Source organism: Prevotellamassilia timonensis (assembly GCF_900106785.1).
Lineage (GTDB): Bacteria > Bacteroidota > Bacteroidia > Bacteroidales > Bacteroidaceae > Alloprevotella > Alloprevotella timonensis.
Window position 1 is genome coordinate 1 of the sequence record NZ_LT629841.1, and the last position, 115,343, is coordinate 115,343.

A 115,343-nucleotide genomic window follows, 5' to 3' on the forward strand; every position below is an offset into this window, starting at 1 on the left:
AGAATTAACGTTATGTTTAATAATACACGCATAACGTCACAGCAAAGCCCCTTTAGCCACACCGCTAAAGGGGCTTTGCCATTACTACCCCACCCCACCAGCCAAGCATATTGAACAACAAAAAAGAAACGTATTAAACAAGTAGACACAATGAAATACAGCATACTTTTCATGCCCGACAACCGCGCACACCTGCGCATGGTAGTACGTTACATGGGCAAAAGACTCTTCTGCAACGTTGGCTACAACATAGACACCGACAAGTGGAACAAAGACACACAACGCTGCCGGCGAAACACCACACACGGCAAAGCCCTCGTCCCCGCCGCAAAAATCAACGCCGCCATACAGCACTACGAAGACACCGCTGTGCGCGTGCTTGACACACAGCCCACAACCTTCGACGACTTCAAGCAACAAATGCTCCAAGCCATTGGCAGACACCACGAACAAGATAACGAGCCACACAAAGATTTTTTCAGTCTCTACGAACAATACCTCAGCAGTGAGTCCAACCGCTGCAGCTGGAGCAAAGGCACTGTGCAAAAAACACAACGCTTAATAAAGGAATGGCAGGACTTTCGTCCAGACATGACGTTAACAGCAATCAACGAAGACACACTCGAACAATTCCGACAATACCAAACAAGCCTCAACCACCAAAACGAGACCGTACTCAAAAAGCTCTCCATGTCCAAGTGGTTCTTCCGTTGGCTCGTGTCAAAAGGGCTTCTCACCGACCTCTCATTCTCAGCCTACCGCCCACGGCTCAAAAGGTCGTCGCGCTGCGTGGTATACCTCACATGGACAGAACTCATGGCCGTATACAATCACCAATTCACCACAGAAGAGCAACACCTTGCCCGCGTGCGTGACGTATTCTGCTTTTGTTGTTTCACCTCCCTGCGCTACTCCGATGCCCGCGCCCTCAAAAAGGCCGACATTTACGGCGATGCCCTACACATCACCACACAAAAAACCAACGACCGGCTCACAATCGAACTCAACGACTACTCGCGCGCCATACTCCAGTCCTACACCGCACAACCTGGCGAGCGCGCCCTACCCGTCATCAGCAATCAGAAAATGAACGATTATCTGAAAGAGGTAGGTCGTCTGTGCGGCCTCAACGAAAAGTTGACCGATGTCACCTACACAGGAGGCATCAAAACCACCATCACCAAGCCCAAGTGGCAAATGCTCGGCACCCATTGTGGCCGTCGCACCTTCATCTGTAACGCCCTCATGATGGGCATTCCCGCGAATACGGTCATGAAATGGACTGGCCACTCCGACTATAACAGCATGAAACCCTACATCGACATAGCCGACAGCGCAAAAAAAACGGCCATGGCATTGTTCAACAGAACAAAACCATGACCTTAATACCTTTAATTTGTCGCTCTTTTTGTCGCCACAAATACGTAAAACACTGAAAATCAGTATACTTTGTGGACCAGCTAGAACTACTATTTGCACCCATAGACACGCAAGAAGTGCGTGTTTATGGGCCATCTCGTATTTTGGGATATTGTGCGACATTGCTAATAGTGGCAGGTTGTAGCGACAAATGTCGCTACTTTTGTCGCTACTTTTCGGGAAGGTGCGACAATAGAGGGGGAACCGGTGCGGGCTGAATATTATACGCTATATACTACTACCATCTGCCTATGAGGATACGCTAATTAAAAAGCCCCCACTCTCTGCCAGAAGTGGGGGCGGGTGTCAATTAAAGAAAGGAGTGTATTGGTTGGCAGATTTGTTTTAATTCGATGCGTCTTAATTTGGCGCTGTTTTAATTCGATGCTTTTCCTATTCGGTGCTGTCTTAATTCGGCGCTGTTTTAATTCGGTGCTAATTCGATGTGTTTTAATTCGGCGCTTTTTCTATTCGTTCGGCTGCTCGGAGCAGGGTGGCGGCCATGTCGCGCAAGGCGAGGGCAAAGGTGTCGGCCTCTGCGGGCTTGAATGTTGCGGGCTTGCCGTTAACGATGTTGCCATGGAGGCGTTGGGTCAGCCATTGGGAGGTGCGGCCGAAGTATTTGCGCGCGACTTCGCTGAAGTTGATGAAGCCGCATATTTCGAGGCCTGCAAGCCATGTGGCATCGGCCTTTGACTCGGGGGTCATTATTTGTTCTTTTTCCATTGTTTGTTTTGTTTTGGCAAGAGGCTTGAAACAAGAGCCCCGCCCGCTTGTGGCGGGGCTTTTGTTTAGTCGTCCAATGCGCGTTCAAGTTGTTCGCTCAGCGTGTCTATTTCATCTTTGATGTAGTACTTGTCTGTTTCATCTTTCAGAATTTGAAGCAGTGAGTAAACTTTGCGCATTAGCCGTTTTTCGTCTTTTGTCATTCGTTGTACACCTCCTTTCTTTAATTGACAATGCAAAGATAATAACATTATTGTAATTATGCAAGCGTTTCGTGTGTTATTTGCTCTTTCTTTTCCATATTATGGCGGTGATGATGAGGAGGGTGATGATGAGCGGGGCGATGGTGTGGAGGAGTGTGTGGCGCAGGGGGGTGTGGGTGGTGGTGTTATTGGTGGTGGCGGTTGTTGTGGTGGTGGCGGCGGTTGTGGTGTCGCGGGTGTGGGTGGTGCGGGTGATGGTGTCGTGCAGGAGGCGGGTGCGTGTGATGGTGCGGTAGCGGGTGTGGGTGATGATGGTGGTGTCGTGGAGGAAGCGGGTGGTGGTGGCTGTGCTGTCGTGTATGATGAGGGTGTCGCGTGTGTGGTGTGTTTGGCGTAGGGTGTCGCGGGCTATGTGGGTGGTGGCGTGTTTGTTGTTGGTGGTGGCTGTGGTGGTGCGGGTGGTGTGGTGGGCGCATGAGGTGGTGAGGAGGAGGAGTGTGAATAGTGTGATGATGGTGGTGTGGGTCATTGTTGTGTAGGTCATTGTTGTGTGGGTTGTGTGGTTGTTGTTGGGTTGTTGGGTTGGCTGGGTTGGTTGGGTGTGTATGGTGGCTGTCGGCGTGTGCAGGTGGTGTGGGTGCATTTGAGTGGTTCGGTGTATTGGAGGCGTGCGGTGAGGGTGGCGAGTCGTGTTTTGAGTTGGTTGAGTTCGTCGCGCTGTTGTGAGAGTTGTGTGTAGAGTGTGTCTATTTTGGTGTTGAGCAGGGTTTCGTGTTGTGCTTTTTCGTTGTAGAGTTTTTGCCATTCGTCGGCGTATTGTGTGATGTTTTCGGTTTCGGCGCGTGTGGCGTCGGCGGCTGCGGCGCGACGTTTACTGTCATAAAAGAGGAATATGCCGAGGAGTGGTACGGCTACTGAGGTGACGAGTGATGAGATGAGCTGCAGGGTTTCTTCCATGGTGTGGGGTTATTGTGTTATGGGGTGGGCGAGATTGGTGTTGTGTCGCAATGTTAGCAGTGGGTTGCCTGTGGTGGGGATTAGTGTGAATACGGGTTTGGTGGGTGTGTCGGCTGAGGCTTGGCCTGTGGTGGTGTGCCAGTAGAATCGGGAGTCGGCTGGGTTGAGTGTGCCTGTGGCTATGAGTGTGGCTCCGTCGGTTAGTTTGATTTCTGTGTATTTGGTTGTGATGGTTTGGTCGTTGGCCAGTGCGCTGGGGACTTTGGTGTAGGGGTTGGTTATTGTGAGTGTTTGCCCGCTTTTGTTGATGATGTAGAGTGTGAAGCCTATGTACTGGAGCATGTAGGCGTAGGCGTTGTCGGTGTTGTTGTGTGGGAGGTAGATGTTGGGTGTGGTGCCTGGGTCGGTGAGGGATAATAGTGGTGTGTAGGTGATGATGTTGATGGGCTGGAGGCGGTAGGTGTTGGGTGTGTAGTGGTTGTCGTGGTCTGGGCTGGGTATTTTGTCGAGTGCTGTGTCCCAGGTGTTTTGGTCGGTTATTTGTGTGATGCCTTTGAGTGTGGTGCCGATGTGGAGGCCTGTGTATTGGCCAGCTGTGGCTACGATATTGCCGTTGAAGAGGTATTGGCCGGCTGTGGGGTCGATGAGTACGCGTGCCTGGTCGTTGGCTACTGCCCACAGGCCTGTGGCGGTGTTGGGTGTGGTGGTGTTGGAGCCGTCGGGTGTGGTGGCGGGTGTGGTGCCGAGCCCGAGGTCGAGTGGTGTGGCTGAGATGATGATGCCTGTGAATTGTCCTTCGGCGTTTTTGGTGCCGAATGCTGCTGCGGGTGCTGCTACGTAGTTGGCTCCGAGTGTGGTGGTTTGCGCTTGCCATGTGCGGAGCCATGTGGGCAGTGTGGTGGAGGGTGTGCCTTGGCCCCAGTTGATGGTGACTTTGCTTGAGAGTGTGAGTTGCCCTTGTTGGTTGTAGGTGATGGCTCCCTGTCCGAGCTGGAATGTGCCGTCGGGGTTGAGTGAGTAGTGTTCGGTGCCTTGTTGGTCGGTTGAGAGTATGCGTCCGTTGCGTGACCAGAGGCCGAAGCCTTTGCCGCCTGGCAGGCGGCCGAGTGATGCTGTGAGGCAGTTGGTGAATGTGCGTGAGTTGATGCCTTGCAGTATGTCGATGGCTGGTTGTCCCTGGCCGTTGGCGTGGAGGTAGATGGCTGCCTGGCGTGTGGTGTCGGTGGTGTTGCCGTATTGCACGAGGTTGTCGCCTGGTGCGGGTTGTACTTGTGTGGTGTGTCCTTGTGTGGTGGTGGGTGTTGTGATGAGTGTGGTGCCGTCGGCCAGGGTGATGGGTGTGCCTTGGTGGTCGGTGATGGTGGTTGGGGTGAGTGTGGTGTCGGCGGGGTTGCTGGTGTTTTCTTGTGCTATGGGGTCGAGGAAGTCGGTGTAGAGTAGTTTGATGGTGTCGCCTTGTGCGTAGACTACGCGTGCCCAGTAGCCTATGATGCCTCGCTGGTTGTCCCACCGCTGGCAGCGTACGAGGTCGTTTACCATGAAGCCTCCGTAGCCGTGTTGTGGGTCGCCTTCGAGTGTGATGTGGTATGATTGGTTGCCGCGTGTGACGGCTTTGATTTTGCCGCAGGCTTGTGTGATGCCGAGTGCGCCGCCTATGGCTCGTATTTGTTCGATGATGAGCTCGTGTGCGGTGAGTGTGCCTCGCAGGCGCAGGTTGTCGGCCACGATGGTGGTTTGACCTTTGGGCGTGTCGGGCAGGAGTGCCCAGCCTTGGCCGTTGAAGTCGGTGTTGCCGTTGTAGGTGTCTGATTGTGCTGTGCCTGTGGTGGTGGTTCCGCTGGCAAAGGTGATGTGTGCTTGTGCGGTGTCGGTGTGCTGGCGGCTTAGGTAGCGTTGGTCGGCTGTGGTCCAGTTGTCGAGGTTGTGTGCGGTGTCGGCTGTTGTGGCGTGTGTGGCTTCGTCGGCGTGTGTGGCGTGTGTGGCTTCGTCGGCGTGTGTGGCGTGTGCGGCCTCAGCGGCGCGGGTGGCGGTGTCGGCGTGTCCGGCACTGGCTTTGGTGGTGATGGTTTGCCCTGTGGTGGGGTTGGTGGTGTCGAGGTATATGTAGCCGTCGGCGGGTGTGGTGTTGATTTGGTTGAGTGAGGCGAGGTTGTTGTGTGTGTGGCTGTTGGCTTGTGTGGTGCCGGTGGCGGGCAGGGTGATGGCTGCGCTGCTGCCTCCTCCGCTTGTGGTGGTGGCCTTGTGGTTGCGTGGTGTGGGTGTGGTGCGGGTGGTGGTGGTGGTGTAGCGGGTGGTCATGGGGGGGGGAAAAAAATTAAAGTTGAGGAGTTTATGAGTTGAAGAGTTAAGAGGTCGGAGATGGAAGTTGATAAGTTTAAGAGTTGATGAGTTTATGAGGTTGCCTCTGCTTGTTCAGCTCTTGAAAGCGACCTCTTAACTCTTAAACTTATAAACTCATCAACTTAAGACTCCGACCTCCTCAACTCATCAACTTAAGATTTAAGTATGTTTGCTGTCCAGGTTTCGGGTGTGAGCTCTACCACTTTGAGTGTGGAGGTGCCTGTTATGGCGTTGAGAGTCTCGCCCATGGTGATGAAGCGCGCCGTGGCGGGTTGTGCGCGTTCGGTGAAGAGGGTGAGGGGCGCGGTGGGTGTGATGGCTTCGCCTTCGAGTATGGTGTGGCGTGTGGCGTATTGGCTGAATATGAGCCCGAGTAGGTCGTATTCGATGCGCAGGTCGTCGGGGTTGGTGGCGGTGTTGGTGCGTCGGAGGTAGATTTTTTGCCCGTCGGCGGTGCGGTATGCGCCCCGTGCGGTTTCCATGTCGCTGAGCATGGTGCCGCATGTGGTGTCGATGCTGATGTTGTCTTTGGCTTGTGGGTTGACCCATGCCTTGTATTCTGCATCGTCGGGCTTGGGGTCGTGGTTGGTGGCAGAGTTGCGGACGATGGTGAGTGTGGGGAACTTGTAGAGTATCCAGCGTTGTGCGTAGTTGATGAAATAGGAGTAACAGCCTACTGAGTGTGCGCGCAGGTTGGCGGGGTCGGGCTGGTTCATGTCGATGAGCCGGTAGGTGTTGGAGTTTGGGTAGTAGTCGGTGCGGCCGCTGTCGGGTATGTCGGCGTCGTCGTATACTGCTGCGCCTGTGAGTATTTGTAGTTCGAGGTAGCCTGGCTCGGGTGGCAGGGGTATGGGTTCGTATTCGGGGGTGTTTTGTTGCTTGAATGAGGGGTAGAGGCCTAATGAGTATTTGTTTTTTGTCCAGCCGCTGGTGGCTGGCTTGTTGCGGTCGCTGGCCCATTCGTTGCTGTAGTAGGCGAGGTAGGTGGAGGGTGTGGGGTTGAGAATGGCTTCTTTCCAGCCTGCGGCGGTGAGTGTGTAGGTGTTCTGTTCTTGTTCGTTGTAGAGGCGGAGCATGTAGGGTATGAGCACTGCGGCTTTGCGCACGTCGGCCCATTGTGTGGCTCCTTTTTCGTTCCAGATGTCGGGTGGGTCGGCGGTGTTGAAGGGGTTGTAGCGTGTGTCGATGAGCAGCTCCATGGTGAGCTGGAGTTGGAGGCCGCGCTCTTGCAGGTCGTAGAATGGCTGGTTGTAGGTGGCTGCGGGGCACCACACGCGCGGCATGGTGAAGAGTGGCTCGAGGAGTACGCCGTGCAGGCCTGCTCCGCTTTCCACGCCTGTGGGGTTGGCATACTTGCCTTCGTAGATCTTCTCTACTGTGGGGTCGGTGCAGTAGTCTTTAGGGTCGCCGTGCCCGTTGTCGGGCTTGTAGTTTACGTCGGTGGTGATGTGTGTGCGCGGCAGGGGGTTGGTGAGTGCGAGGCGTGCTATGCCTTGGCTTCCGTCGGCGTCTTTGGAGCGGTCGGAGGTGAGGGCGAAGTATTGTGCCTGCGGGTGTTTGTGGGTGATGCCTGTGGCGGCGTTGTCGGCGGCGGTGTGGTGGAAGGTGAATGTGCTGCCCCAGCCTTCGAGTCCTATGCCGTATGGGTTGAAGAGGGAGTTGTTTATTTTTTCGCTTTGTGTGAGCAGGTCGGTTTTGATGGTGGCGGTGTCGGTGGTGATGAGTTCGCCTGTGCCGTAGGGTGAGAATTTGATGGTGGCCTCCTGTGCGAGTGTGTCTACTGAGAGTGTTTGCTCGTCGGAGTCCCATGTGATGGGGGCGGTGGCTGGTGGTGCCAGGAGCATGGCGCTGGTGTCGTAGACGGCGACTTGGCCTGCGCGCTGTATGATGCGCAGCGCGAGTGGCTGCATGACGTCGTGCAGCACGTCGTGCAGGGTGGCGGGTGTGCCGTCCTCGTCGTAAAAGTTGGCTGCGTCGATGTATGCCTCGTCGAGTGTGGCTTTGGCCCAGTCAGCCAGTGTGGTGGTGCCGTCGGTGAGGGTGACGAGGCGTGTGTGCTGGAGCGTGGTGTGTATGGTGAGTGCGGTGGTGTCGAGGCCTGCGGCTTGCATGCAGTGTGTGATGTACCACTTTACGGAGTGGCGGCCGAGTGCGTTGAACTTTAGGCGGTCGAGGCAGCCGAAGTCGGTGAAGGTGAGTGTGACGGTGTAGCCGGAGGCTGCCTGGTAGGGTTCCTCGTAGGTTTCGCAGTCGAGTGTGCCTTGCCAGTAGGGTTTGCCATCGAGGCTTAGCCTCAGCATGACGTGGCCTGGCTGCACTTGGTACATGTCGATGTAGGTGCGGTCGGCGGGGCTGATGATGTTGAGTGTGGCTGTGGCTCCGGCTATGGGTTCGTACTTTTGTGTGTCGGGCCACTCTATGGTGATGGGTTCGTCGGCGTCGAAGGTGAGTGGTGCCACGGTGGCGTAGGGTGTGGGGTTGTCTTGGAGGATTTCGGCTGTCCAGATGTGGCCGCGCTGGTTGACGAGGGAGCCTTTGAAACGGGTTTGGAGCATGGGGGGAAGGGGGATTTTTAAGTTTATAAAGTTGAGGAGTTGAAAAGTTAAGAGGGCGCTTTTAAGAGTTGGACAAGCAGAGGTAACCTCATAAACTTCTCAACTCCTCAACTTTACTACATAGGGGGATAGTTTTAACGACATAGGGGGATAGTTTTTTCTATCGCCCTATGTTGTTTTTTCTTGCGCCCTATGTAGTTACGAGCGTGCGAGCAGGGTGTTGCGCTTGTCGAGTGTGAGCTTGATGTCGCGCCCGGCTATGCGTCCGGTGACGGCTATGTCGAGGCGGCGGGGCTGTGTGAGCTGGGCTATGGCTGCGGGTGTGATGCGTGTGGCGGGGGTGAGGGTGGCGGGGGTGGCTGAGGGTGGCGGGGCGATGCGGGTGTTGGCCAGCCGCCACAGGTTGAGCTGCTGGCGGCGGTTGATTATCATTTCGCCCGAGTTGACGCGTGCTGTGACGCGGTCGCCTGTGAGGCTTGTGCCCGGCACGATGCCGCCGCGCTCGAATGCGAGGCTGCTTATCATGGCTATCACTGCCACTACTGCTGCCACGCCTGCTGCTATGGCTGCTATGTTGGCGGGGAACGGGAGCGATGAGCCGCCTTTGGCCGCTCCTGCCAGGGCATTGCCAGCCTTGGCGGTGGTGTCGGTGTTGGTCACTGAGGTGTCGGTGGCGGTGGCGGCGGTGTGCGCTTCGGTGACTGAGGTGTCGGTGGTGGTGAGGGCGGTGTGTGAGCCTGTGAGCCTGTTGATGAACTCCATGACGCCCGACACGGCGTTCATGATGCTGAATGTGGTGTTGATGACGGCGCTCATCTTCTCCCATGCCGAGCCGTTGCCCTTGAGTGTGTCGGTGAGGTTCATTACAGCGTCCACCCCGCCTGAGAGGCTGCTCCAGGCGTTTTGTGCTGTGCTCTTGAAGTCTTTGATTTGTTTTTGTGCCTGGCCGGTGTCGACCTCGAGCTTGAAGGGTTTCACGCCCTCGCCGAGTTTGGCTTTTATGCTGGCGTTGAGTTCGTCTACTTGGCGCAGTGCTTCGTCTTGGCTGATGAGCCCGTTGTCGAAGTCGGCCTGTATGGTGCTCATCTTCTGTGAGGCGCCTTGGTAGTCGGTGCGGCGCTGCTCTGCTGCTTGCTGTGCGGCCTGCTGTGGGTTGACTATGGCTGTGAGGCGCAGTCGGCGGGCTGTTTCGGCGTCGATTTGGCTTTGCAGTTCGCTCACTTTGGCCTCAGCGCGCACTTTGGCTGCTATGGTGGGTGCTTGTGCGCTGTCGGCCTGTGCGGCTGCGAGTTGTGCTTTTAGCTTGTCGAGTGCGTCGGTGGTGTCGGCCTTGTCGGGCTGTTCGATGCCGAGCTTTATGGCGAGGGCCTTGCGCTGTGCCTGGAGGGTGGCCTTTTCTTGCAGCTTTTGTTGTATGGCTGTGGCGTCGGTGGCGGTTTTGATGTAGTTGTCGCACTTGCGTATGGCCTCGTCGTACCATTCGAGCGAGCCTTGCGGGGCTGGCTTGTCGGTGGTGGTGTGGCTGTTGTTGGTGTGGTTCTTGTTGGTGTGGTTCTTGGTAGTGGTGGGTGTGGTGGTTGTGACGCCAGTTGGTTTGCCCAGGGCGAGGTCGGTGTAGAGCTGGCTTTCCTCGGCGGTGAGTGAACCGAGTGCCTCGTTTATGACTTTGATGGCGGCTTGCTCTGAGCGTGTGTATTGGTCGAGCACGGCCACTTGCTGGTTGTAGGCTGATATGAGTTGCTCGTTCTTGTCGCGCTGCGATGGCTGGCCGAGTGCGGCGCGTCCGCGGCGTGCTATGTCGGCGTTGCTCTTGTCCCACGGGGTGAGGGTGGCGTCGCTGGCGGCGTATTCGCGCGTCAGTTGTTCGGGGGGCTTCCCGCCGTTGGCCTTGGCTATGGTTTGGCGTGTGTTCTGCACTTGCTTTTGTGCCTTTGCCTTGGCTATGCGTATGTCGGCCAGCTGTGCGTAGTAGGGCTTTAGCTTGTCGCGCATGGCCTCGGCCATGGCCAGTGCGTTGAGCTTGCGTATGTACTTGTCAACCGCTTTGGCATTCTTTTCGTAGAGTGTGCCGTCCTTGGCTATTGAGGCCTGGTATGACGGTATGATGCCTTGCAGCTTTTTGATGGCTGCCTGGCGGTCGGCGTAGGAGGCTGCGTTGGAGCGTATGATGCGCGTGAGCTCTTGCACCTTTTGTATCTCAGCCTGGTAGCGTGTGGCGGCGTCGGCCTGCACGTCCTTGATGAGTTGCTTGGCGGCAGAGAGTTTTTTGGTGGCTTGTTCGTTGTCGGCCAGCGCGCCGGCATTGGTTTGGGCGGCGGTGGTTGAGTTGTCGAAATAGCCAATCACCTTTTCAATGACGAAGCCGAGTGCGGCCATGACTGCCCCTACGCCTGTGGCTACAAGCAGGCCGCGCAAGGCCACCTTGGCCACTGTGGCGGCTGCTGCTGTGCCGTAGAGTGAGGCTGATGTGATGCGTGCCGCTGCGGCCTCAGCCGTGAATGAGCCTGTGAGAATGTAGTTTTGTGTGGCGAGCCACGCCGTTTTGATGCCTGCCAGTTTTGAGCCCAGGGCCGACACGTTGAGCGCGGTGGCCAGGGTGGCGAGCCGTGCTACCAGTGCGCTGCAGCCCTGTGTGAGTGAGGCAAAGGCCGTTTTGATGGTTGAGAAGCCGTTGAAGGCGAGGCCAGCTGTGGCCACATAATTGAGCCACGGCATGACGGTGCTTGCTGCTTTGGCCACGACATCGGTAAAGTCGCCCCAGGTATTTTTGAGCATCTGCATTTGTGCCGAGCCTGTGCTGGCCATGGTGGCAAATGCGTCGTCGATGGTGCCGGCACTACCTGCCATGGCCTGGGCGTTCTGCTCAAACTTTTCGCGCAGCTGGCCTGTGAGCGGACCGAGGGCGCGCAGGCTCTCGGCCGAGCCAAAGAGTTTGCCGTATATCTCCTGGCTGAGCATGCCCGACTTGGCGGCGTACTGCTGCACGCTGCTGTCGAGCTGTGTGAGGAACTGACGGAAGCCGCCCGCGCTCTTGATGGCTGCGGCGTTGAACTCTATGCCCATTTGTGCGGCCATCTTTGAGGCTTCGCTCGATGGTTTGACCAGTGCGGTGAATATGGCCGCGAGCTGTGTGCTAACCTCGGCCGTGTTGCCCGTCACGCCTGTAAGGGTGGAGAAGGTGGCCATGAGGTCGTCCACCGACACACCCAGTGTGGCGGCGTTACCCGTCACACGTGGCAGTGCTTGTGCCAGCTGCTCGAACGAGGTTACACCGTTTTTGGCCGTCAGCTGTATTTTGTCCTGCACGGCGGCTGCGTCGTCCCACGTCAGGCCGTAGTTCTTGATGATGGTTGATGTCACCTTAACCGTCTCGCCCAGGTCGGCCACACCGCCCACACTGGCTTTGGCCGAGGCGCGCAGGTAGTCAATCCAGTTGTTTTCGGGCACACCGTTGCTCACCACCTGGTATAGGCCCTCGGCCAGCGCGTCGCGCGCTATTGGCACCTCTTTGGCCAGGTCGGCCACGCTGCCCTTCAGCTGGTCGAGCTCCTGCCCGCTCTTGCCCGCCATGGTGTTGGCCTTGGCCATGGAGGCACTGTAGGCGTTGTTCTCCTCGAACAGGCCCTGCAGGGCGGTGCGCATGGTGCTGATGGCTGTCACGGCGTTGTTGAAGCCGAGGAAAGCCTTTGAGCATTTCTCTGCCGCCGTGCGCGACTGGTCTACAGCGCGCTGCACCTCCTTGGCCGCCGCTGCCGCCGTCACAAGGTGCTCCTTGCCGTCGAGCGTGAGGTGCAGACTAAATGTTATGTCGTTTTTTCCCATCTTTTTTTTACTATATACAATTATATTTGCCTATATTTGCGGCATGTGTTTTAATAATCTGCGATTATGAGCAACTTTCCAAAACGAATAGACGCGCGGCTCGAAATCAAAATAACCGAGAGCCCCGAAACTGACCCTAAGCGCATAGCCCTTGAGCGACGCATGGAGCGGGCTGGAGCGGTGTGCGTGTTATCCATGATAGCCTCTGCAGTTGTCGTTACTATCCTTTGCAACGTGTATATCTGCGACTTTTTGATATTTTTAAGCATAGTGCTATTTATTGTGATTGTCATATCATGGTCTATTGCGTGGTCGGCGCGCCAAGCACTTGATGGCGACTGGACTATGCCATGGTGGATGGGGAACAGCGATTATTAGCCCACCCCCGCCACCAGCGCAGCAAACCGCGCCCGTGCCTCCTCCTTTGTGGGTTGAGGTGCGGGCGCGGTTTCGTTTTTACCGCGTGCCTTGGTGTCCCATGGCAGGGGCAGCAGGGTGGCGGGTGTGATGCGGCCTTTGACGTGTGGCTGCACGCTGATGGTGGCAAGCAGGCGCATGCGCTCCCACTTGTCGTGCTGCAGGGCCTCGGCATGGTCGGCCCATGCCCGGCACACTGCCTGCCACTCGTCGGGGGTGAGTGTCTGCCACTCGGCCAGGGGCATGTGCAGCACGCCTATGGCCCAGGCCATTTGCTCTACAATGCTGAAAGGCTTTTTTTTTGTGCTTCGGTGGTGGCGGCGGCATCGGCGTCGGCCTGGGCCTGCATCTGCTCCGTCCATTGGTTGATGTCGTCCACAGCCACGCGGTCGGCAAAGTCGATGAGCGTGTAGTCGTGCGGTGTGCCCGACGCGTCGAGCCACTGGAAGGCTATGCCGTCGGCCTGGCATGCCGACACGATGCAGCAGTAGAGGAAGGTGAGCATGTCGGTCATGGAGCCCGTCATGTCGGTGGCCTCGTGGCCCGTCTCTCGCTTGAAGCGCAGGAAGGCGCCCATCGTCTGGCGGCACGGGAAGGTGCGGCCCTGTATGGTGATGTGTTGTTTGCTTGTCATGTGGTTTTATTATTTAGCGGCGGCAGCTACTGCGCTTTGTTTGCCAGGGTAGGTGGTGGGTTCTCCGTCATTTTCGAGGCTCACGCTGTAGGTGGCATCGTCCTGTGCGGGGCTGTCCTCCTCAAGCGATGTGATGACGAACTTGCCCACGAGGTAGGCTTTTTGGTTGGTCTCCTTGCCGTCCTTGCGGGGGAAGGCTTTCACCTCCACGCTTGTGCCGGCGCCCCACAAGGCTGATATTTCGGTAAAGCCGCCCTCCGTTTCGGAGTAGAAGCGCAGGCCCTCGGCCGAGATGGTGATTGAGAGGCCGTTGACGCCCTTCTCCTTCCACAGCCCGGCGTTGGAGCCTTGTGTGGCGAGGGGTTTTACTGCGCGGTCTTTGGTTTCGGTGTTGAAAGTGAGCTTGTGACTCGTGCAGTGGCCGACGGGCTTGCCGCCGATTGAGAGTAAAAGGTCACTGCCGTTGATGTATCCGGTTTCTGCCATGATTGTTTAAGTTTTTAAGTTTTTAAGTTTAGAAGTTTAAGAGTTGAAGAGTTGAAGAGTTAAGAGGTCGCTTTCAAGAGCTGGACAAGCAGAGGTAACCTCTAAACTTTTCAACTCATAAACTTTTCAACTCCACCTCCTCCCCTACCCTTTTGCAGCTTTGGCCACGTTCTTCTCGAACTGCGACCATAGGCGCTGCTCTATGCCTGGCGTTTCGGCCTGTTCGGTCATGGCCAGGAACTTGTAGGGGCGCATGCGGCCTGTGCTGTGCCCCGTGCGCTGGTAGTCGCGCCAGCGGCTGGTGGCATACTTGCCTTTGCGCCAGCTTGAGGTGGAGTGCTTGCGCGGGCCCACGTTGCGCTGCTTTGTGCCCTCCTCGGCAAAGAGGAGCACGGGCTTTTTCAGTCCGCGGCGGTTGGTGTGTATGCCTTTCTTGGCACCGTGGGGCTTGACGCTCACCATGAAGCCTGCACCATAGCGGGCCGGGTATACGCGGGCATACACTCCCTTGTCCACCCCCGTGGCGGCATTGAGGCCCGAGGTGCGCACGCGGGTTTGTGCGGCCTTTTTGAGGCGGGTGGCCTCGCGGCGCATGGCTCCGGCCATGGCCTTGCGCTGCTGCTTGGGGCTGATGGCCTGGAGCATTGAGGCCATGCCTTGCTCAAGGGCCTTGACGGCCCGCTCGTTGTTGGTGTTGGTGTTCATGATGGTGGTTGTGTCAGCAACTCAGCTTGAAGGTGAGAGTCTGTATGTAGGCGTCGTCCTGCCAGTCCTCCTTGGCGTCGGTGAGGTAGCACGAGCGCACCACGAGGCCGGTGCTGGTGGTGATGGTGCGCCAGTCGAGTGCCTGCCTCACGGCCTCGGCCAGGGTGACGCTCTGGCCGTAGGTGGCGGCGTAGATGTCGACCTGTACCACGGCCGTGTCGGCCGAGTGGCGTGCCTTGGTGGGTGTGGCCTCGAGCGCCTCGCGGTGGTAGCACACATAGGGGAGCACGGCCTCATCGGTCACCACGGGGAAAACCTTGGTCACGCTGTGGGCCAGTGCTTCGCTCAGCACCTCGTACACGGCCTGCCCTGCACTGATTACGCTCTGTGGTGTGTCATTGTCCATATTTTAAGGGATTGGTTTTGGGGTTGGTTATGGGTTGGCACGTGAGCATATAAGTGTGAGCATGCCCCGCCTGGTGTTGGGCTCTACGGCCTCCACGTTGTAGAGGTAGCCTCCGAGCTGCTCCACCTGCCAGTGTTCGCGCACGGGGTGTGCGCTCCTTATGCGGAAGAGTGCGGCGTAGGAGGCAAAGTGTTCGGCCACCTGCTCCTGCCGGCTGCCGCTCATCTTCACTTGTTCGGCCCAGATGGTGCGCACATGCTTGTATGAGGTGTGTGCCTCGCCATAGCGGTTGGTGGTGGTGACGGGCTGCATGAGTTTCAGCTTGATGGTCATTGGTCCTGCACGCATAGTCGTCGGTATTGCTTGATGATGGCTGCCGCTCCCCAGGGTATTTCGGTGTACTGCTGTGGTGCATCGTTTTCGCGGTGGTCGTAGAGCGAGCCGCCCACGAGCAGCACGGCCTGTGTGAGTGGTGCCGGCAGGCTTTGCCCGTCGGGCCCGAGGGCGAGGAGTTCGTCCAGGGTGCGGTTGGTGGCGGTTACCACCTGTTGCTCTGCGGCGTCGAGGCACTGCTGCAGGTAGGCGTCATCGTCGGCAAAGTCGTCGGCCCGCACGTGCTGCTTGAACAGTGTGAGTGAGGTGTGGCTCATTATGTGGGTGAGTTATTGTGAGGTTGACTGGGGCGGCAGGCCGTCCCGGTCAACCAAAGTTGCTTGCTGGTGTGTTACTTGCCGGGGTCGACGGCCACCTTGCCCAGTGCGAATGCTTCGGGGCGCAGGGTGGTGGTGCCGTAATTGCAATTGAGGACGAAGTCAACGGCGTCCTTGCGAGCTTGCGAGTAGGGGTCGACAATGAACGAGATGTCGCCAAAGAGGCCCATGCACTGGTATCGCCAGTCGCCCAGGCCGATGTAGCCCTCGCCGATGTAGTGTGTGCAGAACACGGGAATGCCTGCAATGTGGTCCTGCTCGCACACCATGATGCCCGAGCCTGCGTCCTTGGGTGTGGCCTCGGCAATGGCTTTCTGTGCCTGTGTCATTACCCAACAGAGGTTTGTGCCGTCAACGCCCGATGCGAGCACGGCGGCCTTGAGCTTGACAAAGTCGGCAAAGGTGGGTGTGGCGCTCATGGCTGTGGCTGTGGCGGCCTTGCCCACGAATGGGCCCACGAGTGATGTGGCACCGGTTGCCTTGGTGGTGGAGAAGAGCACCTTGTTGAGGAGCATGGCCACGGCCTGCGGCATGAGGCGCTTCACGATGGTTTCGATGATGCCCTGTGTCTGAATGATGGTCTGTCGGGTTACGGGTATGGCCACTCCCACACGCTGTGGCTGTGCGGTGAGCTTGCTCATGTTGATTTTGGTGTCGGTGAGTTCCACACCTTCGCCGGCGATGGTGGCCTCTACTGCCTCGTAGGTGGGCCACACGTAGTCGCCCGCCAGGCCTGTAGGCATGGGCAGGCCCACTTTGTCAAGAATAAGGCCCTCGGTGAGCGGGTCGAGAATGTCCTGAATGTTGAGCGGAATGATGCCGCCGCTGGTGCCGTCGGCCACCATTACGAGGTCGCGTGTGAGCATGATTTGCGTTTGTCGGCCTGCCTGCATGTTGTCGCGCAACAGGCGGTTGGCGTCGGCCAGTGCGTTGGGGTTCTGGGCCATGTGGCGTGCGGCAGCGGCCTGCATGCGCATCTGCAGCACGGCGTTCTCGCGTGTCAGTGCCTCGTACTCGGCATTTTCCTGTTCGGTGCGTGTGCGCTGTTCGGCCTCGCACAGGTCGGCCATTTGGTTGATGCGTGCACAGTTGGCCTGGTACTGGTCAACGATGGTGCGCACGCTGGCGGTGGTGTTGTTCACACTGTTGGTGTTGTTCACACTGTTGGTGTTGTTTCTACTCATGTTGTATAGGGGTGTTAATGGTTTAGAGGGTGATGTGTGCTGCCTGTCGCATTTCGCGTACCTGCCCGTCGACACGCTGTGAGTCGTGTGTGGCGCGGCTTGTCATCTCGCGCAGCTGTCGTGCGCTCACTTGCGTGTCGGGGTAGGCTGGCATGGGGGTGAGGGTGAAGTCGTGAATGGAGTTGATGGAGCGGATAGTGTAGAGCACCTGGCTCAAGGCCGACCCTGAGTCGTAGGTCACGGTGCGTGTGACGCATGCGGGGTCGGAGTAGCGGCAGGTGAACATGAACGAGCAGCCGTCAATGTCGCCGCGTCGCACGAGTTCGAGCGCGCGGTCGCCGTCGTCGGTGCGGGGTGCTTCGAAGCTGAAGTGCACGCCCCGGGTGTCGATGTTGTAGGAGAGTGTGCCCTGCCCCTGCTTGCTGCGTGCGAGCAGTGTGCTGAAGTCGTGGTTCATGGTCATTTTGATGTCGGAGGAGTCGAGCAGCTGTTGTGTGACGGCTTCGGGTGCTATTTGCTCGCGCACCTCTTGGTCGCTGTCGCGGTACATGACGGCCGATGGTGTGTTGAAGAGTATGGCGTAGCCCTCGATGGTGCGGCTTTCGGGTGCATCGGGGCCGGCGGCCTGGCGCAGGTGCACGGTGGCTGGTGCGTGCAGGGTGCGCGTGACGGGTTGCGGGGTGGTGGTGTTGTTATTGTGCATTGTTGGTGGGTGTTGGCTGGTTGAGGTTGCGCAGGTTGGCGCTCACGAGTGGTGTGTCGCCTCCGCTGACGGGTGGCATGTTCTCGACGCGTCGCCAGTCGTTGACGGTGTAGATGCCTGCGGCAATGGTTTGGTTCTGGTATCGCACGCGGCTGTCGAGGTCGGCGGCGTAGAGTGAGCGGCGGTCGAACTCGAAGCGGCGCTGGTGGCAGAGCTGTGGCGCGATGAGTTTGCGCTGGAGCTCGCACTCTATTTTGCGGAGCAGGGGGTTGAGCGTGTTGCTGAGGAATGCGACGTTGGCCATTTCGGCACTTTTGTAGTTGTTGCTGGTGTCGTCGAACACGAATGAGGGGTGCACGCCGAAGAAACGGCATATTTCGCGCACGGTGAACTTGCGGCTCTCGAGGAACTGCATGTCGGTGCTTGAGAGTGATATTTGCTTGAATTGTGCGTCGCCTGGCAGTGACACGATGCGCTGGCCGCTCTGGAAGAGTGTGTCGAGGTCGGTGGCAACGCCTGCGAGTTCGTTGTCCTGGTATTCGCCGTAGCCTCTGACGGAGTTGTTGTTGGTGACCATGCCTCGCACGTTGCCTCCGTTGGCAAATCGGTTGAGTGTTTCGCGGTCGCCCGTGGTGGCTATGTCGGCAGTGAGGCGTGCGAAGGAGAGTGTGCTCAGGCCGTCGAGTCCGTCGAGGCTGAGATTTTTGAGGTGTATTACTTCGGCTTCGGGGTATTGTCCGCTGATGCCGTTTATCATGTCGGCCACGTAGTACTGCCTATTGATGGTGTCGTGGCTTACGGTGCCCCGCTGGCAGAGTGTGAGGCGTGTGGGCTGCAGGGTGAGGGGGTCGTAGCTTGGTATGATGTAGGCGTTGCCGTCGAGCAGCATTTGTTGCACGGCCTGTGCCCAGAAGTCGAATGTGGAGTACTGCGGGCATGGCTCGTAGCATAGCAGGCGGTGGAGGGCTGAGCTTGTGTCGGGCTGGTAGGTGCCATCGGGGCGTAGTGTGAGGTAGCGCAGTGGCAGGTTGGCCACGCTCTCGCTGAGCAGGCGCACGCATCGGAACACGGTGCTTATTGCCATGGGCTGGCTGCAGCCCCACAGCATGGGTGTGCCGCCCTGCCGTGGTGTGGCGGGTGTGGCGGGGGCTTGCTGTGGGGCTTGCTGCCTGGCTTGTGCAAGTCCGAGGTATTTATGTATGCTTTGTATGAGGCTCATATATTATGCGGGGAGGGGTGGTGCAGGGGGTACCAGGGGGAAGAATAAAAAGTTGAAAAGTTTATGAGTTGATAAGTTTATGAGGTTACCTCTGCTTGTCAAGCTCTTGAAAGCGACCTCTTAACTCTTAAACTCCTCAACTCCTCAACTTGCCCCCTCCTCACCTTTCGTAGTCCATGAACAGGCGCATGCACATGAGCATGGTGATGACGCCGTCAATTTTTTGGTATCGTGCGCGCTTCACGGGCTTTGTGTTGTCAAGGTTGTCGGTGTCGAGCACGGCGTTGCCGAAGCAGTAGGCGTTGATGGGGTTCTGGTTGATGGTGATGCGGCCTGTCTTGATGCCGTGCTCAAAGCTTTCGACGGGGGCGGTAAATGTGCCGTAGGTTTGCTTTACGGCGCGGAGCACGCCCCGTGCCCCGGTGGCTGCGAGCATGTTGATGACTTCCTGGCTCTTCCATGGGTCGTAGCCTATTTGCAGCAGTCGCACGTGCTGGTTGACGCTGTTGATGTAGCTCACGATGGTGCGGTAGTCGATGACGTTGCCCGGGGTGAGTGTGAGGTGCCCGGCTTCGGCCCATGTGCGGTAGAGGCGTTCGTTGGGGTGGCCTGTGAGTGCGCCTTCGGGAAAGAAGTAGGCAGTGTGGAAGGTGAATGCCTTGGCCTGCGGGCTGTAGATGGCAGTGCTCACGGCCGAGAAGTCGTCGCTCTCGCTGAGGTCGATGGCTGCCATGGCATCGGGGCGGCCTTTGATGGCTGTGAGGCTTATGGGACGCATGACGCTGCGGGCCAGGGTGGCGCTTATCCAGGCGCGCTGCTCGTTTTCGGCGTAGATGTTGAGCAGTTTGGTGCGGAAGGCGAGCATGGCTTCTGCGCCGTCGCGCTGTGCGGTGCGGTATTCGCTTTCGTAAAAGGCTTGGCTTACGGTGATGCCCATGTGCGGGTGTACTTTGCGCCAGGTGTCGGGGCTGCCTTCGGGGTCGTCGGGGTCGGGTTCAAAGAGGTGGGGGAACACGCTGTCGTCGGTGTAGCGGCCGAGCAGCAGCTGCTTGTAGCCTTGGAGTTTGGCGTAGAATGGGCCGTCGAACACGTCGGAGGCTGTGGTGATGATGACGGTGAGGGGGTTTTGCCTTATGCCCATCGAGGTGGTGAGCACGCTGTAGAGCTCGTTGGTGCGTGCTTGTGAGTATTCGTCCATGACGATGGTCGATGCCGAGAGGCCGTCCTTGGTGCGTGAGTTGGCTGTGAGGCATTGGCAGAAGGCTGAGCGGTCCTGTCGGCGGCTTTTGATGACGTCCTCGTTGACGATGTAGCGCAGGCCCCGGGGGTCGAGCCTGCGCACGCACTGGCGCATGACGTCGAAGCCTTTCTTGGCCTGGTCGTAGGAGTTGGCCCCGAGGTAGCATTCGGCGTTGGCGTCGCCAAAGAGGAGGTCGTAGAGGGGGAAGGCTGCCGCGGAGGTGGTTTTTGAGAATTTGCGCGGCACGAAGAGGCACACCTCCTTGGTGATGCGGCGGCCTTGGTGCCAGAAGCCGTAGACGGCGGCAAACTGGAAGCACTGCACGGGTGTGAGCCTGTAGCTCGTTGGGCCTTGTGTGCCTGGGAACTGGAGGCTCTCGTAGAAGGCGTAGAACCTCCTGACCTCGCGCTCGTTGAGCCCGTAGCGTGTGCACATGGCGAGGAAACGCTCAACGCTCAGCTGCTCCCACAGGCAGTGGCCCGCAGGGTTGCCGGCCACCTGGCGCACGTAGGCGTAGAGGCGGGCGTCGACCGTCTGCAGTTGGTAGCGGTCGATGTCGGCGGCTGCAAGGGTGGCTGTTACGCGTGCCTTGGCGGTGAGTTGTTGCTGGCGTTCTTCGTCGGTCATATAAGAGTTGAAAAGTTTAAGAGTTGAAGAGTTAAGAGGAATGTCAAGTTGAGGAGTTGAGGAGTTAAGAGGTCGCTTTCAAGAGCTTGACAAGCAGAGGTACCCTCATAAACTTTTCGACTCATCAACTCCTCAACTTGAAACTCCGACCTCATGAACTCTTAAACTCTTCAACTCTTCAACTTATCTACCTACTTTGTGTTGATGAGTTTTTGTGTGAGGTCGATGAGCGGGTCGGAGCTTTGGTCGGTGGTGAGTTGGTCGGTGGTGAGTTGCAGCTGCTTCATCTGCCGTGTGACGCTGGCCTGTGCGTCGCGCTGTATTTTGAACACGGGGTGTGGGGCCATTTTGCGGCCGTAGCGTGTTTCCTCCCACACTATGGTGGTGTGCAGGGTGTCTATTTCGGCGGTGGCGAGTTCGAGTGTGCGCATGGCTCCTGCCAGGCTCTCTATCTGGAAGTCGAGGCTCTGGTTGTAGGTGCCTGCGCGCTTGAGTGCTGCCTTGATGCGTGTGCGCCATTGGGCGGTGGTGCGCACGTTGAGGGCGGGGGCGGGGGTTTCGGGCATAGTTCAAGTTTAGGAGTTTAGAAGTTGAAAAGTTAAGAGGGGCAGGTAGGAGTTTATAAGTTTAAGAGTTGATGAGTTTATGAGGTCACCTCTGCTTGTCAAGCTCTTGAAAGCGACCTCTTAACTTTTCAACTCATAAACTTATAAACTTAAAAAATCCCCCTCCTCCCTCCAAAGTTCCGCAAATCAAAAAATCGTCTCGCGCACAAAAGATGGTGTGGCTGGGGTTAACGGGCCACCCCCCCCGCTAAAAAAAACACCCCCCGGGGGGCGTGTGGTGGTCATTGGCACTGCCTTCGGGGGTGTGTCACGGGCACGGTGCCGTCGGGGGTGGGTTGTGCCCCTGCAAGCTCGTCGAAGAGGGCTGCTATGTAGGCTTCGGTGTCCTCGTCGCGCTGGCGCAGGCGCTGCTGGTGCTCGGCCTCGGCCCTGAGGGTGTGGGCGGCGAACACTTGCAGCAGTGTGGTGCCAAGCTCGCACGCCGAGCCGAAGCCGTAGCGCCTGGCTATGGCTTGCAGCTGGGTGTAGAGGGGTTGGGATAGTGACAGGTTGAGGCGCTTGCGTGGCATGGGGGGAGGGAGGAATTTAAGTTGATAAGTTTAAGAGTTGAAGAGTTAAGAGGAATGTCAAGTTGAGGAGTTGACAAGTTGAAGAGTTAAGAGGTCGCTTTCAAGAGCTTGACAAGCAGAGGTAACCTCATAAACTTTTCAACTCTTAAACTCATCAACTAGACATTCCTCTAAACTTTTCAACTCATAAACTTCTCAACTTATCTATTCAGGTAGCTGTATTCTCGCTTGGCGTCGAAGCAGGGGCAAGCCTTCTTCACTCCTGCAAAGTCGCGGTGGCCCTGTATGACGGCTCGGGGGTAGATGAGGTGCAGGAGCCTCAGCTGGTCGGCCAGTGCGCGCTTTTGGTAGGGTGTGCGGTTGTCCTCGGGCTGTAGTGTGCGGTCGTTGATGCCTCCGATGTAGGCAATGTGTATGGCGTCGTGGTTGTGGCCTTTCACGCCGTTGGCCACTTTGTCCTCGCCAAGGAGGCGCTCCACATGGCCGTCGCGTGTGACAACGTAGTGATAGCCGGGGGCCTGCCAGCCTTTCTGGCGGAACTCGCGGCGCAGGTCGGCCAGGGTTTGTGTGGTGCGCCCTGCGGTGCAGTGCACCACGATGTAGTTGATGGTGCGGGGGTTGGTGCTGCTTTTCATTTTTAAGTTGATAAGTTTAAGAGTTGAAGAGTTAAGAGGTCGCTTTTAAGTTGAGGAGTTGATGAGTTTAAGAGTTAAGAGGTCGCTTTTAAGAGTTGGACTCGCAGAGGTAACTTCTTAACTTTTCAACTCATAAACTTTTCAACTTTACTACATAGGGGGATAGTTTTAACGACATAGGGGGATAGTTTTTTCTATCGCCCTATGTTGTTTTTTCTATCGCCCTATGTTGTTTTCGCTATGTCTCGGGTGTGGCAGCTTTGCCGAATGTCATGCTGCGTGTGCGTGCATCGGCACAGCCGAGCTTTTGCTTCATGGCGGCCGACGGGGTGAAGCGTATGCGCAGTTTTTTCACCTGCTTGGTGGTGACGAGTTTTGGGTCGTCCTCGCCATGGGTGGTGGTACATGTCAGGCTGAATGAGCCGAGGTCGCCCAGGCGCACGGAGTGGCCCGAGGTGAGGGCGTCGCCCACGGTTTGCTCAAGTGCCGATAGCACGGCCTTGATGTCGGCGGCGTGCATGGTTGAGCGTTTGGTTATGCGGTAAACCACATCGTTCAGAGAGAGTGAGCCGCTCTGTACGATGGCGGGGAAGTATACCTTTTGCCCCGTCTTGGGGCTTTTTACTGATGAAATTTTGTATTGTATCATGGTGAAGGGCGTTTAGGCGTTGGGGCGTTTGAGTTTGAGTTGCACGTTGCTTGGGAGCAGGCTACGCGTGAGTGCCGGTGCGGGTGTGAAGCGCACGCGCACGGACTTGATGTCGTCGGCCGACACGTCCTCCTGCTTCTCTCGCGACTTGACTGCGCTGATGGTGGGACGGAATGAGCCGAGGTCGCCCAGGCGCACGGAGTAGCCGTCGGCCATGGCTTCGAGCACCACCTCTTGCAGGGCGTCGAGCACGCCCTTGATGTCGGCCAGGCTCACGGTGCTTTGTTTCTCAATCTGTTCGGCCACGTCGTTAAGGCCGATGGGGGCGGCGGGGGCCACCTGCGGGAAGTACTGCTTTTTGTCGAGCTTGAAGTTTTTCAAGCCCCTTACTTTGAGGGTAATCATGGAGAAAAAAGTTTATAAGTTTAGGAGTTGGGAGTTGGGAGTTGGGAGTTTTAAGTTTAGGAGTTGAAAAGTTGAAGAGTTTAAGAGCTTTACAAGCAGAGGCAACCTCATAAACTTTTCAACTCATAAACTCATCAACTTAAAAGCGGCCTCTTAACTTTTCAACTCATAAACTTTTCAACTTTAATTTCTCCCCCACTTGCCCCACTTGCCCCCCTGGTAGTAGCGCACGAGGGTGGTGTAGTGGCCGGGGGCGTTGATGGTGGCAAGGGCCGTGGCGTCGGCCGTGGCGGTGAGGGAGCCGGTGATGGTCTGCATGAGCACCTTGTCGCTCACGTTGAGCACGGCCAGGGTGACGGTGAGGGGTATGCCCCAGCACTTGATGAGGTGTGTGCCCTGTGCGGTGTCGGGGCCCATGGCGTCGAGGGCGGCGTTGAGGGCGTCGAGGGTGATGAGGGTGTCGGGGTCGGGGTTGAGGTATTTGCCCAGGCCGCTGAGCAGTGTCTTGTCGGCGGCTGTCATGACGCCCGCCTTGGCCGAGGTGGCCGCGCTCAGTGAGCAGGTGCGTGTGCCGCCTGTGGTGAAGATAGGTGTTACCATCACTACCTCGGTGGCGGTGGAGTTTTGCTCGCGCAGTTCAAAAGCGTCAAGGCGTGAATATACGTCGTAGCGGAGCAGCCCGTTGCCGCCCGTCCAGGCGTTGGGCAGCATCACCTGGCTGTAGTAGGTTTGTTCGGTGTCGTTGGTGGCGCCCCATTGCTTGAAGCGCATGAACTGGTTGCGGTCGGTGTGCTGGTATATCCATATCTTCGACGAGAGCACGGTGAGCGTGTCGTCGGTATGGCCGCGCGAGTACACGTAGTTCATGTAATGGCCGAGGGGCACTTTCTGATACACGGGGTCGGCGGCCTTTGCCTTGTCCAGTGCATCGTCGGCCTTGGCTTGTGCGCGTGAGTCGGCCTCGGCGAGCAGGGTGCTCACCTTGAGGGTGGCGTCGTCGGTGGTGGAGTTTTGGTTGATGATGATGCGGTCGGTGCCTACTACACTGCCCCGGTCGGGCAGCAGGTAGTGCACCTCTGATAGTTTCTTTGTGGGCATGAGATTTTAAGTTGAGGAGTTTATAAGTTTAAGAGTTAAGAGGGCACTTTCAAGTTGATGAGTTGATGAGTTGATGAGTTAAGAGGTCGCTTTTTGTGGTTGGTCTCGCAGAGGTAACTTCATAAGCTTGTCAACTTGTCAACTCCTCAACTTGACATTTCTCTTAACTCTTCAACTTATCAACTCGAAAAAAACCTGCTTATGGTAGCCTCAGCCTTTCGGTGCTGTCGGTCAGCGTTGGCATGTCGGCCGGAGCGTCCGAGTTCGGTGTGTGTGCGCACGTGGCACTCGTGGCACAGGGCCTGCAGGTTGTGTGCGTCGAACATGAGTGTGCGCTTGTCGAGGGGGCTGACGCCCTCCTCCACGGGGGTGATGTGGTGCACCTCGGTAGCGGCGCGTGTGCGCCCCTCGGCCTGGCACCGCTCACACAGCGGGTGGCGGCTCAGCACCTCGCGGCGCAGCATGAGCCAGCGGCGGGTGTGTATCTGCTTGATGTATTGCTTGTCTTTGGACATTCTTTTTAAGTTGAGGAGTTGAAGAGTTGAAGAGTTAAGCGGACGCTTTTAAGAGTTGGACAAGCAGAGGCGACCTCATGAACTCATCAACTCTTAAACTTTTCAACTAAGACGAGCCTCAAAGCTCGTTGCCTGCTTGCCACGGTGCACTCGAAGCACCTGACGGCCCTGCCGCGGGGTACTATTAAAAATCACGTTCACTGTTTTTTTATGATGGGTAAATTGTGCGGCTGCCGGTGTGGCAAGTGATAGGGGGAATGTTAAGTTGAGGAGTTGATAAGTTGAAAAGTTAAGAGGAATGTCAAGTTGAGGAGTTGATGAGTTTAGAAGTTAAGCGGGCGCTTTCAAGAGCTGAACAAGCAGAGGTGACCTCTTAGCTTTTCAACTCTTCAACTTGTCAACTTCCACCTGCGACCTCTTAACTCTTAAACTTATCAACTTCTACCTCCTCCGGTTCTTCCTGTACTTGAACCATGCCGAGAACGCGAGCACGGCCATCGTCAGCAGCACAAGCAGTGCCACGAGTGCCACGCTCACGAGCAGCACGGTTAACACCGTTTTGAGGCCTACGAAGTGGGCGGCTATGACGAACAGCAGCAGGATTATGATGGAGAGTGAGAATGTGTGGTCTTTCATACTTTTCTTCTTGTTGTTGTGGTTGTTTATATTAACACGGGGCACGAGTCGGCCTCGGGTACCTTCATGCGGCAGCCCTTGGCGGCCAGGCTCTGCCTCATGCTGTGCAGTTCGGCGGGGGTGATGGCCCATGGGGCGTACTGCATGATGTCGGCCAGGTGGGCCCTTACGGCGTGGGGGAACATGAACTTTCCGTCGGCCATGCGGCGTATGTAGGTGAGCACACGGTGCTCTATTCGGTTGTCGGTCATATAAGAGTTGAGAAGTTTATGAGTTGATGAGTTAAGAGGAATGTCAAGTTTATAAGTTTAAGAGTTGGTGAGCTAAGAGGTCGCTTTCAAGAGCTTGACAAGCAGAGGTGACCTCTTAAACTTTTCAACTCTTAAACTTTTCAACTTAAAAAACTCCTACCCCCTCGGCCTGTTCCACTCGGGGGCGGGGTTGATGTCGGAGTAGTTCGGTGCGCCGTCGGCCTCGAGGGAGGCAAAGTAGGCGTCCTCCACCTCGCGCAGCTGCTGGTGCGAGTCGAGGGCCTTGATTAGGTTGTCGGCCGCCAGGTTCACCATCTTGTCCTTGGCGGGGCTTATCACCACGCCCTTTGGCACAAGCTGGCGGTCGAGGGCGTCGAGCAGCTGGCAGCACATGCGGTGCTGCTGCTCGTCGATGTCGCAGCGCAGCAGCTCGGTGGTGGGGCACAGCTCGCGTGTGGCCTCAATGTCGCGCACAAGGCGGCGGTTGGCGTAGAGCACAAGTATCTCGGCCACCTGCACATGCGCCAGCAGGGGCGACTGCCTGCACCCGTGGCGGGTGAAGAGCTGCAGCACGCAGTGGTAGAGCGTCTGCACCAGCGGGCGGTAGCGGTCAAGGGCGCGCTCCACCAGGCCGTCGTACACGTCCACCAGGTCCGACCGCTTGATGCTGTGCGCCAGGGCCACGTCCCACTGCGAGAGGCGGCACTGCATGCGCTTGACAATGCGCTTGATGTCGTGGCGGCACAGGGGCGAGGCCGTCACACAGCCCAGGGCCGTGCGCAGCTGCTCGTTGGCCACCTCGCGGCGCAGCGTGTTGTGGTAAAAGGCCGTGCCGAACACGCGGGCCTCCTGGCTGTCCTTGCAGTGCTCGGTGCGGTAGCCCGCCCGCTGGCGGTTCATCTCGCCACGCGCAAGGGCAGTGGCCAGCGGCGGCGTGCTGCGGCGGCCCCTGGCGTGCTGCGGCGGCCCCTGGCAGCGGGCGGGGGTGTGGCTGTGGGTGTGCCTATGGGGGCCGTGGCCGGGGTAAGGGGGCGGCGCATAGGTGTTGCTTGTTGTGTGTTGTTGTCCATGTGTTTAAGTGTTTTGCCCGGGGGGCGGGCGTTATTAGTCGTTGGTGTGGGGCGCGGTAGTGTATTCGCGGCGTATCTTGAAAAAACCGCGGCGCGCCGTTTCAAAGAATGTCTTGAGGTCGTCGTCGGCCACCGACACGTCGGTGTGGCCGTTGATGCTCACGCACTCGTCAAAGCAGAAGTGGCGCACGATGCGCTGCCACGACAGCCGCGAGCATGTCCAGTATATCTGAAATCTACGCATGGGGGGGGGAGTTTTAAGTTTATAAAGTTGATGAGTTGAAAAGTTAAGAGGTCGCTTTCAAGAGCTGAACAAGCAGAGGTAACCTCATAAACTTATCAACTCCTCAACTTTTCAACTTGAAAATGCCCTCATCAACTCCTGTACGAGGCATTGGTGAACACTACCACCTGCAGCATCTCGCGCAGGCGGTCGGCCACACGTTGGCCGTACTTGGCCGCTATCTCCTGCCCCGTGAGGTTGGTGGTCAGTATGGTGTACAGCCCGCGGGCGTAGCGGTGCTCCACAAGGTCGGTGAGCGGGGCTATCACATTGCCGTAGGTCAGCACCTCGGCAGGCTCTGCGCCGAAGTCGTCAATGCCCAGCACAGGGCGGGCGGCCGTGCGGCCGAACCACTCTGGGCTGGCGGCCTGCTGCGCTATGTCCTTGGCAGTGAGCACCACCACCTTGTCAAGGTCGTGCGCCGCCATGTCGGGCGGTATGCGCCCCGACTCCCACAGCCAGTTGCACGCCCGCTGTATGGCCCGCAGCATGGTGGTCTTGCCGTTGCCCACCGTGCCACACATCATCAGCCCCGGCTTTTTGCCACCGGGCCACAGGGCGCGCGCCACCTGGGCCACAGCCTGTGTGGTGCCCGCGTCGGGCTGCATGGGGCGGCCGCCACCAGCGCCGCGCACTATCACCTCGGCCGAGTACGAGGCGTAAAGCAGGCGGTAAGCCTCATCGAGCGAGGCCACAGGCAGCCTAAATGCCTGCAAGGTAGTCGGCTGCCGTATGAGCTGCCGCGTCAGTTCCCCGGCGTCGGGCAGCGGTGTGTTGTTGGTTCGCATGGTCATTGGCTATGGTTTGCTTTATCCTGAGCCACGAGCAAAAGTGGCTCTTCACGTTGTCTATGCCCAGGTGCTCGGCCTTGCCGTTGGCCAGGCAGTCTATCACAAAGCTGTCGAGCCAGCCGCTCAGGGCCTCGGCCGTCAGCTGGTAGCGCATCTGCACCACCTCGCCCCATTGGCGGTCGGCCTTGAGGGCGGCCACGTCGCGCCGCAGCCGCTCGGCCGTGGGGGCTTGGGCTGAGGCTGTTGCAGCATCGGCAGCAGCAACAGCAGCAGGCTCTCGCGCACCTTCTGCTGTTGTTGTTATTTCCTTTTCTCTTGTTTCCTTTTCTTTTCTTTTCTTGGTATCCGGTGCGTATACGTCCGTATCCGTTCCGTATTCGTTCCGTATCACTTCCGTATCACTTCCGTATTCGTTGTGTATACGTTCCGTATTATTTCCGTATTCGGTGCGTATACGTTCCGTATCACTTCCGTATTCGGTGCGTATACGTTCCGTATCCGGTTCCGCATTACGGTGCCACCGCGCCTGTATGGCCTTGCGTGCCGCCTCGGAGCGTTGGCCGCGCTCGGCGTCCTTCACCTCCATGCGGTGCAGAAAGCCCGACGAGTAGAAGCGGGTGCCGTCCTCCGACTTGCGGAACAGCCCGAAGTCCTCTACCACCGTGCGCACCAGTTCGGTGTCCACATGCAGGTCAAAGGCTATCATGTCATAGTCCGTGGGGCTCGAATAGCCGTCCTCATCGCGCAGGCGCTCCAGTATCATGAAGTACACGCCATAACCCTCTGCCCCATGCTTCATGCGCAGGCGTATGAGCTTTGACGAGTTGCGCGCGTTGGTGTCGTGCGGGAAATATCCCGTCTGTTTTTTGCGTGCCATGTGTCTCTCTTGTGTTTTTCGCTTTTCAACTTTTCAACTTGTTGTATATTAGGCAGTGAGGTGCCGCCGTGGCCGCTTACCTCGCCCGACAATGTCATTCGTTCAGCAACGCTATTACACACCACTCTCAAAACAGTAGAATAAAATACACAATATATATATGGGTGTGTGCGAGGGGGCAACCCTTCGGCCCTCTACTCGTCTTCACTCAAATAGCAGCTTACCTCGTTGATAAATTCATCGAGCGTTCGGCACACCACGTAGCTGTACTCACCGCCCTGTGTTATCAGGCGCTCCCACTCACGCTGCGCTGTGCTCTGCCGCCCCGTGGGCGTTTTCATTTCAATGAGCAGCGCGCCGTGGCGGGCTGTGCGCTTGAGCAGTATGAGGTCGGCCACGCCAGCAAGCACGCCTTCCTCCTTGAGCTTTGCCCCCGTCAGCATGTCGCGCCGCCCGCCGTTGGGCACGGCAAACAGGGCATGGGCCAGCCGGGGGTGCTGCAACCTGAACCACCGCACACACCTGCACTGAAGCAGGTGCTCCTCGTCGCGAGGCGGGCGGCGGCGCGGCTTGTCAGCGTTCAATGTATCCATTATACTTCAATTCAGTCACCGCCACCATCTCGCACGAGTCGCCCATGGTCTCGGTGGCCAGCTTCGTGGCACGCCCCATGGTGTCGGCACGCACAAGCCACTGCTGCGTGACGGAGCTCTCCTTGCCCGTGTCGTGGTTGCGGTCAGTCAGTTTCACCCGCACACGCCAGTAGCGCTGCTTGGCGGCCTCATCATCGGTGAGGTGCTCGGCGTAGTACACCGACTTCATCTGCTGCAAAGACAAGCCGTCGGCGCCATCTCTCGCATACTTGCTCAAAGCCAGCCCCAGGCAGCTCTGAGCCTCGCCGTAGCTGTAAGCCTCAACAAGCCACACCTCACGCGCATCAAGCGTGCGCCCGTCGGGCTGCATCTTCACATAGCGCACACTGCACTCAATGGTCTGAATAATTTTCTGCATAGTGTTCCTTTCTTCTTTTTATGGGTTAATACTATTTGCATTGTGCAGGCGGCGGGAGTCGAACCCGCTAATGTGCGACGAACCTCGGCATGTGGCGCGCCCATGCGTGTGGCCGCATGGAGATAAGTTACACCACACACACATAAAGGAGCGGGCGCACCGACGATTAAGAGCTGCTGCCGCCTATCCGTTTAGCGGCCTATCGCCTGCAAAAAGCGGCGTGCACTATCCGTCACGAACCGTGCAACGCCTTGAGAGAATTAGAACAGTTATCAGCGCAGGCGGCGGGAGTCGAACCCGCTAATGTCCTAACATTCCAGCGCAAAACCAGTCACGCACCACAGGAGCCGGCTATCCATCGTCTGTGCGCCAGCGGTGCGCCCGGCGTACCATGTCCTGATGCCGCCTATCCGCTTAGCGGCCTATCGCCTGCAATAAAAGGTGGCTGCACCTATGCTCACGCACCAGGGCAACCCGCAGCCGGGGAGCATTACGGAAGTAAGAGAATAGCGTATATGGCGAGCCCCCCGGCTGCCACATTTCAAAACACATAGAGATACATTATCTAACTAATAACCAAACCAACTCAAAGCATTCTCCCTGCCCGCGGGCCCCGGCTCATCGCCTGGCCGCCTCGTACACCTCCACCATCTGCCGCTCCGTCCAGTCGGGGTGCTCATGCAGCATGGAGTAGTACGTACCGTTATTCTTCATTTCCGTCACCACCGCATCGCGGTAGTCGCTGCTGCCGGCATAAGCCACCGCAGCCACCACCACACCAGCGGCAAAAACCCATTTCGCGGCGCACCATGCGCCATCAAGTATCTTTCTCATAGTCGTATTTTCTTTTATGTTTATATCATTGTGCCGCGGCTTCGTTTGTGCTGTGCCCTTGTTTGTGCTGTACGTAGTTTTGGTAGCGAAATCAATTTCCTTACCAAGTTCGTGCCGTGCCTTTGTTTGTGCTGTGCCTTTGTCACCTTCACTCACATCTCGACACGCCCCGTATTGAGGTTGCGGCGTTTCATAAGTTTTTCAAGCTCCGAGCGGCGCACCAACACCCTGCGCCCCACCTGCGCACACTCAATGCCAAAACGCCTGCGCCACACACGCCAGGCCGTGCGTTTTATGCCTAACATGTCGCAAGCCTCCTCCGTGGTCAGCCACTTGTCCTCAGGCTCAAGCCGCTTTTCAAGCCTCTCAAGCAAGTCGAGCATGCGCTCCCACTCATCAACAGGCACCGCCACATAAGTGGCCGCCATCTGCGCCGACGCCAAAGCGCCGCGACCAAATGTCAATTCTGCCATATCCATATCAATAGTCTTTTTTTAATGTACCAAGGTGCGTGAAGTGCATCAAGGGGCGCACAGGTGCATCAATGTGTGTGCCGCCTCACGCAGTCATTTATATTGGCGTGTAAGTGTGTGCCGTCTCACGCTGTCATTTGTTATTTAAGGTCTCCTGGCTGCGTCTCGCAATCACATACACCTTGCGCCCGTCCTCGTCCGTGTCGTTATATAGCACATACTCCTTCCAGCCGCTTTCCTTGTTGAACTTAGCCACAGCCGCGTATACCGATGCTTTCTCCACCTCGTCCGTCAGCAGCCCTATCGAGCCGCCTTGCTGTATCCTGCGCATGGTATTACGCAAATCTATTTTCCAGAGTATCGCGTTTTTTTTCTGCTTTTTTCTATAAAACATAACGTTAATTCTATTCAAAAGCCCCCCTTGTTATTGCTGAGCAGCACCTTTATCAGCCGTTCTTTTTCATTGAGCAACGCTTGCAGGTCTGCGATACGTTGCTTTAGCATATCTGTCTCGGTGTTGCGATTTTCCACGCTTTCACCGATGATTTGCGTGCCGTTGTTGGTGTTTCGATGTGTCGTAAGCACTGCCTTTGTGATGTCCTTGTATTCCAACAGCATGTTACCCTCTCCTGTAAGCAGCCAGTTGCCATCAACTTGAGGAAATGCGCGTTTAATGCGCTCGGGGTCTATAGAATTTCGCCTAATCCAACCTGCAACAACACCCTGTTGGCAGCCTAACAATCTTGCGAATTGAGATTGATTTCCGTATGCGAAATGCTTTAGTAATTGTTCTACAATGTCTTTTTTATTCATAATATTAGCAAAAACCCTTTTTAGTTATCAGTTTTGAACTTTACTGTTGACCACGTCTTTGACTATTGAGCAGCACGTTGATAAGCCGTTCTTTCTCGCTAAGTAGTGCTTGTAGTGATGCTATTTGTTGCTTGAGTATTTCTGTATTGAAAGTGTGGTTTTCTATGTTTTCACCGATGATTTGTGTGCCGTGGTTTGTGTTTTGTTGTGTGGATAATATTGTTTTGTTATTGCCGTTATCGTTGTTTGTTAGTAATATATTGCCTTCACCTGTAAGCAACCAATTGCCATCAACTTGTGGCAAGGCTGCTTTTATACGCTCGGGGGCAAAGTTCTTACGAGATAGCCATGTTGCTATAGTACTCTGCTTTATGCCTATAGTATTGGCAAACGAACTTTGACTACCATTCCCAAAAAGCATAATAAGTTGTTCTAACTGTCCTGTATCTTTCATAATACTGTTCTATTTATCTTATTTTACGTCCCATTTGAAATTTATCCTTATTCTATTTGCGATATATGTCTCATTTGCGCTATATTTGCAGCATAAACGAAACGCATACTGCGGTATGCTGCAAGTATTAAAATACAAATGTAAAGAATTAACGTTATGTTTAATAATACACGCATAACGTCACAGCAAAGCCCCTTTAGCCACACCGCTAAAGGGGCTTTGCCATTACTACCCCACCCCACCAGCCAAGCATATTGAACAACAAAAAAGAAACGTATTAAACAAGTAGACACAATGAAATACAGCATACTTTTCATGCCCGACAACCGCGCACACCTGCGCATGGTAGTACGTTACATGGGCAAAAGACTCTTCTGCAACGTTGGCTACAACATAGACACCGACAAGTGGAACAAAGACACACAACGCTGCCGGCGAAACACCACACACGGCAAAGACCTCGTACCCGCCGCAAAAATCAACGCCGCCATACAGCACTACGAAGACACCGCTGTGCGCGTGCTTGACACACAGCCCACAACCTTCGACGACTTCAAGCAACAAATGCTCCAAGCCATTGGCAGACACCACGAACAAGATAACGAGCCACACAAAGATTTTTTCAGTCTCTACGAACAATACCTCAGCAGTGAGTCCAACCGCTGCAGCTGGAGCAAAGGCACTGTGCAAAAAACACAACGCTTAATAAAGGAATGGCAGGACTTTCGTCCAGACATGACGTTAACAGCAATCAACGAAGACACACTCGAACAATTCCGACAATACCAAACAAGCCTCAACCACCAAAACGAGACCGTACTCAAAAAGCTCTCCATGTCCAAGTGGTTCTTCCGTTGGCTCGTGTCAAAAGGGCTTCTCACCGACCTCTCATTCTCAGCCTACCGCCCACGGCTCAAAAGGTCGTCGCGCTGCGTGGTATACCTCACATGGACAGAACTCATGGCCGTATACAATCACCAATTCACCACAGAAGAGCAACACCTTGCCCGCGTGCGTGACGTATTCTGCTTTTGTTGTTTCACCTCCCTGCGCTACTCCGATGCCCGCGCCCTCAAAAAGGCCGACATTTACGGCGATGCCCTACACATCACCACACAAAAAACCAACGACCGGCTCACAATCGAACTCAACGACTACTCGCGCGCCATACTCCAGTCCTACACCGCACAACCTGGCGAGCGCGCCCTACCCGTCATCAGCAATCAGAAAATGAACGATTATCTGAAAGAGGTAGGTCGTCTGTGCGGCCTCAACGAAAAGTTGACCGATGTCACCTACACAGGAGGCATCAAAACCACCATCACCAAGCCCAAGTGGCAAATGCTCGGCACCCATTGTGGCCGTCGCACCTTCATCTGTAACGCCCTCATGATGGGCATTCCCGCGAATACGGTCATGAAATGGACTGGCCACTCCGACTATAACAGCATGAAACCCTACATCGACATAGCCGACAGCGCAAAAAAAACGGCCATGGCATTGTTCAACAGAACAAAACCATGACCTTAATACCTTTAATTTGTCGCTCTTTTTGTCGCCACAAATACGTAAAACACTGAAAATCAGTATACTTTGTGGACCAGCTAGGGCTTGAACCTAGGACCTCCAGATTATGAGTCTGTTGCTCTAACCAACTGAGCTACAAGTCCGTGCAAATATGAACAGCCTTTGCTGCTCTTTGCGAGTGCAAATATACAAGTTATTGCTGAAATCTACAAGAAAAAAGGCCGACAATGTTAGTTTGTCGGCCTTTTTCTTGCATTTTTTGGGTACATAACGCTGTTGATAAGCGTTCGTATCGCTGTTGATAAGCGTACGAAACGCTGTCGCAAACGGGTTGGCATGCTGTCGCATGAGGATAGGTGGGGCTATTTAGCGCACTGCTTTTTGCCCTCGTACTATCCGCAGTACCCTTTGGGGGAATAGCTGGAGGGATTTAGCGCACCACCTTTTTGCCACCAATGATGTATATGCCCTTGCCGGGCACCATTACGCGGCGGCCTGAAAGGTCGTAAACATTACCTGCGGCGTTGATGTCGGCAGGCGTTTCGGGCACTACGCCATCAAGCTTGATGCCGTTGCAACCGTTGACGACGCCATTCATGGGGGTAATATCGTAGCACTTGAGGGCAAACGATTTGATGTACAATGCCTGCGTGCCTGTCATGCTGGCCAATAAGCCGAGACTCACCTTGGCGGGTTCTGTCAGTACGAAGAACACGCTATTCTGCAGCGAGGCACTCTTCTCGCCTAAGGCACGCGAAGCCAACGCTTCTGCCAGATAGTTGGTGCCAGGCAGCGAGTCGCCTTCGGCAGCTACCACATAGCAACCATCAGGCTGTACAGCCTTGTCGCCGGGATAGTTTGCACTGAACACGTATGCGCCCTTAGGCAGTTCTACAGTCTGATACACCTTGTGGTCTGTCAGTACTTTGACAAAACCATCTTGTCCAGTGCTTATTACAAGGTAGTTGGCTATCATGTTGTCGGCCGCAGCACCGGTGTTCGATTTCGTATCCTTGCCATATTCGTCGTAAGCCACATTATCGAGTTTCCAGTCGCTCAGTGTCATGAAGCGTGAACCATACAAGAAGCCGTACACATCGTTGAACACTTCGCCGGTATTAGCAAATGGTGCTTTGTAATTGGCAAGGTACTTTTCTGTTACGTCCTCAGCCTTATTGTCAAAGCAGAGCGCAAACACACCCTTTGAACTTGTCCAAGCATCGCCATCGGGACCAAAGCCCTTTCTTACGCCCGTGTTGGCATTTGAGGTAGCGTCTGCCACGTTGCCGCTGCTTTGGTCAAACTTGTAGTAAACCTGCAAGCCCTCATTCTGTGCCGCAGCCACACCAGCCTCATCGAGGGGGCTTGAAATGTAGCCTTGCAACTTTTCGGGCGTGTTCTCGTTAAAGGCAAAGTTCCACACTCTGAACTCGTCGACAGTGCCCATCATAGGCGCATCGTCAGTGCCCAGGCTAAAGGTTGAGAGTTCGGGTATTTGTTGTATTACCGAACTATAGTCTTGCTTTTCGCCATCGCGGAAGAAGCATACAATGCCCGGAGAGCTGTAAGTCACTGCATAGTGATGCCACTCGTTGGCAATGACAAAGCCATCGCTTGATTGTGCACATTTGCCACCGATGTAGAGGCACATCTTGCCCGTGGCGGTGGTCATGAGTTCGAAAGTAGACTTGCTCTCGCCAATGCCATTGCAAGCAGCACGCAGCGAGTTAGGACGCATCCACCAGTCAATAGTGAAGTAGCCCTGACCTTTGGTCAACGGCACTTTCGACAGTTCCACCTTGGCGCTGCCCTCTGGCATAAAGCTCAGGCCGGTCTTGCTGTCGGCGTTGCATACTACCAATGCGCGGTTCATGGTAACCTCGCCGCTGCCCACATCGTTAGTAGCCTTGAAAGTGACATCGTAGATACCTGGCACTTCAGGACGGAAACTCACGTCGAGTCCTTCGCATTGCATAGCCGTTTGTGCGCTCACCAGCGTCCACTGGCCATGTTGCGGGTTGTAGAGCGAGTGGTTAGTCAGCGTCACATCGTCGCCCTTCATCACAATGGCAGGATTCACGTCAAACGACACCTTGGGCGCCACACCCTTCACGCCTATTTGTTGTGTAGAGGTAGCCTTTTGTCCGTTGGCATCAGTCACCTCGAGCGTCACATCGTAGGTGCCGGTAGCATCGTACGACACCGTGACATACGGTTGGTCTGATGTGCGGGTCGAAGCCCCGTCCAGGATCCATTTATAAGTAGTGCCGTCATACACCTGTACTGGCATAAATGTCACACGCTCGCCTGCAGTCACCTGCTGTTTCGTCATCTTAAATGCAGCGTCGGCCTTGGGTGCCTCGGCCACATCGATGCTGATGGTATTCTCCTGCGTCTTTCCTTTTACATCGGTGGCCACCACCTTAACCTCTTGCTTGCCCGCCTGCTTAAAGGTGGTGGTCAGAGTCGGGGCCACAGTTGTGCCGCCGTCGGTGCCGGTAGCGGTCCACTCCATCTTCACAATGTTGGTTGAGCCTTTGGCACGCAGTGTTACGGGCTGTCCTACCATCACCTTTGTGTCGGGTTGCACAATGCTTACCTCCGTCTTCGTGGTGTAGCCCAGCGACTGTGCCCAACCACTGTTAACGCTGAATTTGCTGTTGGCAAATGAGGCATGACGCTGTCCGGCTGTGTGGTCGCGCAGCAAAGTTTCGCCGCCCACTTCAAACGTGTCGCCCGGGTAGTAGGCTATCAAGTTTTCGGGCAGTATGCCATCGGTATACATCAGCTTGTAGTCGGCACTGATTTCGGCCGCCGTGCGTGCCTTGTTCCATATACGTATTTCGTCGTAGAAGGCGTGCTGGTCGCTGTTAGCGCCGCTGCCACTAAACGCCAAGTCGCCAAAACCGCCTATGCCGCTGTAATTGGCCGACGTTATGCTGCCCTTCTTCACACCATTTACGTAGGTGGTCAGCGTGTTACCATCTACCACCATTGCAATGTGAGTCCATTGGTTCAGCTTCAGCACGCTCGACAGTTCCATGCGGTCTGATCCAAGACCCCAACCGGCGGTAAAGTTGCCATTAGCGTTGGCGTGGAACATAAACTGCCCCCAGCCCGGACCAGCGCTTTGGTTCCAGTTCGACAGCGACATCGGACGTATCCAATACTCTATCGTAGCCTTGTCATATTTCGAGCCGAACACACCAGGAATGGTAAAGCCTGTGTGATCTGCCTTCAGACACTTGTTGCTTGTCGACTTGGCCGGCACGGTGGCACTTACGCTCACCGACTGCTTGCTGCCATATACAGCCTGCACGGCATACGAGCCCGCAGCATCTTCGGGCAGCGCATATTGTGTGGTGCCGGCATCGAGTGTGGCCAACAGTTCGTCAGTGCCCTTGTACACGCGGAAACCTGTCAGCACATTTTTCGAGGCAGCGGGCTTGCTCCACGTCAGGGTGTTTCCGTTCACAGCCACATTAAGCGGTGCTCTGTAGCCGCGTCCGGGCACTACAACTGTCAACACAGTACGGTTGCCCTGATTTTCAACGGTCACACCATTGTCACCCGTTTCAAAGGGAATTTCCAGCCCCTTGCTGTCTTGCGCATAATCGAGTATTGAGGCTTTGTACACATGTCCTGTGCCCTTGGCCCAGCTCTTGGTATCTATAATAAAGAAGTACTTCAGAGATTCGTTGGGGTCGAGGTTGTCGCTGAGGTCTGTCAGGTCGTAGCCAAACTCCATCGGCTCTGTATGCAGTGTGTTGTCAATCCAGCGTCCCAGCATCGGTATTTCGGGAGCGGGGTTGGTATTACCATTGTTGCCATCGCCAGCATACTGAAAGTGGTGGAAAGGCACCGAGTATTCGGGCTGCGTGGCATTCAAGTCCTTGGCCACACCGCCCGACAGGCACAGCTCTGAGCGCCGGCTATAGTCCATCTCCACCTTGATAGTACGCAGCGGGCGGTAGTTTTTGCGCACCTTGTACACCTCGGGCGTCCACCAGTTGCCAGTAAATTTGCCGTCGGCGTTGAAGGTAGCACCAGCGTAGGCGTAGGGGCAATATATAAAGCCGCCATCGGCCCAATCGTCGCCCCACGAGTTTACCATTATCCAGGCACCGCGCTCGTCTGACTCCGATTCGCCATACTTGCCGTTGCCGTTAAGGTCGAACTCTATTCTGTCGTCGTAGCCCACAATAGTCATGGCGTGGTCTACGGTAGTGCCCCAGGCGCTGAGATAGTGTTTGCCCACCACACCAGCAGCGGTGTTGGCCGGGGTGGTTTCGATAGCTTTCATTTGTATGCCCGACGAGGCACAGCCAATGCCCGCAATACCGCCCGAACTGAAGTCGGAGTCGCCATTGTGGTTGTAAAGCCAGCGTTTCAGCGCTTCGCGTCCGGCTTCTGTGCCAAGGTCCTCGCTGAAGTGTGCCGGTTTAAGCATGCGGTTGAACATGGCTTCGTACCACTTGTCGTAACCCGTCATCCAGCCAAAGTCGTTCTGCGATGCTTCTTGATAGCCAAACAACTTCGAGGTGGTCTGTCCGCCGTAAGTTGCAGCCGAGGGCACGCCCACATACTGCACAAACTGGTCCTTGCCCGAGTTGCCATAAGTTAGCAGCCACACAAAGTGTGACGGATAATAGTTGTGGGCATCTTTGCCATCAAGATTGCGGAAAGAGTTCAGCTCATGCGAAAACATGTAGCAGATGCGTGAGGCCGAGCCACAAGAGCCACCGTCCTGGTTGAGCACGGGCGGAAAGTAGCGTGTTTCAGCGTTATTTACATAGTCGGGCAGCCCCGTAACGCTGGCGGCCTTCCCCCTCATCTTGCGGGATTGCATCAGCGAGGGGTCTGGGTTCACCTTATCCGAGTAATCCGGATATTTGCTGCGGTCTACGTTCTGTGCCCACGTGGCGGTAGGTAGCAGCGCACTGAGCAGCAGCAGTTTCTTTAGGTTTAACTTCATTACATTAGGTATTATGTTGGTAACTTGCTTGCAAGAGAGTATATAGGGTTAACAAGTTGACAGGTTGACAGGTTGACGGGTAAGTTAGTCAAACCTTTACGTTAACCCGTTAACCCGTCAACTAACTTAGTTCATGGCCAGCCGTCTTCTGTATAAAGTAGCGTGGGCGACGTTTCACCTCGGTGTATATCTTACCCACATATTCGCCTATGATGCCACAGGCCAGCAGTATGGCGCCGCCTATAAACCAGATGCTCACCAGCTGCGAGGTCCAGCCCGCTATGGTGCGGCCCTCAACGTACGACACAATGCCGTAAACAATGGCACATATCGAGATGAGCATAAACACGGCCCCCAGGTAAGTAATATACTGCAAGGGGCGCACCGAGAACGAGGTGATGCCATCGAGCGCAAAGCCAAGCATCTTGGTCAGCGGATACTTCGATTCACCGGCAAAGCGCTCTGCACGATCGTAATAAACCGATGCGGTGTTGAACCCCAACTGTGCCACCATGCCGCGCAAAAAGAGGTTGCGCTCCGGGTAAGCCATCAAGGCTTGCAGGGCACGTCGGCTCATGAGTCTGAAATCGGCATGGTTGTACACCACCTCGCTTCCCATCACGCGCATCAGGCGGTAGAAACTCTGTGCCGTGGTACGCTTAAACCACGTGTCGGTCTTGCGTTCGCGCCTTACACCATACACCACATCGGCGCCGTGCAGCCACAGCTCCACCATTTGCGGTATGGCCTCCACATCGTCCTGCAGATCGGCGTCAATGCTTATGGCAGCATCGCTGTGTGCCGCGGCCCATTCAAGGCCCGCCCACAATGCCTGCTGGTGTCCCACGTTGTGGGCCAGACACAAGCCGCCCACGTGTTGGTCGGCCTGAGCCAGTTCTCCTACAATCTGCCAAGTGCGGTCGGCACTCCCATCGTTGACGTACATGATGCGCCCGTGGTCTATCAGCGCCTTGGCCTCCATGCGTTTTATCACATCGGTGAGCCGCGCATTGGTTTCGTGCAGAACAGCTTCCTCATTGTAACAGGGTACTATTATCGAAAGGGTCATATTTAGCAGTTTTTGGGGTAATGGGGAGATTGGGGTAACGGGGTAACGGATTAACAAGTAAGTATGCTCTACGCTACTTATTATGTTAAAGTAAGACGGGCAAGATACTTAAGAGCTTGACAAACTTACCCGTTAACTTGTCAACCCGTCAACCTGTGTCCTATTGTTCTTAAACACCACCTTCACCAGTATAAAGTTTACCGGCACGGCCACGGCAAACACCGGCAGCGGTGCCAGAGCCGGTGGCACGCCAAGCCACAAAAACAGGTTGAGCAGCACCATGTGCAACACATAGTTCACGCCATGCGCTCCCCCCATGCCCACAAGGCGGCGCCACGAGGGTGCAGTGCGGAAGGTGAAACGTGCCGTCAAATAAAAGTTGGCCAGAAAGCTCAACACATAGCCTATGGTGTAGGCCACATCTATCTGTATGGCGCAGCGCAACAACAGGTATATGCCGTAGTGCAGCGCCGTGGCAAATATGCCTACCAGCACAAAGCGAAAGGCTTGGGCGGCTGTATGCTTATGATTTTGCATGGACATCATTACTTACGAATAGGCCAGTGTGCAATGAGCGCACAAGGGAGTGGGTCAGAGATGGCCCGGAAGCGTTTCAAAACGATAGAGTTTCAGCATCTTGTGGTCGTCGCAACTGCGATGGTCAAAGTCCTGCACAAGCTGCACTTTATACAGCCCTGCATATTGCTGCTTAAAAGTCTCTATCTCGTCATTGCCCACCACCAGCAGTCCGCTGCACGGCATGGGCTTTGAGGCTTCGATGGGAGCTATGCGGTCGCCAAGGTAAAAGTTCAGCGTAAACGGGTGCATCGGGTTGCCCGGTGTCACATCGGTGCGATACGAATATATGGTGCCCGTGGGGGCCATGCGCGCTATGTAGTCGGCCTGCGGCTTGTCGCTCTTGGTGTTGAGCACAATGGGCTGGTAGGCGCCATCAAGCCCAAAGTATAGGGCAAACACCAATATCACCACACTGGTCAGCGGCAGCATGCGGCGGTGACGCATAAATATGGCCACACCTATGAGCGGCATCATCACGGTTACAAGCAGCATGGGGGTGTATGGCGTGTGTTGCAAGGCGGTGAGCATGGCCACATTTTGGGGGCCGCCATGTCCGCCCGCCACAAGTTCGGTGGGCACAAGGCCAAGCCTGATGGCCCAGAAGGCCAATGTGAGCACCAAGGCCACTGCCGTCAGCACCCACCCAAAGGCATCGAGCACACGGCGGTGGTTGTGGCGCAGCCACAGCAAATACTCGGCCATGTAGTAGGCCACAAACGGATATACGGGCAGCAAGTACACACTGCGCTTGCTCTTGGGTATGCAGTAGAACACAAATATTATCACCGCACTGAGCAGGGCAAACAGCCGGGCATCGTCCATACCCTTTACCCACGCCTTGAGCCGTGTCCACCATTGGGCAGGGCTTCCGAGCCAGGGCTTGAGCTTGCGCCACGGCAACACGGGCAGCGACATGAGCATGAGCAATGTGTAGGGCACAAAGCCGGTCACGAGGGTCAGCACATTGTAGTGCCACGGGTTGACATGGCTCTCGTAGGTCATGCGACCGAGCAGACGCAGCACATTCTCCTCATACACAAGGTGCAGAAAGCGGTCGCCGCCCTCGCGCCAGGCGGCCACATACCAGGCTGCCGGCAGCACCTGGGCCAACACGCCCACCAGGGCCATGCGCCACGTTACACGCCAAAAGCCATGCCCCCTGAGCCACGCAAACACGGCCACTACCACACAGGGCAGCCCCATTCCTACGGGGCCTTTGCTCAGAAAGGCCGCACTCAAGCACAGCACGCCCCACAGCGGAATGCCTTTCATGCCGCGCTCCACCCATATATACAAGGTGTAGAGCGACAGCACCATCATGCAGGTGAGCACCATGTCTACGCGGCAGGCCACTGCCGCACGGTGCACCTCAAAGCTGCCCAGCGTCACAACGGCCATCAGCATGGCCACTGCCGTGCCTTGGCGCTGCTGAAAGAACCTGAAGCCGGCCAGCACCATCACCGTGGCGGCTATGGCCGACGGCATGCGTGCCGTGTACTCGGTCACATGGCCTATGGGCAGCGAGCAGAGTGCCACAAGCCAGTGAAAGAAGGGGGGCTTGTAGGCCATGTCCACACCATTGTTGATGGGTAGCACCCAGTTGCCCTCCTTCAGCATCGACAGGGCCACAACGGCCTCGCGCGGTTCGCCGCGGGTGTTGAACAGGGTGTCGCCTAAAAACAAAAACAGGGTTATCACGCACAGGGCGGCCAGGGGCCACACATAATGCTGCGGTTTGCTGGGCAATAGCGATTGCATGATGCTTGATTTGAGGTTGCTATATTATTTCTTACATATTCTGGCAGCCGCCACAACACGGGGCTACCAATTTGCAAACTTACACAAAAAAGGCCGAGTAGTAACATTGTGCCGCGTGTTTTGTTTGGAGCAACTGCCACTTTTTACCATAAGCACGCTCTTGCTCGCCCAACAAACGGCTAAAGTTGTATTTGTGGTAAAATCTTCCGTATTAAAGGTATTGCCACAATATCCATAGTATAAGTATCTTTGCAACACGAATACAAACCCATCAAACTTTACCGCAACCATGTATATCGAAAAGATCAAATCACCAGCCGACTTGAAAGGGCTGGACATCAAAGCACTGCAAATTGTGGCCGACGAAACGCGCAATGCCGTGCTCAACCGCGTGAGCCAACATGGTGGACACGTGGGGCCTAACCTTGGTTTTGTCGAGGCCACCGTGGCGCTGCACTATGTGTTCGACGCGCCTAAGGACAAACTGGTGTTCGACGTGAGCCACCAGTGTTACCCGCACAAGGTGCTCACCGGACGCGCCGCAGGTTTTATGGGCAGCATCAACGACATGAACGCCATTTCGGGCTACTCATCTCCCGCCGAATGCCCGGAGTACGACAACTTTGAGGTGGGACACACCTCTACTTCTATCAGTCTGGCCACCGGACTGCAGAAGGCGCGCGACATCAAGGGCACCGACGAGAACATCATTGCCATCATTGGCGACGGCTCGCTCTCGGGCGGCGAGGCTTTTGAGGGACTTGACGAGGCTTCAGAGCTGGGCACGGGCATCATCATTGTGGTGAACGACAACGAGATGTCGATTGCCGAGAACCACGGCGGCATCTACAAAAATCTGCGGGCGCTGCGCGAGAGCAACGGCACCTATGCGCACAACTGGTTCAAGGCATGGGGCTTTGAATACAAATACCTGGAGGAGGGCAACGACATTGAAAAGCTTATCAAGGTGTTTGAAAGTGTGAAGGGCACCGACAAACCTACCGTGGTGCACATTCACACCGAAAAGGGACATGGCTTTGCACCCGCCGTGGCCAACAAGGAGGCATGGCACTGGTGCTTGCCCTTCAACCGTCTGGACGGTAGCCGCCCACCCAAACCGGCTGTCGAAACCTACGAGGAACTGTTCAGCGACTGGATGCTGAACGAAATGAAGCACGACCCCACACTCATTGCCGTTACAGCCGGCACACCTGCGGCTGCGGGCTTCACTCCCGAGAAACGCAAACTGGCGGGCAAGCAACACATCGACATGGGCATTGCCGAGGAGCAGGCAGCGGCCATGATTTCGGGCATGGCCAAGGGCGGACTGCACCCCGTGTGGACGGTGTACAGCACTTTCATACAACGCACCTACGACCAAATAGCACAGGACATTTGCATCAACGCCAACCCGGCCGTTATCAACGTGGTAGGCGGCGGTGTCAACTCCATGAATGACATCACGCACATCTGCTTGTTCGACATTCCCATGCTGTGCAGCATTCCGGGCCTCATCTATCTGGCTCCAACCAACTGCGAGGAGTACTTTGCCATGCTGCGCTGGGCCATTGCGCAGGACAAAATGCCCATTGCGCTGCGCGTGCCTACCAACGGGGTGCACCATGCCACCGCCCCCGTCGACACAGAATATGGCTACGAGCCAAACTACAAGGTGATGCACCGCGGCAGCAGGGTGGCTATCATTGCCGCTGGTTCGTTCTACCAGAAGGGTGAGCGTGTGGCACGTCTGTTGGCCGACAAGGGTATCGACGCCACGCTTATCAACCCGCGATACCTGCACGCTGTAGATGCCGACACGCTCAACGGCCTCAAGGCTGACCACCAGCTTGTTGTCACGCTCGAGGACGGTTGCAAGGACGGTGGTTTTGGTGAGCGCATTGCCTCGTTCTACGGCACTTCGAGCATGAGGGTGCTCGTGGGCGGCATCAAAAAGGGGCTTTACGACCGCTTCGACGCCAACGAGCTGCTGGCCGACAACCGCCTGCTCGACGAACAAATTGTGGAGGACGTTATGGAGGGGTTAGAGGGTTAGGAGGTTAGAGGGTTATAAGGGTTAGGGGGTTAGAGGGTTAAAAGATTACCATTGCTTGCTCAACACGCAGAGGTTACTTTATAACCTTATAACCCCATAACCTCAGAACCCCATAACCCCATCACAAACAACACAAGCCATGCACGAAATAACATTCAACACTGTTCAAGACTTCAACGACTATTACGGGTTGCCCACACGCCACCCTTTAGTGAGTGTTGTACGCTGCGACAAAACGCATAAAATTGAGGAGTCGGTATTTCACTACGCACTCTATGCCCTCTTCCTTAAAGAGAACAAAGGGTGCAAATTGTCATACGGCCGCACGCCCTACGACTTTGACGAAATGACGGTGACGAGTTTTGCACCCGGCCAGTCAATACACGTAGAACCCAATCCCGAGGTGGAAGTGCCCAAATGGACGGCCATAGTGTTCCACCCCGACTTACTCAACCGTACACAACTGGGGCGTAACATCAGCCGTTACGAGTTCTTTGACTACACGTCGAACGAAGCCCTGCACCTGTCGGCGGCAGAAATAAACATATTCCGAGGCGTGCTCAACATGATTAACCAAGAGCTGCAACGCAGCATCGACAAGCACTCGCGCGAGCTTATTGTGAGCAACATCGAACTGCTGCTCAACTACTGTCTGCGCTTTTACGACCGGCAGTTCATCACACGCGAGGAAATTAACCACGCCACCGTCAAGAAGTTTATTAACCTGCTCGACCACTACATGACCGACCAAGCCCACCTGCAAGGTTTGCCTACCGTGGCTTACTTTGCCGACCAATGTTGCTACTCGCCAAAGTACTTTGGCGAGCTGGTCAAGACCGAAACGGGGCGCACGGCCAAGGACTTTATTAACGATCGCCTGCTGCGCGCCGCCATGCAACTGCTCTCCGACGACACCCTGAGCATTGCACAAGTGAGCCACCAACTTGGCTTTGAATATCCGCAACATTTTGTGCGTTTCTTCAAGACCAAAACAGGCAAAACACCCAGCGAATACCGCAAAACAGCATGACACGCTTTATTAAAAAGACAGGATTGCTCATCATCATGGCAATCACTACCACACACATCATGGCACAAAAAAAGATTGTACAAACAGCCGGACGCACCCAACTGGGCGAGTTCGCACCCGAATTTGCACACCTCAACGACGACATACTCTTTGGCGAGGTGTGGAGCCGCAACGACTTGCTTTCGCTGCGTGACCGCAGTTTGGTCACCATCACATCGCTCATCAGCCAGGGCATCACCGACAGCTCGCTCAAGTATCACTTGCAGTCCGCCAAAAACAATGGCATCACCCGCACCGAAATAGCCGAGGCCATCACCCACATGGCCTTTTACGCCGGCTGGCCCAAAGCTTGGGCTGCCTTTAACCTGGCCAAGGAGGTGTGGACCGACAATGACGCTGACACTACTGCTCACACCGACAGCGTTAACGAACCACTATCCTTCCCCGTTGGCAGTCCCAACACGGCCTACGCCCAATACTTTACGGGCAACAGCCATCTGGCTGCCCTCACACCCAAAAACATTGAGCAAGGCGAACAAACCGTACTACCCATGAGCAACGTGACCTTTGAACCGGGCTGCCGCAACAACTGGCACATTCACCACGGCGCACGCCAAATTCTTATTTGTGTGTCTGGCAAGGGTTGGTACCAGGAGTGGGGCAAGCCGGCCATCGCGCTTGAGGCGGGCGACGTGATTGACATTCCCGAGGGCGTGAAGCACTGGCACGGTGCTCAAAAGCACTCGTGGTTCCAACACATTGCCACCCACGTGGCTGTAGAGAACTCACAACCTGGCTCTGCTCCCAACGAATGGCTCGAACCTGTGACGGACGAGGAATATAACAAACTGCCAGAATAAGGCGCAAACGCCCACTCATTAACTCACATATGGGTGGTTCTAATAATTCTGAAATAGGGATTTGTACGCTATCGGAAGTGTATTTTTGAAAGTTCGTGAGGGAGCATAGCGGGCTATGTGACCGAACAAACTTTCAAAAAGACACTTTCGAGAGCGTGCAAATCACATTTCAGAATAGCAGAACTCTACAACAGAATTTTTAGAACCACCCATATAAACTTAGGACAAGAATGAAAAAAGTAATAGTCATATCAACCAGCCTGCGCATGGGGTCAAACAGCGACATGCTGGCCAACCAATTTGCCGAAGGTGCCCGCACTGCCGGGCACGAGGTAACAAAAATTACACTTGCGGACAAGGACATTGCCTTTTGCCGAGGCTGTCTGGCCTGCCAAAAGCTTGGTCGCTGCGTTATCAACGACGATGCCAATGCCATCATGCAGCAAGTGCTTGAGGCCGACGTGGTGTGCTGGGCCACCCCCATCTACTACTACGAGATGAGCGGACAAATGAAGGTGCTGATTGACCGCATGAACGCCATGTTCGCTCTCGACTACAAATTTCGCGATGTTTACTTGCTCACCACGGCGGCCGAGGACGGCCCCGAAGTGCCGCAACGCGCCGAGGCGGGACTGACGGGCTGGACTGACTGCTACCCCAAGTGCCAGCTGGCAGGCACGCTGTTCTGCAGTGGGGTTGGAGGACCGCGCACCATCGAGGGCAACCCCAAACTGCACGAAGCCTACAACATGGGGCTGGCGGTGTAATAAGTTAGTAAGCGGGTGTTCATATCTACTAACTTTGAAAACCTGTTTATACTCACAATTACTGCTTCTATATAACAAAGTTCAAATGCTCTTTTGTTATTATATCAACTTGTTTGCCATTCTGGCAAAGGAAACTGACTGGTAAAACGTTAACATTCGAACGGACGCAAGCACTAAACGCAAGCACCAAACGCAAGCACAAAACGCTACCTCTAATGGGGGCGACGCGTCTCGCGTCGGGATTGAAGGCAAAGGCTCACAGACAGGCATGTAATTCGTGCTGTCTGTGAGCCTTTATTTAGTGCATGAACATTGCATTTTACCGCGTCTCGAGACTGCTGAAAAAACCGACGCGGGACGCGTCGCCCCCATTAGTGCTTGCGTTTTCTATCAGATTGACAGGTTAAGAAGCAAATTTGAAGCCATGTAAAGGACTGTTGTGTCAGGGCATTGCGCTCTAATGGGGGCGACGCGTCTCGCATCAGGATTGAAGGCAAAGGCTCACAGACAGGCGTGTAATTCGTGCTGTCTGTGAGCCTTTATTTAGTGCATGAACATTGCATTTTACCGCGTCTCGAGGCTGCTGAAAAAAACCGACGCGGGACGCGTCGCCCCCATTAGTGCTTGCGTTTTCTATCAGATTTACAGGTTAAAAAGCAAATTTGAAGCCATGTAAAGGACTGTTGTGTCAGGGCATTGCGCTCTAATGGGGGCGACGCGTCCCGCGTCGGAATTAAGAAAAAGGCTCACAGACAGGCATGTAATTAATGCTGTCTGTGAGCCTTTATTTAGTGCATGAACATTGCATTTTACCGCATCTCGAGGCTGCCGAAAAAACCGACGCGGGACGCGTCGCCCCCATTAGAGGTAGCGTTTTGTGCTTGCGTTTCAGAGACAACTGCGCGACCGTCCTTTCACTCGCCCCACCCTGCCCTGTCGAGGTTGCGGTAGCCAATGGCCTCCTTAATGTGCTCCGAACGTATGTCGGGCGAGGCGGCAAGGTCGGCTATGGTGCGCGCCACCTTGAGAATGCGGTCGTAGGCGCGGGCCGAAAGGTCGAGCCGCTTCATGGCACGCGACAGGGTGGCCGATGCCTCATCGTCGAGGCGGGCATGGCGCTCGAGCATGCTGCGCGACATTTGGGCATTGCAGTGCACACCAGGCTCATCCTTGTAACGCTCGGTTTGTATGGCACGGGCGGCTACCACGCGCTGCCGTATGTCGGCACTCGACTCGCCCTTGGGCGCATGGGCCAGCTCGCTCACCGACACGGGGGCCACCTCTATTTGTATGTCGATACGGTCGAGCAGCGGACCCGATATTTTGCTCATGTAGCGCTGCACCTGTGCGGGCGAGCAGGTGCAGGCATGGTGCGGGTCGTTGTAGTAGCCGCACGGACAGGGGTTCATCGAGGCCACGAGCATGAAGGAGCACGGAAGGGTTGAGGTGTACTTGGCACGCGATATGGTTATCTGGCGGTCTTCAAGCGGCTGGCGCAGCGTTTCGAGTGCGGTGCGCGAAAACTCGGGCAGCTCGTCGAGGAACAGCACGCCGTTGTGTGCCAAACTTATCTCGCCGGGCTTGTAGGTGCTGCCACCGCCAATGAGGGCCACGTCGGATATGGTGTGATGGGGCGCACGGAAGGGGCGGCGGGCTATGAGTGAGGTGGTGACGCCCAACTTGCCGGCTATGGAGTGAATTTGCGTGGTTTCAAGGCTCTCCGAAAGCGTGAGCTGGGGCAGAATTGAGGGCACGCGCTTGGCCATCATACTCTTGCCACAACCGGGGGCGCCTATCAGTATGATGTTGTGACCGCCCGCCGCAGCCACCTCGAAGGCACGTTTTACGGTGTCCTGGCCCTTGACATCGGCAAAGTCGTCGCCCATGGTGGCTTGGGCGGCATAGAACTCCTCACGCGTGTTGACAATGGTGGGCTGCAGGGTTAACTTGCCTTGCAGAAAGGCTACCACCTGCAGCAAACTTTCAACGCCATACACCTTGAGCTTGTTGACCACCGCGGCTTCGCGCTCGTTTTCCTTTGGCACAAACAGGGCTTCGAAACCTTGCTCGCGGGCCTTGATGGCTATGGACAAGGCACCCTTGACGGGGCGCACCGAACCATCGAGGCCGAGCTCGCCCACAAACACGTAGCGGCCGAGTTTGTCGGACGGCAGGCGGCCTAACGAGGCCAGCATGCCTATGGCCAAGGGCAGGTCGTAGCCCGAACCTTCCTTGCGCACATCGGCGGGGGCAAAGTTGATGGTGTACTTCTCGCGCAAAGGCAGCTGGAAACCACTGTTTTGCAAGGCGCTCTCAACGCGCAGTTTGCTCTCGCGCACGGCATTGTCGGGAAGCCCCACCATAAAGAATATGGTGCGGTCCTCTTGCGAATGTATCTCGTTGGCATTGACCTCTAAAAACACGGGCATGGCGGCCATGCCATTGACGGCTGAGGTGTGTATGGTGGTTAACATGCTTACTGATGGGTTGACGGGGTGAGTGGGTTAACGGGCATATATTGTTATGAAGTTTCGGATTTAACAAGGGCGGGCTGAAAGCCCAATGGAACACACAGCCCAGGGCAAGCGAAGCGACACCCTGGGGTTCCCGCATGGTAGAGTCTCCGCGCCCTGTAAGGGCAAAAGCTTTAACCCTTTATGTTGTTATCCCTGCTTGACAGCTGATTTAGCGGTCTTAAAGCGGAACATCGTATATATATTTTTTCAATACCTGCGCCAGGTCTTAAAGCTTTTGCCCTTACAGGGCGCGACTGCTCCGACACACGATACCCAGGGTGCCGCTTCGCTTGCCCTGGGCTGTGTGCTCCATTGGGCTTTCAGCCCGCCCTTGCTAAATCCGAAACTTGAGTGTGCTATTTACAATTGCGCGTCGTCTACCTTGGTTACATCGCGCTGTATGATGCGGCCTTGCTCGTCGACGAGCATGAGCGAGGGCACATAGTGCAGACCGAGCTGCTTGACAAGGGGCGACTCAAAGGCTTGGCGGTCGCAAATGATGGGGCACTGTATGGAGTCGGCCTGCAGATTGGCGCGCATCATTTCGCGGTCGACATCAAGCGACACCACCAGGCACTGCCACTTGCCGCCAAGGGTGCGCAATTTGCGACGCAGCTGCACGAGCATGGGGCGGCTGTCGCTCTGCCAACTGCCCACACAAGCTATGACGAGGCGCTTGCCGCGATAGGCCGAAGCACTGACTTTGCGGCCGTCAATGGCCTCGGCAGTAAAGTCGGGCAGTTGCTGCCCAAGGCCGTTCTGGAAGATGGGACGGAAAAAGTTGTCGACATAGGTCACGGCACGCTCCTTGGGCTGTGCCTTTTTCAACACATCAAGCAGTTTGAGCGCCATGGCGGCATCGGGGTTTTGCTGGTTGGCAAAGTATTTGCGGAACACGGCCACAGCAGCCAGTGTGTTGGCATTCTCACGCACAAATTGTGCTGCGGCCAGTTTCTGCATGTTGGCAGGATCGTTGCTGTGCTTGGTGCGGAAGTCGCTCAGCAGTTCGTTTTGCTCGGTGCCGGTTATCTGCGACTCACCAATTTTGGAGGCATCGCCTTTCATCTTGACAGTATGGCCTGGCTCGGCCACAATATAGGTCTGCGTAAAGTTGGGGTAGAGCAGCGTGAGCACTGCGGGGGCCGACAACTTGCGCTCGTAGGTAAACTTGCCGTCGGAGATGCGTATGGTGTCGATACCGTCGAATGCGCCGTCCTCGCTGTACACGTAGAACTCGGCATCGTTTACGCCACTGAGGGTGCCTTCGATGCGCACGCGGTCCTTGGCGGGGCCACAGGCTGCAAGGAGCAGCAGGGCCACGACTGGTAACAGAAGGGTGTATAGCTTGTTCATGTCTATTGCGTGTTAGGTATTGCGTTGTGATGTGAGTTTCGTTCTTCTTAAAACGATACAGCCCCTCGTCCTGTGCCGCCTGTGGGCGTGCGTTCAGGTTGAGGGGCTGCAACTATGATTGTACGTATGTCAAAGTGTGCATGTCGATGCAGCACCTGGTTACTTTACCAAGCTCTGGAAGGTAGCGTCGTTGAACAAGGTGGCGAACTCCAAGTCCTTGGCAGCGCGCTGTTTGAGAGAGCTGTCCTTGGCAAAGGCGTCCTTCAGGTTGCTCAACACGCTGCTATCCTGTCCGCTGCGTGCTGCCACAATGGCTTTGAGGTAGCTTGTGGTGGCATCGGGACGTGCTACCTTGGCAAGTGTTTTGCTGGCTTCGGCATAATCCTTGTTGAGCAGCTGGGCCAGGGCGGCAGAGTTTGAATTTACACCTTTCAAGCACTGTGCAGCCTGTGCATAGTTGCCTGCTGCTACCTGCAAATTGCCAAGCACCTCGTTGTAGTTAGGCGATGCGGTGGCCTTCATCAAGTAGTCCTTAGCCTCAGCGCTCTTGCCCTCGGCCAGGGCTACCAATGCCTTGTTGGCATTAACCTCGGCCGACTTGCCGTCGATGGCCTCAGCCTTGTCAAGATAGCTCTTTGCGGTGGCGAGGTCGCCCTGCTGGTAGGCTAACACGGCCAGGTTGTTGTAGGCACGATAGTCGTTGGGGTATTGCTTGGTGGCAGTGGTGTAGATGTCTTTCTGCTCGCTGGCGTTCTCGGTGAGTGTGGCGCCATAGAGCAACTCCTCAACTGAGAGTTTGGTGGCGTCGTCCTTGTACTGTGCCTGTATCTCGTCATCGGAACGGCCAATGATGTTGTAGTTGATGGTCATGCGGGCACGGCGCAACTCGGGCAGAATTTCGTCGGCAAGCTCCTTAAATCCGGCCGAGAGGTTGCGGATTTGCTTCTCGCGCTCCTCGGGGTCCTGATACATAGAGAGCACACGCAGTATCACGTCCTTGTCCTGTATGTTTGACTGGCTTACCAACTCTTGGAAGCCTTCCCAGTCCTCGGCAGTGTACTTTGAGTCGACATCGGCATCAAGCTTGGCGCTCTTGAGCTGCTTGTTGACGTAGCCCTTTGAGGTTTTCTCGCGCTTTTGTGCCAAAGCGGTGTTCACCTTCATGCCGCCATCGGGTGAGGCATAAGCCGACACTTCGATGTTGTCGAGCATGTAGCCCTTTTGGTCGGCCTTGATGTCGCGCAGTGTCTTGACAAAGTCCTTCACCGAGGTGCTCTTGATTTCGCTGTTGCGGATATTGGCCTGGTTGATAAGGTACTTTATTTGAGCCTGCTTTGTCTGCTTGATAGCATATTGGTACTTGTCGGCAGCAATCTGCGGCGTAGTTGAAGCGGCTGTGCTGCTAATGAGTGCCGATGTGGCGAGCACGCCGTCGGCTACCTTTACATCGGGTATCTTTACGTCCTTCTTGCCCACTTTGGCCTTGAAGGTGAGGTAAAGCTCGCTCTGCTGCATGGCAGGCACGTAGTCGAAACTGTTGCGCATGGTGTAGTTGCCGCCCAGCTTGTACGATATTTCGGTGTCGTTGCCCTGCACCTTTTCGCCCTGGTAGGTGGCAGCCTGTCCGTCGGCAAAATCAGAACCATAGCGTAATACGGGGAGTACGGTTACTACGGCCTTCTTTTTCATATACTTCTCGGGGAAGCGGCCATTGATTACTACGGGCACCTTGCCACCCACGGCCTCCATGGGTGAAGGGGTTACGGTAAAGTTGTCGGCAGTGAGTTTACCCAAACCGCCGCATGAGGTCAGCACCAATGTGCCGGCCAACGCTAATGATACATAGAGTTTGCTTTGCATGATATTTGCGTATGATTGTTGTTTTATCTTAGTATATAAAGTGCGATTGCGCTACAAATATAAGGTTTTTACGGGCATTATGCGTTATTGGCACGCCTATTTTTAGACATTATTCAGCATATTTCCCCTCCAAATGGGTGCTTTGGGGCATTTTGTGCGCTTATTTCTCGGCAAAACGCTTGCACCATTTGCCTCCGCACATGCAGTAAATGCCAATGAGCACAAAGGGTATGCTGAGCAGCTGGCCTTGGTCGAGACCTATGCTGTGCTGCATGGCCAGTTCCCATGGCTCTTGCACCTCTTTCAAGAATTCTACCGCAAAGCGGAACACGAATATGGTGGTGAGGCAATAGCCAAAGTAGAAGCCGGAACCTACGCGCTGCGGACGCTTGAAATAGATGAGCACGCCGACGACAAACAGCACCAAGTAGGCTATGGCCTCGTACAGCTGGGCGGGATAGCGCGGCATGGTTTCGTGCAGTTGCACAAACACAAAGCCCATGTCGGAGCCTGTGTACTTGCCCACAATTTCGGAGTTCATAAGATTGCCCAGGCGTATGAAACAGGCGCAGATGGGGGTGGCTATGGCTATGTTGTCGAGCACACGCATAAGGTTTACCTTGGTGCGGCGCACATACAGCCACAGGGCTATCATGAGGCCGAATGTGCCACCATGCGAGGCAAGGCCGGCATAGCCGGTAAACTTCCAACTGCCGTCGGCCATCTTGTGCATGGGCAGCAGCATTTCGAGCGGGTGGCTCAGAAAGTAGCCTGGCTCGTAAAGCAGGCAATGGCCCAGGCGGGCACCGGCCAGTATGCCTATGAAGCAGTATAGAAAGAGGGGGTCGAACTTTTCCTGTGGTATGCCCTGGCGCTTGTAGAGTTTGTACACTACAACATAGGCCAGCGCCAAACCTATGCACCAGCACAGCGAATACCAGCGCACCTCGATGGGACCTAAACTAAAGGCCACGATTGACGGATTCCAAATGGTCATAATGAAAAAAGGCGTGCCAAGGAGGGCGCATTGACAGCACCTCTCGTTGGCACACCATCACTTTGTGGGGTTATACATTAAAGCGGAAGTGCATGATGTCGCCGTCCTGCACCTCGTATTCCTTGCCCTCGACGTGGAGCAAGCCGGCCTCGCGCACAGCACTTTCTGAGCCAAGGCGGATATAGTCGTCGTACTTGATGACTTCGGCACGGATAAAGCCCTTTTCAAAGTCGGTGTGTATGACACCGGCGCACTGCGGGGCTTTCCAACCCTTGTGGAAGGTCCATGCCTTGACTTCCATCTCGCCGGCCGTGATGAATGTCTGCAAGTTGAGCATGTGATATGCGGCCTTGATAAGGCGGTTGCAGCCACTCTCTTCAAGCCCTACATCTTGCAGGAACATCTGGCGCTCCTCGTAGGTTTCGAGTTCGGCTATGTCGGCCTCGGTTTGTGCGGCAAGCACCAGCACCTCCGCGCCTTCTTCCTTCACGGCCTCGCGCACCTCGTCTACATAGTGGTTGCCTGTGGCAGCCGAGCCTTCGTCGACGTTGCACACGTAGAGCACGGGCTTTGAAGTGAGCAGGAACAAGCCTTTGGCAGCTTTCTGCTCCTCGAGGGTTTCAAACTCCACGCTGCGTGCACTTTTGCCCTCCTCAAGGGCAGCCTTGTAGGCCAGCAGCACGTCGTACTCTACTTTGGCATTCTTGTCACCGCCCACCTTGGCTATCTTCTCCACGCGCTTGATGCGGTTCTCCACCGTCTCAAGGTCCTTGAGTTGCAGCTCGGTGTCGATAATCTCCTTGTCGCGCACGGGGTCTACGCTGCCGTCCACGTGCACCACGTTGCCATCGTCAAAGCAGCGCAGCACATGTATGATGGCGTCCGTTTCGCGGATATTGCCCAAGAACTGGTTGCCGAGGCCCTCACCCTTTGAGGCGCCCTTTACCAGACCGGCGATGTCTACTATCTCGACCGTGGTGGGCACGATGCGGCCCGGGTGTACGAGTTCGGCCAGTTTGGTCAGACGCTCGTCGGGCACGGTTATTACGCCCACATTAGGTTCTATGGTGCAGAAGGGGAAGTTGGCAGATTGTGCCTTGGCATTACTCAGGCAGTTGAACAGGGTTGACTTGCCCACGTTGGGCAGACCCACGATGCCGCATTGTAAACTCATTTATGCTATTGTTTGTTTCGTTATTATTTCTGACGGCAAAGTTACTATTTATTTACGACAAAAGCAGCATTTTCTGACTTCGTCAATACATCTCCCAAACAAAATGACGCAGCTCACAGATTTTCAATATGCGCCATTCAACGGCGCAGAAAGTGACGAAGTCCGGATATTGCGGTGTTTCTTTGTTTGTGAGTTATATTCTCCGCGTTAGCGACTCGCTACGGCGTCAGTCCTTATGTTCCTTAGGCCACCCGGACGTTAGTCCGTGGCCAACCGTGCAGCGGTCTTTTGTGTATCTTATGTAAACTTATAAGTGTACAACTTGTACACAAATATTTGCTACCCTCCCCGTCTGCCTACATATAAAAGGATGTGTGTGCTTTTACTGCCATCTTACACTTTTTATGCGTAACAAGTTGATACACAGATATTTCAAGAGTGTAAGATGATTTCAAAATATCTTACACACCCCTGCACACATCTTACACACCCCTCCCCTCTGTCGCACAGCCGATTCGGACGTATGCGGCGGATAATACGCCACAGGGACGTAGAAAAGTCTGTCGGAGCAACAGACTTTTCTGCTCCCCTATGTCGTGATACCTTCCTCCCGTGCTTGTGCCGTGTGACAGCGTGTGCGGTGTGTAGGTTGCGTGTAGGTGGAATTTGCAGCATCTTACACTAAGTAAAGCATTGATAGTCAACGAGTTGTAGCGTATTAGTGTAAGATGTAAGATGCACGATAAGTAAAGCTTTTGTAGTATGGTAAAGGTATCGTTACCATCAAATGCAAGCACTAAATGCAAGCACAAAACGCTTGCACTAAACACAAGCACAAAACGGCGCACCCGACAAACCCTGTGGAGTAGGCCGTGCAGATGCTAACCCAAAACTGTTGCTAAACGATACATGAAGAATGGTATGTCTATGACTCCTTTTACTTGTGCACGAAAGCATTTGATCTTTGAGTTCAACGATTCAGCTGAAGCGTTAGTCTTACGTCCGTCAAAGTAGTTCAGGATTTCATCCTCATAGAATCTGATGGTATCGCGTACGGACTTGATTTCACGCAGAGTGCAGGAAGCCACTTTCTCATACCACCCCTTGAAATTCTGTTTGGCAGTCTCCTTTGTGAGTTTCTTGTTTCTGAATATGGCTCTAAGGGAGTTGATCAGATTGTATGCTTCTTCAAGTTTTGGGTAGAGTGCGAAAAGTATCTTCGCACGCTTTTTCTGCGTTGCGCTCCACTTCTCTCGGCTCATGGACAATTGCTTGCGACATCGTGTCTGTGCCTCTACAAGAGTCTCGCCATTTTCAAGCCTTTTGGGTTCAAAGCGAGTGTTCAGCCTCATAGGCTTTCTTCCGCGCTTGCTCTTCTTCCAGTTCTTCCCATGCCTTTTCCTCATTCGCTCGCGGTAAGCCTTTCTCTGCGCTGCCAGATTTTCGAGGTATTTGCGAAACTCTGCCTTCTGTCTGTTCGCCTCCTTTACGGCTTTTCGTTTCAGGCGCAGGCGTATCTCTTCGCAGCCCTCTCCACCGCGTTTTACGACATGGAAGCAGTCACGTATGACTGTGGCTTTAGGGAATGCCTCTCGGGCTATGACACGCATGCAATCTGAGAGATCCATCGTGATATTCTCAACCATTTCACGCTTATCTGCAGGTAGTTGCATGAGAACCTTCAGTACGTCAGCAGGATTCGTTCCCTTGACTACTGCTATGATTGCACCCTTGCGACCATGGGCATCCTTGTTGTGAACGATAGTGTACAGTTCGCCCTGGAGGGAGGTCTCGTCTATGCCTTGCTCCTTACCTACGTTTTGCGGAATAAGAATCCACTTGGATGCGTGATCCTTCTGCTCCCACGTCTCGAAGTTACTCAGGGCGTCCTTGTATCTTTTGGCAAACGTGGAGCTGTTAATCATGTACGTATAACCAATCTGACGAGCGGTTATCGTCTCAGAGTCCATTCGCCCTCTTTAAAAAAAGCGCGAAGTCCTTCGCGTATCGAGTGCCCTTATGCTTCAGTTCAAACTCCTTGTCAAGGTCAACACTTCTTGTTGTGCCATCCGGCATTGTCCAACGCCTTCTTCGTATGTGAAGTACCGCCTTCTTGTCTCGGGCTGGATAGTCAAGTAAACATGATTCTTCCCCAAAACCATTGCTCACGGAATCCTTCATGTCTGGTGTGCGATTGTCGCGCTCATCCAGATAGATGTGAAGCTCTGTTGTGTAAAGAACATCCTTGTCCAGAGTACGCTGTGTTGCAAAGTCTGTCACCTCGAAATATTTAAGAACTCCTTCGGGGAGGAAATATGAGGCGAGGCCCTCATACATATTTTTATTGCCATTCTGATTCATAGTGCAAAGGTACTACTTTTGGGCAATCATGTATCGTTTGGCAACTCAGTTTTTGGGTTAGCATCTGCACAGCCCTCCACAGGGTTTGTCGGGTGCGCCNNNNTGGCGCACCCGACAAACCCTGTGGAGTAGGCCGTGCAGATGCTAACCCAAAACTGTTGCTAAACGATACATGAAGAATGGTATGTCTATGACTCCTTTTACTTGTGCACGAAAGCATTTGATCTTTGAGTTCAACGATTCAGCTGAAGCGTTAGTCTTACGTCCGTCAAAGTAGTTCAGGATTTCATCCTCATAGAATCTGATGGTATCGCGTACGGACTTGATTTCACGCAGAGTGCAGGAAGCCACTTTCTCATACCACCCCTTGAAATTCTGTTTGGCAGTCTCCTTTGTGAGTTTCTTGTTTCTGAATATGGCTCTAAGGGAGTTGATCAGATTGTATGCTTCTTCAAGTTTTGGGTAGAGTGCGAAAAGTATCTTCGCACGCTTTTTCTGCGTTGCGCTCCACTTCTCTCGGCTCATGGACAATTGCTTGCGACATCGTGTCTGTGCCTCTACAAGAGTCTCGCCATTTTCAAGCCTTTTGGGTTCAAAGCGAGTGTTCAGCCTCATAGGCTTTCTTCCGCGCTTGCTCTTCTTCCAGTTCTTCCCATGCCTTTTCCTCATTCGCTCGCGGTAAGCCTTTCTCTGCGCTGCCAGATTTTCGAGGTATTTGCGAAACTCTGCCTTCTGTCTGTTCGCCTCCTTTACGGCTTTTCGTTTCAGGCGCAGGCGTATCTCTTCGCAGCCCTCTCCACCGCGTTTTACGACATGGAAGCAGTCACGTATGACTGTGGCTTTAGGGAATGCCTCTCGGGCTATGACACGCATGCAATCTGAGAGATCCATCGTGATATTCTCAACCATTTCACGCTTATCTGCAGGTAGTTGCATGAGAACCTTCAGTACGTCAGCAGGATTCGTTCCCTTGACTACTGCTATGATTGCACCCTTGCGACCATGGGCATCCTTGTTGTGAACGATAGTGTACAGTTCGCCCTGGAGGGAGGTCTCGTCTATGCCTTGCTCCTTACCTACGTTTTGCGGAATAAGAATCCACTTGGATGCGTGATCCTTCTGCTCCCACGTCTCGAAGTTACTCAGGGCGTCCTTGTATCTTTTGGCAAACGTGGAGCTGTTAATCATGTACGTATAACCAATCTGACGAGCGGTTATCGTCTCAGAGTCCATTCGCCCTCTTTAAAAAAAGCGCGAAGTCCTTCGCGTATCGAGTGCCCTTATGCTTCAGTTCAAACTCCTTGTCAAGGTCAACACTTCTTGTTGTGCCATCCGGCATTGTCCAACGCCTTCTTCGTATGTGAAGTACCGCCTTCTTGTCTCGGGCTGGATAGTCAAGTAAACATGATTCTTCCCCAAAACCATTGCTCACGGAATCCTTCATGTCTGGTGTGCGATTGTCGCGCTCATCCAGATAGATGTGAAGCTCTGTTGTGTAAAGAACATCCTTGTCCAGAGTACGCTGTGTTGCAAAGTCTGTCACCTCGAAATATTTAAGAACTCCTTCGGGGAGGAAATATGAGGCGAGGCCCTCATACATATTTTTATTGCCATTCTGATTCATAGTGCAAAGGTACTACTTTTGGGCAATCATGTATCGTTTGGCAACTCAGTTTTTGGGTTAGCATCTGCACAGCCCTCCACAGGGTTTGTCGGGTGCGCCCACAAAACGCTACCACTAAACGCAAGCACTAATGGGGGCGACGCGTCCCGCGTCGGGCATTAAGGCAAAGGCCAATATACCAAATAAAGGCTCACAGACAGCACTAATTACATGCCTGCCTGTGAACCTTTGCCTTGATGCCCGACGCGGGACGCGTCGCCCCCATTAGTGCTTGCGTTTAGTGGTAGCGTTTTGTGCTTGCGTTTAGAGGTTGCATTTAGTACTTGCATTTAGTGCTTGCGTTTAGTGGTAGCGTTTTTTTTGCAGACTTTGTTAATACGTCACCCTATCAAATGACGTAACTCATTAATTTTCAATGCGCGCTATTCCACGACACAAAAAGTGATGAAGTCAGGCAACCCTTAGCGCCACGCCAACTTGCCCTGGCTCAGGGTGATGGTGTAGCTGCGGCCCTTGTGTGTGGGCAGGTCGAGCGTGTGGCTGCCGTAACGCAGGTGGCACATGCCGCCCGAACCCGAGGTGATAACAGCTTGCTTGAGCTGGCCTCCCGCCCATGACAGGCTCACGCCAAAGTTGCCACGGGCACGCAGTCCGCTGATGCTGCCCTCAGGCCACGCGTCGGGCAGCGAGGGCAACAGATCGAGACAACCGGCATGGCTCTGCAGCAGCATTTCGGTTACGCCGGCCGTGCCGCCAAAGTTGCCGTCTATCTGGAAGGGTGGATGAATGTCCCACAAATTGTCGGCCGTACCATTCTTCAGCAGGTTACCGTATAGTATATATGAGTGGTTGCCATCGTGCAAACGCGCCCATTGGTTGAGTTTCCAACCCATGCTCCAACCGGTTGCACCGTCGCCGCGGTGTTCGAGCACCACACGTGCGGCGTTGGCCAGTGCGGGTGTGGTGAGCGGCGATATGGTGTGCCCCGGGTGCAGACCAAACAGGTGGTTTACGTGTCGGTGCTCATCGTTGGGGTCGTCAATGTCGCGGCTCCACTCCATCAGTTGGCCGTAGCGTCCTATTTTGTAGGGCGCGAGGTGTTGCAGTATCTTTTGCCAGCGGGCCACATCGGCCTGGTCGGTGCCAAGCACATTGGCAGCTGCTATGCAGTCCTCCAATATCTCGCGTATCACGGCATGGGTAAAGGTGGTGCCCTCGTCTATCGGTCCGTGCTCGGGCGAGGTAGAGGGTGCGGCCGTCAGGGTGTCGGTGCCGGGCTTTTGCCACAGAAAGTCCTCGCAGAAGAGGGCGCAGCCCTTCATCAACGGGTAAGCAGTGCGACGCAAAAACTTGGCATCGCGTGTGTAGTCATAATAGTCCCACAGGTGTGTGGCGAGCCACGATGCAGCCATCGGGTTGTAGTTCCACGACATGTCAGCTCCCTCGAGCGGCGCTGTAAAGCCGAAGATGTTGGCCGAGATGCCGGCTGCCCAGCCCCTTGCGCCCCAGTAGGCCCGGGCTGTGCGTTCACCGGGTTTTTCGAGCAGACGTATGAATTTGGTGAGTGGTTCGGTGCATTCTGTCAGATTGGTGGGCAGCGCCGGCCAATAGTTCATTTGCAAATTGATGTTGTTGTGATAGTCCACGCGCCATGGGCCGTCCACATTGTTGTGCCACATGCCCTGCAAGTTGGCAGGCAGGTTGCCGGGACGCGACGACGCAATGAGCAAATAGCGGCCATACTGGTAGTAGAGCGTTTCGAGCTGCGGGTCGGCCACGCCCTTTCGGTAGTCGGCCAGGCGCTCATTGGTGGGCTTGTGCCGCTGGGCGTCAGTGCCTTCAGCCAGCGTAAAGTGCACGCGGTTGAAGAGCGAGGCGTAGTCCTTGTAATGTTCGGCGAACAACTTGTCGTAACCACGTTTCACGGCTTTGGACATCCACCTCTCGGTAGTTTGCACGGGATTTACGCCCACATAGGCCTTTGCATCGCCAAAGTCGGGATTGTAGTTGGGCGCATAGTCGGTGTCGGCCGTGAGGTATATTACAGCCTCATCGGCACCATCAACTACCAGTTGGCCGTTGTTGTAATGCGTGGTACCGTTTTTAGTCACCACTTTGATGCGCACCACATACTGCATTTGGTTGTTGTCAAGACGTGCCACGTAGCACATCTGCCCGTTTTGGCCGTCGCCAGTGAAATGTCCCTCACTCACGGGGTTGGGAGCGTAATTCAGCACAAAATGCTGTTGGCCGGGCTTGTCGGCCGTGAGGCGCACCACCATCACGTTGGCGGGATACGACACAAAGGTTTGTCGCTTGTAGCTCACCCCGTTGGCTGCGGTAAAGCTCACCGTGGCATAAGCCGAGTCAACCGACAGGGCACGCCGGTAGTGGCTGATGCCCTGCTCGCTGATATTTGTGGCAAACGTCAGTTCGCCCATGGTGGTAAAGGAGCCAAAGCGGAACTGTGGCTCGCCTGTGGCCTCGTAGGGCACGGTGCTGTTAAAGTTTTGGGTGGTGAGTTGTGCGGCCTTGTCCCAGTCGCCGTCGGCAAATGCCTGCCGTATGTCCTTGAGCACATGTGCCGACTGTTTGTTCTGGTTCCAATAGTCGGCAGCGCCCTTGGCCGTGTTGGGACCGCCGCGCCACAGTGTCTTTTCATTCAGCGTGTAGCGCTCTGTGGCCACACTGCCCATCACATTGCAGCCTATGCTGCCATTGCCCAGGGGCAGTGAGCGGTACTCCCACTCGTGGTCGGAGTTTACTGCCGAGTCGCCGGCACGCACGGGTTTGTTGGCCTTGTTATACTTTTCGGGGTGGCCGCCCCACCAGCACTGCTGGCCCTTGAGCGAGGTGGGCTGGTCGAACCACACCACATTGTGCTGCGCCTGCAGGTGTACCGATCCGGCCACGAGGAGCAATGATGTAAGTAAGGGTAAACGCATAAGGTTCAGGGTTAATGATAGATGATTGGTGCCCCAACGCGGCTTGTCATAGGCTGGCGCTGCATTCAATGTGCGCGGCCGTGCCATGTGGTTGGGGGGAAAGATTGTTTGAAATATGTGTCTGTACGATAAGAAATATGTGTCTGTACAATAAATAATCTGCGGGCGCCGGGCGACTCATAGGTTGTCGAGCGGCTCAAAGTTTTCGAGCGCTGCGGCTATATTACGCTTCACACCCTCAAATTTTGCCCGTTTCACCGCACTTTTCTTGAACAGCGCGCGGTATTGCTCGGGGGTGAGTTCGGCCCATTGTGCAGGTGTCATGTCGAGCAAGGCCTGCCGCGGCTGGAGCTGCGCTATGGTGGTGGGCTGCGCAAAACGGCGGTTCCACGGACAAGCCTCGGCACAGCGGTCGCAACCGTAAAAGCAGTGCTGCATGGCGTGCCGTGCCTCGGCGGGAATGTTGCCGCGCTGCTCAATGGTGAGGTACGACAGGCAGCGGCGGGCATCGAGTGTGCCGTCACCGCGCAAGGCGTGCATGGGACAAGCATCGAGGCAACTGCGGCACGTGCCGCAACGGTTTTGGCCCTTTTCATCGTAGGCATCGACCGGCTGTGTCAGCACCAGCTCGCCCAGAAAGTAGTAGCTGCCCATGCCGGGCATGACGAGCTGTGAGTTGCGTCCACGCCACCCAAGGCCGCACTGTTCGGCCCAATACTTTTCGTCTATCGGGGCGGTGTCGACAAAAGCGCGCCCGTCCTTGCCCTCGGTCAGACCCAAACGCTGCATCATGCCGCGCAGCATCTGCTTCACTACCTCGTGGTAGTCGGTGCCGTAGGCATAGCGCGACAAGCGGAGGGCGTTGCGACGATGAAATCGGGCTTTTTCGGCATTTCCGGCCTGCCCGCAGTGCGCTGCATCGGCCTCAGCGCCGGCCTCTGCCTCCCAATTGCCCGGATAATAGTTGGCAGCCACACTCACCACCGTCTGCGCCCCCTCAACAAGGCGGCGCGGGTCGAGCTTCAGCTCCACATGGTTGGCCAGATACGCCATGTCGCCATGACAGCCCTCGGCCAGCCACTGCCGCAACTCGTGCTCGCGTGCAGCCGACACCCGTGTGGCACGTGCCACGCCACAAGCGGCAAAGCCCTCGGCCAAAGCGGCCTGTTTGATTAACTGCAACTGGAGCATGGGCGTTACAAATATATGAGTGTGGTGAGGCGGTCGGGGGCATACACCTCGGCGGCCACGCGCTGCACTTCGTCGGCGGTTACGGCATTGATGGCACTTACTATGCGCTCGATGTCGCGGTGCAGCCCATAGTGCGCAAAGGTTTTGCCAAGGGCCAGGGCATGTCCTTCCGAGGCATCGGTCGATATGCCGACCTGTCCGCACAACTGTTTTTTGGCCGCTGCAAGCTGTGCTGCAGTGAGCGGTTTGTCGATGAAACGGCACAATTCGCGCTCGAGCAAGCGGCGGCAGCGCTTCACATCGTGGGTGTCGCAGCCAAAGTACACGTTCCAAAATCCGGTGTCGGGATAGGTATTGAGATATGAATCGACACTGTAAACAAGGCCAGCCTTCTCGCGCAAGGACAAGTTCAGACGCGAGTTCATGCCCGGCCCGCCCAACATGTTGTTGAGTATGATAAGGGCAAAGCGTCTGGGGTCGGTGCCGGCATAGGCAGGCCCGCCCACCAGCACGTGGGCCTGGTGGGTGCCCTTGTCCACCACGCGCTCGGCGGGTGGCGCAAAACTGACGGTTTGAGCGCTGTTTTGCACGCTTTCACCGCAAGTGGCGGCGGGCAGCAGCTTGTTGAGCGTACGCACAATCTGACTGAAGGGCACATCGCCATACACATAGAAGGCGGCATTGTCGGGCCGGTAGTGGGCACGGGCAAAGCGGCACGCGTCGGCCGTGGTGTACTGGCGCAGGCGCTCGGCCGAACCCAGTATGTCGCGGCCAAGGGGCTGCCCGGCATACATCATCGACTCGAACTCGTCGAAGATGAGCTCGGCGGGCGAGTCCTTGTAGCTGTCTATCTCGTCGCATATCACCTCCACCTCCTTGTCTATCTCGCTCTGCGGGTAGGTGCTGTGAAACACGATGTCGGTAAGCAGGTCGGCGGCACGTGCAAAGTCCTGCTTCAGCACAGTGGCATAATACACCGTCTCCTGCTTGGTAGTATAAGCATTAAGGTCGCCGCCCACGCGCTCCAATCCGTTGGTTATGTGACAGGCGCGGCGCCGCGTGGTGCCCTTAAACGACATGTGCTCTATAAAGTGTGCCATGCCGCTGTCGGCCCCAGCCTCGTGGCGCGTGCCGGCACACACCACATAGCCGCAGTAGAGCACGGCCGACGGGCGGTGTTCATATATCACCCGCAGTCCGCAGGGCAGAGTTGTTTGGTTGTGTGCCATTATCGCTTAAAGTATTTGCCCACCACGGGCAGGTTTGACAACGGAAAGTCGTAGTGCACCGTATGTGCCACAAACAGCACAATGCAGCCGGTGTTGACCAACAGGCGCAGCCACATTTGCGGCACATAAGCCTCCGACAGCTGCATCACTACAAAGAACAGCAACGCGATGGCCACATACACACCGATGCTCTTGAGCGGATAGTTGATAGGATAGTAGCGCTGCCCCACAACATAGCTGAGTAGCATGGCGGTGCCATAACCGGCAAAACCGGCCCATGCGCAAGCCATGTAGCCATACTGCGGCACGAATATCACATTGACGGCTATGAGCACGGCGCAACCTATGCCCGAGAACCACGCGCCCCAGATGGTGCGGTCGGTAAGTTTGTACCAAAACGACAGGTTGAAGTACACGCCCATCAGTATTTCGGCGGCCATCACAATGGGCACCACGCGCAGTCCGGGCCAATAATCGCGCCCGATGATGTGGCGCAGCACATCGATGTAGCCCACCACCACAAGGAAGGCGAGCAGGGTGAATATAAGGAAATACTTCATGGCCGAGGCGTACACCTGCCGGCTGTCTTTGTCCTTGGCCTTGCCAAACACAAAGGGCTCGTAGGCGTAGCGGAAGGCTTGGGTTATCATGGCCATGATCATGGCTATCTTCGACGCGGCGCCATAGATGCCCAACTGGGCGTGAGCGTCGTTACCTTTATATATATAGGGGAAGAGTATCTTGTCGGCCGTTTGGTTGAGTATGCCAGCAATGCCCAGCACCAATATAGGCCAGCTGTACGACATCATGCGCCCCACAAGGCGCTTGGTTTCGGCCCAACTGGCAAAACCACTGCCAAAGCCTTCCTTGAGCTCCTTGTAAAAGCAGAAGGTGATGCTGGCGGTGCAGGCCAGATTGATGTAGAAGGCATAACCCACGTCGTGGCCATTGAGCACCACATAGTAGCCCACGTTGAGGGCGATGTTGAGCACGATGAACAGCAGTTTGAGGGCTGCAAACTTGAGCGGGCGTTTCTTGTAACGCAAGTAGGCAAAGGGTATGCACTGAAAGGCATCGATGGCCACGGTTACAAACATGGTCCACACATAGGCCGGGTGGTCGGCATAGCCCATGGCCGCACTCAGCGGGTGAATAAAGGCAAACACCAGGGCCACAAACAGCAGCGAGGTGCAGCCCACCATGGCAAGGGTGGTGGCATATACCCTGCGGGGGTCCTCACACTCCTTGTTCACGAAACGGAAAAAGGTAGTTTCCATGCCATACGTCAGTATAACCAGCAGCAGGGCCGTGTAGGCATACAGATTGGTTATGACGCCATAGCCGCCACTGGCGGCACTGATTTGGGCCGTGTAGAGCGGCACAAGCAAATAGTTGAGGAAACGTCCCACTATGCTCGACATGCCATAGATGGCGGTGTCCTTGGCAAGGCCCTTCATTCCGCCGGCCTTGCCCTGTGTAGTATGATTGTCTGACATAAAAAGGATTTATGTGTGTGTTATTGTAAATACTGCGTGGCTCAACTGCCAAAGAACACATAGGCTATGCCAATGGCTGCCACTATGCCGGTAAGGTCGGCCAGCAAGCCGCAGGCCACGGCATGGCGTGTCTTGCTGATGCCCACCGAGCCAAAGTATACGGCCAGAATGTAGAAGGTGGTGTCAGTTGAGCCTTGGAATATGCAGCTCAAGCGGCCCACAAAGGAGTCGGCGCCATAGGTTTGCATGGCATCAACCATCATGCCGCGCGCACCGCTGCCCGACAGGGGTTTCATCAGTGCGGTGGGCAGTGCACCCACCCAGTCGGCATTACAGCCGGTGAGGCCGACAAGCCACTTCACCCCGTCGATGAGCCAGTCCATGGCACCCGAGGCGCGAAACACGCCTATGCCCACCAGCACGGCCACCAGGTAGGGAATGATGCGCACAGCGGTATGGAAACCCTCCTTGGCTCCCTCCACAAAGGCGTCGTACACATTGACGCGCTTGCGCACACCGGCCACTATAAAGCAGATGATGATGACAAACAGCAGCACATTGGCCGTGGTGGTGCCCACAAGGTTCATCATGGTGCTGTCCAAACGGCTGAAGCCCCAAATGATGCCGGCCACCGCCACCGACAGGCCGCCCAGCGTGGCCAGCAGCACGGGCTGCAACAGGTTGATGCGCTGAAACAAACTGGTAATAACGATGCCCGCAAGGGTTGAAAAGAAGGTGGCTATCAGTATGGGTATAAATATGTCGGTGGGCTGCGCTGCCCCCATCTGTGCACGGTACACCATGATGCTCACCGGTATGATGGTCAAGCCCGACGTGTTGAGCACCAGAAACATAATCATGGGGTTCGACGCAGTGTCCTTACGCGGATTGAGCTCCTGAAGCCCCTCCATGGCCTTGAGGCCGAGGGGTGTGGCGGCATTGTCGAGGCCAAGCATGTTGGCCGCAATGTTCATAAATATGTTGCCATACACGGGGTGCCCCTTGGGCAGGTCGGGAAACAGGCGGTTGAACACGGGGCTTAGCACGCGGGCCATGGCGTTGACCACCCCACCCTTCTCGCCAATCTTCATCACGCCGAGCCACAGCGAGAGCACGCCCGTCAAGCCGAGCGATATCTCGAAAGCGGTTTTTGACGAGTCGAAGGTGGAGTCCATAATGGCAGGAAACACGCCCACATCGCCAAAGAACACGAGTTTGACCACAGCTATAATAAAGGCTATGGCAAAGAATGCTATCCAAATGTAATTCAGAACCATGTGTGTGCAGTATGTGTCCGCCGGCCTCTAAACGGCCAGCAGTTGTATGTATAACAATGTGTATAATCAGTTGGGCACTGGCGGAGTCTGTCAGCCTGTCAACCCGTCAACCGCCGCCATCGGTCTGCAAAGTTAGTGATAAAGGGGCGGAATGACTCCCCTCACAAGCCACAATTAGTGCGCCAAACACCACATATTGTGCCAAAGTGCCACAAAAAGAGGCATAAAGTTGTAAGTGTAACATAATTAGATACAACATAATATGGCATAATAAACAAAAAAAACGTTACTTTGCAACTCAGAACCCTAATATTCTTAACAACTAAATTTACTAATCGCAGCAATTATGGAGATTCACATCGGCAGCCTTATCAGGCGCCGCCTCGACGAAAAGGGTTATTCTGTGGTGTGGCTCGCGCGCCAACTGGCCTGCAGCCGCACAAACGTGTACAAGATTTTTGAGAAACCACACATCGACACCGACATGTTGGCACGAATATCGACTGTACTCGACTACGACTTTTTCATTCTTCTGTCAAAATCTTTCCGCAACAAAGAGGCCGGCGCAAAGGCCTGAAGCGAAAACGATACAATGTAGAGAATTGAAAAAACGCTTACGAGGGGCCGTCCACACACTTTAACGTGTGGACGGCCCCTTTCACGTGTATGCGTAATGCCGCAGCGACATACCAAACAAAGTTGCCATACGGACTAAGAGCGCCCGAAAGCGCACATTATTACCCTAAAAACATTAACTTTGCAGCACAATGACAAACGACACTTTTGACATACGCGCCGAACAGACAAAACCCACGTCATCGGAGCGCGACTTTGAAAATGCCTTGCGACCGCTGCAGTTCGATGACTTTAGCGGGCAACGCAAGGTGGTGGACAACCTGCGCATATTTGTGGAGGCTGCCAAATACCGCGGCGAACCGCTCGACCACACCTTGCTGCACGGGCCTCCGGGCCTGGGCAAAACCACGCTGTCCAACATTATAGCCAACGAGCTGGGGGTGGGCTTCAAACTGACCTCGGGCCCGGTGCTCGACAAGCCGGGCGACCTGGCCGGACTGCTTACAAGCCTCGAGCCGAACGATGTGCTGTTCATCGACGAAATTCACCGTCTCTCGCCCGTGGTGGAGGAGTACCTGTACTCGGCCATGGAGGACTACCGCATCGACATCATGATAGACAAAGGGCCGGCGGCACGAAGCATACAAATTGACCTCAGCCCCTTCACCCTGGTGGGCGCCACCACACGTAGCGGACTGCTCACCGCACCACTGCGCGCACGATTTGGCATTAACCTGCACCTTGAGTACTACGACGCCGACACGCTGCAACGCATCATTGAGCGCTCGGCAAGCATACTTAAAGTGCCCATCGACGCCGAAGCGGCTGCCGAGATTGCGAGCCGCTCGCGCGGCACACCGCGTATAGCCAACGCCCTGCTGCGACGCGTGCGCGACTTTGCACAGGTGAAAGGCACCGGACGCATCGACATGCGCATTGCCTCATTCGCCCTCGAGGCTCTGAACATCGACAAGTACGGACTCGACGAAATTGATAACAAAATTCTGCTTACCATCATCGACAAGTTCAAGGGCGGACCCGTGGGCATCACCACCATAGCCACCGCCGTGGGCGAGGACGCCGGCACGGTGGAGGAGGTGTATGAGCCATTCCTCATAAAGGAGGGCTTCATTCGGCGCACACCGCGCGGGCGTGAAGTGACAGAACTGGCTTACAAGCACCTGGGACGCAGCATGTATGGCACACAGTCTGCCGAGCCGAGCCTGTTTGACGGCACAATATAATAGCCCACCCGCGGCCATGGCCCAAAGCCTCAACCCATTACAAACCTATACCCTTATTCAACATGATATCATACAACACCATCAACGTCAAGATGCCCGACATATCGCACCGCGAAACCACCGCATGGGTGCGCGCCGTGGCAGCATCGTACAACAAGCGCGTGGGCGAGGTGGCCTACGTGTTCTGCGACGACGAAAAGATACTCGAGGTGAACCGCCAATACCTCAAACACGACTATTACACCGACATCATCACCTTTGACTACTGCGAGGGCGATGTGCTGAGCGGCGACTTGTTTATCAGCCTCGACACGGTGCGCACCAATGCCGAGCAATTTGGCAAGACTTACGACGACGAGCTGCACCGCGTCATCATACACGGCATTCTGCACCTTGTGGGCATCAACGACAAGGGGCCGGGCGAGCGCGAAATAATGGAAGCAGCTGAAAACAAAGCTCTTGCGCTGCTCGACCAAATGCGCCATGCGCAAGACTGACACCCCCTTGGCGGCACGCCATCTGATATAACCTAACTGAAATTTCGGATTTAGGTTCGCACGGTCTGAATCATCGTGCAAGGCGAATGCAATCAAGCTTGCTTGAATTGCTGAGCCGCAGCCGATGATGTCAATAAATGGTGCTACGAAGAAACGCAAGCTCTAATGGGGGCGACGCGTCCCGCGTCGGGATAGAGACAGGAGTTAAATACGACCGCTACTACTGCTAATAATAGCTGCATATTTTCCCGACGCGAGACGCGTCGCCCCCATTAGAGGTAGCGTTTGGTGTGCTTTTTGCCTTCAGCCCGTACCCGTCTAAAACCGAAACTTGAGTAACCCAACATACCATCTGACATGACTACCAACTTCAAGCAGCTGGCCGAGCAGTACAAGCACGAATTGCTCGACAAAGTGGTGCCATTCTGGCTCGACAAGTCGCAAGACACCCAACACGGCGGTTACTTTACCTGCCTCGAGCGCGACGGCTCCGTGTTCGACACCGACAAGTTTGTGTGGCTGCAAGGCCGCGAGGTGTGGATGTTTGCCACGCTCTACAACAAGGTGGAGAAACGCCAGGAGTGGCTCGACTGCGCCATACAAGGGGCAGAGTTCCTGAAAAAGCATGGCCACGACGGCCACCTCAACTGGTACTTTGCCCTCGACCGCGAGGGGCACCCGCTGGTTGAGCCTTACAACATATTCTCATACACCTTTGCCGTGATAGCCTTCGGGCAGTTGAGCCTTGCCACGGGCAACAAGGAGTACGCCGACATTGCCAAGCGCACCTTCGACATCGTGCTCTCAAAGGTTGACAACCCCAAGGGCAAATGGAACAAGGCGGCACCCGGCGCACGTGCGCTCAAGAGCTTTGCGCTGCCCATGATACTCTGCAACGTGGCACTCGAAATAGAACCGCTGCTCGACCCCGACTTTATGCGCCGCACCATCGACACCTGTATACACGAGGTGATGGACGTGTTCTACCGTCCCGAACTCGGGCTGATAGTGGAGCACCTTGGCACCGACGGCCAGTTGGTCGACTGCTTCGACGGCCGTCTGCTCAACCCTGGCCATGCCATCGAGGCCATGTGGTTCATCATGGACCTCGGCAAGCGGCTTGGCCGTCAAGACCTCATCGACAAGGCCGTGCAGATAGCCTTGAACGAAGCCGAGTATGGCTGGGACAAGCAGTACGGCGGCATATTCTACTTTATGGACCGCCTTGGCCGCCCCTGCCAGCAGCTCGAGTGGGACCAAAAGCTGTGGTGGGTACACATCGAGACACTCATCACCATGCTCAAGGGCTATCAGCTCACGGGCAACGCCAAGTGCCTCGAATGGTTTGAGCGTGTGCACGAATACGTGTGGAGCCACTTTGCCGACCCCGAACACCCCGAGTGGTTTGGCTACCTCAACCGCCGCGGCGAGGTGCTGCTTCCGCTCAAGGGCGGCAAGTGGAAAGGCTGTTTCCACGTGCCACGCGGCCTCTTCCAGTGCTGGCAAATACTGGAGGACCTCGCAGGCAGAGCGTAAACATGCTAACGGACTCAAGCGCCCAACGCTACCTCTAAGTTCTACCACCAAACGCCACCTCTAATGGGGGGCGACGCGTCCCCGCGTCGGTGAAAAAGCAAAGTTCATACAACTAATAAAGGCTCACAGATAGCGCCAATTACACGCCTGTCTGTGAGCCTTTGCCTTAATGCCCCACGCGCTGCACCAAACGCGAGCTCTAATGGGGGCGACGCGTCCCGCGTCGGGATAATTAAAAGAAAAGATACAAACTACACTAAATAATAGCTGCATCTTATCCCGACGCGAGACGCGTCGCCCCCATTAGTGCTTGCGTTTATTACTTCATCTGCACATGAATCCGCACAATTTGAGCTTCGACACGTCCTTATCAGCGCTCAAATTCTGCCAGTATCTTATCGGCAGTTTGCTTCATTGTGTCAGCATCGAGTTGCAGTTTCGGCTTGCGAAAATCCATGTCGCCCTCGCTCTGCAGCGGCACAAGATGAATGTGAGCATGGTTCACCTCAAGGCCGAGCACAGCCATGCCCACCTTGCGGCAGGGAAAAGCACGCTGAATGGCCAGAGCCACCTTCTTGGCAAACACCACCATGTCGGCAAGTTCCTCATCGCTCAAGTCGAAGATGTAGTCCACCTCATGCTTAGGCACCACCAGTGTGTGGCCCTGCGCCAAAGGGTTGATGTCGAGAAAAGCATAAAACTTGTCACTCTCGGCACACTTGTAAGAGGGTATTTCGCCCGCAATGATTTTAGAGAATATTGTCATAAGGCTAAAGTATTATATGTTGGGGTAACGGGTTATTATATGTAACAATATAACAAGCAAAATGAGTTTATAAGCCCGTGCTACAGCCAGCCTGCCGGCACAGCCACAAGTCACACAACCTATAAACTCATCAAGCCACTTTTAGATTGAAATGTTCAGTATTTCGAGGTGCACAGTACCCTGCGGTATTTTCACCTCAACCACATCGCCCACTTTCTTGCCAAGCAAACCCTGGGCAATAGGTGTGGTGCTCGATATTTTGCCTTCGCGCAGGTTAGCCTCGCTTTCGCTCACAATGGTATATTTCATCACCATGCCATTCTTCACGTTCTTCATCTCGACGGTTGTCAGTATCTGCACTGTGTCGGCCTTAATCTTCGACTTGTCGATGATTTTAGCCTCAGCAATAGCCTTTTTCAGAGCCGCAATGCGACCCTCAAGCTTTGCCTGGTTTTCCTTGGCAGCGTCGTACTCGCTGTTTTCTGACAAGTCGCCCTTATCAGCAGCCTCGGCTATGGCGGCAGATGCAGCGGGGCGTTCAATTGATTCCATGTGACGGAGCTGGGCTACCATCTTGTCGTAGCCCTCTTGAGTCATGTAAGCCATAATTACTGTTTGGTATTATATTTATTATTTGTTTGTTATACAGTGGTTGCCGGATAGTAGCACTAAGGTAACAGCTAAAAAAAACCGAAAGAACTCCCGCGACGCTTGCGTTGGAATCCTTTCAACTTCACCTTAATAACTATTTCCGAGTGCAAATATAACCCTTTATTTTGAATAGAGCAAACAAAAGCATTCGCGTGCCACGCTTTTGCCAACTTAAATGCCTACATTTGCAATCCACACATTCACACATCTAACACACCCTATATGGAAAAGATACACGGATTGATAGACGCGCCGTTCACTCCCTTCCACCCCAACGGCGAGGTAAACTACGAGCCCATACCCGCCTATGCCGACCTCCTGGCCCGCAACGGGCTGAAAGGCGTGTTCATCAACGGCTCGTCGGGCGAAGGCTACATGCTCACCGAGCAAGAGCGCATGCAGCTGGCCGAAGCATGGGTAAAGGCTGTGCCGGCCCACTTCAAGGTAATCGTACACGTGGGCAGCACCTGCGTCAAGAGCAGCAGCCGCCTGGCAGAGCACGCCCAGCAAATAGGCGCATGGGGCATTGGCGCCATGGCTCCCCCCTTTCCCAAGGTGGCACGTATTGAGGAACTTGTAAAGTACTGTGAGGAGATAGCCTGCGGTGCCCCCAACCTGCCCTTCTACTTCTACCACATACCAGCCTTCAACGGCGCCTACCTCTCCATGCTCGACTTTCTCAAGGCCGTCGACGGGCGCATACCCAACTTTGCCGGCATCAAATACACCTTCGAGAGCCTCTACGAGTACAACCGCTGCCGACGCTACAAGGACGGCAAGTTCGACATGCTGCACGGCCAGGACGAAACCATACTGCCCTGCCTGGCCATGGGCGGCGCACAAGGCGGCATTGGCGGCACTACCAACTACAACGGACGCGTGCTCACGGGCATAATTGATGCCTGGCAGCAAGGCGACCTTGAGCGTGCACGCGAACTGCAGAACTATGCACAGGACGTCATCGACGTCATTTGCCACTTCCGCGGCAACATCGTGGGCGGTAAGCGCATCATGAAGCTCATCGGCCTCGACCTCGGGCCTAACCGCACCCCTTTCCAAAACATCACCGACAACGAGGAGGCACAACTGCGCAAGGAACTCGAAGCCATCGACTTCTTCAACCGCTGCAACAAGTAGCCCCCGCCACACACGGGCCTCCCCCCACACACAGGTCACCCCGCATGGTGAGCCGCATCAGCATGGTGTTGATGCACTCGCCATGCGGGGTGACCCGTTTTGGCGCATCAACATACGGGGCCTGGGCCGCATCATTACACACTGCGGGCGCCGGCCATCACATTGTCGAGCAGGGCGTGCAAATGGCCTGCATAATAAAGCGGTATGTTGTACAGCGTAAATGTATCGCCATTGGGCTTTGCTATCACGTCCGACGTCATAGGGCCGTTCCACAAGCGCAAGGCCACATTCTCCTTGCTCTCCGACATAAACAAGTGCAGCGAGCGCAACTTGGCATTACTGCCCGTTTTCACCTCAATGGGCAACAGGTGCGACTTGTAGCTGATCAGAAAGTCAATCTCGGCCTGCGAGTTCTTGGCATCGCGCACCCAAAACATACGCTTCTCACCAAACACCACCGAGGCTCCAAGCAATTCCTGCCCCACAATATGCTCTGCCATGCCACCATTCCACAGTTCGTCGGCATCTTTGCCAAACAACAAGTCTTCCTGCATGCCCGCCACATAGTTCACCAGTCCGGTATCGAGCCACAACAGTTTGGGGCTCTTTTTCAGGTCGGGCAACATGGGCAAGGTGGTGGTAGATTGCGGGTACACCAGTTCAAGGAGCAAAGTCTTCTCCAATGTGCGGAAAGCATTTCCCGCCTCTGCGGCCTTAAAGGTTGACCCCGTAAATTTTGCAAACTGAATGCGGTGTCCTGCCGAGGCCCACCCATAACTCAATATATACCTGATGGCGTCTTGCTCCTTGCGGTTGCCTGCATATTTCTCCACGTCGTCACGATAGCCCGACAGCAGAGAGTTGAACACCCCGTTCAGCCTTACTATGTCAGCATACTTGGCATAATTTGCCACAGCCTCGGGCAAGCCGCCCACTATCATGTATTTCTTAAACAAATCTAACGCATAATGATGCAACGAGGCTGGCAGAGCCACGCTTTCGATGGCATCGGCCATGGCAGACTGGCCTATGGCACGCAAAAATTCTACAAAGGTGCACGGGTGCAGTGCCATATACTCCACTCTGCCCACCGGAAATGATATGTAGCGTCCCATCAGGCTCTCGAGCAACGACCCTGCTGCAATCACATACAGGTCGGGACGCTTTTCGTAGAAATAGCGCAGGGCTTGCACGGCTTTCGGCTCATTCTGTATTTCGTCTATAAATATCAATGTACGCTTATGCACGTCTTGCGCTATATTGGCCTTGAAGTAGATACCCGCCAGCAAATCGTCAAACGAATAGTCTGCCGCAAACAAATCGGCAGACTCTTTCTCTTCCAAATTCATATATATATAGGTGTCAAAATCCTTGGCAAACAGCTCTACCAAGGTGGTTTTGCCCACCTGACGGGCTCCGCGCAGCACAAGCGGTTTGCGTTCTTCCTTGTTGGCCCACCGACGGAGGTATTTTATGGCATTTCTCTCAAACATACGTAATCTGTTTATTATCAAGCACAAAGATACATATTAACAACCATTTCCAAACCAAAAACACCCGATTTTTCATCCATTTCCAAACCAAAATTCGGGAAAAACGTAACCATTTCCAAACCAAAACACCCAGTTTCTCATCTATTTCCAAACCAAAATTCGGGAAAAACGTGACCATTTCCAAACCAAAACACTCGGTTTTTCAACCATCTCCAAACCAAAAATTCGGAAAAACGTAACCATTTCCAAACCAAAGCACCCGATTTTTCATCCATTTCCAAACCAAAATTCGGAAAAGCGCAACCTTTTCCAAACCAAAGCACACTTACTCTTGTTTCGGATTTAGACGAGCACGGATTGAATCATCGTGCAAGGCGAATGCAATCAAGCTTGCTTGAATTGCTGAACCGCAGCCGATGATGTCAATAAAAGGCCAAAATCAACAAACGCTATCTCTAATGGGGGCGACGCGTCCCGCGGGAAAATATGCAGCTATTATTTAGTAACGTTCGTGTTTCCCTCCATTCTCTTTCCCGACGCGAGACGCGTCGCCCCCATTAGTGCTTGCGCTTCTTCAAGCACAAGGCACAAAACAACGGCACAAGGCTACGCGGATTTCCGGTCATGGGAGGGCGGATTTCCGGTCGTGGGAGGGCGAATTTTCTGTCATGGGGGAGAGAATTTTCTGTTGCTCCTACCAAAAATCCGCCCTCCCGTAACAGAAAATCCGCCCTCCCTATGCCGTAAAACCACGCGCCTGCAACCCCTAATGCCACCCCCACACCCGCACACAGCAAACAGTGCGCACTGCAAAGTACGTGTGCATAAAGATAAATTATTCGCGCGCATAGTCTACTTTCTGCATACTAATTTACACAAAAACAGGTCATCGTGCTAAAAAATTGGCTTTATGCTTGTCAGATAAATATATTTCTGTAATTTTGCCATCAAGATCAACTAACAATTTTATTTAATTGTATGAATAAAATACTACGTTTATGTACTGTAGTGCTTGCTTCATGCTGTTTCGTGCATAGTTATGCGCAGCGTGAAATTAAGTTCAGCTACTGCAACGACTCGCTGTCGAACTTTTCGGAAATGGTACAGAACCAGCAAGAATCTGGCTCTTTGCGCTTTGGCGCAGCCATACTCATACCCGGTCCACGCCTTAAGGCACTGATTGGTCAGAAAATCACACATGTGCGCTTTCGCTGCACCTCAGGCATTTCGGGCATCTCGGTATGGGCACGCAACAGTCTCAAGGACTACGTGATAGGCGCCCCCACCCGCCTGAACAAATCGGTGGCTGGCTGGAACGATGTCACACTCAACACACCAATCGACATTACCGGCGACGACCTCTATATAGGCTATAACGGCACTGCCGAACCAGGAGCCGGCGTTGTGTGCGACGGCACGGTGAATGCCAACGGCACATTCTTTTACGACGGCAGCCAGTGGAGAGACTTGAGCACCGAGCAGTATCCGCCCTTCTGCATACAAGCCTTTGCACAAGCCGACAACGATGCACCTCTCGTTGACCTGGCTACCGAAAAGGTGACCTTTGACAATGCCTACACCAAGATGGGCGATACCGCAAAGGGTACCATCAATGTGGGCAACTATGGTGTTGACCCCGTGGCAGCGCCCAAACTCTATTACAGCGTAGGCGGCGGACAGCCCGTCGAGGTGTCGGTAAGCGGCACTATCAAGCCCAACAACACACAGCAGTACAGCTTTGAGGTGCCCACCAAGGACCTTGCCGAGGGAAAAATCCCCCTCCGCGCATGGATTTCGACCGACGACATATATAAGGGCAACGACAGCATCGACACCAACTTGCTCATTTACTCTACCAGTTTCCCGCACAAAGTGCTGGTTGAACACTTCACCACGCTGAAGTGTGTCAACTGCCCCGACGGACATAAAGCCCTGTCGGCATTGCTCTCCGGACGCAAGGACTATGTGTGGGTGGCCCACCACATTGGTTATCAACAGGACGAGCTCACACAGTCGGAGTCATACGGCCTGCAAGCCTTCGGCGCCACCTCGGCCCCGCTTGCCATGTTCGACCGCAGAGCGCTCTCGTCGAGCAAGTCTGCCTCTCAGCCTACCATGTACATCAGCTACAGCGGAGGTGTGCAAGCTACGCTCAAGTACATACAGCCCGACTTTGAAAAGTGTGCCAGCACGCCTGCCTTTGTGTCGGTAAACATCGAAAATAGCTACGACCCCGCCACACGCACCCTGAGCACTACCGTCAGCGGCACACGCAACGCCATATTCAGCGAATTTTACGACCAGGCTAACCTTACTGTCGAGCTGGTGGAGGACCATGTGCAGACTAACGCCTCACAAACTGGCAGCGGCGAAAAGGTGCATAACAATGTGTTCAGGACGGCCCTCACACGTTTTGACGGCGACGAAATAAACTGGAACGGCGACACTTACAGCGAAACATACACTACCACGCTGCCCGACTCTTGGAAGAGCAACAATGTGCGCGTAGTGGCCTTTGTCAACCTGCCATTCAGCAGCAACGAAACTGAACACGCCGATGTGCTCAACGCTGCCCAGCTCAACATCAACTATGCCACGGGCATTAACAATGTGGAGGCCGGTGCGGCACAGGTGCTCGACCGCGCTTGCTACAACCTGCAAGGCCAGCGCATCAGCCAGCCCACCACCAACGGCGCATACATTGAGCGCATTGTCACACCGCAAGGCGTGCGCATCAGCAAGCGCATTAAGTAAGCACATCGCGCTGGCAGAATACTTTCCGTTAACGGGGTTACAAGTTGACAAGTTGACGAGTAAGTGTGCTACACGCTACTTATTATATGAAAGTCAGAATGGCAAGAAACTGGGCAAACTTACCCGTTAACCCGTCAACTTGTCAACTTGATTACTAAACCCGCCGACATGTAAGCATAATATTACCTTAAGCAAGCGCCCTCGCCTGGTGGTCTGAACCAACCGGTGCAGAGTGGCTACTTACTAAAACACACAAATATATGAAGAAAGCTTTACTCACCGCAGCCTTGGCTGCCTGCGCATTTGCAAGTGCCTCAGCACAAGTAAATGACAACTTTACGGGCCACATTTTCAGCGCCATGTCTGACAACGGACGCTACGTGGCCGAGTCGATGGACGGAAGCATCAGTTTCCTTGACCGCTGGACGGGTGCCACATGGACTTACACTAACGACAATGCCAACGGTGGCAACGGCCACTGCGTCAGCAACACGGGCATGCTTGTGGGCACCAACGGCACAGCGCCTTGCTACTGGCTTGACGGCACATGCTATGAACTGCCCTTGCTCGAAAAGACCTCGGGCGAACTTGGCGGCTGCAACGCCATCACACCCGACGGCAAATACATTGTGGGCGACCTCGGCACAGGCGTTGGGTTTGGCACCGCAGACGGACTGATGAACTGCCCCGCCATCTGGACACGTCAGGACGATGGCACTTACAAGGTTGACACACTGGCCCACCCTCACCACGACTTTACAGGACGCGCCCCGCAGTATGTCATGTTCAACGACATCTCGGCCGACGGCTCTGTTATTGTGTGCCAGGTGCGCGACTACACAGGTTTCTACAACTATCCCGCCATCTACAAGAAGGGCGCCGATGGCAAGTGGAGCTTCACCGTTGTGGGCGATGGTCTGATTTGGGACGCCGAAAAAATTAAGAACGTTCCTGCCGAACCGGTTGACCCCTCGAGTGAAGTGCCTGTGCCGCAGAGCTACTTCACCGCAGCTGACACGGTGACTTACAACAATGCCGTGACCGAATATACTCAAGCTGCAAAGGACGCTCAAGACGGGCTTATACCTTGGGACTCTGTGCCACCGTACCCCGAATTTTGGATGTTCATCACCGATAATCACGACCAGTGGGCTGCCGACTCTGCTGCATACCAGGCAAAGGTGGCCAAGTACTACGAGGACTTTGATGTTTACCAGCAGGCACTGAGAGATGCCACATTCGGCAACAGCTTCCAGTTCAACAACTTGGTGCTCTCAGCCAACGGCAAGTATCTTGGCACAACGTTTGAAACCTCTGACCCCGATGCCGACCCCGAAATGGGTTACGGCGAAAGCCACAGCTACCCCACCGTTATCGACCTCACCGGCGATGAGCCCGAGGTGAACGTTTACGACAACATGGTGGACGCTACAACTACCTCTGTAGCCAACGACGGACAAATTATCGCTTGCACACCTGTTCTTGACTATGCGCGCAACTCATTTGTTATTAAGGATGCCGAGAGCGACCCCGTCAATTTCTACGACTACATTGCTGCCCGCAACGAAAAGGCTGGTATCTTCCTCAAGGAGAACTACTCATTCAACGTGCCCGTGTCTGACGATGAAGGTGGCGAAGAACCGGGTTGGGGCGACGAAGGTGGCTTGCTTGCCCACAAGAAGGCGCTCAAGTTTACTGCCAAGGACTACAGCATTGTAAACGACAGCATCGTTACCGGTACTGTGTTTGGCAACTCGGACAACACCATCTTCAACTCATTCATGATGGAAGAGTTCTCTGACCCCGAAGGCATGGGCACTTACCGCTCATACGTTATCGACCTCAACGAGAATGCACAGTCTGGCATCAAGGGTGTGAAGAAGGCCGACGAGGCTGACGCTGCCGTAATTGGCCGCGAATACTACAACATCAATGGCCAGCGCATCAGCGCAGCTCCCGCCAAGGGCATCTACCTTGAAAAGCGCATCACTGCCAACGGCTTCACCACTGTTAAGCACGTTAAGTAAGACGCGCTGCTACGCTACAACGCATTAGCCCTGGCGCCCCTTGGCGCAACGGCTAATGCTGGCAACACTCTAAACATCACTATATTATGATAAAGCTGCCGCAGCACCTGCATGGGTGTTGCGGCCTTTTGTTTGTGCCATGTTGGCCGCCTAAATGGCGGTGCAGAGCAAAAGCATGGCTTAAAAGAGGGCTACGTTGCGCTATTTTACCTATATTTGCGACTGAAACGTACTTGGTGATAATCCCATACCCCATAATCCAAGGAGAAGGCAGCCCAACAAGCCAAAGTGCCTTTTTAACCTTATAACCTTATAACCTCCTAACTCCCTGCCTAACACACAAAGGTTACTTTATAACCTCATAACCCCATAACCTCATAACCCCCTCTCCCCCTCCCACACATGAAACTATTTGCAAAAACTGCCGTATTCATCGCAACTTTGCTCTGCACTACGGTGCCCAAGTTGCAGGCACAGAGTGCCAACTTCCACGTAGTGCCACTGCCCAAGGTAGTGCGCAGCACGCAGGCGGGCGACTTTACCCTGAACGCCCGCACGCTGATATGCTACCCACAGGGCAACAAGCAGCTCAAGCAGCAAGCCACCATGCTGGCCAACTACATCAAGCAAGCCACCGGACTGCAACTTTCTACCACTACCCTGGCAGCACAGCGCAACTGCATCAAACTGAGCAGCGTGCTGCGCCACACCAACCCCGAGGCTTACACCATCAGAGTGAACAGCGACATGGTATTTGTAGACGGCGCATCAGCGGCCGGCTGCTTTTACGGCGTGCAAACGCTGCGCAAGGCCCTGCCCACCGGTGTGGCACAACAGGTGCTGATACCGGCCACCGAGGTAAATGACTGGCCGCGCTTCAGCTACCGCGGTGCCCACCTCGACGTGGCGCGCCATTTTGTGACAGCCGACTCGGTGCGACGTTTTATCGACATGCTGGCGTTGCACAACATCAACCGCTTTCATTGGCACCTGACCGACGACCAAGGGTGGCGCATCGAAATAAAGAAGTATCCGCTCCTGACCAAGATTGGCGCACGACGCGCCCAAACCGTCATCGGCCACAACAGCGGCCAATATGACGGCACACCCTATGGCGGCTATTACACACAGAAGGACATCAAGGACATTGTGCGCTACGCTGCCGAACGACACATCACCATCATACCCGAGATTGACATGCCCGGCCACATGCAGGCCGCCCTGGCCGCCTACCCCGAACTGGGCTGCACCGGAGGGCCCTACCAGGTGTGGCAGCAATGGGGCGTGACGGACAGTGTGTTGTGTGTGGGCAATGACAAAACGCTCCATTTCATCGACGATGTGCTCGACGAGGTGGTGGTACTCTTCCCGTCGGAGTATATACACATAGGCGGCGACGAGTGTCCTAAAACCATGTGGAAGCGCTGCCCGAAGTGTCAGGCGCGCATTGCTGCGGAACACTTGCAGGCCGACGGCCGCCACACGGCCGAGGAACGCTTGCAAAGTTTTCTCATACGCCATGCCGAGCAACACCTCAACCAGCTTGGCCGCCAAATGATTGGGTGGGACGAGACGCTCGAGGGCGGACTCGCCCCCAACGCCACCGTCATGTCGTGGCGCGGCGAGGGCGGCGGCATTGAGGCGGCACGCCTGAAGCACAAGGTTATCATGACGCCCAACACCTATCTGTACTTCGACTACTACCAAAGTGCCGACAAAGCGCACGAGCCCGAGGCCATCGGTGGCTATCTGCCCTTGCAGCATGTGTACAGCTACGAACCTGTGCCACGCAGCCTCGCCCCCGACGAGCAGCAATACATCATCGGTGCACAGGCCAACCTGTGGACGGAGTATATCAAGACATTCAAGCAAGTGGAGTATATGGAACTGCCGCGACTGGCTGCACTGAGCGAGGTGCAGTGGTGTGACGCCGGGCAGAAGGACTACGGACAGTTTGTAACCCGCCTGCAACGCCTCATCGACACGTATAGGCTGCAGGGCTACAACTTTGCCAAGGTGATATACAATGTGGGGGTGACACTGGCCACCGACACAACGAACCACTGCATACGCGCCACACTGTCCACCATCGACAACGCGCCCATTCACTACACACTCGACGGCACAACGCCTACCACCGCCTCGCCACGCTATGCAGAACCTCTGCGCATCACTGTCCCCTGCCAACTGCGCGCAGCGGCTTTCCGCCCGTGGGGCGCAACGCACGAGGTGCAGCGCACTTTCAACTTCAACAAGGCCACGGCCTGCCCCATCACCCTGCTGCAGCAGCCTCACCCCAAACAGGTGTATGGCGGGGCCACGCTATTGGTGGACGGACTTACGGCCAGCGACACCAATTATGCCTCGGGCCGCTGGATAGGTTTCTGCGGCAACGACCTTGAGGCGGTGATAGACCTTGGCAGCGTAATGCCGATCAGCCGTGCCAGCATCAATACTTGTGTGGAGAAGGGCTATTGGCTGTTCGATGCGCGCCGCTTTGAGGTGTCAGCCTCTGCCGACGGCCGCACCTTCGCCCCGCTTGCCGCCGAGGACTATCCTGCCCTCACCGAACAATCGCCAAACCAAATTAACACGCACACGCTGCAGTTTGCCACCACAGCCGCGCGTTATGTCAAGGTGAAGGTTGTGTCGGAACACACCATTCCGGCCTGGCACCCGGGACATGGCAACCCTGGTTTTGTGTTTGTCGATGAAATCGCGGTATTTTGACAATGTGGTAATGTGGCGCAGCAAAACGCGTCACATTATCACATTAGCATATTACCACATTAGCATATCAGCACATTAAAAAGAGCGCGCCACGGCAGCAGCAACCCAAATATTATCACTACTTTTGCACATTAGTACCTCAGAGTGCACAAGCACAAGCTATCAAGTAACACTATAATAACAACATCAAGCGTTTAATCTCAATGAAACAGTACAACTTGGTGAACAACATCTTAGGTTGGCTCACCTTTGCCATTGCGGCCTTCACCTACTGCTCAACGGTGGAGCCTACGGCAAGCTTCTGGGATTGCCCTGAGTTTATCACCACAGCATACAAGCTGGAGGTGGGCCACCCCCCTGGCGCACCCTTCTTTATGCTCACGGGCAACTTCTTCACACAGTTTACGAGCGACCCCACAAAGGTGGCTTTCTGTGTCAACATCATGTCGGCCCTGCTTTCGGCCCTGTGTATCCTGTTCCTGTTCTGGACCATCACACACCTGGCACGCAAGCTTATCACCCCCGATGGCAAGGTGACCACCCTCACCCAACTCATCACCGTGATGGGCTGCGGCTTGACAGGCGCCCTGGCCTACACGTGGAGCGACACCTTCTGGTTCTCGGCAGTTGAGGGCGAGGTATACGCCTACTCTTCTATGTTCACCGCCTTGGTGTTCTGGCTCATTCTTAAATGGGAGGACCATGCCGACGAGCCGCACTCCGACCGCTGGCTGGTGCTTATATTCTACCTCACCGGTTTGTCTATTGGCGTGCACTTGCTCAGCTTGCTCTGCTTGCCCGCCATTGCCCTGGTTTACTACTACAAGCGCAACCCCAAGGCCAACCTCAAGGGCTCATTGGTAGCCCTCATCGTGTCGATGCTGCTGGTGGCTGCGGTGCTTTACGGCGTTGTGCCAGGCATTGTAAAGGTAGGCGGCTGGTTCGAGTGGTTCTTTACCAACGACCTCGGCATGCCCTTCAATGTGGGTATGATTGTTTACCTCGTGGCACTGATAGCCGTGGTGCTCACCGCCATTTGGAGCACTACCACCGTCAACCACGCACGCACCAAACTGCTCTACTTGCTCAGTGTTGCCCTGCTTGGCATACCCTTCATGGGACATGGCGCCGTGTCGGCCGTACTTGGCATTGTTGTGCTCATCGCACTCTACGTGCTGCTCGGGCTCAAAGGCAAGGACGGCAACTATTTTGTGCGCAAGCGCTTTTTGAACACCTCGCTGCTGTGCATGCTGATGCTTATGATTGGCTACTCGTCGTACGCAGTTATCGTGATACGCTCTACGCAAAATCCGCCCATGGACCAGAACTCGCCCGAGGATATCTTTACCCTTGGCACGTACATGGGACGCGAGCAGTACGGCTCATACCCCTTGTTCAAGGGCGAAGCCTTCTGCTCACAAGGCCAGGCCGTGCAGGTTGGCGCCATCAACTATGTGAAGAACGACCGCACACAGCGTGTGGAGAAAGCTGACCCCTCGGAGCCCGACCGCTACGAGGACATTGAGGAAACCTCGGGCATAGAATATCCCGGCGGGCTGACCATGATGCTGCCACGCATCTGGAGTGCGGCACATGCACAACAGTATCAAGACATTCTGGGCGACGACTTGCAGTATAAGGACGTGACCTTCAGCGACAAGGACGGCAACACCTACCCCGGACAGATGCCCACACAGTGGTCGAACCTGAAGTTCTTCCTGTCATACCAGGTTAACTTTATGTACTGGCGCTACTTTATGTGGAACTTTGCCGGACGACAGAACGACATTCAAGGACTTGGCGAACTCGAGCACGGCAACTGGATTACGGGCATTCCGTTCATCGACAATGCCATGTATGGCGACCAAAGCCTGCTGCCCAAGTCACTGCAAGAGAACAAGGGACACAACGTGTTCTACTGTCTGCCGCTCATATTGGGCTTGATAGGCCTTTTCTTCCAGGCTTATCGTGGTGAAAAGGGCGTGCGCCAGTTCTGGGTGGTGTTCTTCCTCTTCTTCATGACCGGATTGGCCATCGTGCTGTATCTTAACCAGACACCTTCGCAACCGCGTGAGCGCGACTACGCTTATGCCGGCTCGTTCTACGCCTTTGCCATCTGGATTGGACTTGGCGTGGCTGCCCTGGCATCGTGGGCCGAAAAGCTGCTGAAGAGCAAACCACAACTGGCTGCCGCACTGGCATCGGTGGTGGGTGTGCTCGTACCGCTGCAAATGGTGAGCCAGACGTGGGACGACCACGACCGCTCTAACCGCTTCACCTGCCGCGACTTTGGCGCCAACTACCTTAACACGCTGCCCGACAAGGGCTGTCCGGTGATATTTACCAACGGCGACAACGACACCTTCCCCTTGTGGTACAACCAGGAGGTTGAAGGCACCCGCACAGACGCCCGCGTTTGCAACCTCAGCTATTTGCAGACCGACTGGTACACCGACCAGATGCGACGTCCGGCCTACGACTCTAAGCCGCTGCCCATCACATGGAGCCGCTACTACTATGTAGACAACGGCAAGCACTCGTACTACCCCATACGTCCTGAACACAAGGCCGAGCTCGACGAGCTAAAGAAGCAGAACCCGAAGGTTGACCCCTACGAGCTGTCGTACATACTCGACCACTACGTGAAGAAGGCCGAAGGTGGCTACTTCCCCACCGACTCGGTGGTTGTGAGTGTGAACAAGCAGGCCGTGATTGAAAGCGGCATGTATCTGCCCATGGGCAAGGACTCTATCCCCGACAAGATGATTATCTCGCTCAAGAATGCTCAACAGAAGCAGGGCGGCTTGTACCGCAATGAGGTGATGATATATGAAATGCTGGCACACGCCGACTGGAAGCGCCCCATGTACATGAGCGTGACACTCGGCCCGGGCAACTATGCCGGACTCGACAACTACTGTGTGCTCGAAGGCCTTGCCTACCGCATCACACCGTTCAACTACGGACAGATGGGCATGATTGACAGCAACCTCATGTACAAGAACATGATGACACGCTTTAAGTACGGCAACGTGGCACACCGCGGCATCTACATGGACGAGACCACCGGCCGCATGTGCAAGACACACCGCCGCATGTTCCTCATGCTGGCCGACAACCTGCTGCGACAGGGCGACAACGACAAGGCGCGCAAGGTGCTCGAAAAGTGCGAGGCCGTGCTGCCGGGCTACAGTGTGCCTTACGACGACGAGGACTCGCAGTTGGCAAGACTGCTGGCCGAGGCCGGTTGCAACAAGTTGGCCTCTAACGTGGCCACACAGGTGATAGACTACGACTTGCAGTATCTGCAATATCTGGCATCGCTTGGCACCGACCGCCTCAACACTTACGGCCGCACATCATACTTCCTTGTGCAGAGCCTGTTGGAGGCCGGAACCGCACTGCAAAAGGCTGACGCCGCCAAGGCCAAGCTGTACAACACGCGCATAAGCCAGTGCATGAGGGGCAATGCAGCTGCCCAGTTGGGTATGCAAATCTACCAACAGCAGATTTGCGGACAGGCCGCTGGCAACTAACATAGAACGAGAGTTTGGAGTCTTGAGGGACTATACTGCATAAGGGCTGGCACAGCCATACCACCTTCATGGTTTGGCTATCTTGCAACAACACAACCCGGCGCACATAGCCCTGAGTCTCCAAACTCTCTTTGTGTAATATCTAAAACATACCAAACACCCGTGATAATCGAACAACCTGCCTGCATACTGCGCTGGCTGTACCCGCGCGCCCTATGGCGCATGGACAAGCACGAAAGGGCCGTATACCTCACTTTCGACGACGGCCCCATACCCGAGGTGACACCCTGGGTGCTCGACGTGCTCGACCACTACGGCATCAAAGCCACCTTCTTTATGGTGGGCGACAACATACGCAAGCACCCCAAGGAGTTCGAGATGGTGAAAAGCCGCGGGCACAGACTGGGCAACCACACTTACAACCACATAGGCGGACTGCTGCACGGCATACGCTCGTATGTGCGCAATGTGGACAAGGCCAACGAGTATCTGCACACCGATTTGTTCCGCCCGCCGCATGGGTGGATGAAGTGGGAGCAATACATCATGGTGATGCTGCGCTACCGCGTGGTGATGTGGGACCTCGTAACACGCGACTATTCCACCCGCCTCAACGGGCGCGACGTGTTGCTCAATGTGCGGCGCTACGCCCGCAACGGCAGCATCATCACCTTTCACGACTCGCTAAAGAGCCAGGACAAACTGCTCTACGCCCTGCCGCGCGCCATTGAGTGGCTGCTTTCGCAGGGCTACACCTTCAAGGTGTTTGACTGACCAACCATTTGGTATGTTATACAAATTACCCGTTTGAGAGCCTCATGGCTTTCAAACGGGTAATTTGTGTATTATAGCTACCTAAAAGGTCAAGTTGCCCGAAATGCGCTACCCAAAAACGCAAGATGCGCTGCCCTAAAACGCAAGCACTAATGGGGGCGACGCGTCCCGCGTCGGTTTTTCAGCAGCCTCGTCTCGCATCAGAGACTATGGCAAAGGCTCACAGACAAGCGTGTAAATACTGCAGTCTGCGAGCCTTTATTTATGATATTTTTCCCGACGCGAGACGCGTCGCCCCCATTAGTGCTTGCGTTTAGTGCTTGCGTTTGGTGTAGCGTTTAGTGCTAGAGTCCGTTCGCATGGTTACGTTTCATCGTACAGCAATACACTTTCAGTCATTTTCCCCTACACCCCATGCGGCGCATCAATCACGTGGCACAAGCGGTACACATCAGCCTCAAAGGTGTCGCGCAGCTTGGCACGGGCCTTCATGCCCGACTTGTAGTTATAGATGGTTTGGGTGGAATAAAACAGCAGTGTAGCTATCTCCTGCGACGAGGTGACACCAAGGCGCATCAGCGCAAATATGCGCAACTCGGTGGTGAGGGCGTGAGGCGATGGCGGCAATATCTGTGCATCATCGCGCAACAGGCCGTTGAACTGCTTTACAAAGTCGGGGTAAAGCATGATGAAAGCGCGGTCAAAACGGTCGTAGAAGGTGCGCGCTTCCTCTTCCTGCACCCGCACCCTGTTCACCTTTGCCAGCAATTCGTCGGTCTTGCCAGCCTTCAAACAACGCGCCACAAGTTTGCTCACACTGTCGAGCTTGCCTATGTAGATGGCACTGAGGTCGAGGAACAGACGCAAGTAGGTTTCGCGGTGGCGATTGGTCTCGCTCAACTGCCGGTTGAGAGCCTCGAGCTGCGTGTTCTGCGCACGCATTTGCAGACGCCGCAAATTGAGCTTCTTATTCTGCTTTACACTCAGCACAATGAGCGCCAGCAGTCCAACCGACAACACACTCAGGCCAACCAAGCCCCAACGCAGCCACGTGGTGCGGTTGTTGAGCTGCTGCTGGTAGGCCGACACAATCTTGGGCAAGATGCGCGATATTTCGAGCATACGCAAACGGTTGTTGTAGAATTGTGCGTCCTCCATTGAGCAATATACGTAGCGCACGGCACGGTCGGAATAACGCTTGTCCTTTTCGTAGAGGTAGAGCGAGAGTTCCTGCAAGGCCAAATTCTCCTTGAGCGGACACACCTGGTCGGATATGCCGGCTTGCACCAAATAATACTCATAAAGGTCGATGCGTCCGAGCATCTTGTAACCACGCGCTATGGCGTAGGCTGCCGAGGCATACAAACGGTCGTCGAGACCCACCTGTTGCAGCACCTTCTTATAGTATACTATGGCCTTGGGGTCGTTTTTGCCGTAGTACATGGCCTCGCCCGTCAGATAGTTGTACATGGCACTGCCGCGTGGGGCATAAGTTATGGCTTGCCTAAGGTAGTGAAGGCGCAACCGTGCCAGCTGGGGCGCAAACTCGTGGTCGTTGCAGTAGGCAGTCCAAAAGTTGTAGAGCCAAGCCATTGAGTAATAGTAGTTGAAACGCAACGAGGGGTGGAGCGTCTCCACATTGACGCGCTGCAGCTCGTCCTGCGCCTGGCTGTAATAGCCACCGGTGGCAAGTAGCAAACCGCGGTGAATGCGAAAATTGTCGATGAATACGGCATTATTTGCTTGTTCGGCCAGTTGCAAGCCACGCTTTACGTATACCATTGCCGAGTCGAAACGGAACGTGTAATATGCCTCGAACAAGCGGTTGTAGGCGTGCAGCCGTTCCTCGTCGGTGCGTGCCCGGTGCAGTCTGGCTTTGAGTGCGTCTATGTGCCGTTGCTTGGCTGCTGCGTATTGGGGGCGTCGCGCCACATAACTGTCAAGCCGGTCAAGGTCGGCCTCGGAGGCTCGCACGGCAGTTTGTGCCAATGCGAATATACAAAAAAGTAAAAAGGCTCTTCGCAACATGTTTTTGGGCGTTTTAGGGGATTACGGGCGCAAATATACTACTTACTTTTTAATAACACACATTTACTTTAGCCGTTTTTTAGTATTGCCGCAACTTATTGATAGTCAAAGCGTATCACATTTTTTGCTTTCTAAAAAGTTTACTACGGATTTACTCACACATACATCTGCGCCGCCACCGTCATAACTTTGTCAACGCAATCGGCAAGCATCGCGCTTTTGAAAAGTGGACGTTGCAGATTGCCCGACGAATTGACACCTCTACAAATCAAAATCATACCTCATGAAATCTGTTACTTTTCAAGCCTTAACCTCGTGCGTGCTGTTTGCCATGACCATGCAAGCCCACGCACAGAGCGAAACCGCCAATGGCAAACAAGGCGAAGAGCGCAACGTGATGCTCAACGCCGCCGACGCCAACAAGCCACGCGAAATTCAGATTGGTCTGCCAAGCGAGGACGTTAATGTATACGAGAATGGTCTGCCGGCCGTTTATTCATCGTCGGTGCACAAGCTCTCGGCCCATTGGCGCAACGATGCCAGTTTGGGGCAGACAGGATTGCTCTCGCCATCTGAGTCGGCCATTACCACTGGCAACATAGCCTATGCCGTGACTGCCTTCACCGACTTGGGGCAGAATGCCTTTCACGGCAAGCTCAACTACCATGTCAACCACTTTGGCATGCAGAACTTCGACCTTAACTTTAGCGGTGGAATCGGCAAAAACTGGCTTTACAATGCCGGCACATACCAAAACTTTGACCCGGGCAGCTTCAAACTGCAATTTACCGATTATGCCGACCGCACACAGATATACCACGCTGGTCTTACCCGCATACTCAACGGTGGCAAGGGCTATGTGTCGGTGCAATACAAGCACGCCAACAGCAAGAACCCCGGCAACTTTGCCAACGCCGCGCCCTTTGTGTATGTGGGCGACGGCTCTATCAAGAAGGTGAATGGCTTTGACCCCGGACTGGACTCTTACGTGCCCGCCAGCGGTGCCTTTACCTACCGCGACATCATGACGGGCGAGAAAAAGACTTGGAACCTTAACAAGGGCAGCGAGAACCGCTCACACGAGGTGGCCTTCCTGGCCAACTACCGTTGGGACAACGGACTGCTGTGGAAGTTTGACGCCAAATACATGTATGTGCCCGTGGCCAACTATGTAGACTTTGGCGGCAGCACCATCAGCAATGTGACAGCTGCCGACGGCTATACGCTCGATGAAAACGGGCAAGATGCCTACGAGGGCCTTATTGAGGGGCGTCGCACATGGCTGCACTTTGGCAAGGTGACGAGCGGCATGTTCACCACCGAGTTGAACAAGCTGTTTGGCAAGCACAATGTGCGCCTCGGCCTGAACGAATGGTACTACCACCTCAACTACCACTCATCGTCACTGCAGTGGACCGGCACAGTGGGTGCCTACCCACAGGTGCTGTACAGCATGGCCACCGACCCGAGCGACCCCACTCTCACACCCACACGCACACAATTCTTCGGCTTTAACGAGCTGAGCCCCGAATATACCAAGGGCAGCGAGAACAAGCTGGCGCTCTACCTGACCGACAACTGGAAGGTGAACGACAGGCTCAACATCTACTACGGCGGCCGCCTGGAGTACTACCGCATGTCGGCCGACCAAATAGCGCTCTCGCGCTTCTCGGGTTTCCACATTGGCGACTTCAACACCTATTCACGCGATGAAAGCGGCAATATTGTGGCCACCGCGCACAGCATACACCCCGCCAACGTGACCAAGAACAAGCTGAACTATGCCGCCACAGCGCAAATAACCTACGATGTGGCCAAAGGCTTTGGCATCATGGCCGACGGTACTGTGGCCACGCGCTACCCGCGCATCAGCGACTATGCCGGCACCGGCCCTACTGCCGAACAGTACAAGCGCGTGACCATACCCTTGGTGCGCGGCGGCATCTACTACAAGAACAAGTGGATCGACCTCTCATCGATGGTGACCTACATTGCCAAGTCGAACAACATCGACCAGCAGAACCTGACAAAGCCCGGCACAAGCGAAGGCAAAACCGTGCTGCTCATCTATAATATCCAGACACTGGGCTGGACTACCACGGCCGAAATCAAGCCTTTCAAGAACTTCTCACTGCACGCTTTGTTCACCTATCAAAAGCCGGTGTACAAGAACTATAATGCAAGTGTCACCTTCGGCGACGGACAGCAGATGTCGGTTAATGCCAACAACATGATTGTGAAGGAGATACCGCAAATACTCGTTGAACTCGACCCGAAGTACAACATTACCGACAACCTTAACGTGTGGCTTTCGTTCCGCTACTTTGGCAAGACTTACGCCAACCTGCAAGAAGCCCTCTACTTCAACGGCCATTGGGAGACCTTTGGCGGCATTAACTGGAATGTGAACAAGCGCCTCTCACTCGGTGCCAGTGTCATCAACTTCCTCAACCAAAAGGGAGCAAAGGGCACCATCAGCGGTTCGGAACTTATCAAGAAGGCCGATGCCGGACAATATGCCGGCAAGTACATGAGCGGCAGCTATTTGCGCCCATTCACCGTTGAGTTCAGCGCAAGCTTCAAGTTCTAAAGTATTCAACATACAGAGTAACAAGTTTAACAAGGTGAAGGGTTGCCACCCGCCGCCCTTCACCCCTCTAAAACATACAATACACCATGTTTACCAATATATTCCAACAAATAGGCCGTCCGGCACTTGCCATCATGGCCGTTTCGCTGGCCTCGGCCACAATGAATGCGCAAACCGTGCGCGTGAGCACCGATAAAACCGACTTGGTGATGAAGGTTTCGCCCAAGGGCCGACTCTACCAGGTATACCTGGGCGACAAGCTCAACAATGCCGCCGACTACGACCGCATTACGTGGAACACTTATGCCGCATCAGACGGCGCCGTGAGCACACGCGGACACGAGGTGTGTGCGGCATCGGGCAACGAGGACTACTTTGAACCTGCCGTGGCCATAACCCATGCCGATGGCAACATGACCACCTACCTGCGCTACAAGGGGGTGGAGACTAAGGCCGTGGACGGCGGCACCGAAACCATCATCACCCTGCAGGACGACAAATATCCCGACACCGTGAAACTGCACTATGTGGCCTACAACAAGGAGAACGTTATCAAGGCATGGAGCGAAATAAGCCACAACGAGAAGAGCCCCGTCACGCTGTGGCGGTACAGCAGCACCATGCTCTACTTTAACGCCCCCAAATATTACCTTACCTCGTACCACAGCGACTGGGCCAAGGAGGGACAACCCGAAACGGTGCAGCTCACTGCCGGTAAAAAGATTATCGACACCAAACTTGGCACACGTGCTGCCATGCACACTGAGCCTTTCTTTGAACTGGGCCTCAACGAGCCTGCCAAGGAGAACGAGGGCAACGTGGTGCTTGGCACCATTGGCTGGACGGGCAATTTCCGCTTTACCTTCGAGGTGGACAATGTGGGCGGACTGCGCGTGATACCGGCTATCAACCCTTATGCCAGCGACTACAAGCTGCGCGCCGGCGAAACCTTTACCACACCCGAGTTCATATTTACTACAAGCAGCACCGGCACCAGCCAGGCCAGCCGCAACCTGCACGACTGGGCACGACGCTATCAGGTGAACATGGGCATGGGCGACCGCATGACGCTGCTCAACAACTGGGAGAATACGGGCTTTGACTTTAACCAAAAGAGCCTGGCCGAACTGATGAAGGACGCCAAGGACCTTGGCGTGGATATGTTCCTGCTCGACGACGGTTGGTTTGCCAACAAATATCCACGCAAGGACGACCACGCCGGACTGGGCGACTGGGAGGTGACACACAGCAAACTGCCCGACGGCATTCCCGGACTGGTGCGCGACGCCAAAGCAGCCGGTGTAAAGTTTGGCATCTGGGTGGAGCCCGAAATGGTGAACCCCAAGAGCGAACTGTTTGAAAAGCACCCCGACTGGGTTATTCAGCAGCCCAACCGCGACACTTACTACTACCGCAACCAGCTGGTGCTCGACATTTCCAACCCCAAGGTGCAGGACTACGTGTTTGGCGTGGTTGACCGCATCATGACCGAAAACCCCGAGGTGGCCTACTTTAAGTGGGACTGCAACAGCCCTATCACCAACATTTACTCGCCTTACCACAAGGGCAACCAGGGCAACTTCTACATCGACCACGTGCGCGGCATCTACAAGGTGATGAGCCGCATCAAGGCCAAATATCCCAAACTGCCCATGATGCTCTGCTCGGGCGGTGGTGGCCGCATGGACTACGAGGCGCTGAAATACTTTACAGAGTTCTGGTGCTCAGACGATACCGACCCCTACGAACGCCTCTACATACAGTGGAGCCTGTCTAAGTTCTTCCCCGCCAAGACCATGGGGTCACACGTTACCAACTGGAACAAGAACACAAGCCTGAAGTTCCGCACCGATGTGTGCAGCTCATGCAAGCTTGGCTTCGACATCGACCTCAAACCGCTCAAGGGCACCGACGACTACAAGTTTGTGCAGGAGGCTGTAGCCAACTGGACACGTCTCAAGCCCGTCATTCTCGACGGCGACCAATACCGTCTGGTATCGCCCTACGAGTCGGCACACAGCGCCCTCAACTATGTGTCGAAGGACAAGGCGCACGCCGTGCTCTTTGCCTACAACCTGCACCCCCGCTACAAGGAGCCGCTCACACGCGTCTGCTTGCAGGGCCTCGACCCTAACCGCCAGTACACCGTTACCGAAATCAACCTGATGCCTAACACGCAGTCGGCCTTCGACTACAACGGACAGCAGTTCAGCGGCGACTACCTGATGAAGGTGGGGCTTGAGGTGTTCGACCAAAAAGATGGCACAAGCCACGTGTTCGAACTGAAGTGATGCGACTACTATTTAATAATATTGTGTTGAAAGGATAACCGCCTGGCGGCCCCTATGTGTAAGAGCGTACATGGCTTGCACTGAAGGGCCGCCAGGCCTTTTTGCGAGTTTTATGCCAGCCACATAGCGCTATTGTGCGCAGAATGTCTTACCTTTGCAAAACACATAGTCGCGGGGAGGACTGAGCGGGCTGACGCCAACCCATTCTGCCAACGCGCAACACAACACGCACATATATATTATATACATACACGAAACAGTCAAGTATTATGAAACTCTTACTTTTGGGCAGTGGCGGCCGCGAGCACGCACTGGCATGGAAAATAGCACAAAGCCCCCTCATCGACAAACTCTACATTGCACCGGGCAACGCCGGCACAGCCAATGCCGGTGAGAATGTGGCCATCAAGGCCGACGACTTTGACGCCGTGGCCAATTTTGTGGTGGCCCATGGGGTGGACATGGTGGTGGTTGGCCCCGAGGATCCATTGGTAAAGGGCATATACGACTACTTTAAGCAGCGCGACGACGTAAAGCACGTGCCCGTTATCGGCCCGTCGAAGGCTGGTGCCGTGCTCGAAGGCTCGAAGGACTTTGCCAAGGGCTTTATGAAGCGCCACAACATACCCACCGCTGCCTACGAAACCTTTGACGGCACACAGGTTGAGGAGGGTTGCAAATTTCTTGAAACACTCAAAGCCCCCTACGTGCTCAAGGCCGACGGCCTGTGCGCCGGCAAGGGTGTGCTCATTGTGCCCACACTCGACGAGGCCAAAAAGGAACTGCGCGACATGCTCGGCGGTATGTTTGGCAATGCCTCAAGCCGCGTAGTCATTGAGGAGTTCCTCTCGGGCATCGAGTGCTCGGTGTTTGTGCTCACCGATGGCAAGCACTACCAAATTCTGCCGGAAGCCAAAGACTACAAGCGCATTGGCGAGGGTGACACCGGCCTCAACACCGGCGGCATGGGCTCTGTATCGCCCGTACCTTTTGCCACCAAAGAGTGGATGCAAAAGGTTGAGGACGAGATTATACGCCCCACCGTCGACGGGCTTGCTGCCGAGGGCATCGACTACAAGGGCTTTATCTTCTTCGGTCTTATCAACTGCGACGGCCAGCCCAAGGTTATTGAATATAACTGCCGCATGGGCGACCCCGAAACCGAAACCGTCATGCTGCGCCTGAAGAGCGACATCGTCGACCTGTTTGAAGGTGTGGCCCAAGGCGACCTTGACAAGCGCAAGGTTGAGTTCGACCCGCGTGCCGCCGTGTGCGTCATGTGTGTGTCGGGCGGTTACCCCCAAGCCTACGACAAGGGCTACGAAATCACTGGTGCCGACATCGACGGCAGCGTGGTGTTCCATGCAGGCACAGCCATTAAGGACGGCAAGCTTGTCACTGCTGGTGGCCGCGTCATAGCCGTGAGCTCTTACGGCAAGGATAAAGCTGAAGCCTTGGCCAAGTCGATGGAAGGCGCCGCACACATCAACTTTGACAAGAAGTACTTCCGCCGCGACATCGGACAGGATCTTTAAGTTCGTTACACTCGCAAATGTGCGAATGTGCAGATAAGGCAGACGCCGTAGCGCTAAGAATCAGGCACTGCGGCGTCAGCCATTTCGACCTATCTGTGAGCACAGCGAGCAACCACATCTGCATATCTATACATTTGCACATCTGCAAGCATAGCGAGCACCACATCTGCACATCTATATCCCCGTGTACACACATTCATTCCGAAACACCATCGTATCAAGTTCATTCACACTGCCCGTCATGGCCGTGCTGACACTTGTGTTATGGGTGTTGCCCGGCATGGCCGACAGCACCCTATGGGGCGGTTTGGCCATCACCATGCTCACCGCCTACCTCATTATGGAGCTAAACAACCGCAACGCCCTGTTGCGCATACGCTCCCGCATGATGAGCACCACCTTCCTATTCATGATGCTCGTGTGCCCCACACTGCACTGTTGGAACATCGACGCGCTGACTGTGGTATGTCTGATAGCAGCCTACTTCACCCTATTCGCGTCATATCAAAAGTACAGGTGCGAAGGCTACATATTCCACGCATTTCTGTTTGTCAGTCTGGGCAGCATGGCCTTTCCGCCCATGCTCGTGCTGGCACTCGCCTTCTACGTGAGCATGCTGTTCCAACTGCGCAACTTTAACTGGCGAACCTTTATGGCCGGCATTTTCGGATTGACCCTGCCCTATTGGGCATACGCCGCCTACGCCATCTGGAACAACCAGCTCAACACTGCCTTTCTCTACCTCGACGAGTGGTTCACACCCATCATGCCCGACTACAGCCGTTTTCCACCCAACCAGCTGGCCACAGCCGGAGCCATCATGTTCTGGGCACTGCTCGCACTCATACACTCCTTCCGCACAGCCTACAACGACAAAATACGCACCCGAATGCTGTCGTACGTCATCGTCACGGTAGAGTTCACCCTCGCCGTGCTGTTAGCCGTGCTGCCCCACTGCTTAGAAAGCACCATACACCTGTTCATAGCCAACACATCACTACTCGTGGGCCACTACTTTGCCTTGGGCAAGGGGCGCTTTTTCAACGCGTGGTTCTACTTCACCATACTCGTGTTCGCCGGCCTTGGCGTGTGGAACTATCTTTCACTCTATTTATAAGGCCCTCTCCCCCCGAAAAGACACACTTCACCATCATTATGGATACCATCATCACCACACTGGCCGCCCACGGCGGCATAGGCATGTTTTGTGCCGCCTTTCTGGCCGGCACCTTTCTGCCATTTGCCTCCGAGGCCGTACTGCTTGCCCTGTTGGCTGCCGGCACCAATCCGGTAGAACTGCTGATATGGGGCACCGCCGGCAACACCCTTGGCGGATTGTTCAACTACGGCGTAGGCTCGATGGGCCGCGAGGAGTGGATTGCCCGCTGGACCAAAGTGGCCCCCGACAAGCTGGAGCGTGGCAAGCAATGGGTGCGGCGCTACGGCGCATGGGCCGGACTGCTGGCATGGGTGCCTGTCATAGGCAGCGTCATCAGCGTGGCACTGGGCTTTCTGCGCGTCAACCTGCTCTACTCGCTCATAACCTTTGCCACCGGCAAATTCATACGCTACTGGCTGATAGTCAGAGCCTACATTGCCATATAACCCACTCTTATTCATAACAACACACAAAACGCCACCCCCGATATGCACAAACCATTCACACGCCTCTTGTTGTTGCTTCTGTCCGTCACCGCCCTCTGCGCCTGCCGCCGGCCTACAGCCGACTCCGACCGTCCGGTGCTCACCGTGAGCATTGAGCCGCTGCGCTATGTGGTCGAGGCCATTGCGGGCAACAAATACGAGGTGCACACCCTTATGCCACAGGGTGCAAGTCCTGAAACCTACGAACTCACCCCACGGCAAATGATGGATCTGAACGACTGTGAGATAGTGTTCCGCACCGGCACATTGGGCTTTGAGCAATCCAAACTGCCAAAAATAGACAGGGCCGTGTCTGATCTGCACATGGTGAGTTTGGCACAAGGCATCCCCCCCCTGCTCGACAACACCCACAGCCATGGCGCCGAGGACGAGAGCATCGACCCCCACGCCTGGCTCTCGCCGCAATGCCTGCTCATCATGGCCCAAAATGCGGCCAACGCCCTGTGCCAGGCCGACAGCGCCAATGCCTCCTACTACCAGCAGCGCCTCAAAGCCTTTGAACAGCAAATGGACAAGCTCGATGCCGAACTGCGCCGCAGCCTGATGCCGCTGCAGGGGCGCACCTTCCTCATCTACCACCCGGCCTTAGGCTACCTGGCACGCCAGTACGGCCTGCATCAGCTGGCCGTGGAGCACGACGGCAAGGAGCCATCGGCCGCCTACATGCAGCAGTTGGCCAACCGCTGCCGCGCCGAAGGGGTGAAGGTGGTGTTTGTGTCGAAAGAGCACACCGGGCGCGCCGCACGACGCCTTGCACAGGACATAGGAGCCAAGGTGGTCGAAATCAACCCGCTAAGCTACGATGTGCCAGGACAGATGAAACTGATAGCGAAAAGTCTGAAGCAATGAACAGCGACAACAGTATAATACTCAACATCAACAACGTTTGCCTGAGCTACGGCGAGCGCCACGTGTTGTGCCACATCAAGGAGTGTCTGCGCAGCACCGACTTTGTGGTGCTCAGCGGCCCCAACGGCGGTGGAAAGACCACACTGCTGCGGCTCATAGCCGGACTGCTGCCCCCTACCCGCGGCAAGATTGAGCGCAAACCGCATGTAGTGGTGGGCTATCTGCCGCAGTACCGCCACATCGACCGCCAGTTTCCCACCACCGTGGCCGACATTGTGCTCTCAGGACTTGCCTGCCGCAAGCGGCTGTGGCAGCCCTTCAGTGAGGCACACAGGCAACAGGTGGCGCAGGTGCTTGAGCAATTTGAACTTGAGGGACTGGCGCAGCGCCCCATAGCCGAGCTCAGCGGCGGCCAATGGCAGCGCACGCTCTTGGCCCGCGCCTTTGTGTCGGCGCCCGACTTGTTGCTGCTCGACGAGCCCGAAACGCATCTCGACGAACCATCGCGCGCCAAACTCTATGCCATGCTGGCCGAGCAGAACCACCAACGCGCCATTGTGGTGGTGAGCCACGACAACCACATGTTTCCGCAAGTGCCCGACTGCCGCATCTGGCATGTCGAAGACGGCAGCGTGACAGAACGCGGGCCAATATGCTAATATTGTCCGGTAAAAGTCTAAAGCACATTGTAATAATGCTTTGCCCTTACAGGTAGGGTGTTCAAAATCGGCATCAAAAGCGCAACTGTTTTTGAGGCATTTTAAGTTGCCTGAAACGCGCTGTAAAAAACGCTAGCACTAATGGGGGCGACGCGTCTCGCGTCGGGATAGAGAAAGGAGGGAAATACGAACCTCTACTAAATAATAGCTGCATCTTTTCCCGACGCGAGACGCGTCGCCCCCATTAGAGGTAGCGTTTAACACCCTACCTTACAGAGCGCGAAAACTCTACTATGCGGGAGCCCCAAGGTGTCACTTCGCTTGCCCTAGGCTAACCCGTTGGCGGTATTTCAGGTTGACGGGTTAACACATTAGCTCGCAAAGCTTGTTCTAAATCAGAAAAAAGTAAAGCCCCACTCCCTCCACTTAAAAAATAATTGCTACTTTTGTGCGTTACAACGAAGGTAAAATCAAAATAATTTATAACAACAATCAGATGAACGTGATAACCAAGACCGTTTCGCTGCCCGATGGACGCACCATCAGCATCGAAACTGGCAAACTGGCCAAGCAAGCTGATGGCGCAGTTATGCTGCGTATGAACAACACCATGCTGCTTGCCACCGTTTGTGCTGCCAAGACGGCTCAGCCCGGCACAGACTTCATGCCCCTCCAGTGCGACTACAAAGAAAAATATAGCGCCGCAGGCCGTTTCCCCGGCGGTTTCACCAAGCGCGAAGGCCGCGCCGGCGACTACGAAATCCTTACTTCACGTCTGGTCGACCGCGCACTGCGCCCACTCTTCCCCTCAGACTACCACTGCGAGGTATACGTTAACATCACGCTCTTCTCAGCCGATGGTGTTGACATGCCCGACGCACTGGCCGGCTTTGCCGCATCAGCAGCCCTCGCTGCCAGCGACATTCCCTTTGAAGGCCCCATCTCTGAGGTGCGCGTAGCACGCATCAACGGCGAATACGTTGTCAACCCCACCTTCGACCAGCTCAAGGAGGCCGACATGGACATCATGGTAGGTGCCACCGAAGAGAACATCATGATGGTTGAAGGCGAAATGGACGAAGTGCCCGAAAGCGCACTGCTCGAAGCACTCAAGGTGGCTCACGAGGCTATCAAGCCCATGTGCCAGTTGCAAAAGGAACTCTCAAAGGAACTCGGCACCGACGTCAAGCGCGAATACGACGACGAGGTGAACGACGAGGAACTCCGCCAGCAAGTAAAGGACGAGTGCTACAAGCCCGCCTACGCCATTGCCGAAGCCGGCGACCACGACAAGCACCAGCGCGAAGATGCCTTCACCGAAATACGCGAAGGATTTAAGGAACGCTATGCTGCCGCACACCCCGAACTCTCACCCGAAGAGCTCGAAGAAAAGAACGCCATGGTAGACCGCTACTACCACGACGTAGAACGCGATGCCATGCGCCGCTGCATTCTCGACGAGGGCAAGCGTCTCGACGGCCGTAAAACCACCGATATCCGCCCCATCTGGTGCGAAGTGTCACCCCTGCCCATGCCTCACGGTTCGGCCATCTTCACACGTGGCGAAACACAGGCTCTGGCCACTGCCACCCTCGGCACCAAGCTCGACGAAAAGATGGTTGACGATGTGCTCGACAAGAGCTACATGCGCTTCCTCCTCCACTACAACTTCCCTCCCTTCTCAACTGGCGAGGCCAAGGCACAGCGTGGCGTAGGCCGCCGCGAAATTGGTCACGGCCACTTGGCATGGCGCGCCCTCAAGGGCCAAATCCCTGCCGACTACCCCTACACAGTGCGTGTGGTGAGCGACATTCTCGAGTCAAACGGCTCATCGTCTATGGCCACCGTATGTGCTGGAACTCTGGCTCTGATGGACGCTGGTGTGCCCATCAAGGCTCCCGTGAGCGGTATTGCCATGGGTCTTATCAAGAACCCCGGCGAGGACAAGTACGCCATACTGAGCGACATTCTGGGTGATGAGGACCACTTGGGCGACATGGACTTCAAGACCACCGGTACTGCAAAGGGTCTTACTGCCACACAGATGGATATCAAGTGCGACGGCCTGTCATACGAAATCCTTGAAAAGGCTCTTAACCAAGCCAAGCAGGCACGTGAGCACATCTTGGGCAAGATTCTCGAAACCATGCCCGCACCACGTCCCGAACTCAAGCCCCACGTTCCCCGCATCGAAGCCTTCGAAATTCCCAAAGAGTTTATCGGCGCCGTTATTGGCCCGGGCGGAAAGATTATTCAGGGCATGCAGGAGGACACTGGTGCCACCATCACCATCGAGGAGGAAGACGGCGTAGGCAAAATCCAGGTGTCTGGCCCCAACAAGGAGAGCATCGATGCTGCCGTGGCCAAGATACGTGCCATCGTGGCCATACCCGAAGTGGGTGAGGTTTACGACGCCAAGGTTGTCAGCATCATGCCTTACGGCTGCTTTGTAGAGTTCATGCCGGGCAAGGAAGGATTGCTCCACATCTCCGAAATAGCATGGAAGCGCCTCGAGTCTGTTGAGGAAGCTGGCATTAAAGAGGGTGACACCATCAAGGTCAAGCTCCTCGAAATTGACGACAAGACCGGCAAGTTCCGCCTTTCACACCGCGTGCTCGAAGAGAAGCCCGAAGGCTGGGAGGAACGTCCCGCACGCCGTCCGCGCCGCGAAGGTGGCGAAGGTGGTCACGCACCACGCCGTCCGCGTCGCGACTAATCAGCATTGAATGATAAAGCCATAGAAGCTCGAAATCCCCTTGCGGCTGCACAGCCGTCAAGGGGATTTCTGTTGTTTCGGGCACAAGGCTCACACTTGCCACAACACACACGCTGCACCGTACGGGGCAAATTTTCTGACTTATAAATACGGTCACTTGCAACCCCATCAACCACCATTTTGTGGCAAATATTACATTGCAGATGCAAACGATTACGTATCTTTGCCCAATCATAACCAATTGGCGGAACTGGCAAACAAGTTGACAAGTCAACGGGTTAACAGGTAAGTTTGCCAAGCTTTTTAAGTTTCCTGTCATTCTGGCTTTAACATAACAAGTTGTGTATAACATACTTACTTGTTAACCTGTCAACTTGTTAACCCGTTAACCCAAAATTCCGCCAACGGATATACATCTAATATCATCACCACCATGAACAAATTGCTACTCACCCTGCTCACACTCTGCCTGGCACTTACCATGCAGGCGCAAGCCCGCCACGGCGGCAACGACAACCCCTTCAACTCCGTCAGCTACCGCCCCTTGCCTCCACTGCGCGTCAACGGGCAGCAAGGCGTGTCGGCCGCATTTGCCGGCAGCACAGGCAGCAAACTATTAGTGGCCGGCGGCTGCAACTTTCCGGGCACACCGGCTGCCGACGGCGGTGACAAGCAATTCTATGCCGACATCTACGAACTTAACCTGCACCACACTGCGGGCACGATGGAATGGCACAAAATAGGCTGTCTGCCGCAGCCCGCTGCCTACGGCGTGGGGGTGAGTGTGCCACACGGCATGGTGTGCGTGGGCGGCACAAACAACGGCAAGCAGAGCCTGGCCAAAGGTTACTACCTCAAGTCGGGCCACAACCACCAACTCGTAATAGAGGCACTGCCCGCACTGCCACAGCCGCTCGACAACATGGCGGGGGCCTACGGCGGCGGCTACATCTACGTGGCCGGCGGACTGAGCAACGGTAGCCCCTCGCAGGCTGCCTACCGACTGCGTTTCCCCGGCGGCAAGCAGTGGGAGCGTCTGCCCGACCTGCCTGGCCCCGCACGTGTGCAGCCCGTGGGCGTGGTGCAGAACAGCGCCACGGGGCCTTGCTTTTACCTGGCGGGCGGATTTGCCCCTGCCACTGACACCCAACGGGGCATGGCACACACCGACGGGTGGTGTTACAACCCCGCCACACGCCAATGGACACGTATGGCGCCCATTGTGCCACACGGCCGCACCGAGGCCGTCACCCTGGCCGGTGCCGCAGGTGTGCCCTCGGGCTGTGCCCACATAGTGTTTGCGGGCGGTGTGAACAAACAACGCTTTGAGGCGGCCATCAACCGACCTCTGCTCATCAAACAGGCACGGCTCGACGCCCAAAGGTATGGCACACAGGCCATGCACGCCTATGTGGCAAGGCTCGAACTCGAAAAGGCCACCTACATGCGTCAGCCCGAGGCTTGGTACGCTTTCAACGACGAACTCATTATTTACCACACCATCACCAACACGTGGGTGGCCGAAAGCCGCTCGCCGCTGTTGGCACGCGCCGGGGCTGCCCTTGTGGCATGCGACGGCGAATGGGTGGTGGTGGACGGCGAGAGCAAGCCGGGCATCAGGTCGGCGGCCGTGACTGCTGTAAAGATGGACGTGCGGCCCACCTTTGGGTGGCTCAACTGGACGGTGCTCGTGGCCTATCTCGTGGGCATGGTGCTGCTGGGCTATTACTTTATGAAGCGCGGCGAGGGCAATGCCGACGACTTTTTCAAGGGCGGCGGCCGCATACCCTGGTGGGCAGCGGGCATCAGCATCTATGCCACCATGCTCAGCGCCATAACCTACATGGCCTACCCCGCCAAGGCTTACGCCACCGACTGGACTTACTACCCCATGCTGGTGACCATACTGCTGGTGTCGTTCCCCGTTATCAAGTATTATTTGCCATTTTTCAGACGCCTCAACGTGACGAGTGCCTACGAGTATCTTGAACGTCGCTTCAACGCGCCCACACGTCTGCTGGCATCGGCCTTGTTCATCATCTTTATGGTGGTGCGCATGGCATTGGTGCTCTACTTGCCCTCGCTGGCGCTTACGGCGGTTACGGGCATCAATCTCTACATCTGCATTGTGCTCATGGCGCTTGTCACCATTGTTTACTGCACCATGGGCGGTGTCGAGGCCGTGGTGTGGGGCGATGTGGTGCAGGGCTTCATACTGGTGGGTGGGGCACTCTTTGCAGTCGGCTACCTGGTGTGGGGCACCGATGGCGGGGCAAGCGGTTTCTGGCAGATAGCCATGGACGACCACAAGATGCGGCTCTTTAGCTGGAGCCTCGACTACCGTTCGGCCACCTTCTGGGTTATCATATTAGGCGGTATGGCCAACAACCTCATATCTTACACCAGCGACCAGACTGTCATTCAGCGCTACCTTACCACCAAGGACGAGGCTGGCGCACGGCGCAGCATCATGCTCAACGGCCTGATGAGCGTGTTTGTGAGTGTGGCTTTCTTTGCCATTGGCACAGGGCTGTACACCTTTTTCAAGACACACCCCGCAGCGCTCGACTACACCATGGGCAAGGCCGACACGATATTTCCCTTCTTCATGATGAGCCAGCTGCCACAAGGGGTGGCCGGACTGCTCATTGCGGCTATTTTTGCCGCTACCATGAGCACCATATCGTCCAACATCAACTCTGTGGCCACGGCCTACAGTGTCGACTTTTACCAACGCTTCCGCCCCACTGCCAGCAATGCTGCCACCCTGCGCGTGGCACGCCGCACCTGCATCGTGTCGGGCGCATTGGGCATGTGCATGGCACTGCTCATGGCCACATGGCACATTCTCTCGCTGCTTGACTTTTTCCAGGAGATACTCGGATTGCTCTCAAGCGGTCTCGGCGGTCTGTTCCTGATGGGCATATTCTTTCCGCGCATCGGCGGCAAAGCGGCTCTTACGGGCTTTGTGTGTGGCGTGGGAGCAGTGTTTGCCGTGCGCTATCTCACCGACGCGAGTTTTCTGCTCTACGGCTGCATCGGCATGGCCACATCGGTGGCTGTTGGTCTGCTGTGCTCTTGCTTTGTCAGGGAGCACAAATCACTCGACGGATTGTGCTGGAAAACACGGCCCTAATGCCCGGGGGCGCACACTTTTTCAAAAAACGTGCAATTTATCGTATCTTTTTAGCCTAAAAGTTTGTCAGTATTAGGAATAAGCATTACTTTTGCACGCGGAAACTTAAATATAAGGAACATAATTCATTAAATTCAAATAAAGAAACTATGTCTGATATTGAAGCAAAAGTAAAGGCTATCATCGTTGACAAGCTCAGCGTTGACGAATCTGAAGTTAAGAACGAAGCAAGCTTCGCTAACGACCTCGGTGCTGACTCTCTCGACACTGTAGAGCTCATCATGGAATTTGAGAAGGAATTTGGCATCACTATCCCCGATGACAAGTCTGAAAAGATTTCAACCGTAGGTGACGCTATCGCTTACATCGAAGGAGAAGTTAACAAGTAATCTGCTTGTCTTACGACTACCCAACCCAAAACAATTAACGTTTAACGTTACGCGTCTGCGTCGCTATGCTGTCAGCCCCCTGACGGTGTGGAGACAGGTCGCTGTACGTTAAACGTTAATTGCATTATGGCATTACACGCCTACAAAAACACTGCATATCAACACGTTTCACCCCTATGCTGCAGCACACAGCTGAACGGTTCTGGTACACACAAGCCCACCCCTCGAAACACGCCTTATTTGTTTAGTAGATTAGCGAGTACTACCCCAGCCCACCCATCGCGTGGCGCGGGAAACAAGCGGACAGCACACTGCCGCGTGCGTGCTAATCTACTAAAGTGCAGAGAGAGCCACAGGGCACACACCGCCCATGCTGCCACTCAAGCTGACGGCTGCGCATTCATTAACGATATTCAAACTTTATGGAACTCAAAAGAGTTGTTGTAACAGGCCTTGGCGCCCTCACACCAGTAGGTAACACAGTACCCGAAACTTGGGAAAACATCAAGAACGGCGTTAGCGGCGCCGGCCCTATCACACACTTCGATGCGTCGAAGTTCAAAACACAGTTTGCGTGCGAGGTGAAGGGCTTTAAGGCTACCGACTTTATCGACCGCAAGGAGGCTCGCAAAATGGACCTTTACGAGCAGTACGCTCTCGTGGCTGCCATGGAGGCTATCAAGGACAGCGGCTGGGACCTCGAAACTATCGACAAGAACCGCATCGGCGTAGTGCTCGGTGTAGGTATCGGTGGTATTCACACCTTTGAGGAGGAAGCTGGCTACTATGCCATCAACAAGGAGAACGGCCCTAAGTTCAACCCCTTCTTCATTCCTAAGATGATTGCCGACATCGCTGCCGGACAAATCTCTATCCAGTATGGTTTCCATGGCCCCAACTACACCACTACGTCGGCTTGCGCCTCATCAACCAACGCTTTGGCCGACGCCTTCAACCTCATTCGCCTCGGCAAGGCCGACGCCATGGTGACCGGTGGTGCCGAAGCCGCCATCTGGCCCTGCGGCGTGGGCGGATTTAACGCCATGCACGCGCTCTCAACACGCAACGACGACCCCACACACGCTTCACGCCCCTTCAGCAAGAGCCGCGACGGCTTTATCATGGGCGAGGGTGCCGGCATACTTATCCTTGAGGAACTTGAGCACGCCAAGGCACGCGGCGCCAAGATTTACTGCGAAGTGGCTGGTGCTGGCATGTCGGCCGACGCACACCACATCACTGCCTCACACCCCGAAGGCCTCGGTGCCAACCTCGTGATGAAGGCTGCCCTCGAAGACGCTGAAATGAAGCCCGAGGACATCGACTACATCAATGTGCACGGCACATCTACCCCCGTGGGCGACATCTCTGAGGTGAAGGCCATTACCAAGCTCTTTGGCCAGCACGCTTACGAGCTCAACATCTCGTCTACAAAGAGTATGACCGGCCACTTGCTCGGTGCTGCCGGTGCTGTTGAAGCACTCATCTGCTGCCTCTCGGTGCAGAACGATATCGTGCCGCCTACCATCAACCACGAGGACGACGATCGCGACGAGAACATCGACTACAACCTCAACTTCACCTTTAACAAGGCACAAAAGCGCACCGTACGCGCTGCATTGAGCAATACATTCGGCTTTGGCGGACACAACGCCTGCTGCATTGTAAAGAAGTATGAAGCCTAACGCACCCAAAGGCGCGTAACATGTGCAAATGTGCAAATGCGCAGATGTGCAAATGCTATCACGCATAGCATTTCGGCACGCTGGCGCATCTGCACATTTGCGCTTTTCCCATATCCACATCATACACCCTAATTCAACGGCAATTTGTGCGCACGACTTGCGCAACAGCACGTCACGCCACATTTGCACTGCATATATATGATACTGAACTTATTTGACCGCATGAAGCTCCCCTTCCGCAAGAACAAGGAGTTTCTGTCGGCCCTATACGACATATTGGGCTTTTACCCGCACAATATCGAGATATACCGCATCGCTTTCTCGCACAAGTCGCTCAGCTACCGACGTGACGCCGACAGCAAAAAGGGCGGCAAGGACCGCAAGGCCAACAACCGCGACCGCAAACCGCGCAGCGAGAATACCTCGAAACCGCTCAACAACGAACGGCTCGAATATCTGGGCGACGCCGTGCTCGAGACTATCGTGAGCGACATTCTCTTCCACCACTTTCCACACAAGCGCGAGGGCTTTCTCACATCTACCCGCTCCAAAATCGTGCAGCGCGAGGCACTTAACCGACTGGCTGCCGACATGGGGCTCGAAAAGCTTATTCTGGCCGCACAAGGCACACGCATGAGCCACACCAACATTGGCGGCAATGCCTTTGAAGCGCTGATGGGGGCCATTTATCTGGACCGCGGCTTCAAAACTTGCCAATGGTTCATTAACAACCGCGTTATAGGCCAGTACGTCGACCTTGACAACGTGGCACAGAAGGAGGTTAACTTTAAGAGCAAACTGCTGGAGTGGAGTCAGAAAAACCGCATCAACATCAACTTTAAGGACTCTGCCTGCGATGGAGAAAAGGGTTTCCGCACCGTTATCAGCATCGAAGGCATCACCATAGCACGCGGCAGCGGACGCTCAAAAAAGGAGAGCCAGCAGGAGGCTTCGAAAGAGGCACTCACACGCATGCGCCGCGAGCCTGCCACATACGACAGCATTTTCCGTGCTAAAGAAAAGCGCACTGCCATGGAGGCCGAAGAGTCGTTCGCTCTGCCCAAAATCGACACCATCGAGGACGGACTGAGCAAGGGCAAGACTTCAAAAGCCAAGGGCAAAAATAGGGCCGACGCCCCCGTGCTCGAAGAGCAGGACAGCAAGGCTCCGAAGAGCGCACAGGAACTCTCCGACGAGGCTTACGACACAGCTTACGACGAGGCTGCCTCGTACGAAGTGATTGACACACCACCTGCCGAACCCGTGCTCACGGCCGAGGACTACGAGGCCAAGGGAATACCCGCTCCCCCCGAAGAGGACGAGCTGAAAGCTGCCGACGAGAGCCTGCGCAAAAAGCGCACACGCAACCGCGGCCCAAAGACCATGGGCGATGCCGTGAAGGGACAGACCAAGGGCGCCACTACCACCGAGGAGCGTGCCGCCAAACGCGAGGCAGAACGCCAAGCCGAAGTGGAACGACAACGCGCCAAGGCAGAGCACAAACGCCAAATGGCTGAAAAGGCCAAGGCCGAAGCCATCGAAACCAAGACAGAGCCTGAAGCCGTGCCCGAAGCTGTGGCAAGCGAGGCGCAGACACATGTATCGGGTCTGTTAGGCGCACTCCGCACACACGCCGACCACGAAGCTGAAGCCGTTGCAGAGAGCAGCTACGCCAAGACCGAAGCACCCAGTCACGCTGAGGCCGAAACACCCGTTGCCCCAAACGCTGAAATGGCCAATGACGCTGACACCGCCCACACAACCGACGAAGTGCAAATGCTGGCCGAAGTAGAAGAAACCTTCATCATAAAGGAGGACATCAAACCTGCACAGCAAGCTGAGGACGAAAGCCAAGAGGCCGCACTCGAAAGTCAAGAGACTTCAAACGAAAGCCAAGAGGCTACAAATGAAAGTCACGAAGTTGCGCTCGAAAGCCGCGAGGCCGCAAACAAAGCATCTGCTGAAATGGAAACAGAAGTTGAGCCCGAGGTCAAGCCCGAAGCTGAGACCGCATTTGACAGCGCAACAGAGAAGGCTGAAAATGAGGCTGGGGAGGCAGACAAAGTGGCCGAAGAAAGCGACTGTATGGCCGTTGATACTGACAGCGTAGCCGAAGAGGGTGATGACACTACCATCAACACCATTGACACTACCGTCACTGCCAACTACACTACCGCCACTGCCGTTGACACTACCGCCACTGCCGTTGACACTACCGCCACTGCCGTTGAAGCCACCGAGGTAGCTGAGCCCGAGGACAAAGACCTTGACAACGACAGCGAGTCAGATGCCGCCACAAGCATTGTGCCATCGCTCACGCTGGACGACATTGTGTTCGGCACAGAGCACGACGAGCATTTTGCCACATTGCGAGATAACAACTTTGACAACGCCGACAGCGAAAGCGACACTGCGGCACAAGCGGACGAGGCTGAAGCAGCGCAAGACAAGCCTCAGCGCAACAAAAAGCGGACTAACAACAACCGCCGTCGCCGCCGTCCACAAAATGCCAACAAGCAGGGCACAGAAAGCGACGCCAATGGCAAGGCCGAAAATGCAACCAGCGCCAATGCGCCCACAACCAATGCAGACAAGCCAAAGCCACACAAGCACAGAGGCCGCCGACGTCCTAACAAGGGCAAAAAAGAGGGCGACGCATAACGTGCTTCTATAACATAACTACCTCACCACGCGGGAGGGCATGCCTACAACTGTAACGCACATTACGGTTATTGGCACGCCCTCCCGCGTCATTTTACCAACCCCAATCCGTTGGTACAACTGCCGCTGATAATGATATAAAAGGCGGTTTTTCGTTTTTTTAATCCAGGGAGCAATACCAAACGGCAGTTTTTTTCGTTAACTTAGCATCGCTTTCACAACCATACGCCTCCCACTACGAGGAAAACTGGCCCCGAAAGCCATCATATCAAAAAACCAACAGGGTGGTTCTAATAATTCTGAAATAGGGATTTGTGCACTATCGGAAGTGTATTTTTGAAAGTTTGTGAGGGAGCATAGCGGGCTATGTGACCGAACAAACTTTCAAAAAGACACTTTCGAGAGTGTGCAAATCACATTTCAGAATAGCAGAAATCTAAAAACAGAATTTTTAGAACCACCCAATAACTAACCCACAAATCCTTGATAATGGAAACACGTAATAAGAACTACTGTATCATTCTGGCCGGTGGTGTTGGACGCCGCTTGTGGCCCGCAAGTCAGAAGGAGTTGCCCAAACAATTTATCGACTTCTTCGGCACAGGCCGCACCCTGCTGCAACAAACCTTCGACCGCTTTGCCCGTTTTATCCCCACCAACCACATATACATATCCACCTACGAGAGCTATGTGTCCCTTGTGCGCGAGCAACTGCCCGAAGTGCCCGAGGCCAACATTCTGCCCGAGCCCGTGCAGCTCAACACCGCCCCCGCAGCCATTTGGGGCACATGGCACACAGTGCTGTCCGATGCCGATGCCAATGTCGTGGTAAGTCCAGCCGACCAACTCATACAGCACGCCGACCGTTTCGAAGCCCAGATACTGCGCGGCCTCGACTACGTTGACACCCACGCCGACTTCCTGGCCATCGGTGTCAAACCCACGCAGCCCAACACGGCTTACGGCTACATACAGATGGGCAACGCCATAGGCAACGCCGATGACAAGCTGCACAAAGTGCAATCGTTCAGCGAGAAGCCCGAACTTGACTACGCCAAGATGTTTATGCAGAGCGGCGAGTTTCTGTGGAACACCGGCATATTCATGTGGAAAGGCAAGACCCTCGGCCAGCACCTCTCAAGCATGGCACACCGCCCCGACCGCCCCGTTGAAGAGGTGGCCAAACAAATGGTCACCATAGCCGAGGAGATGAACTACGTGCGCTCATGCATACCCGAGGGCCTGCCGCGCAGCATCGACCTGCTTGTGCTCGAGCACTGCAGCAATGTGGCAGTGCAGGAGTGCAACTTTGGGTGGGCCGACGTAGGTTGCTGGACAGAGCTGCATGAAGTGTCGCACACCGATGCCGACGGCAATGCCGTGAGCGGTGGTGCCCGCGTGATGCTGCAAGGCACCCAAAACTGCATGGTGCGACTGCCCCAACACATGAAAGCCATCATAGCCGGCCTCGACGGCTACGTGATAGCACAGCAAGGCGACATACTGATGATATGCCCCAACAGCGACCCCGACGCCACGCGCCGCCTCATCAACGAGGGCCAGTTCTTCTGACCTCCGCCCCCCCACGCCCCACATAGCCGCCCCGGTGCACCCGCCGCGGCTTTACTGGCAAAAAGTCTCCAATCCGTAACTGATGCCCCGCAGCATCAGCACAGATTGGAGACTTTTAGCATATATCAGCCACACGCCCCGCGCCGCCACATACAAAGCAGGCAGACGCAAGTCCCTCCGTCAAGAGCGTGTATTAAACCGCGCGTGTACAAAGAAATAAGGGTGAAGCTTTAATAAAAACATGGGTTTTTAGTAACTTTGCCCACAAATATCTAAAAATTTTACAACATGGCACAGAAACCAAGCATACCCAAAGGCACACGCGACTTTGGTGCGGTCGAAATGGCCCGCCGCAACTATATTTTCAACACCATACGTGAGGTGTACGCACTCTACGGCTTCCGTCAGATTGAAACGCCCGCCATGGAGAACCTCTCCACCCTCATGGGCAAGTATGGCGAGGAGGGCGACAAACTGCTCTTCAAGATACTCAACTCGGGCAACTTCCGTGGCGAAGTGACCGCCGAGGAATACGCCGAAAAAAATTCGGCCCAGCTCGCAGCCCGTTTCTGCGAGAAAGGCCTTCGCTACGACCTCACCGTGCCCTTTGCACGCTACGTGGTGCAACACCGCGACGAGTTGCAGATGCCCTTCAAGCGCTACCAGATACAACCCGTGTGGCGCGCCGACCGTCCGCAAAAGGGCCGCTACCGCGAGTTCTACCAGTGCGACGCCGACGTAGTAGGCTCCGACTCACTGCTCAACGAGGTAGAGCTGATGCAGATTGTCGACGAAGTATTCAGCCGTTTCGGCATTCGCGTCTGCATCAAGATCAACAACCGCAAAATTCTCAGCGGCATAGCCGAGATTATAGGGGCAGCCGACAAGATTGTCGACATCACCGTGGCCATTGACAAACTCGACAAGATAGGCCTTGACAAGGTAAACGAAGAGTTGCGCGCCGTAGGTCTGAGCGAAGAGGCTGTTGAAAAGTTGCAGCCCATCATCTCGCTTTCGGGCACCAACGAGCAGAAACTCGACACCATGCGCCAAGTACTGGCCGCCAGCGAGACAGGCTTGAAGGGAGTTGACGAAGTAGCCTTTGTGCTCAACGCCCTCAAGGCCAGCGAGCTGCGCAACGAGCTCGAGCTCGACCTCACCCTGGCCCGCGGCCTCAACTACTACACAGGCTGCATATTCGAGGTCAAGGCACTCGACGTACAGATAGGCTCCATCACCGGTGGCGGCCGCTACGACAACCTCACCGGCATATTCGGTCTGCCAGGCCTGAGCGGCGTCGGCATATCATTTGGTGCCGACCGCATCTACGACGTACTCACCCAGCTCGACCTCTACCCTGCCGAAACCAACTCGGGCGCCCGCATTCTGTTCATCAACTTTGGTGCCAACGAGGCCGCCCACTGCCTGCGCCTGGCCGCCGCCATACGCAAGGCCGGCATCTCGGCCGAGGTATACCCCGACTCTGTTAAAATGAAAAAACAAATGAGCTACGCCAACGCCCACAAAGTGCCCTTCGTAGCCCTGGTTGGCGAGAGCGAAATGGCCGAAGGCAAGGTAGCCCTTAAAAACATGGAGACCGGCGAGCAGCAAAGCCTCAGCATCGACGAGGTGATTGAACACATCAAGTAAACACAAACTGATGAACGAAGAGAACACACACCACCTGCCCTATTTTGACGAGGTAAACAAAATGTACACCATGCGCGAGGCCATTGAAGAAGCCAAGCGCTGCCTGCACTGCAAAGTGCCACAATGCAAAAAGGGCTGCCCCATCGAGAACAACATACCCGACTTCATACACGAGCTCTCAAAGGGCAACATGGGCGAGGCCATGGCCATACTGCACGAAAAAACCAACCTGCCCGCCATCTGCGGCCGTGTGTGCCCACACGAAAAGCAGTGCGAAGGCCATTGCGTGCTCGGCCGCCGCGACAACCCCGTGCGAGTGGGCAAGCTCGAAAGCTTTATAGCACAATTCGACGCCGAAATGAACCTGACCCACGAGCGCATACCCGAAAAAACACGCGGCAAGGTGGCCGTCATAGGTTCAGGCCCCGCCGGCCTTACCGTGGCAGGCGACCTGGCGCGCCAGGGCTTCAATGTCACCATATTCGAAGGGCAGCCCGAACCAGGCGGCGTGCTGATGTACGGCATACCCGAGTACCGACTGCCCAAAGCCGTGGTGCGCAACGAAATTAAGCGCATCGAGGCACTCGGCGTACACTTTGTAACCAACTGCCTTGTAGGCGCGCCCGAGAGCGGTGTCACCGTCGACAGCCTGTTTGCTCAAGGCTTCGACGCCATATTCATGGGCACCGGCACCGCCCTGCCCCAAAACCTCAACGTGCCGGGGGCTAATCTGCGCCGCGTCACACAGTCAACCGACTTCCTGCACAACGTCAACGCCTACGTCGAAGGCGCCCTGCCCTACGAGATGGTACCACTGCGCAAGGGCGACCGCGTGGCCGTGATAGGCGGTGGCAACGTGGCCATGGACGCCGCACGCACCGCACAGCGCCTGGGCGGCGACGTCACCGTCATATACCGCCGCACGCAAGAGGAGATGCCCGCCATCAAGAGCGAGTACGAAGACGCTGTAAAGGAAGGCGTAAAATTCATGTGGAAAACCAACTCCATCGAATTCCTTGGCAACGAAAAGGGCCGTGTGCGTGCCATCAGACTGGCCACCCCCGACGGCGAACACACCGTAGAGTTCGACCGCGTGTTCCTGGCCATCGGCTCACGCCCCGCCAGCCGCATCGTTGGCACCACCAAGGGTATCGACGTCGACGAGAAAGGCTACGTCATTGTGGGCGACCGTCCCAAGGGCATGACCACCCGCCGCGGTGTGTTTGCCGGAGGCGACGTCGTACACCGTCCGCAAACGGTGGTGCTGGCCATGAAGGCTGCCAAAGAGGTGGCTGTAGGCATAGCCCAATATGTCGACGCCATCAAGTTGCTCGAGGAGTGTGGACAGTAAACCTAAAGGGTGGTTCTAATAAATCTGTTTTTAGAACCACCCTGAAGTGTTAAAAAGGCACGATTGTTACAAAATGCGCATTTATTTTGAATATTTGTTGCATAATGTTTGTCAATTAAAATAAAAGATTTACATTTGCACCGCAACCATGAAAATTAAGTGTGCCACACAAAGCCACACTTAACAACCGCGCATCGGTCATCAGGTGGAACGCCACTATGCCGTGCGTAACAACCATCCCAACCTACGCTTAACCTATGGCGAAACACACAATGAGAGATTATACCTCTTCATAATGAATTGTTTTTTTAAGGGTGGAACCTGCTAAGGGTTCCGCCCTTTTTTGTGCGCTGGTCTATCGCCATCGTGTTGCGCACCAGTTTGCTCACGGGCACAGACCCTTTGTCTGCCCACTTGTAAAAGAGTGCGTGTGTTTTTACTGCCATCTTACACTTTTTGTACGTAACAAGTTGATATACAGAGGTTTCAAAAGTGTAAGATGATTTCAAAGTATCTTACACGCCCCTACATACATCTTACACACCCCACCCCGCTGTCGCGCAGTCGATTTAGACGTATGCAGTGGTTTATACGCCATAGGGACGTAGAGAAATCTGTCGGAGCAACAGATTATTCTGCTCCCCTATGCCGTAAGATCTGCCTCCCGTGCTTGTGCCGTGTGGCAGTGTGAGGTGTGTGTAGGTTGTGTGTAGGTGGAATTGGTAGTATCTTACACTGAGTAAAGTGTTGACAATCAATGAGTTGCAGCATTTTAGTGTAAGATGTAAGATACTCGGCGTGTAAGATAGTGTAGTATGGTAAAAGCCCCGCAAGCACTAAACGCAAGCACTAAACGCTACCACAAAACGCAAGCATTAATGGTGGCGACGCGTCTCGCGGGGATAATGCAGCTGTTATTTAGTAGCGTTTGTATGCTTTTCCTGTCACTATCCCGACGCGAGACGCGTCGCCCCCATTAGAGGTAGCGTTTTATGATAGCGTTTGATGCCAATTTTGAACGGACTATGCCACAATTATGGCACAGGGTCGTAACCACTGCCGCCCCAGGGGTGGCAACGCAATATGCGTTTGACAGCCAGATACAAGCCCTTCATTGGTCCGTACTTTTGCAACGCCTCAACAGCATACTGTGAACAAGTGGGCGTAAAGCGGCAAGCTGGCGGCAGCATGGGCGAAATATAACGCTGATAGAAGCGTATGGGCAATATGAGCAAGCGTGTTATCATGACAATGCGATGTTTTCCCTAATTCGGCGTAACGCCACCTCCATGCGGGCACTCACAATGTGCGACGGCACAGGGCGGTCAGACAGCCATATAAAGGCTATGTGCAGCGCCTTATCGTTGGGCAATGCCTCGACAAGCTGGTGCTTTTGCAAGCGATATGCCTCACGCAGCTGGCGCTTGGCGCGATTGCGGTCTACGGCATGCTTGAAGTGGCGCTTCGACACGCTGAGCAGCACCTTAGCCTGCGGACCGCTGCCGGCATAGGGCAACATGCGGTATGTCACACGCAGGGGGTAAACGCTCATTGAGCGGCTGCCTGCGGTGAACAGAGCGTCAATCTCGGTTTTCAAACACAAGTGCTCGGGTTTGCGAAAGGTAAAACGTTTTGTCATAATAGCCATATTCATTCATTTAATAGCCTCATTCATTTGTAAGTCACTGCGCGCCGTGTGCGCTGCCGGACCCCGTATAATGGTTCGTACAACTAACTTAAAAAGGCATGAGCCCACTCGCCCTACGGGGCTGTTGTGAAGTCATGCCTTTTGTTGTGTATGTGTTGTTATACTGTGCGTAGTATATTACTATTTGTTCTCTCCGAGATATATCTCGATGGCAGCCGTCATTGAGCGTGCCTGAGGCGTGGGGGCAAAGAGGTCGCAGCGCAAGCCGGCCTC

The 115,343-nt window shown here is 55.2% G+C and carries 97 protein-coding genes and 1 tRNA gene (1 of these 98 running past the window's edge); 32 read left to right on the top strand and 66 right to left on the bottom strand.

Annotated features, from left to right (window positions below; all coding sequences use genetic code 11):
* Positions 1-150 precede the first annotated feature (150 nt).
* A complete protein-coding gene (locus BQ5453_RS01885) occupies positions 151-1,380 on the top strand; it encodes a site-specific integrase (protein ID WP_071121910.1) in 1,230 nt (409 codons plus the stop codon).
* 489 nt (positions 1,381-1,869) lie between these two features.
* Here BQ5453_RS01885 and BQ5453_RS01890 read toward each other — a convergent pair whose 3' ends face one another.
* The 7 genes from BQ5453_RS01890 to BQ5453_RS14660 all read right to left on the bottom strand — a co-directional run bounded on the left by BQ5453_RS01890 (position 1,870) and on the right by BQ5453_RS14660 (position 12,022).
* The gene (locus tag BQ5453_RS01890; RefSeq protein WP_071121911.1) at positions 1,870-2,145 is read right to left on the bottom strand and encodes a DUF5053 domain-containing protein; all 276 of its coding nucleotides are present in this window, start codon (positions 2,143-2,145) and stop codon (positions 1,870-1,872) included.
* 65 nt (positions 2,146-2,210) lie between these two features.
* Positions 2,211-2,348 (bottom strand): hypothetical protein, encoded by a 138-nt coding sequence (locus BQ5453_RS14280; RefSeq protein ID WP_154668729.1) that lies wholly within the window; start codon positions 2,346-2,348, stop codon positions 2,211-2,213.
* A 76-nt stretch (positions 2,349-2,424) separates the two neighbouring features.
* Positions 2,425-2,892 carry a hypothetical protein gene (locus BQ5453_RS14285; protein WP_071121912.1) on the bottom strand — a complete coding sequence of 156 codons (468 nt, stop codon included), beginning with the start codon at positions 2,890-2,892 and terminating at the stop codon, positions 2,425-2,427.
* Positions 2,889-3,305 (bottom strand): hypothetical protein, encoded by a 417-nt coding sequence (locus BQ5453_RS01900; RefSeq protein ID WP_071121913.1) that lies wholly within the window; start codon positions 3,303-3,305, stop codon positions 2,889-2,891. Before BQ5453_RS01900 ends, BQ5453_RS14285 begins: the two co-directional genes overlap by 4 nt.
* 9 nt (positions 3,306-3,314) lie before the next feature.
* Complete coding sequence (locus BQ5453_RS01905; RefSeq protein ID WP_071121914.1) at positions 3,315-5,603, bottom strand: hypothetical protein; 2,289 nt, start codon at positions 5,601-5,603, stop codon at positions 3,315-3,317.
* Positions 5,604-5,797: 194 nt separating this feature from the next.
* Complete coding sequence (locus BQ5453_RS01910; RefSeq protein WP_071121915.1) at positions 5,798-8,200, bottom strand: hypothetical protein; 2,403 nt, start codon at positions 8,198-8,200, stop codon at positions 5,798-5,800.
* 198 nt (positions 8,201-8,398) lie between these two features.
* Positions 8,399-12,022 (bottom strand): phage tail tape measure protein, encoded by a 3,624-nt coding sequence (locus BQ5453_RS14660; protein WP_071121916.1) that lies wholly within the window; start codon positions 12,020-12,022, stop codon positions 8,399-8,401.
* 66 nt (positions 12,023-12,088) lie between these two features.
* On the opposite strand from BQ5453_RS14660, the gene BQ5453_RS01920 reads away from it, so the two are divergent.
* Positions 12,089-12,400 (top strand): hypothetical protein, encoded by a 312-nt coding sequence (locus BQ5453_RS01920; RefSeq protein ID WP_071121917.1) that lies wholly within the window; start codon positions 12,089-12,091, stop codon positions 12,398-12,400.
* On the opposite strand, the gene BQ5453_RS01925 is transcribed toward BQ5453_RS01920, so the two are convergent.
* The 32 genes from BQ5453_RS01925 to BQ5453_RS02075 form a co-directional block, all read right to left on the bottom strand.
* Positions 12,397-12,801: a hypothetical protein gene (locus BQ5453_RS01925; protein ID WP_161942390.1), complete on the bottom strand. Its 405-nt coding sequence runs from the start codon at positions 12,799-12,801 to the stop codon at positions 12,397-12,399. The genes BQ5453_RS01920 and BQ5453_RS01925 overlap by 4 nt on opposite strands.
* Complete coding sequence (locus BQ5453_RS01930; protein WP_071121919.1) at positions 12,717-13,073, bottom strand: hypothetical protein; 357 nt, start codon at positions 13,071-13,073, stop codon at positions 12,717-12,719. The genes BQ5453_RS01925 and BQ5453_RS01930 overlap by 85 nt, the downstream gene beginning before the upstream one ends.
* Before the next feature lie 9 nt (positions 13,074-13,082).
* Positions 13,083-13,559, bottom strand: a complete 477-nt coding sequence (locus BQ5453_RS01935; protein ID WP_071121920.1) for a phage tail tube protein — start codon at positions 13,557-13,559, stop codon at positions 13,083-13,085.
* A 144-nt stretch (positions 13,560-13,703) separates the two neighbouring features.
* The gene (locus BQ5453_RS01940; protein WP_071121921.1) at positions 13,704-14,264 is read right to left on the bottom strand and encodes a hypothetical protein; all 561 of its coding nucleotides are present in this window, start codon (positions 14,262-14,264) and stop codon (positions 13,704-13,706) included.
* A gap of 13 nt (positions 14,265-14,277) precedes the next feature.
* A complete protein-coding gene (locus BQ5453_RS01945) occupies positions 14,278-14,670 on the bottom strand; it encodes a tail completion protein gp17 (protein ID WP_071121922.1) in 393 nt (130 codons plus the stop codon).
* Between the two features lie 27 nt (positions 14,671-14,697).
* Positions 14,698-15,018: a phage head closure protein gene (locus tag BQ5453_RS01950; RefSeq protein WP_083361094.1), complete on the bottom strand. Its 321-nt coding sequence runs from the start codon at positions 15,016-15,018 to the stop codon at positions 14,698-14,700.
* Positions 15,000-15,320 carry a head-tail connector protein gene (locus BQ5453_RS01955; RefSeq protein WP_071121924.1) on the bottom strand — a complete coding sequence of 107 codons (321 nt, stop codon included), beginning with the start codon at positions 15,318-15,320 and terminating at the stop codon, positions 15,000-15,002. Before BQ5453_RS01955 ends, BQ5453_RS01950 begins: the two co-directional genes overlap by 19 nt.
* A gap of 74 nt (positions 15,321-15,394) precedes the next feature.
* Positions 15,395-16,564, bottom strand: a complete 1,170-nt coding sequence (locus BQ5453_RS01960) for a phage major capsid protein (RefSeq protein WP_071121925.1) — start codon at positions 16,562-16,564, stop codon at positions 15,395-15,397.
* 22 nt (positions 16,565-16,586) lie between these two features.
* A complete protein-coding gene (locus tag BQ5453_RS01965; RefSeq protein WP_071121926.1) occupies positions 16,587-17,267 on the bottom strand; it encodes an HK97 family phage prohead protease in 681 nt (226 codons plus the stop codon).
* On the bottom strand, positions 17,257-18,486 hold the full coding sequence (locus tag BQ5453_RS01970; RefSeq protein WP_071121927.1) for a phage portal protein: 1,230 nt from the start codon (positions 18,484-18,486) through the stop codon (positions 17,257-17,259). Before BQ5453_RS01970 ends, BQ5453_RS01965 begins: the two co-directional genes overlap by 11 nt.
* A gap of 160 nt (positions 18,487-18,646) precedes the next feature.
* Positions 18,647-20,353, bottom strand: coding sequence for a terminase TerL endonuclease subunit (locus BQ5453_RS01975; protein WP_071121928.1), 1,707 nt, complete (start codon positions 20,351-20,353; stop codon positions 18,647-18,649).
* Positions 20,354-20,544: 191 nt separating this feature from the next.
* A complete protein-coding gene (locus BQ5453_RS01980; RefSeq protein ID WP_071121929.1) occupies positions 20,545-20,919 on the bottom strand; it encodes a hypothetical protein in 375 nt (124 codons plus the stop codon).
* A 281-nt stretch (positions 20,920-21,200) separates the two neighbouring features.
* A complete protein-coding gene (locus BQ5453_RS01985; RefSeq protein WP_071121930.1) occupies positions 21,201-21,488 on the bottom strand; it encodes a hypothetical protein in 288 nt (95 codons plus the stop codon).
* Positions 21,489-21,688: 200 nt separating this feature from the next.
* Entirely contained in the window at positions 21,689-22,123 is a 435-nt protein-coding gene (locus BQ5453_RS01990; protein ID WP_071121931.1) for an N-acetylmuramoyl-L-alanine amidase, read from the bottom strand.
* A 238-nt stretch (positions 22,124-22,361) separates the two neighbouring features.
* Complete coding sequence (locus tag BQ5453_RS01995; RefSeq protein WP_071121932.1) at positions 22,362-22,772, bottom strand: HU family DNA-binding protein; 411 nt, start codon at positions 22,770-22,772, stop codon at positions 22,362-22,364.
* Between the two features lie 12 nt (positions 22,773-22,784).
* Positions 22,785-23,177, bottom strand: coding sequence for an HU family DNA-binding protein (locus BQ5453_RS02000; protein ID WP_071121933.1), 393 nt, complete (start codon positions 23,175-23,177; stop codon positions 22,785-22,787).
* A 183-nt stretch (positions 23,178-23,360) separates the two neighbouring features.
* A complete protein-coding gene (locus BQ5453_RS02005; RefSeq protein WP_071121934.1) occupies positions 23,361-24,275 on the bottom strand; it encodes a hypothetical protein in 915 nt (304 codons plus the stop codon).
* Positions 24,276-24,454: 179 nt separating this feature from the next.
* Positions 24,455-24,790 carry an HNH endonuclease gene (locus BQ5453_RS02010; RefSeq protein ID WP_071121935.1) on the bottom strand — a complete coding sequence of 112 codons (336 nt, stop codon included), beginning with the start codon at positions 24,788-24,790 and terminating at the stop codon, positions 24,455-24,457.
* A gap of 441 nt (positions 24,791-25,231) precedes the next feature.
* A complete protein-coding gene (locus BQ5453_RS02015) occupies positions 25,232-25,426 on the bottom strand; it encodes a hypothetical protein (protein WP_071121936.1) in 195 nt (64 codons plus the stop codon).
* A 26-nt stretch (positions 25,427-25,452) separates the two neighbouring features.
* Entirely contained in the window at positions 25,453-25,677 is a 225-nt protein-coding gene (locus BQ5453_RS02020; RefSeq protein WP_071121937.1) for a hypothetical protein, read from the bottom strand.
* Positions 25,678-25,833: 156 nt separating this feature from the next.
* Positions 25,834-26,517 carry a hypothetical protein gene (locus BQ5453_RS02025; RefSeq protein WP_143033260.1) on the bottom strand — a complete coding sequence of 228 codons (684 nt, stop codon included), beginning with the start codon at positions 26,515-26,517 and terminating at the stop codon, positions 25,834-25,836.
* Between the two features lie 56 nt (positions 26,518-26,573).
* Complete coding sequence (locus BQ5453_RS14290; RefSeq protein ID WP_154668730.1) at positions 26,574-26,747, bottom strand: hypothetical protein; 174 nt, start codon at positions 26,745-26,747, stop codon at positions 26,574-26,576.
* A 34-nt stretch (positions 26,748-26,781) separates the two neighbouring features.
* Positions 26,782-26,991, bottom strand: coding sequence for a hypothetical protein (locus tag BQ5453_RS02030; RefSeq protein WP_071121939.1), 210 nt, complete (start codon positions 26,989-26,991; stop codon positions 26,782-26,784).
* Between the two features lie 131 nt (positions 26,992-27,122).
* A complete protein-coding gene (locus BQ5453_RS02035) occupies positions 27,123-27,818 on the bottom strand; it encodes a P-loop NTPase family protein (protein ID WP_143033261.1) in 696 nt (231 codons plus the stop codon).
* Complete coding sequence (locus BQ5453_RS02040) at positions 27,733-28,698, bottom strand: DUF4373 domain-containing protein (protein ID WP_071121940.1); 966 nt, start codon at positions 28,696-28,698, stop codon at positions 27,733-27,735. Before BQ5453_RS02040 ends, BQ5453_RS02035 begins: the two co-directional genes overlap by 86 nt.
* Positions 28,699-28,892: 194 nt before the next feature.
* Positions 28,893-29,291 (bottom strand): VRR-NUC domain-containing protein, encoded by a 399-nt coding sequence (locus BQ5453_RS02045; RefSeq protein WP_071121941.1) that lies wholly within the window; start codon positions 29,289-29,291, stop codon positions 28,893-28,895.
* Positions 29,272-29,709, bottom strand: coding sequence for a DUF4494 family protein (locus tag BQ5453_RS02050; protein ID WP_071121942.1), 438 nt, complete (start codon positions 29,707-29,709; stop codon positions 29,272-29,274). Before BQ5453_RS02050 ends, BQ5453_RS02045 begins: the two co-directional genes overlap by 20 nt.
* A gap of 618 nt (positions 29,710-30,327) precedes the next feature.
* On the bottom strand, positions 30,328-30,543 hold the full coding sequence (locus BQ5453_RS14015; protein WP_143033262.1) for a hypothetical protein: 216 nt from the start codon (positions 30,541-30,543) through the stop codon (positions 30,328-30,330).
* 152 nt (positions 30,544-30,695) lie between these two features.
* Positions 30,696-31,016, bottom strand: a complete 321-nt coding sequence (locus BQ5453_RS02060; RefSeq protein ID WP_161942391.1) for a helix-turn-helix domain-containing protein — start codon at positions 31,014-31,016, stop codon at positions 30,696-30,698.
* A gap of 133 nt (positions 31,017-31,149) precedes the next feature.
* A complete protein-coding gene (locus BQ5453_RS02065; RefSeq protein WP_071121945.1) occupies positions 31,150-31,410 on the bottom strand; it encodes a hypothetical protein in 261 nt (86 codons plus the stop codon).
* A 14-nt stretch (positions 31,411-31,424) separates the two neighbouring features.
* Complete coding sequence (locus BQ5453_RS02070) at positions 31,425-31,829, bottom strand: helix-turn-helix domain-containing protein (RefSeq protein WP_071121747.1); 405 nt, start codon at positions 31,827-31,829, stop codon at positions 31,425-31,427.
* Between the two features lie 40 nt (positions 31,830-31,869).
* Positions 31,870-32,283 carry a helix-turn-helix domain-containing protein gene (locus BQ5453_RS02075; protein ID WP_071121746.1) on the bottom strand — a complete coding sequence of 138 codons (414 nt, stop codon included), beginning with the start codon at positions 32,281-32,283 and terminating at the stop codon, positions 31,870-31,872.
* A 294-nt stretch (positions 32,284-32,577) separates the two neighbouring features.
* Between BQ5453_RS02075 and BQ5453_RS02080 the strand changes: the two genes are divergently transcribed.
* Positions 32,578-33,807, top strand: a complete 1,230-nt coding sequence (locus tag BQ5453_RS02080; protein WP_071121748.1) for a site-specific integrase — start codon at positions 32,578-32,580, stop codon at positions 33,805-33,807.
* Between the two features lie 72 nt (positions 33,808-33,879).
* On the opposite strand, the gene BQ5453_RS02085 is transcribed toward BQ5453_RS02080, so the two are convergent.
* From BQ5453_RS02085 to BQ5453_RS02105, 5 genes are all read right to left on the bottom strand, one after another.
* A tRNA-Ile gene (locus BQ5453_RS02085) sits at positions 33,880-33,953 on the bottom strand.
* Positions 33,954-34,240: 287 nt separating this feature from the next.
* The gene (locus BQ5453_RS02090; protein WP_071121946.1) at positions 34,241-38,785 is read right to left on the bottom strand and encodes a LamG-like jellyroll fold domain-containing protein; all 4,545 of its coding nucleotides are present in this window, start codon (positions 38,783-38,785) and stop codon (positions 34,241-34,243) included.
* Between the two features lie 121 nt (positions 38,786-38,906).
* The gene (locus BQ5453_RS02095) at positions 38,907-39,854 is read right to left on the bottom strand and encodes a glycosyltransferase family 2 protein (protein ID WP_071121947.1); all 948 of its coding nucleotides are present in this window, start codon (positions 39,852-39,854) and stop codon (positions 38,907-38,909) included.
* Between the two features lie 132 nt (positions 39,855-39,986).
* Positions 39,987-40,397, bottom strand: coding sequence for a GtrA family protein (locus BQ5453_RS02100; protein ID WP_394365333.1), 411 nt, complete (start codon positions 40,395-40,397; stop codon positions 39,987-39,989).
* Positions 40,398-40,445: 48 nt separating this feature from the next.
* Positions 40,446-42,191, bottom strand: coding sequence for an ArnT family glycosyltransferase (locus tag BQ5453_RS02105; RefSeq protein ID WP_071121948.1), 1,746 nt, complete (start codon positions 42,189-42,191; stop codon positions 40,446-40,448).
* 289 nt (positions 42,192-42,480) lie between these two features.
* Here BQ5453_RS02105 and BQ5453_RS02110 point away from each other — a divergent pair, with 289 nt between their 5' ends.
* From BQ5453_RS02110 to BQ5453_RS02125, 4 genes are all read left to right on the top strand, one after another.
* Complete coding sequence (locus BQ5453_RS02110; protein WP_071121949.1) at positions 42,481-44,244, top strand: 1-deoxy-D-xylulose-5-phosphate synthase; 1,764 nt, start codon at positions 42,481-42,483, stop codon at positions 44,242-44,244.
* A gap of 139 nt (positions 44,245-44,383) precedes the next feature.
* Entirely contained in the window at positions 44,384-45,274 is an 891-nt protein-coding gene (locus tag BQ5453_RS02115) for a helix-turn-helix domain-containing protein (RefSeq protein ID WP_071121950.1), read from the top strand.
* Positions 45,275-45,282: 8 nt separating this feature from the next.
* Entirely contained in the window at positions 45,283-46,134 is an 852-nt protein-coding gene (locus BQ5453_RS02120; protein WP_394365334.1) for a carboxymuconolactone decarboxylase family protein, read from the top strand.
* 230 nt (positions 46,135-46,364) lie between these two features.
* Complete coding sequence (locus BQ5453_RS02125; RefSeq protein WP_071121951.1) at positions 46,365-46,901, top strand: flavodoxin family protein; 537 nt, start codon at positions 46,365-46,367, stop codon at positions 46,899-46,901.
* Positions 46,902-47,815: 914 nt separating this feature from the next.
* Here BQ5453_RS02125 and BQ5453_RS02130 read toward each other — a convergent pair.
* From BQ5453_RS02130 to BQ5453_RS02195, 14 genes are all read right to left on the bottom strand, one after another.
* Positions 47,816-49,375, bottom strand: coding sequence for a YifB family Mg chelatase-like AAA ATPase (locus tag BQ5453_RS02130; protein WP_071121952.1), 1,560 nt, complete (start codon positions 49,373-49,375; stop codon positions 47,816-47,818).
* Positions 49,376-49,777: 402 nt separating this feature from the next.
* Positions 49,778-50,770 carry a DUF4369 domain-containing protein gene (locus tag BQ5453_RS02135; protein ID WP_071121953.1) on the bottom strand — a complete coding sequence of 331 codons (993 nt, stop codon included), beginning with the start codon at positions 50,768-50,770 and terminating at the stop codon, positions 49,778-49,780.
* A gap of 159 nt (positions 50,771-50,929) precedes the next feature.
* Complete coding sequence (locus BQ5453_RS02140) at positions 50,930-52,630, bottom strand: TPR end-of-group domain-containing protein (RefSeq protein WP_071121954.1); 1,701 nt, start codon at positions 52,628-52,630, stop codon at positions 50,930-50,932.
* Positions 52,631-52,790: 160 nt separating this feature from the next.
* A complete protein-coding gene (gene lgt / locus BQ5453_RS02145) occupies positions 52,791-53,627 on the bottom strand; it encodes a prolipoprotein diacylglyceryl transferase (RefSeq protein ID WP_071121955.1) in 837 nt (278 codons plus the stop codon).
* Positions 53,628-53,697: 70 nt separating this feature from the next.
* A complete protein-coding gene (gene ychF, locus BQ5453_RS02150) occupies positions 53,698-54,801 on the bottom strand; it encodes a redox-regulated ATPase YchF (protein ID WP_022101169.1) in 1,104 nt (367 codons plus the stop codon).
* Between the two features lie 881 nt (positions 54,802-55,682).
* Complete coding sequence (locus tag BQ5453_RS02155) at positions 55,683-56,726, bottom strand: transposase (protein WP_074027632.1); 1,044 nt, start codon at positions 56,724-56,726, stop codon at positions 55,683-55,685.
* 34 nt (positions 56,727-56,760) lie between these two features.
* Positions 56,761-57,138: an ISAon1 family transposase N-terminal region protein gene (locus BQ5453_RS02160; RefSeq protein ID WP_143033257.1), complete on the bottom strand. Its 378-nt coding sequence runs from the start codon at positions 57,136-57,138 to the stop codon at positions 56,761-56,763.
* A 168-nt stretch (positions 57,139-57,306) separates the two neighbouring features.
* Complete coding sequence (locus BQ5453_RS02165; RefSeq protein WP_074027632.1) at positions 57,307-58,350, bottom strand: transposase; 1,044 nt, start codon at positions 58,348-58,350, stop codon at positions 57,307-57,309.
* A gap of 34 nt (positions 58,351-58,384) precedes the next feature.
* Positions 58,385-58,762, bottom strand: coding sequence for an ISAon1 family transposase N-terminal region protein (locus BQ5453_RS02170; RefSeq protein WP_143033257.1), 378 nt, complete (start codon positions 58,760-58,762; stop codon positions 58,385-58,387).
* Positions 58,763-59,247: 485 nt separating this feature from the next.
* Positions 59,248-61,731 carry a glycoside hydrolase family 95 protein gene (locus tag BQ5453_RS02175; protein ID WP_071122081.1) on the bottom strand — a complete coding sequence of 828 codons (2,484 nt, stop codon included), beginning with the start codon at positions 61,729-61,731 and terminating at the stop codon, positions 59,248-59,250.
* A 177-nt stretch (positions 61,732-61,908) separates the two neighbouring features.
* Positions 61,909-62,922, bottom strand: a complete 1,014-nt coding sequence (gene queG / locus BQ5453_RS02180) for a tRNA epoxyqueuosine(34) reductase QueG (protein ID WP_071121956.1) — start codon at positions 62,920-62,922, stop codon at positions 61,909-61,911.
* A 5-nt stretch (positions 62,923-62,927) separates the two neighbouring features.
* Positions 62,928-64,151 carry a M16 family metallopeptidase gene (locus BQ5453_RS02185; protein WP_071121957.1) on the bottom strand — a complete coding sequence of 408 codons (1,224 nt, stop codon included), beginning with the start codon at positions 64,149-64,151 and terminating at the stop codon, positions 62,928-62,930.
* The gene (locus BQ5453_RS02190; protein WP_235860009.1) at positions 64,151-65,647 is read right to left on the bottom strand and encodes an oligosaccharide flippase family protein; all 1,497 of its coding nucleotides are present in this window, start codon (positions 65,645-65,647) and stop codon (positions 64,151-64,153) included. Before BQ5453_RS02190 ends, BQ5453_RS02185 begins: the two co-directional genes overlap by 1 nt.
* 41 nt (positions 65,648-65,688) lie before the next feature.
* On the bottom strand, positions 65,689-66,924 hold the full coding sequence (locus BQ5453_RS02195) for a nucleoside recognition domain-containing protein (protein ID WP_071121958.1): 1,236 nt from the start codon (positions 66,922-66,924) through the stop codon (positions 65,689-65,691).
* 346 nt (positions 66,925-67,270) lie between these two features.
* On the opposite strand from BQ5453_RS02195, the gene BQ5453_RS02200 reads away from it, so the two are divergent.
* The 4 genes from BQ5453_RS02200 to BQ5453_RS02215 all read left to right on the top strand — a co-directional run bounded on the left by BQ5453_RS02200 (position 67,271) and on the right by BQ5453_RS02215 (position 70,777).
* Positions 67,271-67,501 carry a helix-turn-helix domain-containing protein gene (locus tag BQ5453_RS02200; RefSeq protein WP_071121959.1) on the top strand — a complete coding sequence of 77 codons (231 nt, stop codon included), beginning with the start codon at positions 67,271-67,273 and terminating at the stop codon, positions 67,499-67,501.
* A gap of 190 nt (positions 67,502-67,691) precedes the next feature.
* On the top strand, positions 67,692-68,744 hold the full coding sequence (gene ruvB / locus BQ5453_RS02205) for a Holliday junction branch migration DNA helicase RuvB (RefSeq protein WP_022102191.1): 1,053 nt from the start codon (positions 67,692-67,694) through the stop codon (positions 68,742-68,744).
* A gap of 62 nt (positions 68,745-68,806) precedes the next feature.
* Positions 68,807-69,241: an rRNA maturation RNase YbeY gene (gene ybeY, locus BQ5453_RS02210; RefSeq protein ID WP_022102190.1), complete on the top strand. Its 435-nt coding sequence runs from the start codon at positions 68,807-68,809 to the stop codon at positions 69,239-69,241.
* A gap of 357 nt (positions 69,242-69,598) precedes the next feature.
* Complete coding sequence (locus BQ5453_RS02215; protein WP_071121960.1) at positions 69,599-70,777, top strand: n-acyl-d-glucosamine 2-epimerase; 1,179 nt, start codon at positions 69,599-69,601, stop codon at positions 70,775-70,777.
* Positions 70,778-71,147: 370 nt separating this feature from the next.
* On the opposite strand, the gene BQ5453_RS02220 is transcribed toward BQ5453_RS02215, so the two are convergent.
* Together BQ5453_RS02220 and greA are read right to left on the bottom strand one after the other, a co-directional pair.
* Positions 71,148-71,543, bottom strand: a complete 396-nt coding sequence (locus BQ5453_RS02220) for an HIT family protein (RefSeq protein ID WP_022101970.1) — start codon at positions 71,541-71,543, stop codon at positions 71,148-71,150.
* A 141-nt stretch (positions 71,544-71,684) separates the two neighbouring features.
* The gene (gene greA, locus BQ5453_RS02225) at positions 71,685-72,149 is read right to left on the bottom strand and encodes a transcription elongation factor GreA (RefSeq protein WP_071121961.1); all 465 of its coding nucleotides are present in this window, start codon (positions 72,147-72,149) and stop codon (positions 71,685-71,687) included.
* Positions 72,150-72,416: 267 nt separating this feature from the next.
* Here greA and BQ5453_RS02230 point away from each other — a divergent pair, with 267 nt between their 5' ends.
* Complete coding sequence (locus BQ5453_RS02230) at positions 72,417-73,331, top strand: dihydrodipicolinate synthase family protein (RefSeq protein WP_071121962.1); 915 nt, start codon at positions 72,417-72,419, stop codon at positions 73,329-73,331.
* 134 nt (positions 73,332-73,465) lie between these two features.
* On the opposite strand, the gene BQ5453_RS02235 is transcribed toward BQ5453_RS02230, so the two are convergent.
* Positions 73,466-74,824 (bottom strand): ATP-binding protein, encoded by a 1,359-nt coding sequence (locus BQ5453_RS02235; protein WP_071121963.1) that lies wholly within the window; start codon positions 74,822-74,824, stop codon positions 73,466-73,468.
* A 978-nt stretch (positions 74,825-75,802) separates the two neighbouring features.
* Between BQ5453_RS02235 and BQ5453_RS02245 the strand changes: the two genes are divergently transcribed.
* From BQ5453_RS02245 to BQ5453_RS02265, 5 genes are all read left to right on the top strand, one after another.
* Positions 75,803-77,578 (top strand): Omp28-related outer membrane protein, encoded by a 1,776-nt coding sequence (locus BQ5453_RS02245; protein ID WP_071121965.1) that lies wholly within the window; start codon positions 75,803-75,805, stop codon positions 77,576-77,578.
* Positions 77,579-77,838: 260 nt separating this feature from the next.
* Entirely contained in the window at positions 77,839-79,605 is a 1,767-nt protein-coding gene (locus BQ5453_RS02250; RefSeq protein ID WP_071121966.1) for a hypothetical protein, read from the top strand.
* Between the two features lie 402 nt (positions 79,606-80,007).
* Positions 80,008-82,335: a glycoside hydrolase family 20 protein gene (locus BQ5453_RS02255; RefSeq protein ID WP_083361096.1), complete on the top strand. Its 2,328-nt coding sequence runs from the start codon at positions 80,008-80,010 to the stop codon at positions 82,333-82,335.
* Between the two features lie 203 nt (positions 82,336-82,538).
* Positions 82,539-85,871, top strand: a complete 3,333-nt coding sequence (locus BQ5453_RS02260; protein ID WP_071121967.1) for a glycosyltransferase family 117 protein — start codon at positions 82,539-82,541, stop codon at positions 85,869-85,871.
* 162 nt (positions 85,872-86,033) lie between these two features.
* Complete coding sequence (locus tag BQ5453_RS02265) at positions 86,034-86,645, top strand: polysaccharide deacetylase family protein (RefSeq protein ID WP_022101227.1); 612 nt, start codon at positions 86,034-86,036, stop codon at positions 86,643-86,645.
* 405 nt (positions 86,646-87,050) lie between these two features.
* Here BQ5453_RS02265 and BQ5453_RS02270 read toward each other — a convergent pair whose 3' ends face one another.
* Positions 87,051-88,673: a DUF6377 domain-containing protein gene (locus BQ5453_RS02270; protein ID WP_071121968.1), complete on the bottom strand. Its 1,623-nt coding sequence runs from the start codon at positions 88,671-88,673 to the stop codon at positions 87,051-87,053.
* A gap of 331 nt (positions 88,674-89,004) precedes the next feature.
* On the opposite strand from BQ5453_RS02270, the gene BQ5453_RS02275 reads away from it, so the two are divergent.
* From BQ5453_RS02275 to BQ5453_RS02345, 15 genes are all read left to right on the top strand, one after another.
* The gene (locus BQ5453_RS02275) at positions 89,005-91,263 is read left to right on the top strand and encodes a TonB-dependent receptor (protein WP_235860016.1); all 2,259 of its coding nucleotides are present in this window, start codon (positions 89,005-89,007) and stop codon (positions 91,261-91,263) included.
* A 134-nt stretch (positions 91,264-91,397) separates the two neighbouring features.
* A complete protein-coding gene (locus BQ5453_RS02280; protein WP_143033273.1) occupies positions 91,398-93,554 on the top strand; it encodes an alpha-galactosidase in 2,157 nt (718 codons plus the stop codon).
* Between the two features lie 269 nt (positions 93,555-93,823).
* A complete protein-coding gene (gene purD / locus BQ5453_RS02285) occupies positions 93,824-95,089 on the top strand; it encodes a phosphoribosylamine--glycine ligase (protein ID WP_071121970.1) in 1,266 nt (421 codons plus the stop codon).
* A gap of 184 nt (positions 95,090-95,273) precedes the next feature.
* Positions 95,274-96,206 (top strand): hypothetical protein, encoded by a 933-nt coding sequence (locus BQ5453_RS02290; RefSeq protein ID WP_143033263.1) that lies wholly within the window; start codon positions 95,274-95,276, stop codon positions 96,204-96,206.
* A gap of 38 nt (positions 96,207-96,244) precedes the next feature.
* On the top strand, positions 96,245-96,694 hold the full coding sequence (locus tag BQ5453_RS02295; RefSeq protein ID WP_071121972.1) for a YqaA family protein: 450 nt from the start codon (positions 96,245-96,247) through the stop codon (positions 96,692-96,694).
* A 42-nt stretch (positions 96,695-96,736) separates the two neighbouring features.
* Entirely contained in the window at positions 96,737-97,603 is an 867-nt protein-coding gene (locus BQ5453_RS02300) for a metal ABC transporter solute-binding protein, Zn/Mn family (RefSeq protein ID WP_071121973.1), read from the top strand.
* Positions 97,600-98,262 (top strand): metal ABC transporter ATP-binding protein, encoded by a 663-nt coding sequence (locus tag BQ5453_RS02305; protein WP_071121974.1) that lies wholly within the window; start codon positions 97,600-97,602, stop codon positions 98,260-98,262. The genes BQ5453_RS02300 and BQ5453_RS02305 overlap by 4 nt, the downstream gene beginning before the upstream one ends.
* Before the next feature lie 496 nt (positions 98,263-98,758).
* Complete coding sequence (gene pnp, locus BQ5453_RS02310) at positions 98,759-100,978, top strand: polyribonucleotide nucleotidyltransferase (RefSeq protein ID WP_071121975.1); 2,220 nt, start codon at positions 98,759-98,761, stop codon at positions 100,976-100,978.
* Positions 100,979-101,411: 433 nt separating this feature from the next.
* The gene (locus BQ5453_RS02315; protein ID WP_071121976.1) at positions 101,412-104,114 is read left to right on the top strand and encodes a sodium:solute symporter family protein; all 2,703 of its coding nucleotides are present in this window, start codon (positions 101,412-101,414) and stop codon (positions 104,112-104,114) included.
* Between the two features lie 149 nt (positions 104,115-104,263).
* Positions 104,264-104,503, top strand: coding sequence for an acyl carrier protein (locus BQ5453_RS02320; protein ID WP_022102986.1), 240 nt, complete (start codon positions 104,264-104,266; stop codon positions 104,501-104,503).
* Between the two features lie 422 nt (positions 104,504-104,925).
* Positions 104,926-106,188, top strand: coding sequence for a beta-ketoacyl-ACP synthase II (gene fabF / locus BQ5453_RS02325; protein WP_022102987.1), 1,263 nt, complete (start codon positions 104,926-104,928; stop codon positions 106,186-106,188).
* Between the two features lie 198 nt (positions 106,189-106,386).
* Positions 106,387-108,849 carry a ribonuclease III domain-containing protein gene (locus tag BQ5453_RS14420; RefSeq protein WP_071121977.1) on the top strand — a complete coding sequence of 821 codons (2,463 nt, stop codon included), beginning with the start codon at positions 106,387-106,389 and terminating at the stop codon, positions 108,847-108,849.
* Positions 108,850-109,338: 489 nt separating this feature from the next.
* Positions 109,339-110,421, top strand: coding sequence for a mannose-1-phosphate guanylyltransferase (locus BQ5453_RS02335; protein ID WP_071121978.1), 1,083 nt, complete (start codon positions 109,339-109,341; stop codon positions 110,419-110,421).
* Positions 110,422-110,709: 288 nt separating this feature from the next.
* On the top strand, positions 110,710-112,071 hold the full coding sequence (gene hisS / locus BQ5453_RS02340; protein ID WP_022102990.1) for a histidine--tRNA ligase: 1,362 nt from the start codon (positions 110,710-110,712) through the stop codon (positions 112,069-112,071).
* A gap of 10 nt (positions 112,072-112,081) precedes the next feature.
* Positions 112,082-113,422 carry an NAD(P)-dependent oxidoreductase gene (locus tag BQ5453_RS02345; RefSeq protein WP_071121979.1) on the top strand — a complete coding sequence of 447 codons (1,341 nt, stop codon included), beginning with the start codon at positions 112,082-112,084 and terminating at the stop codon, positions 113,420-113,422.
* 308 nt (positions 113,423-113,730) lie between these two features.
* Here BQ5453_RS02345 and BQ5453_RS14295 read toward each other — a convergent pair whose 3' ends face one another.
* The 4 genes from BQ5453_RS14295 to BQ5453_RS02360 all read right to left on the bottom strand — a co-directional run.
* The gene (locus BQ5453_RS14295) at positions 113,731-113,868 is read right to left on the bottom strand and encodes a hypothetical protein (protein ID WP_154668731.1); all 138 of its coding nucleotides are present in this window, start codon (positions 113,866-113,868) and stop codon (positions 113,731-113,733) included.
* A 588-nt stretch (positions 113,869-114,456) separates the two neighbouring features.
* On the bottom strand, positions 114,457-114,669 hold the full coding sequence (yidD, locus tag BQ5453_RS02350) for a membrane protein insertion efficiency factor YidD (RefSeq protein ID WP_071121980.1): 213 nt from the start codon (positions 114,667-114,669) through the stop codon (positions 114,457-114,459).
* Positions 114,666-115,061, bottom strand: a complete 396-nt coding sequence (gene rnpA, locus BQ5453_RS02355) for a ribonuclease P protein component (RefSeq protein WP_071122085.1) — start codon at positions 115,059-115,061, stop codon at positions 114,666-114,668. Before rnpA ends, yidD begins: the two co-directional genes overlap by 4 nt.
* A gap of 189 nt (positions 115,062-115,250) precedes the next feature.
* On the bottom strand, positions 115,251-115,343 hold the final stretch of the coding sequence (locus BQ5453_RS02360; RefSeq protein ID WP_071121981.1) for a uroporphyrinogen-III synthase. The gene runs 648 nt beyond the window's last position; the window shows 93 of its 741 coding nt (coding positions 649-741); the start codon falls outside the window, past its right edge — the gene reads right to left on this strand; its stop codon occupies positions 115,251-115,253.

Excerpts from the sequence above, each read along its gene's own strand:
- ybeY (WP_022102190.1), top strand. The coding sequence starts at position 68,807 with ATGATATCATACAACACCATCAACGTCAAGATGCCCGACATATCGCAC.
- BQ5453_RS02050 (WP_071121942.1), bottom strand. The coding sequence starts at position 29,709 with ATGCAGAAAATTATTCAGACCATTGAGTGCAGTGTGCGCTATGTGAAG.
- BQ5453_RS01995 (WP_071121932.1), bottom strand. The coding sequence starts at position 22,772 with ATGATACAATACAAAATTTCATCAGTAAAAAGCCCCAAGACGGGGCAA.
- BQ5453_RS02020 (WP_071121937.1), bottom strand. The coding sequence starts at position 25,677 with ATGACCGACAACCGAATAGAGCACCGTGTGCTCACCTACATACGCCGC.
- rnpA (WP_071122085.1), bottom strand. The coding sequence starts at position 115,061 with ATGACAAAACGTTTTACCTTTCGCAAACCCGAGCACTTGTGTTTGAAA.
- purD (WP_071121970.1), top strand. The coding sequence starts at position 93,824 with ATGAAACTCTTACTTTTGGGCAGTGGCGGCCGCGAGCACGCACTGGCA.
- lgt (WP_071121955.1), bottom strand. The coding sequence starts at position 53,627 with ATGACCATTTGGAATCCGTCAATCGTGGCCTTTAGTTTAGGTCCCATC.
- BQ5453_RS02065 (WP_071121945.1), bottom strand. The coding sequence starts at position 31,410 with ATGTTTTATAGAAAAAAGCAGAAAAAAAACGCGATACTCTGGAAAATA.
- BQ5453_RS02095 (WP_071121947.1), bottom strand. The coding sequence starts at position 39,854 with ATGACCCTTTCGATAATAGTACCCTGTTACAATGAGGAAGCTGTTCTG.
- BQ5453_RS02045 (WP_071121941.1), bottom strand. The coding sequence starts at position 29,291 with ATGGATACATTGAACGCTGACAAGCCGCGCCGCCGCCCGCCTCGCGAC.
- BQ5453_RS02235 (WP_071121963.1), bottom strand. The coding sequence starts at position 74,824 with ATGTTTGAGAGAAATGCCATAAAATACCTCCGTCGGTGGGCCAACAAG.
- BQ5453_RS02335 (WP_071121978.1), top strand. The coding sequence starts at position 109,339 with ATGGAAACACGTAATAAGAACTACTGTATCATTCTGGCCGGTGGTGTT.
- fabF (WP_022102987.1), top strand. The coding sequence starts at position 104,926 with ATGGAACTCAAAAGAGTTGTTGTAACAGGCCTTGGCGCCCTCACACCA.
- BQ5453_RS02100 (WP_394365333.1), bottom strand. The coding sequence starts at position 40,397 with ATGTCCATGCAAAATCATAAGCATACAGCCGCCCAAGCCTTTCGCTTT.
- BQ5453_RS02040 (WP_071121940.1), bottom strand. The coding sequence starts at position 28,698 with ATGGCACGCAAAAAACAGACGGGATATTTCCCGCACGACACCAACGCG.
- BQ5453_RS02320 (WP_022102986.1), top strand. The coding sequence starts at position 104,264 with ATGTCTGATATTGAAGCAAAAGTAAAGGCTATCATCGTTGACAAGCTC.
- BQ5453_RS01925 (WP_161942390.1), bottom strand. The coding sequence starts at position 12,801 with ATGGACGGAGCAGATGCAGGCCCAGGCCGACGCCGATGCCGCCGCCAC.
- BQ5453_RS02255 (WP_083361096.1), top strand. The coding sequence starts at position 80,008 with ATGAAACTATTTGCAAAAACTGCCGTATTCATCGCAACTTTGCTCTGC.
- BQ5453_RS02000 (WP_071121933.1), bottom strand. The coding sequence starts at position 23,177 with ATGATTACCCTCAAAGTAAGGGGCTTGAAAAACTTCAAGCTCGACAAA.
- BQ5453_RS02190 (WP_235860009.1), bottom strand. The coding sequence starts at position 65,647 with ATGTCAGACAATCATACTACACAGGGCAAGGCCGGCGGAATGAAGGGC.
- BQ5453_RS02280 (WP_143033273.1), top strand. The coding sequence starts at position 91,398 with ATGGCCGTTTCGCTGGCCTCGGCCACAATGAATGCGCAAACCGTGCGC.
- BQ5453_RS01905 (WP_071121914.1), bottom strand. The coding sequence starts at position 5,603 with ATGACCACCCGCTACACCACCACCACCACCCGCACCACACCCACACCA.
- BQ5453_RS01950 (WP_083361094.1), bottom strand. The coding sequence starts at position 15,018 with ATGCGTGCAGGACCAATGACCATCAAGCTGAAACTCATGCAGCCCGTC.
- BQ5453_RS01920 (WP_071121917.1), top strand. The coding sequence starts at position 12,089 with ATGAGCAACTTTCCAAAACGAATAGACGCGCGGCTCGAAATCAAAATA.
- BQ5453_RS02250 (WP_071121966.1), top strand. The coding sequence starts at position 77,839 with ATGAAGAAAGCTTTACTCACCGCAGCCTTGGCTGCCTGCGCATTTGCA.
- BQ5453_RS02220 (WP_022101970.1), bottom strand. The coding sequence starts at position 71,543 with ATGACAATATTCTCTAAAATCATTGCGGGCGAAATACCCTCTTACAAG.
- pnp (WP_071121975.1), top strand. The coding sequence starts at position 98,759 with ATGAACGTGATAACCAAGACCGTTTCGCTGCCCGATGGACGCACCATC.
- BQ5453_RS02005 (WP_071121934.1), bottom strand. The coding sequence starts at position 24,275 with ATGCCCACAAAGAAACTATCAGAGGTGCACTACCTGCTGCCCGACCGG.
- BQ5453_RS14290 (WP_154668730.1), bottom strand. The coding sequence starts at position 26,747 with ATGGACAACAACACACAACAAGCAACACCTATGCGCCGCCCCCTTACC.
- BQ5453_RS01955 (WP_071121924.1), bottom strand. The coding sequence starts at position 15,320 with ATGAGCCACACCTCACTCACACTGTTCAAGCAGCACGTGCGGGCCGAC.
- BQ5453_RS02275 (WP_235860016.1), top strand. The coding sequence starts at position 89,005 with ATGACCATGCAAGCCCACGCACAGAGCGAAACCGCCAATGGCAAACAA.
- BQ5453_RS14420 (WP_071121977.1), top strand. The coding sequence starts at position 106,387 with ATGATACTGAACTTATTTGACCGCATGAAGCTCCCCTTCCGCAAGAAC.
- BQ5453_RS02135 (WP_071121953.1), bottom strand. The coding sequence starts at position 50,770 with ATGAACAAGCTATACACCCTTCTGTTACCAGTCGTGGCCCTGCTGCTC.
- BQ5453_RS02260 (WP_071121967.1), top strand. The coding sequence starts at position 82,539 with ATGAAACAGTACAACTTGGTGAACAACATCTTAGGTTGGCTCACCTTT.
- BQ5453_RS01890 (WP_071121911.1), bottom strand. The coding sequence starts at position 2,145 with ATGGAAAAAGAACAAATAATGACCCCCGAGTCAAAGGCCGATGCCACA.
- BQ5453_RS02010 (WP_071121935.1), bottom strand. The coding sequence starts at position 24,790 with ATGTCCAAAGACAAGCAATACATCAAGCAGATACACACCCGCCGCTGG.
- BQ5453_RS02035 (WP_143033261.1), bottom strand. The coding sequence starts at position 27,818 with ATGCGAACCAACAACACACCGCTGCCCGACGCCGGGGAACTGACGCGG.
- BQ5453_RS01940 (WP_071121921.1), bottom strand. The coding sequence starts at position 14,264 with ATGAACACCAACACCAACAACGAGCGGGCCGTCAAGGCCCTTGAGCAA.
- BQ5453_RS01970 (WP_071121927.1), bottom strand. The coding sequence starts at position 18,486 with ATGAGCCTCATACAAAGCATACATAAATACCTCGGACTTGCACAAGCC.
- BQ5453_RS02295 (WP_071121972.1), top strand. The coding sequence starts at position 96,245 with ATGGATACCATCATCACCACACTGGCCGCCCACGGCGGCATAGGCATG.
- BQ5453_RS02195 (WP_071121958.1), bottom strand. The coding sequence starts at position 66,924 with ATGGTTCTGAATTACATTTGGATAGCATTCTTTGCCATAGCCTTTATT.
- BQ5453_RS01930 (WP_071121919.1), bottom strand. The coding sequence starts at position 13,073 with ATGACAAGCAAACAACACATCACCATACAGGGCCGCACCTTCCCGTGC.
- BQ5453_RS02270 (WP_071121968.1), bottom strand. The coding sequence starts at position 88,673 with ATGTTGCGAAGAGCCTTTTTACTTTTTTGTATATTCGCATTGGCACAA.
- BQ5453_RS14660 (WP_071121916.1), bottom strand. The coding sequence starts at position 12,022 with ATGGGAAAAAACGACATAACATTTAGTCTGCACCTCACGCTCGACGGC.
- BQ5453_RS01975 (WP_071121928.1), bottom strand. The coding sequence starts at position 20,353 with ATGACCGACGAAGAACGCCAGCAACAACTCACCGCCAAGGCACGCGTA.
- BQ5453_RS02175 (WP_071122081.1), bottom strand. The coding sequence starts at position 61,731 with ATGCGTTTACCCTTACTTACATCATTGCTCCTCGTGGCCGGATCGGTA.
- BQ5453_RS02300 (WP_071121973.1), top strand. The coding sequence starts at position 96,737 with ATGCACAAACCATTCACACGCCTCTTGTTGTTGCTTCTGTCCGTCACC.
- ruvB (WP_022102191.1), top strand. The coding sequence starts at position 67,692 with ATGACAAACGACACTTTTGACATACGCGCCGAACAGACAAAACCCACG.
- BQ5453_RS02345 (WP_071121979.1), top strand. The coding sequence starts at position 112,082 with ATGAACGAAGAGAACACACACCACCTGCCCTATTTTGACGAGGTAAAC.
- BQ5453_RS02245 (WP_071121965.1), top strand. The coding sequence starts at position 75,803 with ATGAATAAAATACTACGTTTATGTACTGTAGTGCTTGCTTCATGCTGT.
- BQ5453_RS01965 (WP_071121926.1), bottom strand. The coding sequence starts at position 17,267 with ATGCACAATAACAACACCACCACCCCGCAACCCGTCACGCGCACCCTG.
- BQ5453_RS01960 (WP_071121925.1), bottom strand. The coding sequence starts at position 16,564 with ATGAGTAGAAACAACACCAACAGTGTGAACAACACCAACAGTGTGAAC.
- BQ5453_RS14285 (WP_071121912.1), bottom strand. The coding sequence starts at position 2,892 with ATGACCTACACAACAATGACCCACACCACCATCATCACACTATTCACA.
- BQ5453_RS14015 (WP_143033262.1), bottom strand. The coding sequence starts at position 30,543 with ATGAGAAAGATACTTGATGGCGCATGGTGCGCCGCGAAATGGGTTTTT.
- BQ5453_RS02315 (WP_071121976.1), top strand. The coding sequence starts at position 101,412 with ATGAACAAATTGCTACTCACCCTGCTCACACTCTGCCTGGCACTTACC.
- BQ5453_RS01900 (WP_071121913.1), bottom strand. The coding sequence starts at position 3,305 with ATGGAAGAAACCCTGCAGCTCATCTCATCACTCGTCACCTCAGTAGCC.
- BQ5453_RS14280 (WP_154668729.1), bottom strand. The coding sequence starts at position 2,348 with ATGACAAAAGACGAAAAACGGCTAATGCGCAAAGTTTACTCACTGCTT.
- BQ5453_RS02200 (WP_071121959.1), top strand. The coding sequence starts at position 67,271 with ATGGAGATTCACATCGGCAGCCTTATCAGGCGCCGCCTCGACGAAAAG.
- hisS (WP_022102990.1), top strand. The coding sequence starts at position 110,710 with ATGGCACAGAAACCAAGCATACCCAAAGGCACACGCGACTTTGGTGCG.
- BQ5453_RS01885 (WP_071121910.1), top strand. The coding sequence starts at position 151 with ATGAAATACAGCATACTTTTCATGCCCGACAACCGCGCACACCTGCGC.
- BQ5453_RS02030 (WP_071121939.1), bottom strand. The coding sequence starts at position 26,991 with ATGCGTAGATTTCAGATATACTGGACATGCTCGCGGCTGTCGTGGCAG.
- BQ5453_RS02060 (WP_161942391.1), bottom strand. The coding sequence starts at position 31,016 with ATGGCAGAATTGACATTTGGTCGCGGCGCTTTGGCGTCGGCGCAGATG.
- BQ5453_RS01945 (WP_071121922.1), bottom strand. The coding sequence starts at position 14,670 with ATGGACAATGACACACCACAGAGCGTAATCAGTGCAGGGCAGGCCGTG.
- BQ5453_RS02115 (WP_071121950.1), top strand. The coding sequence starts at position 44,384 with ATGCACGAAATAACATTCAACACTGTTCAAGACTTCAACGACTATTAC.
- BQ5453_RS02160 (WP_143033257.1), bottom strand. The coding sequence starts at position 57,138 with ATGTATGAGGGCCTCGCCTCATATTTCCTCCCCGAAGGAGTTCTTAAA.
- BQ5453_RS14295 (WP_154668731.1), bottom strand. The coding sequence starts at position 113,868 with ATGGCAGTAAAAACACACGCACTCTTTTACAAGTGGGCAGACAAAGGG.
- ychF (WP_022101169.1), bottom strand. The coding sequence starts at position 54,801 with ATGAGTTTACAATGCGGCATCGTGGGTCTGCCCAACGTGGGCAAGTCA.
- BQ5453_RS02155 (WP_074027632.1), bottom strand. The coding sequence starts at position 56,726 with ATGATTAACAGCTCCACGTTTGCCAAAAGATACAAGGACGCCCTGAGT.
- BQ5453_RS02170 (WP_143033257.1), bottom strand. The coding sequence starts at position 58,762 with ATGTATGAGGGCCTCGCCTCATATTTCCTCCCCGAAGGAGTTCTTAAA.
- BQ5453_RS01935 (WP_071121920.1), bottom strand. The coding sequence starts at position 13,559 with ATGGCAGAAACCGGATACATCAACGGCAGTGACCTTTTACTCTCAATC.
- greA (WP_071121961.1), bottom strand. The coding sequence starts at position 72,149 with ATGGCTTACATGACTCAAGAGGGCTACGACAAGATGGTAGCCCAGCTC.
- BQ5453_RS02165 (WP_074027632.1), bottom strand. The coding sequence starts at position 58,350 with ATGATTAACAGCTCCACGTTTGCCAAAAGATACAAGGACGCCCTGAGT.
- BQ5453_RS02110 (WP_071121949.1), top strand. The coding sequence starts at position 42,481 with ATGTATATCGAAAAGATCAAATCACCAGCCGACTTGAAAGGGCTGGAC.
- BQ5453_RS01910 (WP_071121915.1), bottom strand. The coding sequence starts at position 8,200 with ATGCTCCAAACCCGTTTCAAAGGCTCCCTCGTCAACCAGCGCGGCCAC.
- BQ5453_RS02130 (WP_071121952.1), bottom strand. The coding sequence starts at position 49,375 with ATGTTAACCACCATACACACCTCAGCCGTCAATGGCATGGCCGCCATG.
- BQ5453_RS02140 (WP_071121954.1), bottom strand. The coding sequence starts at position 52,630 with ATGCAAAGCAAACTCTATGTATCATTAGCGTTGGCCGGCACATTGGTG.
- BQ5453_RS02075 (WP_071121746.1), bottom strand. The coding sequence starts at position 32,283 with ATGAAAGATACAGGACAGTTAGAACAACTTATTATGCTTTTTGGGAAT.
- BQ5453_RS02215 (WP_071121960.1), top strand. The coding sequence starts at position 69,599 with ATGACTACCAACTTCAAGCAGCTGGCCGAGCAGTACAAGCACGAATTG.
- BQ5453_RS02070 (WP_071121747.1), bottom strand. The coding sequence starts at position 31,829 with ATGAATAAAAAAGACATTGTAGAACAATTACTAAAGCATTTCGCATAC.
- BQ5453_RS01985 (WP_071121930.1), bottom strand. The coding sequence starts at position 21,488 with ATGCCACGCAAGCGCCTCAACCTGTCACTATCCCAACCCCTCTACACC.
- BQ5453_RS02105 (WP_071121948.1), bottom strand. The coding sequence starts at position 42,191 with ATGCAATCGCTATTGCCCAGCAAACCGCAGCATTATGTGTGGCCCCTG.
- BQ5453_RS02185 (WP_071121957.1), bottom strand. The coding sequence starts at position 64,151 with ATGGCACACAACCAAACAACTCTGCCCTGCGGACTGCGGGTGATATAT.
- BQ5453_RS01980 (WP_071121929.1), bottom strand. The coding sequence starts at position 20,919 with ATGCCCGAAACCCCCGCCCCCGCCCTCAACGTGCGCACCACCGCCCAA.
- BQ5453_RS02230 (WP_071121962.1), top strand. The coding sequence starts at position 72,417 with ATGGAAAAGATACACGGATTGATAGACGCGCCGTTCACTCCCTTCCAC.
- BQ5453_RS02080 (WP_071121748.1), top strand. The coding sequence starts at position 32,578 with ATGAAATACAGCATACTTTTCATGCCCGACAACCGCGCACACCTGCGC.
- BQ5453_RS01990 (WP_071121931.1), bottom strand. The coding sequence starts at position 22,123 with ATGAAAAGCAGCACCAACCCCCGCACCATCAACTACATCGTGGTGCAC.
- BQ5453_RS02015 (WP_071121936.1), bottom strand. The coding sequence starts at position 25,426 with ATGAAAGACCACACATTCTCACTCTCCATCATAATCCTGCTGCTGTTC.
- BQ5453_RS02125 (WP_071121951.1), top strand. The coding sequence starts at position 46,365 with ATGAAAAAAGTAATAGTCATATCAACCAGCCTGCGCATGGGGTCAAAC.
- BQ5453_RS02305 (WP_071121974.1), top strand. The coding sequence starts at position 97,600 with ATGAACAGCGACAACAGTATAATACTCAACATCAACAACGTTTGCCTG.
- yidD (WP_071121980.1), bottom strand. The coding sequence starts at position 114,669 with ATGATAACACGCTTGCTCATATTGCCCATACGCTTCTATCAGCGTTAT.
- queG (WP_071121956.1), bottom strand. The coding sequence starts at position 62,922 with ATGCTCCAGTTGCAGTTAATCAAACAGGCCGCTTTGGCCGAGGGCTTT.
- BQ5453_RS02090 (WP_071121946.1), bottom strand. The coding sequence starts at position 38,785 with ATGAAGTTAAACCTAAAGAAACTGCTGCTGCTCAGTGCGCTGCTACCT.